The organism is Klebsiella sp. CN_Kp106 (assembly GCF_040064575.1).
Taxonomy (GTDB): domain Bacteria; phylum Pseudomonadota; class Gammaproteobacteria; order Enterobacterales; family Enterobacteriaceae; genus Klebsiella; species Klebsiella michiganensis.
This window is the reverse complement of sequence record NZ_JBEAIG010000047.1, coordinates 57,672-154,161: the sequence shown is the minus strand read 5'-3', so window position 1 is coordinate 154,161 and position 96,490 is coordinate 57,672. Positions and strand designations below refer to the sequence as shown.

Sequence of the window (96,490 nt, the reverse complement as noted above, 5' to 3'; positions counted from 1 at the left end):
CCGGGCTACCGGCCCGCAGACGGCGGTGGACCCGTAGCCCGGGTAAGCGCAGCGCAACCCGGGAAGAAGCCGCACCGATGCATTCATCCCGGAGCAACCCAGGCTACCGATCTGCAGTTGCCCGGTAGCGCCACCGGGAAAACCGAAAAGAGCGATAATAAAAAGCCCCGGATTGCTCCGGGGCTGGCTATCACTCGTCAGTGACGATTTACGCTTAGTACGCGCCGAGATCGCTCCAGACCTGGAACTGACCGCAGTTCAGATCCGGCTGGTTGCCCTGAGACCACCATTTCACCTGGTAGTTATGGCCTTTCCAGCTCACGATTTCAAAGCTGCCCCAGTTGCTGCCATAGACGGTGCTGGCATTCCACAGCGGGTAAGGCGTGGTTTCGTCAGAAGGAACAGCATCATCATCTGCCGGTTGAGGCGTATCATCGGTGCGATCCTGGTCGTCTGCCGGCTCGTCCTCGGTATCATCGGTCTGAGTCGCGGCGACGACGGAGAGCACAAAGCGCTGCTGCGTTGACGGTTCACCCCAGGTATCGCGCACGAACAGGGTGAAGGTATACTCGGTATCCGCAGCCACTTTCGGCACATCGAACTCAATGACCGCCGCGGTTTTATCGGCGACGTTGATCGCCGCGGGCACGCCCCAGCTAAAGGTCAACTCGTCGTTATCTTCATCAGAAGATTTTTCGCCGGAAAGGCGCACGCGGGAGCCGCCTACCACCATCAGTTCGATAGCGGCTTTCGGCGCATGGTTTACCGACGGTTCAGGCTGGACGGTATCCTCCTCCTCTTCCTCCGGTTCAGCCGGTTCATCCGCCGGGTCGACGTTGATGCCTTCGAAATAGAACGGCTCCATATCGATAACTTCAGACGCTATTTCATAGCCCAGACCTTCACGGGCGGCGTTAACCAGCACGCCGTTGTCCTGGTCGATTGTCCAGGTGAACAGCGCGCCCAGGCCGAGGCTGGCGGCGTATTCGCCCTTGGCTTTCACCGTGCGCGGCGTATCCAGGGACATGAACAGTTTGCTGTCAGGGTTGTAGAGGTAGTCCGCGTCGGCAACCTTGTCGGTGTAGACGTTGAAGCCGTTACGGCCTTTCTGGTTTTCCAGATCCAGGTAGTTATAAATGATGTCGTACCATTCGGTGGTACCCGATTCGAAGGAGCCTACGGTGGTGCCGGTGCCCGGGCTATAGGTGCCTTTCAGCGGGGACAGGGATTCCAGCTCCGCGTTGCGCCCGTTACGGGTGTAGGCAGCGTAACCAATGTTGATTCGCTCTGCCGGGAAGCCTTCGGACAGCAGATGGCCGACAACGGTATCCACTCCCCAGCCGCCTTCTTCCAGCGCCTTCAGGTTGGTGTGGTGGGTCACGCTCTCCGCCCACGGGGTACCGAAGAAGTCATATGTCATCACGTTGATACCGTACAGGCCCGCTTCCAGCAGCGCATTGACGTTAGAGTAGCCGAGCGTCTTGACCACCGCCGAGCTGGCAATGGAGATTTTGACGTTGCTCAGGCCTGCGGCGTCCAGCTGCTTACGCAGTTCGCCAATCAGCAGGGCGTAGTTCTCGCCGTCTTCCGGGCCGTACGGGTTGCCAGCGCCTTCGGCATTCGGATATTCCCAGTCAATGTCCACTTCGCTGAACATCGGGAACTGCTTGAACAGTTTTACCACGCCTTTGGCAAAGACCTTACGCGAGGCGTCAGACGCGGCGGTTTCATGGAAACCGTTACTCATACTCCAGCCGCCGATGCTCATGGACAGCACCAGGTCGTGGCCCTGCTGCTTCGCTTTGGCCTGCAGATCGCGCAGGCCGCCGAGCAGGCCTTTAGTATTACTCTGGGTCACGGTCTTCGGATCGACATCCCAGCCGCTGACGGTGTGGCCAACGTTAACGTAAGACTGGAAGTCGCCCCACGGGTCGAGGAAGGTGGGCTCGTACTTCACTTTTCCGCACTGATCGGCACCTTCGGCAACCACGTCGCGCCACAGGTTGTCTACTTTGTGGAAGCCGGTCACGCCGACGAAACCGACGATGATTTTGTCGTAGGCGGTAGGAGAAACGTTGGTCAGGTCGTAGCCGCGACCGCGGTTATCTTTTGAATTATCGCCCTGCAGACGACCATCATACTGTGACCAGTCGGTGTAGTAGCCGAAGACTTTGGGTTTGGTGGTGGAGGCTTTGTATTTGTTATAGACCGGTTTAGCGACGCGAGCGGAGGTATAGCTGTATGCGCTCACTTCTGTTGCCGGGTTAAAGCCGTCTGCGGCGTTGCTGGTTTCGGTCAGCGTATCGCCCTTAATCAATTTGCTCGTTGCCACGTTAATTTCCTTCTGTGTTGAATGACCACCTCAAGCGGTGTGGGGCAGATAATCGGGCAACGCGGCGGCCGGGGCTAATCACAAAATAACAACTGAAACGATGATATTTCGGCTGATGGGCGATGAGGGTGATAGGGCGTTAAACGGTGAAAAAGCCTGTTATAACAACGCGATGATATATGAAATGAGGCGCGATGAGATCCCGGCGACCGGCGCCGGGAAGCGTGGCTTACGCAAAGAGGGCCGCTAAGCGCTGCAGCACCAGTACGGCGCTGTAGTAATCCAGGCGGAAGGTTTCCGTCCCCAGCGGATAAACGCGTTTGCCTTCAACGGCGGGCAGATGCGCCAGCAGCGGGTTAGCGTTAATCGCGTCGGCGTCCTTTTGGTCGCCGGCAAACAGGAACAGGCTCTGGCCGTTAAGTCCGGCGGCTAAGTTTTCCCCGCCCAGCTGCACGATATCATGCCGTTTTCCCTGGCTCTGGCTGGCATGCAGCCCGCCGGGCAGGTCGGCGAGGGTAAAGCCCAGCTGCTCGAGCAGCTGTCCCTGAGCGGATTCTTTGGTCCAGATATTGGCGCTATGGGCCGCGGCGGTGTAGACCAGCGCGGTGACCGGCTGCGGCGGCAGCTTCATTTTCTCTTTCAGCGCCGCCAGCTTTTTATCAAACTCCGCGATTCTCTCCGCCGCCTGTTTTTCGTGGCCGGTAATCTCCCCCAGTTGGGTCAGCAGGGCCTGCCAGCTTTTATCATCGTAGTTAATGATAAGCGTCGGGGCGATGGTGGAAAGCTGGTCGTAGAGCATCATCGCCGAATCGCCGCCGGTGGCGCTAATCAGAATGAGATCCGGCATTTGCGCCGCGACGGCCTCAGCGCTCGGTTCGCCAATATAGAGGCGCGACAGCTTGCGCGCTTTCGCCACATCGCTCCACTGGCGTAAAAATCCCTGACCGTCGGCGACGCGGTTATTGGGCGTCGTGGCCCCGCTGGCCACCACCGGCGCGTCAATCGCCAGCAGCGAGCCGGTCAGCGTCACGCTGGTGGAAACAATGCGCAGCGGCTGGCTTTCCAGCGTATGGGGTCCCCGGCTGTCGGTTATCTGACGCGGCCAGTCTGCCGCCAGCGCTGAGCTAATTCCGAAAATCGCCAGGCCGCTGGCGAGGAGGGTACGGCGGCAAAAGGTGGAGAAATTCACGTATTCGCATCCTGGTTAAGTAGTGATAAATGCTTCTCATTTTCAGCTGTGAGCGGCGTCGATGCAAGCTTAAGTCGCACAACATGCTACCTGTACGGTTGACATAGCGCGCAATACCTTTTAGGTTACCCAACCAAAATATAAATGATAATTATTCGTAATATCTTTATCGTTTTTGGAGGATGATATGGAAACGTCTTTGGCTGAGGAAGTACGGGAGAAAAAAATGACTCTGCCGCCGGAAAGCTTCTTCTTTATGTCGCCGTACCGCAGCTTCACCACCGCTGGCTGCTTTAGCCGATTCTCTCATCCGGCCGCCGACGGCGATAATCCGGACGGGGAGTTTCAGCAAAAAATAGCGGCCTCGTTTAAAGCGGCGCGGGCTGCCGGGATCGCAAAGCCTGTGATGGTCGGCGCCATTCCGTTCGATACCAGTGAGCCTTCCGAGCTGTTTATCCCCGCGAGCTGGACAGCGTTCTCCCGCACTGAAAAGCAGCACTCCGCGCGCTATGCGTCCGGGCAACAGCCGATGGACGTGGTGCAGCGCCGGGAGATCCCCGAACAGGACACCTTCATGGCGATGGTGGCGCGCGCGGCGGCCCTCACCGCGACGCCGGAAGTGGACAAAGTGGTCCTCTCGCGCCTGATTGATATCACCACCCGCGAACGGGTTGATAGCGGGGCGCTGCTCGAGCGCCTGATCGCCCAGAACCCGGCCAGCTATAACTTCCACGTGCCGCTCTCGGACGGCGGCGTGCTGCTGGGCGCCAGCCCGGAGCTGCTGCTGCGTAAAGAAGGCGCGCATTTCAGCTCTCTGCCGCTGGCCGGTTCGGCCCGTCGCCAGCCGGACGATGTGCTGGACCGCGAAGCGGGGCACAGGCTGTTGGCATCGGAAAAAGACCGCCACGAACATGAGCTGGTGACCCAGGCGATGAAGGCCGTATTAGCGCCGCGCAGCAGCGAACTCTCCCTGCCGGACTCTCCGCAGCTGATCACCACGCCGACCCTGTGGCATCTGGCGACGCAGATTCAGGGCACCGCGCTGGCAAATGAGAACGCCATGTCGCTGGCCTGCCTGCTGCACCCGACGCCGGCGCTGAGCGGCTTCCCGCATCAGGCGGCGAAACGCCTGATTAACGAACTGGAGCCGTTCGACCGTCAGCTGTTCGGCGGCATCGTCGGCTGGTGCGATGATGAAGGCAACGGCGAGTGGGTGGTGACCATCCGCTGCGCGCGCCTGCAGCAGCGCACCCTGCGGCTATTTGCTGGCGCAGGTATCGTCCCGGCCTCTTCGCCGCTAGGCGAGTGGCGCGAAACCGGCGTCAAACTGACCACCATGCTGAACGTATTCGGCTTGCAATAAGGGACTATGATGATCGAATTTACCCGCTGGCCGGAAGAGTTTGCGGCCCGCTATCGGCAAAAAGGTTACTGGCAGGATCTGCCGCTAACCCATCTGATTACCCGTCATGCGGAAAACGACGCTCCCGCGATTATCGACGGCGACAAAAGCTACAGCTACCGTGAATTCAACCGCCTGGTGGATAACCTCGCCTCCTCGCTGCAGCGTCAGGGCCTGAAGCGCGGCGAAACGGCGCTGGTGCAGCTGGGCAACGTTGCGGAATTTTATATCACCTTCTTCGCGCTGCTGCGTATCGGCGTTGCGCCGGTCAACGCGCTGTTCAGCCACCAGCGTAGCGAGCTGAACGCCTACGCCGCGCAGATTGAACCCGCTTTGCTGATTGCCGACCGCGAACACGCGCTGTTTGCCGATGATGATTTTCTTAACGCTTTTGTCGCCCAGCATGCGTCGGTACGCGTGGCCCTGCTGCTGAACGACGGCGGCGAACGCAGCCTGGCGGCGGCCATCGCGCGGCCTGACGATAATTTCGTCGCGCATCCGACGCCCGCTGACGAAGTGGCCTTTTTCCAGCTCTCCGGCGGCAGCACCGGTACGCCGAAGCTCATTCCGCGTACTCATAACGACTACGAATACAGCATTCGCCGCAGCAACCAGCTGTGCGGCGTAAGCGCCGAAACGCGCTATCTGAACGCGCTTCCCGCCGCCCACAACTACGCGATGAGCTCGCCGGGTTCACTCGGCGTCTTCCTCGCCGGCGGCGTGGTGGTGCTGGCGCACGACCCGAGCGCCACCCTCTGTTTCCCGCTGATCGAAAAGCACCAGATTAACCTGACCTCGCTGGTTCCGCCGGCGGTAAGCCTGTGGTTACAGGAGATCTATGAGTCCGGCAGCAATGCCCGTCTGCAGTCGCTGCGGCTGCTGCAGGTAGGTGGGGCGCGCCTGTCCGCGACCCTCGCCGCGCGTATTCCGGCGGAAATCGGCTGTCAGCTCCAGCAGGTCTTCGGCATGGCGGAGGGGCTGGTGAACTATACCCGCCTCAACGACAGCCCCGAGCGCATTATCAATACCCAGGGCTGCCCGATGTGTCCTGATGACGAAGTGTGGGTGGCCGATGCGCAGGGTAATCCGCTGCCGCGCGGCGAAGTCGGGCGCCTGATGACCCGTGGCCCTTATACCTTCCGCGGGTACTACAAGAGCCCGCAGCATAATGCCGAGGCCTTTGATGCCGATGGTTTCTACTGCTCTGGCGATCTGATCTCGATCGATGAAGATGGCTATATCACCGTGCAGGGGCGGGAAAAAGATCAGATCAACCGCGGCGGCGAGAAGATCGCGGCGGAAGAGATCGAAAACCTGCTGCTGCGCCATCCGGCGGTGATCCACGTCGCGCTGGTCAGCATGGAAGATAGCCTGCTGGGGGAAAAGAGCTGCGCATATCTGGTGGTAAAAGAGCCTCTGCGCGCGGTGGCGGTACGCCGCTTCCTGCGGGAACAAGGGGTCGCAGAATTTAAACTGCCGGACCGCGTGGAGTGCGTTGATGCGCTGCCGCTGACGCCGGTGGGCAAAGTCGATAAAAAACAATTACGTCAGTGGCTGGCTGAACGCAAGCTGGGCTGAAGGAGAAGACAGAATGGCAATCCCAAAATTACAGGCTTACGCGCTGCCGGAAGCCAGCGATATCCCGGCGAACAAAGTGAACTGGGCATTTGAGCCGTCCCGTGCCGCGCTGTTGATCCACGATATGCAGGAGTATTTCCTTAACTTCTGGGGCGAAAACAGCGCGATGATGGAGAAAGTGGTGGCCAACATCGCCGCCCTGCGCGAGTTCTGCAAACAGAACCATATTCCGGTTTTTTACACCGCCCAGCCGAAAGAGCAGAGCGATGAAGACCGCGCGCTGCTGAACGACATGTGGGGGCCGGGCCTGACCCGTTCGCCGGAACAGCAGCAGGTGATTGCCGCGCTTGCGCCGGACGACAACGACACCGTGCTGGTGAAGTGGCGCTACAGCGCGTTTCATCGCTCGCCGCTGGAGGAGATGCTGAAAGAGGCGGGGCGCGATCAGCTAATCATCACCGGCGTATATGCCCATATCGGCTGCATGACCACTGCGACCGATGCGTTTATGCGCGATATTAAGCCGTTCTTCGTTGCCGACGCGCTGGCCGATTTCAGCCGCGAGGAGCACCTGATGGCGCTCAACTACGTGGCGGGTCGCTCCGGTCGAGTGGTGATGACCGAAGAGCTGCTGCCGCTGCCGGCATCGAAAGCGGCGCTGCGGGCGCTGGTGCTGCCGCTGCTGGATGAATCCGACGAACCGATGGATGACGAAAACCTGATCGACTACGGCCTGGATTCGGTACGCATGATGGCGCTCGCCGCCCGCTGGCGTAAAGTGCACGGCGATATCGACTTCGTGGTGCTGGCGAAAAATCCGACCATTGATGCCTGGTGGGCGCTGCTTTCCCGCGAGGTGAAATAATGAACGGGCTCGATTTTCACGGCCGGACCGTGTGGATCACCGGCGCGGGCAAGGGGATCGGCTACGCCACCGCCCTGGCGTTCGTTGAGGCCGGCGCGCAGGTAACCGGGTTTGATTTGGCGTTCGACGGCGAAAGCTACCCGTTCGCCACCGAGACGCTGGACGTTGCCGACGCGCAGCAGGTGGCGCAGACGTGCGGCCGCCTGCTGGCAGGGATCGCGCGGCTGGATGTGCTGGTCAATGCCGCCGGTATTTTGCGGATGGGGGCGACCGATGCGCTGAGCCAGGAAGACTGGCAGCAGACCTTTGCCGTTAACGTTGGCGGGGCGTTTAACCTGTTCCAGCAGACGATGGCGCAGTTCCGCCGCCAAAAAGGCGGGGCGATTGTGACCGTGGCGTCCGACGCTGCGCATACGCCGCGCATTGGCATGAGCGCCTACGGCGCATCAAAGGCGGCGCTGAAGAGCCTGGCGCTGACCGTCGGGCTGGAGCTGGCGGGCAGCGGCGTACGCTGTAATCTGGTTTCTCCTGGCTCTACCGATACCGATATGCAGCGGACGCTGTGGGTGAGCGATGACGCTGAGCAGCAGCGCATTCGCGGCTTCGGTGAGCAGTTTAAGCTGGGCATTCCGCTGGGTAAAATCGCCCGCCCGCAGGAGATTGCCAATACCATTCTGTTCCTCGCCTCCGACCACGCCAGCCATATCACGCTGCAGGATATCGTGGTGGACGGCGGCTCGACGCTGGGGGCATAAATGGCCTGGAAACGTCAGCTGACGCTGGATGAACTCAACGCGACCAGCGTCAATACGATGGTGGCGCATCTGGGCATCGTTTATACCCGGCTTGAGGAGGGCTTGCTGGAAGCGGAAATGCCGGTCGACGCGCGAACCCATCAGCCGTTCGGGCTGCTGCACGGCGGCGCCTCCGCGGCGCTGGCGGAAACCCTGGGCTCGATGGCCGGGTGGCTGATGACCGAAGAGGGGCAGTGCGTAGTGGGGACCGAGCTCAATGCCACCCATCACCGGGCGGTCTCCAGCGGCAAAGTCCGCGGCGAATGCCGGGCGCTGCACCTGGGGCGTCAGGGCCAGAGCTGGGAAATTGCGGTGTTCGACGAGCGGGGACGACGCTGCTGCACCTGCCGTCTGGGCACGGCTGTCCTCGGCTGAGGCATAGCCTGTTCCCGGGTCGCGCTGCGCTTACCCGGGCTACGGGTTCACCATCGTCTGCGGACCGGTAGCCCGGACAGGCGCGTCAAGCGCCGCCTCCGGGGAAACAGGATGCGATGCAGTGACAGATTATCCCTCCCCGTTTTCATCCATTTTCCTGCCAGAAGTGATCTCGCTTGCAATGTGAGATAAATCCTTGCCGTCAGGCGACATCTGCAACGTTTCAAAGTTGTTAAAACTTCCATTGTGTTCTAGAAACAACTTGTAACATCCTGATTACCCTACCTGTGGAACACAATGATGAATAATTCAGGGAAATACCTCATCTGGACACTGCTCTCCGTTATCGGAGCCTTTGCCCTGGGCTATATCGCGCTAAACCGGGGTGAACAGATTAACGCGCTGTGGATTGTCGTCGCGGCAGTCTGCGTCTATCTGATCGCCTATCGCTTTTACGGCCTGTATATCGCTAAAAACGTGCTGGCGGTCGACCCGACGCGCATGACTCCGGCGGTGCGTCACAACGACGGCCTCGACTACGTTCCAACCGATAAGAAAGTGCTGTTCGGTCACCATTTTGCGGCCATTGCCGGCGCGGGGCCGCTGGTTGGTCCGGTGCTGGCGGCGCAGATGGGCTATCTGCCGGGAATGATCTGGATCCTCGCGGGCGTGGTGCTGGCCGGAGCGGTACAGGACTTTATGGTGCTGTTCGTCTCCACCCGTCGCGACGGACGTTCGCTCGGCGAGCTGGTGAAAGAGGAGATGGGCCCGACCGCCGGCGTACTGGCGCTGGTAGCCTGCTTTATGATCATGGTGATTATCCTCGCGGTACTGGCGATGATCGTGGTGAAAGCGCTGACCCACAGCCCGTGGGGGACTTACACCGTGGCCTTTACCATCCCGCTGGCGATTTTCATGGGGATCTATATTCGCTATCTGCGCCCCGGGCGCATTGGCGAGGTGTCGGTGATTGGCCTGGTGATGCTGGTGTTCGCCATCATTTCCGGCGGCTGGGTGGCGGAAAGCCCGACCTGGGCGCCGTGGTTTGACTACACCGGCGTACAGCTCACCTGGATTCTGGTGGGCTACGGGTTTATCGCCGCGGTGCTGCCGGTCTGGCTGCTGCTGGCGCCTCGCGACTACCTCTCCACCTTCCTGAAAATCGGCACCATCGTCGGTCTGGCGATTGGTATTCTGATTATGCGTCCGACGCTGACGATGCCGGCGCTGACCAAATTTATCGATGGCACCGGGCCAGTATGGAGCGGCAGCCTGTTCCCGTTCCTGTTTATCACCATCGCCTGCGGCGCGGTTTCCGGCTTCCATGCCCTGATTGCCTCCGGCACGACGCCGAAGATGCTGGCTAATGAAGGCCAGGCCTGCTTTATCGGCTACGGCGGCATGCTGATGGAGTCCTTCGTGGCGATTATGGCGCTGGTGGCGGCCTGTATTATCGACCCGGGCGTCTACTTCGCGATGAACAGCCCAATGGCGGTGCTGGCCCCGGCGGGCGTGACCGATGTGGTAGCGTCGGCGGCGCAGGTGGTGAGCAGCTGGGGCTTTACCGTAACCCCGGATACGCTTAATCAGATTGCGAACGAAGTGGGGGAACAGTCGATTATCTCCCGTGCGGGCGGCGCGCCGACGCTGGCGGTGGGCATGGCCTATATTCTGCACGGTTCGCTGGGCGGCCTGATGGACGTCTCCTTCTGGTATCACTTCGCGATTCTGTTCGAGGCGCTGTTTATCCTGACCGCGGTGGATGCCGGCACGCGCGCGGCGCGCTTTATGCTGCAGGATCTGCTCGGGGTGATTAGCCCGGGCCTGAAGCAAACCAGCTCGCTGCCGGCGAACCTTCTCGCCACGGCGCTGTGCGTGCTGGCGTGGGGCTACTTCCTGCATCAGGGCGTGGTTGACCCGCTTGGCGGCATCAACACGCTGTGGCCGCTGTTTGGTATTGCCAACCAGATGCTGGCGGGGATGGCGCTGATGCTCTGCGCGGTGGTACTGTTTAAGATGAAGCGCCAGCGCTATGCCTGGGTCGCGCTGCTGCCGACCTCCTGGCTGCTGATCTGTACCCTGACCGCGGGCTGGCAGAAGTCGTTCAGCACCGATACCAAAGTGGGCTTCCTGGCGATTGCCAACAAGTTCCAGGCGATGATTGACAGCGGCAATATTCCGCCGCAGTACACCGAGTCGCAGCTGGCGCAGCTGGTGTTTAACAACCGTCTGGATGCCGGGCTGACCATCTTCTTTATGGTGGTGGTGGTCGTGCTGGCGCTGTTCTCGATTAAGACCGCGCTGGCGGCGCTGAAAGAGGACAAACCGACGGCGAAAGAGACCCCTTACCAGGCGATGCCTGCTGATGCTGATAGCCTGGTGACCCAGGCGAAACGCGCCCACTAAGCCATGACGTTATCGCCCTCTTTTGCGAGAAGGGGGGCGATGATGGGAGTTGAAAATGTTTGATACCCTTTCGAAAGCCGGAAAATATTTAGGCCAGGCGGCGAAAATGATGATCGGCGTCCCGGATTACGACAACTACGTGGAGCACATCCGCGCGACCCATCCGGAACAAACGCCGATGACCTATGAAGAGTTTTTTCGCGAGCGTCAGGACGCGCGCTACGGCGGTAAAGGCGGCGCGAAGTGCTGTTAACCCTCTTTCGGCAGATACAGGCTGATCTGCTCCTGGGTGCAGCCGTATATTGCCGCCAGCTTTTCGCGGGTGCGCTTTTGCGGGCGGGAATCGATAGCTTCTAGCTGGGATACCGCCGACTGGCTAATCCCGAGCTTATTGGCCACCTCCTGCTGCGACAGGCCGCGCAAAATGCGCCAGGCCGCCTGCAGGCTGACTTTCTCTTTATCCATGATGTCGCAGACGTCACCCGGCAGCATCACGTTGTCGTAGATATCGTGTTCTACCGGAATATCTTCAAGATCGGCTTCCGTTTCATCATCCAGCTCGGCTAGCTGCAAACACATCTGGAAGTATTCGTCGTAGGGGATCACCGCGTACTGCGCTTTCCCTTCATCATCCTTAATTATCTGAACAGCCATATGGCATATTCTCCTCATGCAAATAGGTTGTTGAGGTTCTGCGCTTAACGGACACGATAAACAGGTCGCTCAGCGTCAGCCCCTGACGTGTGAAAATGACCCGATAATCCCCTACCCGAAGACGGTAATGATTCTCTGGTTTAGATAACTTTCTGACATCGGGCCGAGGAGCCGTACGGTCACCTAAATCAGCTAGCCTGCTTTTGATTCTCTGCTGATAGCGATAATCGATATTTGCCGGTTCCTTTTTTGCCACTTTTGACCAGATGAGCATGCTATGTACCTCCACTGTACACCTCAGTTGAACATAAGAAAATAATAAGTTTATAAGATAAGTTTGTTATTTTCTTATGAGGGTACCCTAACGCAGAATCGTCTTCTGGCGAAGGCAGAAACATCGGCTTTGCGAGGCGGCTCGAAAGCGCCTCCGCCGGGCGGCAGAGGCGAATAAAACGGGGGATTAACCGGCGAAACGTTCGACCTTCTCAAACGCCGCGCGCAGGGTTTCGGCGTTCAGTTCAACCGGCAGAAAATGGATGGACTCCACCGGGCGCAGGGTATGGGCAATCACCTTATCCAGCTGTTCGCGGTTGTTGATGTCCACCTCCAGCGCCGCCAGCGTAGTCGGCAGATTAAAGCGCCGGTACGCCTGCACCAGCTGCGCCAGCACGTCGTCCTGGCCGAGCAGGGCGCTCTGGACCAGAATGCCGTAGGCGACTTTGGTCCCGTGAAGATACTTCTCGGTCTGCGGCAGTACCGTCAGCCCGTTGTGCACCGCGTGGGCGGCGGCGACGCGGGTATAGCGCTCGCCCAGCCCGCCGACCATACCGCCGCCGGCGATAACCGCATCCACCACGTCTCGAAACGCCTGGGTCAGCTCGCCGCGCTGCTGGTCGGCCAGCGCGGTTTCGCTGCTTTCCAGCAGAACATCGCGGATCGCCAGCGCGCCGTTGATACCCAGGCGCACGGTGAGCGGCAGCGTCTCCGGCTGCGGAGCCAGCACCACCGCTTCATACCATTTCGCCAGCGTATCGCCGATGCCCGCCAGCAGATATTCCGCCGGCGCGTTAAGAATAATGTGCGGCTCCACCAGCACCAGAAAGTTGGCGTCGTCGAAGATTTCAAACTGCAGCGCCTGACCGGCATCGTTATACCACACCGACAGCGGCGTCCACGCCGCGCAGGTGGCGGCGATGGTGGGGATGGCCACCACCGGCAGGCCGAGGCGACGGGCCAGCGCCTTCGCGGTATCGAGCAGCGCGCCGCCGCCCACGCCAATCACCACCGATCGATCGTCGCCGGATGCGCGGGCCAGCTCGCTGACGTCGCTTTCGCTGCAGTGGCCTTTAAATAATATTTTTTTGGCGCCAGGCGCGTTAAACGCTGCCGGCAGGAAAGCCTGCGCGCCCGCGATAGCCCGCTCGCCGTAAACCCACACCGCGCGTGAAAGCTGTTCTTCGCTGTAAAAATCCTGCAGCCGGGCAAGGCTGCCGGGATGGGAATAGTAGTTGGCGGGGCCGGGGACCACGCGGATATCGCTGTGACTCATCAATGTTGTCCTTGTGCTGTTTCGCTAACCCGATGTTATGTCTGGACATCCGGATGGCTAATATTATTTCGCTTTATCTTATGCCTTTTATGCATTTGTCAGTCAAGGACAGCTATGAAAAATTCGTTAAATCAGAACATTAATCGACAGGGTGCAGGGGATGACCGGCAATCGCCTTGAGATGCAAAATATTAGCCTGGCCTTTTCCGGCTTTCGGGCGCTCAGCAACGTGGCTTTCACCCTGACGGGGGGATCGGTGCATGCGCTGACCGGCGCCAACGGCGCGGGTAAGTCCACGCTCATGGCGGTGCTGTGCGGCACGCACGCCCACTACGAAGGCGAGGTGGTGATTAACAACCAGTCGGTAAGCATCCGCTCGCCGCGCGATGCCAAACAGCTGGGGATCCATCTGGTGCAGCAGGAGGTTGACGTGGCGCTGGTCCCGGGCCTGAGCATCGCGGAAAACATCATGCTCGACAGGCTGGCGGAGCCGGGGATCGCCTTCCGCTGGGGGCGGCTGCGCCAGCTGGCGCGCGAGGCGCTGGCTCAGCTTGACGTCAGCCTCGATGTACGCCGCTCCATCGACAGCTGTACGCTGGCGGAAAAACAGCAAATCCTGCTGGCCCGCGCGCTGTCGCATCACTGCCGCTTTCTTATCCTCGATGAACCGACCGCGCCGCTGGACCAAAACGAAAGCGAGCGCCTGTTTGCGGTGGTTCGCCGCCTGCAGCGGCAGGGCATTGGTATCGTGTTTATCTCGCACCGTATTCATGAATTAAAAGCGGTCTGCGACACCCTGACGGTGCTGCGCGACGGCCGGCTGATTGAGAGCGGGCCGATGGCCGACCTGAGCGGCGAGCAGATCGTCGAGAAGATGCTCGGGCACGAGCTGAGCGATATCTTTCCGCCGAAGCGGCCGCCGCATAGCGATGAGGTGCTGCTACAGGTTGAAGGGCTGCACGACGAAGGGCTGCTGCAGGATATCTCGTTGCGTCTGCGCAAGGGGGAGATTCTGGGGATCGCCGGACTGGCGGGCGCCGGGAAAACCGAGCTGTGTAAGGCGCTGTTTGGCGCCAGCAAAAGCCGTTTGACCCGCGGCGAACTGAACAGCCAGCCGTGGCGACCGCGCGACCCGGCGGACTCGGTGGCGCGTGGTCTGGCGCTGGTGCCGGAAGAGCGGCGCAAAGAGGGCATTTTTATCGAAGAAACGGTGGCGATGAACCTGGCGGTCAGCGCCGATAGCAGCTTCTCCCGCTGGAGCCTGTTTGGCCATCGTCAGGCCTGGCGCTGGGCGGAAGAGGTGATCGCCCGGGTGGGCATTCGGACATCGGGTCCGGCGCAAACCCTGCGCCGTCTCTCCGGCGGCAATCAGCAAAAAGTGGCGATAGGCAAATGGCTGCGCGGCAACGCCAACGTCCTGATTTTCGATGAGCCGACCAAAGGGGTCGACGTCAAAGCCAAAACGGATTTATTCAATGTGATCGACGGCCTGGCGCGGGAAGGCAAAGGGGTGATTTACGCCTCGGGCGAATTCGCCGAGCTGGTCGGCCTGTGCGATCGCATCTGCGTGCTGTGGGACGGACGCATCGTGGCGGAAATTGCGGGCGCGGAGGCCCGGGAAGAGAACATTCTTTATTACTCCACCGGAGGAGCAGCAGCGTGAGTAAGGCCCTGGCAGTTAACGCGACGGTATCGGGCCGTCAGCGATTTTTCGATTTTCTCTACAAATGGGGCATGTTGCTGACCGTCGTCCTGCTGATCGCCGTTTTTGGCCTGGCGTCGGACAACTTCCTCGACCCGTTTAACATCATCAACATCCTGCGTTCCATCGCCATCGTGACGGTGATCGCCATCGGCGTATCGATATCCCTGACCATCGGCGGTTTCGATTTGTCCGTGGGCTCCACCGCCTCGCTGGCCAATGCGCTGGTGATTTCGCTGTTCGTCTGGCACGGCTTCGGCACCACCGAGGCGATCCTTATCACCCTGGCGCTCTGTACCTTAGTGGGGCTGTTTAACGCGTTTCTGATCGTGATTCTGCGTATTCCCGACATGCTGGCGACGCTTGCCAGCCTGTTCGTGATTCAGGGCGTGGCGATGACCTACAGCTACGGCGGGTCGATCACCGAAAACATGGTGCTGCCGAGCGGCGATATGGCGGAAGGCGCGATTCCGGCGGCGTTCGGTTCGCTGGGGCAGGTGCCAACGATAGTGATCATTATGCTGGTGGTGACCGTTATCGCTCAGCTGGCGCTCTCTTTTACCACCCACGGACGGCGGATGTACGCCATCGGCGGCAACCCGGAAGCGGCGCGCCTCTCCGGCCTGCGCATCACCCGTTACAAAGTGGCGGCGTACGTCATCGCCTCTCTGCTGGCGGGGCTCGGCGGCATTCTGTTGGCGTCGCGCATCGGCTCATCGCAGGTGAACGCCGGCGGCGGCTACCTGATGGATGCGGTGGCGGCGGCGTGGATTGGCTTCTCGCTGGCCGGTTCCGGTAAGCCGAACGCGCTCGGTACGCTGGTGGGGGCGGTCATTTTAGGCGTGCTTTCCAACGGCCTGGTGATGCTCTCGGTGCCCTATTACGCGATGGACATTATTAAAGGGCTGGTGCTGGCTGGCGCGCTCGCACTGACTTATTTTCAGCGCCGCATCTAAAATTTTACCCGTCATTCTTCAAATTGCAGGTGTGTTGGCTGCGTTCACTCACCCGAATCACTTACTTATGTAAGCTCATCGGGATTCGTTTACTTGCCGCCGTCCTGCAATTCGAATTATTTAGGGTAACAAAAAGGAAACACTATGAAAAAGATAACATTTTCACTCATCGCGCTGGGGTTGTTCAACGCTGCGGCGGCCTTTGCTGAAACCCCGACGCCGCTTCCGGCTGCCATTGCTGAACACAGCGGGCCGATTCGCATTGCGGTGATCCGCAACCTGGGCTCCGACGATAACACCACTCAGTTTGTCTCCGGAGCGATCCAGGAGGGGAAAAAGCTCGGCTTTAAAATCAGTACCTTCCTCAGCAACGGTGATGACGCCAAATTCCAGGACTTCGTTAACCAGGCGATTAGCCAGAAATACGACGGCATTATCCTTTCTCAGGGGCGCGATCCCTACGCCACCGCGCTGGTGAAAAAAGCGGTGGACGCCGGGATCAAAGTCTCGGTTTTCGATACCGCGGTAAACGGCCAGATCCCGGGCGTCACCGTCACCCAGCAGGATGATGCTTCGCTGACCGAGCTTTCCTTTGGCCAGCTGGTGAAAGATTTCAACGGCAAAGCCAATATCGTCAAACTGTGGGTCGCGGGTTTCCCGCCGATGGAGCGCCGCCAGGCGGCCTACCAGACGCTGCTTAAACAAAACCCCGGCATCAAAGAGCTGGAATCCATCGGCGCGGTCTCTTCCGACGTTCAGGGCGATACCGCCAACAAGGTCGGCGCGATCCTGGCGAAATACCCGAAAGGTAAAATTGATGCCATCTGGGGAACCTGGGACGCGTTCAGCCAGGGCGCCTATAAAGCGCTGAAAGAGAACGGCCGCACCGAGATCAAACTCTACAGCATCGACATTTCCAATCAGGATCTGCAGCTGATGCGCGAATCCGGCAGCCCGTGGAAGGTGAGCGTAGCGGTGGATCCGAAGCTTATCGGCGCCACCAACGTGCGCCTGATCGCCAATAAGATTGCCGGGGAACCGACGCCTGCGACCTACGACTTTAAGGCGGCGGCGATCCCGCAGGCGCTGCTGGCGGCGCAGCCGGGGGCGGTTAACGTCGCCTCGCTGGGTAAAATTATCCCGGGCTGGGGCCAGACCGAAGACTTTATCGCCCCGTGGTTCGCTACCCTGGAAGCGAAAAACAAATGAGTGTTTTGCCAACACCAGAATACAGCCGCAATATGCGGCTGATCGGGCATAGCGATCAGGGGGGACGCCCGGACGGCGTTCAGCTGATGGTCCATCGTGGTTTTGCCTATATCGGCCATATGGTCTCGCAGGGCTTTTCCGTGGTGGATGTGCGCGACCCTAAACATCCGCAAACGGTCAACTACATCGCCGCGCCGCCCGGTACCTGGAACGTCCATTTACAGGCGCACGATGATCTGCTGCTGGTGATCAACGCCCGGGATCTGTTCGCCGATGCCCGCTTCGCCGACGAGAAGGTGTACTACACCCGTTCGGTGGGCGAGACGGTCAGCGACGTACGGGATAGGGGCTGGAGCGCCGGGCTGCGGATTTTTGATATTTCCACTCCGGATAAACCGCGAGAGATCGCTTTTCTGTCGCTTAACGGCATCGGTATCCACCGAATCTGGTACGTCGGCGGACGCTGGGCCTACGTTTCCGCGCTGATTGACGGCTTTAGCGACTACATTTTCCTGACTATCGACCTGGCCGACCCGCGCAAGCCGGAGGTCGCCGGGCGCTGGTGGCTGCCGGGGATGAACCAGGCGGCGGGGGAGACCGCGCAGTGGCCGGAAGGTAAGCGCTATGCCCTGCATCACGCGATTATCGCCGGCGACACCGCCTACGGCAGCTGGCGCGACGGCGGCCTGACCCTGCTCGATGTGCAGGACCGCACTCAGCCGAAGCTGATTAGCCACCGTAACTGGAGCCCGCCGTTTGGCGGCGGCACCCACACCGCGCTGCCGCTCCCGGATCGGGATCTGCTGGTGGTGCTTGATGAGGCGGTGCTGGATAACCAGCAGGATGGCGAGAAGCTGATCTGGCTGTTCGACATTCGCGACCCGACGAATCCGGTGAGTATCGCCACTTTCCCGCAGCCGGACGAAGCTGACTACGTGGCGAAAGGGGCGCACTTTGGCCCGCATAACCTGCATGAGAATCGTCCCGGCAGCTTTGTCAGCTCAACGCTGATTTTCGCCACTTATCAGAACGCGGGCGTTCGCGCTTACGATATTTCCAACCCTTATCGACCGGTGGAAACCGGGGCGCTGGTGCCCGCCGCGCCGGCGAAAATGATGGATACCCGCCCCGGTCGCCCGCGGGTGATCCAGTCCTGCGACGTGTTCGTCGACGCGCAGGGAATTATTTACAGCACCGACTATAACGGCGGGCTGTCGGTGATTGAGTATCTGGGGTAGGGGATTGTGGGTTGTTGCCTTCCCGGGTTGCGGCGTAAACGCCTTACCCGGGCTACCGGATCGCAGATGGTGGCGAACCCGTAGCCCGGACAGATGCGAAGCATCGCCTCCGGGGAAAAGAGGCAAATACCCGGAGGCGGCGCTTGACGCGCCTGTCCGGGCTACCGGCATTATAACGATGGGCTGTCGGTGATTGAGTATCTGGGGTAGGGGATTGTGGGTTGTTGCTTCCCGGGTCGCGGCGTAAACGCCTTACCCGGGCTACCGGATCGCAGACGGTGGTGAGCCCGTAGCCCGGCTAAGCGCAGCGCGAGCCGGGAAAGGCTGGACGGAGATTCAACCGTACTGGCGAATTCGCGCAATCAGCTCATCCACGCTGTCGATACGCCCGGCAATCACAATCAGCGCTTTACCCAGCGTGATGGCGTGGCGCAGGCATTCATGGCGCATGGCTTCGTCCTGGATAGTATCGATATCCGCCACGTGCGACAGCCCGACGCTGCGGCGAATCAGTTCGGTGCCGCAGAAGCCCACTGCGTCGGCCCACACTTTCTTCAGGAACGCGGAGGCATAGCCGGGCCAGGCCAGCGCGGCGTCGCGGGATCTCTCTGCCGCCAGCGCCTGAAAACGCTCGGCAAAGGTGGTCCAGAACTGCTGGATATCGCTGAGGCGCTGTTCGCGAGCGGCGGCGGCATCGCGAATGCCCAGATGCCCCGGCAGACCGCAATAGTTGAGCAGCAGGTTGCCGATGGCGGTGCCGATATCGAAGCCAATCGGGCCGAAAAAGCCGAACTCGGCGTCGATGGCCTTAAAGCTGCCTTCGGCGACGAAAATCGAGCCGCTGTGGATATCGCCGTGCAGCAGCGCTTCGGCATGGGAGAAGAAGCGATGCTTGAGCGCGGCCACCGCCAGCTTCAGCTGGGCATCGTCGCGCAGGGCGGCGACATCGGCTTCCAGCGCGGCTGGATAGCTGTTGCGCTCGTGAACCTGATACGGGTCGTTAAAGAACAGATCCTCGGTGATTTCGCACATCTCGGGATTAATAAATTGCGCCACCTGGGCCTTTTTCTCGTGAGGAGGCAGATAAAAGTCGCTGGTGTGGAACAGCGTCTGGGCCAGGTATTCCCCCAGCTGGCTGGCGGCCTGGGGGTAGTAAACGTTGTTGATCAGCTCCCCGCGCCAGATGCGGTGATCGGAGAGATCTTCCATCACCATCACCGCCAGCTCGGGATCGAAATGCACAATCCGCACCGTGTGCTGCGGGCAGTGCTGATAGTGAGCCACCAGGGTTTGTGCTTCAAGGCGCGCGCGGTCAAGGGTCAGCGGCCAGGATTCTCCCACGCAGCGCACGTAGGGCAGCGCCTGCTTAACGATAATCCGGCTCACGCCCCTGATATCGAAAATTTTAAACACCAGGTTGAGGTTGCCGTCGCCCACTTCCTGTGCGGACACCAGTTCTGACGGATTGTCGATACCGCCAAATTGTTGGGCGTAAGCCACCGCATCGCTGGCCGTGAAAGTATGGTATTGCGACATTGCCTCGATCCTCAAAATTCTGATTAAGCCGTTCAGACGTCTATACTTCTGGATTTCATCCTGACACAATGTGATACAACAACGCAACAGGGATTTAACTAAATGCAGACACTACAGACCACCAGCCTGCGGGTAAGCGAAAATCAGCTCTTTATTCTTGACCAGCAGGCTTTACCGCAGGAAAAACGCTGGCTGGCGGCGGATAATGTGGCGCTGCTGGTGGACCATATTCACGCCCTGCGGGTACGCGGCGCGCCGCTGATTGGCCTGTCGGCCAGCCTGCTGCTGGCGCTGCTGGCGCAGCGCGGCCTGACCCGCGATGCGCTATCTGAGGCGCTGGAAACACTGCGTGCCGCGCGTCCGACGGCGGTAAACCTGATGAATAATCTGGATCGCATGAAGCTGGCGCTGGCGGAGGAGCGCTTTCCACAGGCTCTGGAAGCGGAAGCGCTGCGCCTGATCGAAGAGGATAAACAGCTTTGCGCCAGCATCGCCGAGGCGGGCAGCGCGCTGGTGACGCCGGGCAGCCGCCTGTTGACCCACTGCAATACCGGCGGCCTGGCGACGGCGGGCGTCGGCACCGCGCTGGGGGTGATTGCGCTGGCGCATCAGCAGGGAAAGGTGGCGAACGTCTGGGTGGATGAAACGCGCCCGCTGTTACAGGGCGGACGTTTGACCGCCTGGGAGCTGGGTGAACTGGGCGTGCCGTATCGGCTGATTACCGACTCGATGGCCGCCAGCCTGATGGCGCAGGGCCAGGTCGACGCGGTTTGGGTGGGCGCTGACCGTATCGCCGCCAACGGCGATGTGGCAAATAAAATCGGCACCTATTCGCTGGCGGTGCTGGCGAAGTATCATCAGATTCCCTTTTACGTGGCCGCGCCGCAGACTACCCTGGACCGCCATTGCCCGAACGGCGCGGCAATCCCGATTGAGCAGCGGGCGGCCGCCGAAGTTACCGGCGTCGCCGGCAGCTTTGGCGCGGTGCAGTGGGCGCCGAAAGAGGCCGCCGTTTATAATCCGGCGTTCGACGTCACGCCCGCATCGTTAATCAGCGGCTGGGTGCTGGACAGCGGCGTGGTGACCCCGGAGCAGGTCGCCGCCGGGGCGTTTGCGCCAGAAAAGGCCTGAACCTGAGCGAAAAAGGCGAAGCGACCTCCCTCGCTTCGCCTTCAACTTATGGCAGCACCATCTCTACCGCCGGAGCGGACTGCGGGTCGATATTGCGGCCAAGCGCCGTCAGCGCCGCCTGGTACGGGCACAGCGTCCCGACGGCGGTGGTCCGGCAGCCCGCCTGATGCCACTCCTGGCGCAGCAGCGGATGCTGGCTATCCGGCGTTTGCAGGCGGCGTAAATCGTCCAGACTTTGCGCCTGGAAGTAGACGCGCAGGTAGCGTTTTCCGCTATGGGTGTCGCGCCAGCGTTCCAGTACCAGGCTGCTGCCCGGCGGGATATTGCCGCGGCTGTACCCCGGCAGCTGCCAGCTAAAGTCCATTAACGTCCGCACCATGGCGATATTGGTATCGTGCGCCACCAGCAGCAGCCAGCGCACGTTCGGCGCGGCGCCCTCTTTTACCCCTTCGAGCATGGCGTTGAGCAGAATCGAGCCGCGTTTTTGCGCGGTATAAAACACATCGTTGCTCAGATCGTAGTTCTCCGTCAGCAGCGGCAGCAGGGCGGTGACCTGGCTGGCGCGGGTAATATTGCCCCACGCCAGCTGGCTGAGAGGCAGGTTCTCGCTCCAGCCCAGACGCAGCGTCTCAACCATATTGGCCATCACGCTCAGCCCGCTAATCGAGGTTTTGCCGCTTTTGCTCTGCTCCACCTGCCACGGCAGGTCAAATACCGGGCAGGGCTTATCGGGCGCGCAGACGGCGTTTTTCAGCAGCTGAATCACCGGAGCCAGCGCCTGCCGACGCTGCGCCAGATCGCCGGCCGTCTTCTTCACTTCCGCCAGCTGGCGGGCGGGATCGGTTTGCGTGGCGGCAAATTTATCGGTCTGAAACAGCGGGTCGGCGTCGCCGCTGACGTGATGAATCATTACGCCACAGCCGGGAAAGGCGCCGTCCACCAGCGCCTGGGCGGTGGCCCGCGTGCGCTGCAGGGGGCTGGCGCGCACGTAAATCTCTCCACTCGCCGGACAGCCCGCCGCCAGTAGTCCGAGCTGACGATAGCGTGCGCCTTCATCACGACCTTTATTGACGACGGCGGCATAGCCGTGGCCGGTCAGCTCGCCGTCGTGAGTGGTCCACTGCGTCCACGGACGCTGGGTCGCGGCTTCGATGGCCTCCCGGTTGCCCTCCGTCGGCGGACGAATGCCGTGGCGGCTGAGCTCAACCACTTTTTCCAGCGTAAACTGCGCGGCGGCGTGGCCCGGCGCGGCCAGCAGCGGCAGGGCGCAGGCGAGCAGCAGGCGTAGCAAAACCTGATGTCGTACAGGCATCATAAAATATTCCTTATAAGTTAAAAGGTTATGACGAGAATGAGGTCTGACGCTCTGTCGCGTGTCGCCTGGCGACAATCGCGGCGGTGGTAAAACAGAATAGCGCGGACATCAGGCCGGTGCCTACCCAAAACAGCGATAGCGTACTGAAGTCATACAGCGTTTTGCCATTTTCGATTATCGATGTTTTATCGATGATGATGCCGGTCAGAAACTCGCCGAGTCCCGCCCCCGCGTAGCTGGCAATACCGATGGTGCCGAGCGCGGCGCCCGCGGCTTTACGGGACGAAATATCGACGGCGATCAGTCCGCCAAGGAAGCAGGTCAACGCCCCGATGGTAGCGCCGAAGATAATCATCGCCAGAATATCGGTGTAGTAGCCGTGCGGCGACCAGAGCATCAGCGCGAAGCCGGCGGTGTTGAGCAGGCTGATAAAACCGGCCATCACGCTGCGGTTGCGCGGGAAGAAGCGGTCGGAGAGCATCCCGGCGATAATCGTTCCGGCAATACCCGCGATAGCGTTGACCCCGATAATCCCGGACGCTTCGAGAGTAGAGTAGGCTTTATCCTGCTCCAGGAAGAAGATCCCCCATGAATTCACCGCGTAGCGGTCGATATACATAAACGCCGAGGCCAGCGCCAGCGCCCACAGGGCCGGGTTGCGCAGCGCCAGCAGCTGGTTTTTAAACACCGAGCCGCGGGCTTCCGTCTCCTCCTGCGGTTCGTCGCGAATCACGTTGATTGACGGGAAGCCGCAGCTTTGCGGCGAGTCGCGCATAAACAACAGCATCAGCACCACCCCGGCGGCGCCGAGCGCGGCGGTCGACAGATAGCCCATCTGCCAGCCGAATCCGGCAATCACCGCCGCGATCACCATATAGGTCATCGCTTCGCCGATGTTATGCGCCGTCGACCAGATGGCGTAAAAGGTGCCTCGTTCTTTACAGCCGTACCAGCGCGCCAGCGATACCACGCACGGACCGACGCCCATCGACTGCGCCCAGCCGTTAATCCCCCAGAAGATAGCCAGCAGCATGGCGTTGCTGGTCATCCCCATCATCAGGTTCATCCCGGCGCTCAGCAGCAGCCCAAGGCTCATATAGCGCACCACGTTGGCATGATCGGCGATAAAGCCGTTGACCAGCTTGCCGATGGCGTAGCTGAAAAACAGCGTTGAGCCGATCATGCCCAGCTCCGTCGGGGTAATGCCAAGCTCCACCAGCGCGCTTTTGGCGACGGTGAACGACAGCCGGCAAACGTAGAACGTGACGTACGCCAGGGTCATGGTAATAAAGGTTTGCCAGCGCACGCTGCGAAAGCGCCGCTCATCGAACTCTCCGCCCGCTTTGGGCGGCGAAGCGCGAAAAAATGCGATAATTCTTCCAGACATAATGGTATCTCCGAAGGTCGGAGGCCTGACTGATTAGTGTGGTTCGTCCATGAGGTTTAACCCGTCATACTTCAAGTTGCATATGCGTTGGCTGCGTTCGTTCACCCCAGTCACTTACCAGAGTAAGCTCCTGGGGATTAATGAGAGGCTCCTGCCTCTCACCGGAGGCCAGCCTTCGGCTGGTCAAATTCGTTCCCGACGAATTTGTCGCTCACTTGCCGCCTTTCTGCAACTCGAATTATTTAGGGTTGATTGTCGTTGTGTAGAGTACATAATCAGATAAAGCCTGACCCGATGCGGTTAAGGTAAGGGGTGACAAAGCATGTTTTTTAATTGTGGATAGAGCGTCTTGCTGGCCAGCAGCAGCGGATTACCGTGACGAATCCCGTCGTTTGCCAGATAGTCGTTGCTGAGGCCGCCCGCTTCGCGCATCAGCACCAGCCCCGGCAGCCCGTCCCACGGGTTCATATGCGGTTCGTAGTAGCCGATAAGCCTGCCCGCCGCCGCCCAGGCACTCATCAGCGCCCCGGAGCCGTTGCGGATAAACATCCCGCCGTCGCTCAGCAGCGCATCGAGGAAGGGCAGAAAGACCGCAGGCGTCACGCGGTGCGAGGTGCCGACGCCCATCACGCCCTCTTTGACCGTCGCTGCCGGATGCGGCGCGATAGGCGCATCGTTAAGCCATGCGCCCTGGCCTTTCAGGGCGTGGAACAGCTCGCGATGGTTGGGGTCGTACACCACGCCGATAACCGGTTCGCCGTCGGCTATGATGGCCAGCGACAGGCACCAGGTGTGCAGGCCGTTAAGAAAACAGCTGGTGCCGTCGATGGGATCGACAACCCACAGCACGCGCGCGTCCGGCATCTGCGTCCCGCTCTCCTCGCCGAGAAAACCGTCCTGCGGGAAGGCGTCGGTAATGCGCTGCTTCACAAACGCTTCGACCCGCTTATCGGCGACGCTGACCACGTCCTGCAGATCCTCGCCTTTATGATCCACCGTCAGCCGGTCGCGCTGTTGATAGTATTCGAACGCCAGTTCAGCGCCGGCCTTCGCCAGCTCGCAGGCTAAACGGTAGCGGGCCTGCAGTTCATTTGATTCCAGTGATTTCATCTTAACTCCCTATTTTGCACACGTGTGCAAATTGCCTGAAAAAAACGGCCCCGAAGGGCAAAATGAGTGTGGATGGATTAAAAATATTATTCTGTGATCGCTCCGGCATAAAATGAATTTTTCATTTCGCGCTTTGACGAACGATCAGTTTCACCGGCACTTCGCGATGGCGTGACGGCAGGCTGAATTTGGCGATCCGCGTGACCAGCAGATCCACCGCGTGGTGGGCGAGCAGGGCGGTATTCTGCTGCACGGTAGTCAGCTGATAGGGCTGCCAGTCCGCCTGGGGAATATCATCGAAGCCGATAATCGCCGGTAGCGAAGCGGCGGGGTTGTCCGCCCGCAGGCCGTCCAGCGCGCCGAGCGCCAGCATATCGGTGGCGCAGAACAGCGCCTGCAGCTGCGGATGCGCGGCAAGCAGCTGCCTGGCTGCGGCAAAGCCCGCCTGATAGCCGCTGCTGTCGCAGAAGTGCGCGGCGACCTCCATGCCCTGGGTATGGGCAACAAACGCTTCGTAGCGCTGGCGGGTGCTGAAGTTATCCAGGCTTTCGCCGATAAACCCGGCCTGGCGCCACTGGCGCTGGGCAAACAGGTCGGCCACCAGCTTCGCGCCCTGCGCGTTGTCGCTGCACACGCGATCGCAGCCGGCCAGCTCGGCGTGGCGGTTGATAAGGGTCACCGGGATTTTTCGCTCCAGATACTCCTCCGCCAGCGACAGCGGCGGCGCCCCGGAGGTGATAATAACCCCCGCGACGTGATAGCTCAGCAGCTGCCTGAGCGACGGGGCGAGCTGCTGCGGATCGTCGGCGTTCATCAGCAGCGGCATAAAACCGTTGAGCGCCAGCTGGTGGACCAGCGGCGACAGCAGCTTGCTGCGGAAGGGGTTATCAAAGCCGGCGGTGACGATGCCGATAAAATTGCTGCTGCCGGTATTCATCGTGCGGGCGATAATGTTGACCTGATAGCCCAGCGTTTCCGCCGCGGCGAGGACCTTCTGGCGGGTTTTTTCCGCCACCGATGCGCCGGGCGTAAAGGTGCGGGAAACCGCGGAACGTGAGACGCCAGCGAGTCGGGCAACGTCCTCTGCCTTAATCCATTTTTTTTCGCTCATAGTATCAGGGTACGGGTTATCCTCAGTGAGCCCGCGCCGACGCTGGAACCCATGGCCGGCACGGAAAAAGTCGTTAAAAGGTACCACATAAATCCCCGGGCGAGCAGTGGGTTGACGCGGCATCGCGGCCGCGTCAACGTCAGGCTTATGCCGGATAGCGAATCTGCTCCGCCTGGCGCTGCAAAATAACTTTGCCGTGACGAATGGAGGTCAGCACTTTGGCCTGGCGGCGCAGCGCGTCGTAGTCGTTTTCCGCATCGAGGATCAGCAGGTTCGCCGGGCGTCCTTCGGCAATGCCGTAGTTGTCGCCGAGGCACAGGGTGCGGGCGCTGTTATCGGTAATCAGATCGAGGCAGCGCTGCAAATCTTCGTATCCCAGCATATGGCAGATATGTAGCCCGGCGTCGAGGATGCGCATAATGTTGCCGTTGCCCAGCGGGTACCACGGATCCTGAATGGAGTCCTGGGCAAAGCAGACGTTGATCCCGGCGCGGTCCAGCTCCGCCACCCGCGTCACGCCGCGGCGTTTAGGCCAGCTGTCGAAGCGCCCCTGCAGGTGAATGCTTTCGGTCGGGCAGGAGATAAAATTGATGCCAGACGCTTTGAGCAGACGGAACAGCTTCGAGCAGTAGGCATTGTCGTAGGAGCCCATGGCGCAGGTATGGCTGGCGGTGACCTGCGCGCCCATGCCGCGCACCCGGGCCTCTTCCGCCAGCACCTCCAGAAAGCGCGACTGCGGGTCGTCGGTTTCATCGCAGTGCACGTCCACCAGGCAGCCGTGGTGCTGGGCCAGGTCCATCAGAAAAACCAGCGAGCTGACGCCCTTATCGCGGGTGTTTTCGTAGTGCGGAATGCCGCCCACCACGTCGGCGCCCATTTCGATGGCGCGGGTCATCAGTTCGCGTCCGCCGGGGAAGGACTCAATGCCCTCCTGCGGGAAGGCGACGATCTGCAGATCGATAAGATGGGCCGCCTCTTTTTTCACTCTCAGCATCGCCTCAAGCGCCGTCAGGGAAGGGTCGGTGACATCAATGTGGGTGCGCACGTGCTGCACGCCGTTGTCGCGCAGCATGCCGATGGTTTTCAGCGCCCGCTGGCATGTATCTTCGACGGTGACGCTCGCTTTGCGCTGGCTCCAGCGGGCGATGCCCTCAAACAGGGTACCGCTCATATTCCACTCCGGCTCGCCCGCCGTCAGGGTGGCGTCAAGATGGATATGCGGTTCGACGAACGGCGGGATGACCAGCTTTTGTTCAGCGTCGATATCGTCGGCGTCAGCCGCCTGCGCCGCGGCCTGCGCGGTGATGCTTTTAATCACGCCGTCCTGTAAGTCGAGGGTATAGAGCGCTTCTTGATGGCGCAGGCGCGCGTTGATAATTTTCATGGTTGTTCCCGTAAATGATTTTGCGACATACGCCAGATCGCTAAGGCGACCGAGGCGTTGAGATGAAACTGCGGGTGGCTGACCGGATAGCCGGTCAGCTTTTCAATACGCTGAATGCGTTGATGCAACGTGTTGCGGTGAATGCCCAGCCGCTCGGCGGCTCTGACCACGTTGCCGCTCTCCTGAAGCAGCGTTTCCAGGGTCTCCATCAGCAGCCAGGGACTTTTGCGATCCGGCTCAATCAGACAGCCGAGGGTGTCGTGCATAAAGTCGCTCAGCAGCGCGGGGTCGCTAACGGCGGAGAGCAGCTTGATAAACCCCAACTGCTGGTAGTCGCTGATGCGCTGGGCCGGACGCAGGTTATCGCTGAGGTCCAGCGCCTGACGCGCCTGCGACAGCGCGCGCTGATATCCCTGCAGCTGCTGCACCGGCGCCGAAAGGCCGCACAGCAGCGATAGCCCGTCGTCGCCCTCCGCCAGCGCGATCAGCCACGCCTGGAGCCACGTTTTTTGCTGATAAAATTCGCCTTCCTCATCCGGAAGCAGAAAGAGAAACATATTGCTGCGCTCGACCAGCGGAAAGGGATTACCCTGCTGATTGAGCTGCTGCTGCAGGCGCTGGCGTACGGTGCGGCGGGCCTGCTGCAGCCAGGCTTCGGCCTGCTCCGGCGGAAACTGGCGAAACAGGCGCGGTATCCCCTCAAGGCGCAGCGCCGCCACCCGCAGCGGGCGGGTAAAATCCAGCTGCTGGTGGAGCGCCCGCTGATGCAGGATTTGCAGGTCGGGATAGTCGCCGGTTAACAGCTGCAGCAGAATATCGCGCTGCGATTGCAGGGCGTTTTCGCTGCGCACCAGCGCGGTACCGATGCGTTCGGTCACGATCACCATTTTCAGCAGATAGGGCTGTTCGATCAGCGGAATGCCCAGCTCGTCGGCCAGCGCAATCAGGCGCGGCGGGATCGCCTGAATGTACGCGTCGCCGGTGAGGATCACCATGCCGGCGATCCCGCGCTGCTTGCCCTCCATCAGCAAATGGATCAGGTTTTCTTCATCGCGGGGATGGTTGATTCCGGTGATAAACACCAGCTCCCCACCCATGATCCATTCGGCGATATTTTCATTTTCCGCCACGTAGTACCAGCGAACCGCCAGCTGCAGCCCCTGCTTACCGGCGCGCAGGCGCATGGCGGAGAGCCCCTCCAGGGCGAGGATTTCGCTGACCGTCAGGCTCACGGCTACTGCTCCGTGACCGAATCAGCGGCGGGCTGACGTTTGCTCAGACGCGTCAGCGCGATATAGACCAGTGCGGAAACGGTAATGCCAACCAGCGGGGCGATCCACGGCGACAGGTAAGCCACCACCGCGCCCACGGCGTAGGCGCCCAGCCCCAGCCAGTTAAAACGCGGCAAACGGGCGGTGTGCAGCAGCGGATAGCGGCCGCCGCGATAAAACCAGTAGTCGGCGAGGATAACGCCGCCGATGGGCGGGATGATGCTGCCCAGCAGCACGAGGAAAGGGATCAGCATTTCATACATACCGCCAATGGCCAGCAGAATGCCGACGCCGGCGGCGACCACGGTCAGGGTGCGGCGACGCTCGCTGCGCAGCAGATGACAGGCGGCGGCCGAGACGTTATAGATCGTCGGCCCCTGAATCGTCAGCAGGTTGAGGCACAGCATTACCACCGCGGCGACCGACAGCCCCTGCAAAATCAGCACCTCGACGATATCGGCCTGCTGGTAAACGATGGCGCACCAGGCGCCGGCGATAATCATCAGCCCGTTGCCGATCAGGAAGCTGCTCATGCTGGCGACGATGGCGGTGCGGCTGGAGTTGGCCAGCCGCGTCCAGTTCGTCGCCTGGGTCGCGCCGCTGGCAAAGGTGCCGAATACCATGGTAATGGCCGCCGACCAGGTCATGGTTTCACCCGGTTCGATTTGGGTCATCGCCTGCCAGCCGCCGGCGTGATGGGCGGCAAGGTACATCGACACCACCAGCAGAATAAACATCAGCGGTACCGATACGCGCGACAGCGCATCCAGCCCCTTATAGCCCACCAGCGCGGTGACGCAGAACAGGATGCCGAACAGGATCATCAGCGGAATCGTCATCGCCGCAGGCAGGGCGAGGATTTTGACCAGCGAGATGGCGACCGTCGCGGTTCCCCAGGCGTACCAGCCCAGCTCGGCGAAACCGAGAATAAAATCGGCGAGCTTGCTGCCGATTTCACCGAAGCAAAAACGGCCCATCAGTACGGTATTTAGCCCGCTGCGCGCGGCAATCCAGCCGAGCGAGGCGGCGTACAGGGCCAGCAGAAAGTTACCGATAACCGCAATCCACAGCAGGTTAACGATGGAGAAAGAGACGCCAAGCTTGCCCCCCGCGAACATGGTGCCGGTGAAAAAAGTAAAGCTGAACAGAACCATCGAGATGGAAAAAACGCCCTTGCGCCCGGCGGTGGGCGCTTCGACGAGCGGAAAATCATTGCTGTTTGACATGGTGGAACCTCTGAGTGGCTATCCAAATAGCGATGGCAGAGGGGTAGCAAGAGGTGTGCCAGAAAAAGCGGGGCAGGGGTAACACAATGGGGTGGGCAGTATGCACATAAAACGGCGTTAAACGGCCGTTGTTTGCCATAAATGTGTGCACATTGCCATGTTTTGCACCGCCGTGGGGCAGTGGGATGTGACTCCTGCCCCCGCATTTTGTCGGACGACGGCTGGCGTCTTACCCGACCTGGGGGGCAGGTCAGAATCGACAAATGATGCCAATTTTACGCCGTTTCCCGGCGGCACGATCCCCCATCTTTTTAACCGCCCGCAGGCGGTAATTTTGGCGTCATGAAAATGCTCAGTTGTATTGTTGTTAAAAAGAGTAATTTCATATGCTTTTCTGATATAACCATTATCAATGTAAGTCTTTCCTGAAATATTGTTCGCTTACGCTGGCGGTGTTAGTATCGGGTAAATAGCCATTTAGACGGCTAAATACAACATCGCTAAACTAAGGAACTGCTATGTGGCAAGAAAGACTCGCGCAACTGGTCACCACCTGTCATTGGATCGGCGCGAAAGGCTGGGCACCGGCCACCGGCGGCAATATGTCGGTGCGTCAGGATGAGACCTGGTGCTGGCTGAGCGAGTCGGGGCGCGATAAAGGCAGCCTGACGACGGAGGATTTCCTGCAGGTGGAGATCGCCAGCAATAAAGCGCCTTCCGGACGTAAACCCTCTGCTGAAACCGGCCTGCATACCCTGGTGTATCGCCTGTTCCCGGAAGCGAATGTCGTGCTGCACGTGCATACCGTCAACGCGACCGTGCTGTCGCGGATTGAAAAAAGCGTCACCCTGGCGCTGCAGGGCTATGAGATGCAGAAAACCCTGACCGGCCAGCACAGCCATCTTGATACCGTGCCGGTCGCCATTTTTGATAACGACCAGAATATCGATGCCCTGGCGGCGCGCATTGAAGATTATGCGCAGACCCACCCGCTGCGCTACGGCTTCCTGCTGCGCGGCCACGGCCTGACCTGCTGGGGCAAAGACATTCACGAAGCCCGTCGCCAGCTCGAAGGACTGGAATTTTTGTTCGAATGTGAACTGATGCGCCGCCGCTACGAGCGCGACTAATTTCTCTTCACCAACGGGTCAGGCATGGATTTTTATCTCGGAATCGATATCGGCACCTCGCGCGTGAAAGCGGTGCTGTTTGATGAACGCTTTCAGGCGTGCGCCAGCGCGGCGCAGAACACCGGCCCGCGGCTGTCGGCCAACGGCCACGCCGAGCAGGATATGGCCCAGCTGTGGCAGTCGGTGGTGGCGATTTTACGCGATATTGCCCGGTATCCGGCGCTGCAAAGCGGGCGTTTACGCGCCATCGGCCTTGCCGGTCAGGGCGAAGGGGTCTGGCTCAGCGACGCCGAAGGCGAACCGGTCGGGCCGGGTATCCTGTGGAGCGACACCCGCAGCCGCGACCTGATGAGCGAACTGCTCAGTCGCCCCGGTTTTGACCGTCGCTTCTTTGACGATACCGGTACCCATCTGCAGCCCTGCAACACCAGTATGCAGCTGTACTGGCTCAAGCATCACCAGCCGGAGCGGCTGGCGGCGGCCCGCTATCTGTTTTTCGCCAAGGACTGGATCCGCTTTCGCCTCACCGGCGTCGCGGCGCTGGATCTTACCGATGCCAGCACCTCTTTGCTGAATCAGCAGAGCGGAAAGCTATCCACGGTGGTGCTCAATGAGATGGGCCTGGCAGATTTACAATCTCTGTTCCCACCGCTGCTGGCGCCGGACGTGCAGGCGGGCGCGCTACGTGAAGAGGTCGCGGCGCTGACCGGGCTTCCCGCCGCCACGCCGGTCGCGGCGGGGGCGCTGGATGTGTGCAGCGCGGCGCTGGGCTGCGGCGCGGTCAACGATGGCGATATTTATACCATTCTTGGCACCACCTGCTGCACCGGTATCGTCTGCCACGGTCGCCAGACGGTCAACGAGGGGACGCGCTACGTCACCCATACCGAAGCGGGCAGCTTTATTAACCTTTTTCCGATGCAGGCCGGGACGCCGAACATCGACTGGCTCCAGCAGCAGATTGCGCTGGAGCCGGATTTACAGCAGCTGGAACAGCATATCGCCAGCGTTGAGCCCGGCAGCGGCGGCGTCTTCTGGCAGCCCTACCTCAACGGCGAACGCGCCCCGTTCTTTAGCCCCGAGGCGCGGGCCGGTTATTTCGGCATTAGCCAGCACACCACCCGTGCGGAGCTGCTGCGGGCGGTGTTTGAAGGGCTGGCTTACGCTATCGTCGACTCGCTTCAGGGCTACCCGCAGGGCGGCGAACTGTACCTGACCGGCGGCGGCGCGGCTTCGGCAACCTGGCTGCAAATCATTGCCGACTGCACCGGCAGAACGGTGGTTTCCAGTCCTTTCAACGAGCTTAGCGCGCGCGGCGCGGCGATTCTGGCGGCGCGCAGCGTCGATGCCCTGAGCCGCTATCCGGCGCTGGAGCAGACCCGCTATCGACCCCATCCGCAGGCGCACAGCCGCTACGCCGCGCTCTATCCGGTGTATCGCCTGCTGCGCGAGCAGATGCTCCCGGTGTGGCAGGCCCGCCGCGAGGCGCTTCAACGTATTTCTCAGGAACAACGTATATGAAAATTGTTTTTACCGCCGAACACGCCGGCGACCTCAGCGCTTTTCAGCAACTGGGCGAACTGCGGGTAGAAGGCTGGGCGCTGGGCAAGCCGAAGCTGAGCGCAGGCCAGCTGATCGAACTGGCCCACGACGCCGAGGTGCTGGTGACCAGCTACGATGAGGTGACGGAAGCGGTGATCGCCGCCTGCCCGCGTTTACAGGTGATCGCCTGCACCCGCGCCAATCCGGTGAATATTGATACCAAAGCCGCCCAGGCGCGCGGTATCCGCGTGCTCTATACGCCGGGGCGCAACGCGGACGCCGCCGCCGAGCTGACGCTGGGGCTGATGCTGAGCCTGGCGCGGCATATTCCGCAATCCCACGCGGCGCTGAAGCGCGGCGAATTCACCCACGCCGAAAACGCCGCGCAGGCCACCCAGAGCGGACTGCGCCGAGATGTTGTGTGGGACGTTAGTCCGCAAAGCCCTTATGAAGTCTTTAAAGGCAGCGAGCTGCGCAACAAAACCCTGGGGCTGATTGGCTACGGTAATATTGGCCGCCGGGTGGCGCGTATCGCCCGCGCCTTTGGCATGGCGGTACTGGTGGTGGACCCGTTTGTCGCCGCCGAGGATATCAACGAACCGGGGCTGCAAAAGACGACCCTTGAGGGGCTGTTCCGCGAGGCGGATATCGTGAGCCTGCATCTGAGCAGCGGCCCGCACAGCGATGGGCTGGTGAACGCGCCGTTGTTGAACAGCATGAAGCCGGGCGCGCTGCTGATCAATACCTCGCGCGCGGCGGTCGTGGACGAAGAAGCGCTGATTCACGCGCTGCGCCACGGCCCGCTGGGCGGCGCGGCGCTGGATGTCTACCATAGCGAGCCGCTGTGGCGCGACCATCCGTTTGTCACCGAGTTTGATAACGTGATTATTACGCCGCATATCGCCGGGGCGACGCGGGAGAGCATTGCTAAACATACGGCGATGATTGCCGCCGACCTCCAGCGCTATGTCGCCGGAGAGCCGCTGCTCTACCAGTGGCGTTAAGCCGCGCTTGCCGCCGCGTAATGCGGCGGCGAAGCTTGTTATCCGCGACGGTGGGTCGCCATAAACTCCTGCGTATGCTGCCAGTCCACCACGCCGGCATCCGATCCCATGCCGGTCGCCACCAGCGCGGCGACGGCGGAAGCCACCTCGCACGCCGCTTTGACGCTTAACCCCCGGGCCAGCGCGGCAATAAAGCCGCCGCAGTAGCTGTCGCCGCAGCCGGTAGTATCTACGGCATCGACCCGGAACGGCGCGATATGCTCGACCGCGCCGTCGCGGGTCAGCAGCCAGGAGCCGTTTTCGCCGTCCTTCAGAATGCAGGTTCCGACGCCAAGCGCAAAGAAGACGCGGGCAATCGCTTCCGGCTGGGTCTCCCCGGAGAGATACGCCGCTTCTTCAAGGGAAGGCATAAAGTAGTCCACCGACGGCAGCAGCGGGCGCAGCAGATCCAGGGTGCGTGCGTCGGGGGCGATTAAATCAAAGCTGGTGGTGACGCCGCGGGCTTTCGCCGCCCGCAGCAGCAGCGCGCTTTGCCCGCTATCCATCGCCGCCAGCAGGCCGGTGCCGCCGTGGTGCAGGAACCGGCAGTCGAGGATCGCGTCAAACTCTTCTTCGCGGATAAAAAGCGCATCGGAAGCGCCCCGACAGTGCAGCGCCGGGCGCTCGCCGTTGGGGCGGATGGGCAGGATCGTCGCCGACGTTTCCTGCTCCGCCGTGCGCTGGACCAGCGAGCAGTCGATCCCCAGCCGCGCATAGCTGGCGAGGATAAAATCGGCTTTTTCATCTTCACCGAGGCAGGCCACCGCGGCGGTGCGAATGCCCAGCTTCGCGGCGTTAATATTGGCCCCGGCGGCGGTTCCGGCGGGGTTAAGACGAATTTGTTCGATAAAGGCTACCCCGCCGCGCGGCGGGATGTCGATCACCGGGCGACCGGCGATATCAAGAATAGTCAGGCCGACAAAGACGGCGTCAAAAGCTGCCATAGGTGCTCCGCTTAACGATGGGTCTGGCGCAGACGCGCCTGCCAGAAGGAGAGGGCCAGCGCGACCACCAGAATCACGCCCACCAGCGCATCCTTCACCAGGTAGTTCAGCCCCATCAGGTTCAGGCCGTTATCAATAATCGCGAGAAACAGCACCCCGCCGAGGGTGCCGGCGATGCTGACCCGGCCCAGCCGGTTAAAGGCGGTGCCGATAAAGACCGCGGCGATGGCGTCCATCAGGTAGGCCTGGCCGGCCAGCGGCGTAAACTGGCGCAGGTTGGCGGAGAGAATGACGCCGCCGACGGCGCACAGCGCGGAGGCCGCCACCAGCACCCACAGCATGGTCCGGCGGTCGCGGATCCCGGCGATACGTGCCGCTTCGCCGTTCTGGCCGATAGCGCGCACGTACTTGCCAAACAGCGTGCGTTCGGTCAGCAGCCAGGCTACCAGCCACAGCGCCAGCACAATCACCACCGGCGTCGGAATACCGGCGATATTGCCGACCGCCAGATCGTGATACTCCGGCGCCATCCGGCGGTAGGAGATAGAGCCGCCGCCGTCGGTATAGATACGCTCGGCGCTGCTGGCGATAAACCAGGTGCCGAGGGTGGCGAGGAACGGACGAATCTGGCAGATAAGGATCAGAAAGGCGTTCAGCAGGCCGATAATCACCCCGCCGAGCAGCGCGCAGCCCACCGCCGCCTGCCACGGCAGGTGCCAGGTCTTCAGCGCCACCAGCGCAAAAGCGGCGCCGAAATCCAGCGCCACGCCGACGGAGAGGTCAATCGCCCCGGCGCTAACGATAAGGGTCATCGCCATCGCCACGATCAGCAGAATCGCGCTGCCCTGCAGCAAATTGGCCCAGTTATCGAAGGTCAGAAATACCGGGTTCGCCCAGCCGAACAGGGCAATCGCCAGCAGGGTAATGACGCCGAATCCTGCCCGCGATAGCCACGCCAGCGGACCGCTGCCGGTTTGCCCCGTAGAGGGGGTCTTGAGCGTCAGTTGGCTCATTAATGGCCTCCTTTATGTCTGACCGCTGAAGCCGCCAGCACCACGAGGATCAGGCCGCCTTTGATCGCGCCCATCCAGAAAATATTCACTCCCAGCAGGCCGAGCCCGTTAGAGAGCGCGTTGACCAGCACCGCGCCGAGCAGCGCCCCCCAGATGGTGACCACGCGCCGCCGCGAGAACGCCGCGCCGATAAAGGTTGCGAGGACGGTTTCCAGCAGCAGCGGCGTCGCCGTGCCGCTGGAGCTGCCTGAGCCCTGGCTGAGCAGCGGCAAAATCGCCAGGCCGGCGGCGATGCCCGCCAGCAGCCAGACGATAATGGTCAAACGGCGAACGTTGAGTCCGCTCATCTGCGCCATATCGCGGTTACCGCCCACCGCCTGTAAATGCTGGCCGAAGCGGGAGTGGTGGAGCAAAAACTGAAACAGCGCGAATACCGCCAGCAGATAGATCAGCGGCCAGGGAATGCCGAACAGATCGTTATCGCGAAAGGCCACCATCAGCGGGTCGCTCACCGCGATGCGCCGCTGGCCGGTCAGCAGGTCGGTCAGGCCGGTGAAGGCCACCGAAGTTGACAGGGTCGCCAGCAGCGGCGGCAGGCCCGCCGCCAGCACCAGCGTGGCGTTGACGGCGCCGCAGGCCAGGCTAACGGCGATCAGCAGTAACAGCAGCGCCAGGTAAGGGGTGTTCCACTCCGCCATGCCGAGGCTGAGCAGCGCGACGCCGAGCACCGCGATGGCGGGCAGCGACAGGTCGATGCCGCCGGAGACCACATCATCGCCGCCGACGGCAATCACGCAGACCAGGCCGAAGCAGAGGATCGCCAGCGGCACGCTTTGCACCAGCATCATGCTGATATTTTGCCAGCTTAAAAAGAAAGGCGACTGCAGGCTGAGCCAGACCAGCAGCGCAAAAAAGAGAATCAGGGGAAATTTTTCGATAAGCGTCGTGATGCCCGGAAGGGGGCGGCGCTGGATACCTGCACTCATACCTGTTGTTCCTGTCCACCGTTAATCGTCACCAGCAGCGCGTCCAGCGTCAGCCCCCGGGTCGGGAGATTGGCCACCAGCTCGCCGCGCCACATCACCAGGATGCGGTCGCAAAGGCCCAGCAGCTCCGGCGCGTCGCTGGATGAGACCAGTACGCCGCGACCGCGATCCGCCAGCTCGCGGGTGCGCTGATAAATATCGCGGCGCGCGCCGATATCCACCCCGAGAGTGGGTTCATCAAGAATAAAAAGCCGCGCATCGGTGCCCAGCCAGCGGGCGAGAATCGCCTTTTGCTGGTTGCCGCCGCTCATAAAGCGCACCGGAAGCTCCGGACGGCCGGGGCGGATAGAGAGCTGGTCGATCCAGCTGCGCGCTTTTTCCAGCGCCCGGCCGCGGTGCTCCCAGCCGAAAGTGGCGGTCTCCGGTAGCGAGGCCAGATTGATATTGTCGGCGGTGGTGAAGGGGAGAATCAGCCCCTGATGGCGGCGGTCGCGCGGCACCAGGGCCAGTCCGGCCCGGGTAGCCTGATACGGCGTCCGCAGCCGCTTCGGCTGGCCGTCAACGCTTATCGTACCGCTGCGGGCGCGGCGTAGCCCGTAAAGCAGATCGATCAGCACGTCGCGCCCGGCGCCCAGCAGTCCGGCGACGCCGACGATCTCGCCCGGCTGAATATCAAAGGTAATATCGCGTAACTGCTGCCCGTCGCTGAGATGGCGAACCGACAGTACCGGGGCAGCGGCATCGACCTGATGCGCGCTGCTCTGGCGCGGGGTATAGAGCTGTTCGATATCGCGGCCGACCATCATTTTGATCAGCGCGTCGGTATTCTGCAGAAGCGCCCGGTCGGGGTAGCCGACTACCTCGCCGTTACGTAGCACCGTGCCGCGATCGCAAAGGGCGGCGATTTCGTTGAGATAGTGGGAAATGTAGAGAATCGCGATCCCCTGTTCCCGCAGGCGCAGAATCGCGGAGGTGACCAGGCCGGCTTCCTGCGCTTCCAGCGGCGCGGTGGGTTCATCGAATACCACCAGCTTTGCCGCGCCGTCGATCAGCGCTCTGGCGATTTGCACCAGCTTGCGTTCGGCGAGGCTGAGGTCGCGGATCAGGCGGCGGGGATGAATATCCAGCTGCCAGCTGTCGCGGAAAAACGCCCGGGTGGCCGCGTTCATTCGCCGCCGGTCCAGCGCGCCCCAGCGGGTGCGGTACTCCTGGCCGAGAAACACCGATTCCGCCACCGTAAAGTGCGGGATCAGGTTAAGTTCCTGGTGAATAACGCGGATACCCAGCGCTTCAATCGCCGCGGGATTGCCGAGCGGCAGCGGCGCGCCGTCAAGGGTGGCGCTGCCGCTGTCGGCCCGATAGACGCCCGCGAGGATTTTTATTAGCGTCGATTTTCCCGCGCCGTTCTCGCCGATCAGGCCGTGAATTTCACCGGGATTCAGAAGCAGCGTGACCGCATTTAATGCAGTCACGTTGGCAAAGCTTTTGCCGATCTGGTTCATCGCCAGACCAGCGGCGGGGTTAACCCCGCCGGAGGATGGAGTGATCACTGCAGTTCGCCATATCCCAGCTGTTTGTAGACCGCTTTTGCCTCCTGCGGGCCTTTCACCGGCACCACCGGAATAAAGGTCTGCAGGGGCAGCTTCTGTTTGTCGAAGTAGCGCGCGACGTTATCGGCGGAGGTCTGGCCAATCAGGTGCGGCTGCTGGGCGACGTTGGCGACGAACGGGCTGCCCGGCTCGGCCATGATCTCCAGGGTTTCCGGGCCGGCGTCGATCGCGGTGACCTTGACGTCTTTATCGCGGCCGGTCTCTTCCAGCGCCTGGACAATACCGATAGCCGGCTGATCCCAGCAGGCGACATGGATGGCGTCGAGTTTGCCTTTTGGATACTGGCTCAGCAGTTCGAGGGTTTTCTTACGCGCATCTTCCGGCGAGTTGGCAAACTGCTCGGCCAGCTCCGGTTGAATAATGTGAATATCCGGATAATCTTTGAGGACATATTTCCACTGGTCATAACGAATGCCGCAAATACGCAGGGAGCTGGAGAATGCGTTAAATACCGCAACGTTGCCTTTGCCGCCCAGTTCATCGGCCATATAGCGACCAATGGTCGATCCCAGGGTGTAGTTATCGGAGGTGGTGTTATTGACCGAATATTTTGAAACGTGGTCTACGGTAAATACCGGAATGCCGGCATCGCGTAGCGCTTTGAATTTAGGCTCAACGGCGCTGTCGCCCAGAATGCTAATTACCGCATCGACCTTGCGCGACAGTAAAATATCGTGGTTATTCGCATGAACCTGGTTATCGCGGCCGCCATCGACGCCGATCACTTTACCCCCCAGTTTCTCTACCTCTTCGGTCGCACCCTTATAGGCTTCACGATCCCAGAAGTGCTGCGTCCCGACCACGGCGACGCCGATAGTTTTCCCCTGAAGTGATAAGGCATCCGCCGCCAGAGCGTTGACGGAGGCGAGCGAGAGCAGGCCCAGCGCGATGGGCAATAATTTCATTTTCTGCGACATTCTTATTATGGTCCTGTGATGGAGGTGGCTGTGCGGAGCAGTAGCATGACAACAACAGCCACACAATCTCAAATACAAAATATGTCTAAGTTATACCTGTTATACTTCAAGTTGCATGTGCGTTGGCTACGTGCGTTCACCCGAATCACTTACTTGAGTAAGCTCATCGGGACTCTCTTACTTGCCGCCTTCCTGAAACTTGAATTATTTAGGGTATATTAACGATGTTATATCGCAGATTTGCCTGAGGAAAACGTAAATTTGTTATCTGTAACCTGAAAATATTTCATGATGCAGCTTAATCCCTTTTTATTTTGTGGGCTTAATTTGCTTGCAACTCTTATTTATTCAAATAAAGATTGCTGCTTAATTAAAATTATTCTGTCGCTGTAATATATCGCATCCCGGAATAGCGTAGAACTATTCTGCGTGGAAAATCCTTTCTCAGCAGCAGATTGTATGGTGATACGTATTTTATTCCCAGGATTCGCACGCTTTATTATGGCGGCCTTTATCGGGTGAGAAGAAAACAGGCAAGATGAAAAAACAACATAATCTGACCGTAATGCACTGGGGAACCTGGCAGGTCCAGGCCCGTGACGGCAACATTGAGGCGGTGACGCCGGTGCCCTGGGATAAAAATCCCTCACGTATTGGTCAGTCGCTCCCCGATGCGGTCACCAGCGAGACGCGCATTCGCCGTCCGGCGGTGCGCGCGGGTTACCTGCAAAATGGCCCGGCTTCGCGCGAGGGGCGCGGCAAAGAGCCGTTTGTTGAGGTGAGCTGGGAGGTGGCGCTCGATTTACTGGCCCGCGAACTGAATTCGGTCAAAGCGCGCTGCGGCAATGAGGCGATTTTCGGCGGCTCCTACGGCTGGGCCAGCGCCGGCCGTTTTCACCACGCGCAAAGCCAGCTGCACCGCTTCCTCAAGTGCTTCGGCGGCTATACCGCCAGCACCAACACCTACAGCAGCGCGGCGGGCGAGCGCATCCTGCCGCATATTCTCGGGCCGCTGAGCCCGCTGCACCGCCAGCACACCCACTTTTCCGAGCTGGCGCGCGAATGCCAGCTGTTTGTCGCATTCGGCGGCCTGCCGCTGCGTAATGCGCAGGTCAACGGCGGCGGCGCCAACGACCATATGCTGAAATACTGGCTGGAAAAGATGCAGGCGCAGGGGACGCGCTTTATCAATATCAGCCCGGTGCGTAATGACCTGAGCGCCGTGGAGAGCGCCGAGTGGCTTGCGGTTCGTCCGGGAACCGATACCGCGCTGCTGCTCGCGCTCTGTTATGTGCTGATTAACGAATCCCTCTACGACAGGGGTTTTATCGCCAGCCATACCGTGGGTTTCGCGCCCTATCGTGCCTACCTGATGGGGGAGAGCGATGGCGTCGCAAAAACGCCGGAGTGGGCGGCGGCGATAACCGGTATTGAGGCGCAGCGGATTGCCGCGCTGGCGCGCGAGATGGCCAGCCAGCGCACGATGGTCAATATCTCCTGGTCGATTCAGCGGGCGCGCCAGGGCGAGCAGGCCTACTGGGCGACGGTGGCGCTCACCGCGCTGCTGGGGCAAATCGGTACGCCGGGCGGAGGACTGGGGTTTGGCTACGCCTGCACCAATCTGGCGGGGGCGGCGCGTAAGGCCTTTTCCGGGCCGCGCCTTCCCGCCGGAGAGAACGCGGTAAACCAGGTGATTCCGGTGGCGCGCCTTTCCGATATGCTGCTGCATCCGGGCGAGGCATACGAGTTTGACGGCCAGCATCTGCGCTATCCCGACATCCGCCTCGTCTACTGGGCCGGCGGCAACGCGTTTCATCATCATCAGGATATTAACCGCCTGTGTGAAGCCTGGCGGCGGCCGGAAACGGTGGTCGTTCATGAACAGTTCTGGACCGCGCAGGCCAAATTTTCCGATATCGTTCTGCCGGTCACCACGTCGCTGGAGCGGGAAGATATCGGCAGCGGCGGTCACGACGGTTTTATGATCGCCATGAGCGCGCAGATCCCGCCGGTAGGCGAAGCGCGCGATGATTACGCCATCTTCTGCGACCTTGCCGAGCGGCTGGGCTGCGGCGAGCGCTTTAGCGAGGGGCGCGACGCCGGGCAGTGGCTGCGGGAGATCTACGAAGCGTCGCGGCCGCGCGCGCGGGAAGAGGGGATCGCGCTGCCGTCGTTTGATGAATTCTGGCGGCAGGGGGTGCTGGAATACAGCGCGCCGGAGAAACCGCAGGTTTTCCTGGCGGATTTTCGCGCCGACCCGCAGCGCTATCCGCTCTCTACGCCTTCCGGCAAGATCGAGCTTTTTTCCGAAACCATCGCCGGGTTTGGCTATCGCGAGTGTCCCGGCCACCCGTGGTGGGATGAGCAGGAGGCGGCCTGGCAGCGGCAGGAGGCGGCGCGCTGGCCGCTGCATCTGCTCTCCAGCCAGCCGCGCACCCGCCTGCACAGCCAGTACGATCACGGCAGCGTGAGCCGGGCGACGAAAATTCAGGGGCGCGAGCCGCTGTGGATGCATCCGCAGGATGCGCAGGCGCGGGGCATCAGCGAAGGCAGCGTGGTCAAGGTTTATAACGCCCGGGGAGCCATTCTTGCCGGGGTGCACCTCAGCGAGCAGATTTTGCCGGGAGTGGTGCAGATGTCGACCGGCGCCTGGTACGATCCGCTGGACCCGAATGAAAAAGGCTCGCTGGATAAGCACGGCAATCCCAACGTGTTAACCGAGGATCGCGGCAGCTCGCGGCTGGGGCAGGGTTGCAGCGCCCAAAGCTGCTGGGTGGAGATCGCGCCGTGGCGGGACGCGCTACCGCCGGTGACCGCTTTCGACCCGCCGAGGTTTATTGGCGCTTAGGCGCAGAGAATCGCCAGGCGGCGGCTGGCGCCTTGCCCGGCTTACAGGATTATCGCCGTTTGCGGGTCGGGTAGCCCGGACAGGCGCGTTACGCGCCGCCTCCGGGAAAGCGCCTTGAGAGTGATGATAAGCCTGTTCACCCGTTGAATCGCGGCGTTACGCCAGCCGCGGGTAGGCGCTGGCGATATCGTCGCCGGTAAACTGGGCAATCCAGCCTTCCGGGTTGTCGAAGATGCGGATGGCGGTGAAGTTGGGCTCCGAGCCCATATCAAACCAGTGCGGCGTGTGCGCCGGAACGGAAATCAGGTCGTTCTTTTCACAGAGCACCTGGAATACCTCGTCGCCAATATGCAGGCAAAACAGGCCGGCCCCCTCGACGAAGAAGCGCACTTCGTCTTCCCCGTGGGTATGCTCGTTGAGGAATTTTTCCCGCAGCGCCTCTTTCTGCGGATTATCCGCACGCAGGCTGATCACGTCCCAGCTCTGGTAACCCTTCTCAGCCACCAGCTTATCAATCGCATGCTGATAGGCGGCAATAACCGTTTCTGAGGCTGGCGCCGCGCCTAAATCGCGGTCGGCCTGCCAGCGCTCGAAGCGGACGCCTTTGGCGTTGAGCTGCTGCTGGATCTCTTCGGCGTTCGTGCTGTGCCAGAGAGAGTTTTGCGGGTCTTTCACGGAAAAAATGGTTAATGCGCTCATGCTGGGATCTGCTCCGGATGAATATCGTCAAAACGCTGAACCTGCGGATGGTGGCTGGCCGGGTCACGGTCGCCGCGCACCAGCTGTAGGGTGCGGAAGCCGGCCTCTTCGGCGGCATCCAGCTCCTGATGGATATCGGACAGGAACAGGATGGCGGCAGGAGGCTGTCCCAGCTGCTCAGCAATATTGCGGTAGGACTGCGCTTCGCGCTTGGCGCCTACCAGGGTATCGAAATAGCCGTTAAACAGATGAGTAATATCACCTTCGTCGCTGTAGCCAAATAACAATTTCTGCGCGGCGACAGAGCCTGAGGAATATACATATAAATCAATACCCTGTGACTTCCATTTTTCCAGCGACGGCAGGACGTCAGGATACAGGTGGCCGGTGAAGTCGCCATTGACGTAGCCTTCGCGCCAGATAATCCCCTGGAGCGCCTTGAGGGCGGTGGATTTGCGGTCTTCATCCATAAAGGCGAACAGGGTAGCAATAAGCTGCTCGACGCTGGCCGCCGGTTGGGCGATCTCTTCGCGCAGGTTATCGAGAATGGTCTTTACCGGATCGACAAACTGCTGGGCGGTCACGAAGCCGGCCAGGCGTTCGCGAGCGTACGGGAACAGGACGTTGTGGACGAAGCGAATGTCGCTGGTGGTGCCTTCAATATCGGTCACGATAGCGCGGATCATGAGTTCTCCAGAGTGAGCGGTAGGTCGTGCTGACGGTGGCGTTGTGCTGCTCGCTGTTTTCCACTCATAAGCATAAGCGAAATAACATTATCATTTAGACGTCTAAGCGTCTTGATTGCCAAATATTAACATCGTGTTATAGTGGCTTCAACAACAGCATCACAGACGGTACAAAAAGAATGAGCAATAAGCCACTGATTCCTGAGAGTAAACTTCCTTCACTGGGCACCACGATCTTTACCCAAATGAGCGCTCTGGCCCAGCAGCATCAGGCGATTAACCTGTCGCAGGGGTTCCCGGATTTCGATGGTCCGCGCTATCTGCAGGAGCGTCTGGCGCATCACGTGGCGCAGGGGGCGAATCAGTACGCGCCGATGACCGGCGTGGCCGCGCTACGCGACGCCATCGTCGATAAAACGGAAGAGCTGTACGGCTACCGTCCCGATGCCAACAGCGACGTGACCGTTACCGCCGGCGCGACGGAAGCGCTCTATGCGGCGATTACCGCGCTGGTACGTTCCGGCGACGAAGTCATTTGCTTTGACCCTAGCTATGATAGCTACGCCCCGGCGATTGAGCTGTCGGGCGGCGTGCTGAAGCGCATTGCTCTCCAGCCGCCGCATTTTCGCGTTGACTGGCAGCAGTTCGCCGCGAGCCTCAGCGACAAAACCCGGCTGGTTATCCTCAATACGCCGCACAACCCGTCAGCGACGGTATGGCAGCGGGAAGATTTTGCCGCGCTGTGGCAGGCGATTGCCGATCGTGAAATCTATGTGCTGAGCGATGAGGTTTACGAACATATCTGCTTTGCCGCCGAAGGGCATGCCAGCGTGCTGGCGCATCCGCAGCTGCGCGAGCGGGCGGTGGCGGTCTCTTCGTTTGGCAAGACCTTTCATATGACCGGCTGGAAGGTGGGCTACTGCGTGGCGCCTGCCGCCATTAGCGCCGAGCTGCGTAAAGTGCATCAGTATCTGACTTTTGCCGTCAATACGCCCGCTCAGCTGGCGATTGCCGATATGCTGCGCAGCGAGCCAGAGCACTATCGCCAGCTGCCGGCGTTTTACCGCGAGCGGCGGGACCTGTTTATTGATGCGCTGCGCGCCAGCCGTCTGGAAATTTTGCCCTGCGAAGGGACCTACTTCCTGCTGGCGGACTACAGCGCGGTCTCCGATCTGGATGATGTCAACTTCTGCCGCTGGCTCACCACCGAGATCGGCGTTGCGGCGATCCCGCTGTCGGTGTTCTGCGCCGATCCGTTCCCGCATAAGCTGATACGCCTGTGCTTCGCCAAACAGCCAGCCACGCTGCTGGCTGCGGCGGAACGACTGTGTCGTCTGTAGTTATTTAACGGTCCACGCCTGAGAAAATTGACGGTCGCCGAACATCTCCACCAGGCCGTTGATTTGCTTCAGGCGCAATACTTCGTCTGAGTCCATCCCTAACTCTTTGCCGATTTTCTCGTCACACCAGCCGAGATGCGCCAGCTCCTGGACGATTTCCGACATCGCATGAATCTGATGACGTCCGCGCGCCCGGTTGTGGCGGATGGTGGCGGCCATCAGAGAATCACGCCCGGGGCTGCTCTTTTCCAGGCAGGTGACGGGAAGGTAGCCTTTCAGCCGTTTTTTCAGCGCCGCTCTGCCGCTCGCCAGCTCATGACGGTGAAAACCGTCGATAATGGAATAGCGCTCCTGATCCTGTTTCACTACCACAATGGGCTGCGTGAAGCCGTCCGTTTCCAGCGAGGTGAACAGCAGGCGTTTTTCCGGTGGAGCAAGGTTATTTGGGTTGTAATCATTAGGCAAAACGGCGTCCTGTTTTACCCACAATACGCAGTCAACCGGTTGTGATTTGAAGGGGCTATATTCATGCAGAATCTGGCGAAAGGCGTTAAGCGCAGTAATCTTTTCCTCTTCATCTTCCAGCGATTGTAGATAGCGTTCGAGATCCTGGATTAATTGTCGTTGCATAGTATTCCCCATTGCTGGCGCTTTTTATTCATCCGTTCGCGATAGCGTTTATATTGCGTCGCTTTGGTCGGGCTGAAAGAGAGCTGGCGGCACCAGTAATCATTGTTCAACAGAACCTTACAGATGCGCCGCCAGGACGGGACGTCTTTCGAGCCAATATCCGCCGGTTGCGTGTCCGGAATATCCATCATTCCCTTTTTTTGGTACCAGTGAAGATAGACGGCGATTTTATTGCGGTAATGTTCCGCCGTTTTCTCCGGCATGCTGTCGAGTAAAAACAGGGCGAAGCTTTTCCAGGTATGATGCGCGGGTTTATCCAGCTTACGATGGCCATAGAACTGATTATCGTGACCGGCGTAGACCCCGCCGCAGTGGACGCCGCTGACGCGCTGGCACATGGCGGCCCAGCGTTCAGGCTCCAGCACATGGTAGAGCCACAGCCCCTGGCGCTGCTCCGGGCCAAAGGGTTCGCAGATACGCATATAGCGCAGCGGAACGCCCGCCTGATACATCAGGTTATAGAGCGGGTTGTAGGAAAGGCCGCTTTTACCGAACCAGGTCCAGATATCGGCGGTTTTCCAGTCGTAGATAGGGTAGATGTACCACGCGTGTCCGCCCGGCGCGGAGGTGGTCCAGGGTTTATCGTCGGCGAAGCGAAGCTTGCGCTGCGAGGAGATGGTGATAAACCGATTTAACGATTCATCGGCGCGGATGCCGATCATTATCGCCGCGGGACGATTTCGCGAAAACCAATCGGCAAATTCGCGAACGAACGTTTCAAAACTCATGCCCGATTGATAAAACGGGAAAAAGCCGGGATCGGTAATCGCGTCCTTTGGCGGTTGGCGCACCCAGCGCGCGCCGGGTTCCCAGCACTGCCATTCGGGATGATATTGGGTCAGAGAGTTCTGCGTGGTGAGAGGCAACGCGACCCAGAAAAATTGCTCAATAACGTCGCGATACTCTGCGCGCATCTTTTCACAATGCGCAATGGTGCAGGAGAACTGCGCTTCCCAGTCGACAAACAGGACGCAAATCTTTTTGCCTGTACGGCGGGCCTGCTGCGCCGTGAGATGCAGCATGGTTGTAGAATCTTTACCGCCAGAAAAAGAGACGCAAATACGGGAGAAGTTTTCCATTACCCATTCTATTCGCTGCTGACTGGCCTGCAGAACGGACTCGGGTAATGGAAGTTTTATAAAAGACACAGCCATTATTCCTTTAATTCTTAAAGATACTGTGTACTTATATCATATTTATTTCTTAATCAAGCGATTAGTTATCATTCATCAATTAAATCAAATGGCTTAAATTATTCAATAATATTATTCTTTTCGCACTCGTCGATAAAGTTTGCAAAGTTCGGGTCGTCAAGGTTTACCCGATTGTAAATCATATAAATAGCGATGGAGGGGATCTTAAATGGCGCCTCTATAATTTTAAATTTATTATGGAAACTGATGTGCTCTAAAATACAGGTAGGCACAAAACCAATAATATCAGTTTGCTGAATAACATTAAGGATAGCGGTGTATGAGTCGCTACTGAAAGAAATTTTTCTATCAGAAAGTATGCCGGCAGCCTGGCTTTGAAAAGACTTCGTTCCCTGATCGTTACAAATATAATAAGTAAAGCGCTCCTGCAGTATGGCTTTCGTCGTTGTTAGCAATGCCAGCCGTGGATGATTTTCGCTACAAACCAGTGAAATGTCCAGCTCCTGGATACGTTTACACACCGTGGCTCGCGATGACAGGGGGGTGGTGCTGAATATCAGGTCGGCTTTACGGTAGGCCAGCAGGCTTTCTACCGACTCTCCTGACGCCAGCAGGTCATGATGTTCAACGTGAAGGTTTGAATCATCTAATAACATATGGATCAGGCTGGTTGTTTTAGGGGTAATAAAAAGCTGCGGCGCATAAACAACCAGACGTTTCTTTAATTCAGAACGATTGGTGAGATAAATAGTTTGTTCTAATTGATTAAGATTTTTTTCAAGATGATGGTGGAGATTAACCCCGACGGTGGTAGGCGTAATTCCTTTACCTGAACGAACGAATAGCGGGTCATTCAGCTGGGTGCGTAGCCGCTGTAGCGACTGACTGACGGCAGAAGGCGTAATGAATAGCGTTTCCGCCGCTTTACTGATGCTCAAATGCTGGTAAATGCATTCGAAAATAACGAGTAGGTTCAGATCAAATTTCTTGAGATCGTAAAGATTAGCCATTATCAACGTCCTGTTAAGCTGGCGGTATGGAAAATAGGTGACTATATGTCTGTATTATATTCATTGTGTGAATATTTGTTTCTTATTATTTAATGCAGGCGCTGTTATTAAGTTTATCTAAATATATACCAGCGTTGCGCATTCTACCAGATCCTTTTGTGTACCGCTGAAGGCAGGGGAGGAGGTCATTTATAAATACTTATCTTGCCCCGCTTATCATCTGTAGTTTTTCTTTAAGGGGAAGCCCGAACGCTTGTTGAAGTCTATTGGGTTATTCATATTATAAATTACTGATCCGCGTGTGGCACTGAGGGTGTTCATCAACCGCGGGCGGTAATTAAATATTTTTATTCTCCGGCTTTCGCTGGTCCTGCGGGCAAGTATGGCAATTGGAAGAGCGGCAGTGGTGACCGTCTGCATCGCGCTAACGCGGGAAACATGTCAGAAAGAACGGGCGTTTCGACATGATGATGCCCGGTGAAAACACCGGGAAAAGTAGGGCTAGCGGTAAAACCTATTACAGCCATAGGTAAGACCTGCCGCCGCGCGGATTGCCCTTTCGTTCAGCGGGTGATGTAATCCCTTAGCTGTTACATTAAGGTGTAGAGCGCAACACACTGCCAGCTACTGGCGCTGAACCTACCTGCGGGTGTTTCAGGTAACGGGGCCGCCTGCTAGGGCGGCCTTTTTACTTTTCAGCGCATATAATGCGAAACGCGGTAGAAGATTGCCATCGCGTTGACAGGTTCACAAAGTTGTCTTGTTCCGGTTGTTAGATAACGCTTATTGATTCGATAATGCAAACGCATTGGTCGAGTCAGGAAAAATTCGTTAACTTAGACCTCAACGAAAACACGGAGGAAGTATAGATGTCCTTAATTAATACCAAAATCAAACCTTTCAAAAACCAGGCGTTCAAAAACGGTGAATTCATCGAAGTTACCGAGAAAGATACTGAAGGCCGCTGGAGCGTCTTCTTCTTCTACCCGGCTGACTTCACCTTCGTTTGCCCGACCGAACTGGGCGATGTGGCAGACCACTACGAAGAACTGCAGAAGCTGGGCGTAGACGTTTACTCCGTCTCTACCGACACTCACTTCACCCACAAAGCGTGGCACAGCAGCTCTGAAACCATCGCGAAAATCAAATACGCGATGATCGGCGACCCGACTGGCGCCCTGACCCGTAACTTCGACAACATGCGTGAAGATGAAGGCCTGGCAGATCGTGCCACCTTCGTTGTTGACCCGCAGGGTATCATCCAGGCTATCGAAGTTACCGCTGAAGGTATCGGCCGCGACGCGTCTGACCTGCTGCGTAAAATCAAAGCAGCTCAGTACGTAGCTTCTCACCCAGGCGAAGTGTGCCCGGCTAAATGGAAAGAAGGTGAAGCGACTCTGGCTCCGTCTCTGGACCTGGTCGGCAAAATCTAAATTTCCGTCTCCTTTCACGCAATTGCTGCGTTGGCGTCGCCTGCTCACCCCGGTCACTTACTGAGGTAAGCTTCCGGGGATTCTCAGGCTAGCCGCCTTGCTCTTGCGCGAAATGCTTAGGAAATTGCGTAGTAATATCTGGGCGCATCTGCGCCCGTTTTATTCCAACACCATGATGCAAGCGTATTCAGGCTGCCTGAACGAGGCCGCTTGCATGATGATGTTTTAAGCCCAGGAGATAAAAATGCTCGACACCAACATGAAAACCCAGCTCAAGGCTTATCTTGAGAAGCTGACCAAACCTGTTGAGCTGATTGCCACGCTGGATGACGGCGCTAAATCGGCAGAAATCAGGGAACTGCTGGCTGAAATTGCTGAACTGTCAGATAAAGTCACCTTTAAAGAAGATAACGGCCTGGCGGTGCGTAAGCCGTCATTCCTGATTACCAATCCCGGCTCCAGCCAGGGGCCGCGCTTTGCCGGCTCTCCGCTGGGACATGAATTCACCTCTTTAGTTCTGGCTCTGCTGTGGACCGGCGGTCATCCGTCAAAAGAAGCGCAGACCCTGCTGGAGCAGATCCGCAATATCGACGGTGATTTTGAATTCGAAACCTACTATTCGCTTTCATGCCATAACTGCCCGGATGTGGTTCAGGCGCTGAACCTGATGGCGGTACTGAACCCGCGCATCAAGCACACGGCGATTGACGGCGGAACGTATCAGAATGAAATCACCGAACGCAACGTGATGGGCGTACCGGCGGTATTTATGAACGGTAAGGAATTTGGTCAGGGTCGCATGACGCTGACGGAAATCGTTGCCAAAGTGGATACCGGCGCGGAAAAACGCGCGGCGGAAGAGCTGAATAAACGTGAAGCCTATGATGTCTTAATCGTTGGCTCCGGCCCGTCCGGCGCAGCGGCAGCCGTTTACTCCGCGCGTAAAGGCATTCGTACCGGCCTGATGGGTGAACGCTTTGGCGGCCAGGTGCTGGATACCGTTGATATTGAAAACTATATTTCCGTACCCAAAACGGAAGGCCAGAAACTGGCTGGCGCATTAAAAGCGCACGTCAGCGAATACGATGTTGATGTGATCGATTCTCAGAGCGCCTCCAGACTGATCCCGGCGACGGTTGAAGGCGGCCTGCATCAGGTTGAGACCGCCTCCGGCGCGGTGCTGAAAGCGCGTAGCGTTATCATTGCCACCGGCGCGAAATGGCGTAACATGAACGTGCCGGGTGAGGATCAGTATCGTACCAAGGGCGTGACCTACTGCCCGCACTGCGACGGCCCGCTGTTTAAAGGCAAGCGCGTGGCGGTTATCGGCGGCGGTAACTCCGGTGTGGAAGCGGCAATCGATCTGGCTGGCGTAGTTGAACATGTTACTCTGCTGGAGTTCGCGCCGGAAATGAAGGCCGACCAGGTTCTGCAGGATAAAGTCCGCAGCCTGAAAAACGTCGATATCATTCTCAACGCGCAGACCACGGAAGTGGTGGGCGACGGTAGCAAAGTCACTGGCCTGCAGTACCGCGACCGCGTGAGCGGCGATGAGCATCACGTGGCGCTGTCGGGGATCTTCGTGCAGATCGGTCTGCTGCCGAATACCAACTGGCTGGAAGGCGCGATTGAGCGCAACCGCATGGGTGAAATCATCATTGATGCGAAATGTGAAACCAACGTGAAGGGCGTTTTCGCTGCCGGCGACTGCACGACCGTTCCGTACAAACAGATTATTATCGCCACCGGCGAAGGTGCGAAGGCGTCCTTGAGCTCGTTCGATTACCTGATTCGCACTAAGACTGCATAATTCATAATAAAGTAAGACCAAACCTGCACAGCAAAGAGGCTACCCTGGGGTAGCCTCTTTTTTTACCTTACTGCCGCTACCTGACCACCATCACCGGAATATGCGCATGGCGAATCACGCTCGAGGCGTTGGAACCCAGCAGATGGGTGCTGATTGAAGGGTTGCGGGAGCCTATCACCACCACATCGGCTTTAATTTCATTGGCCAGTTCATTGACCATATCGCGCACGTTGCCAAAGCGGACGTGCATTTTGATTCGCGACGGGTCAATGCTGAAATGGCCGGCCATCGTTTTCAGGCGCGTTTCTGCTTCATGCTGCAAATGCTCTTCAAAGCGGCGCAGATCGGCGGTAAAACGACTCATCGTGAAGCTTGATGAACCGGGCAGTACGTGGAGAAGATGGATAACCCCGTCCTGCTGGGCTAAAAACTCCGCATGGCGAACGGCTTTATCGCTTAACTCCATTTCAAAGACATCAACGGGCATAATGATGGTTTTATACATATGCATTCCTCCTTGTTCGTCTGCTTTTATATCAACACATTATAGGAAAGTATTGTGCCATTCAGGTCGCAAAATTGTCAGAACGGTACGAGGGCGGCGTAAAAGTTTGTCAAAAGAGAGGAGAAGAGCGAAAGATGCAGAAAGAGGATGCAGTCACATCCTCTGGATAAAGCGCGAAACGCTTCAGGCAGCGGGGAGATTAACGGTGGAAATCGCCAGCGGCCTCCGGCTGATACAGCAATTCCAGCACTTCAAGGTGCGTTGAGGTGCCGCCCGGTAATTCCCAGTGAATGGTGCTGCCGACTTTGAGGCCCAGCAGGGCTGCGCCAACCGGCGCCATCACCGAAAGCTGGGTGGCGCTATCCGTGACCTGCGCCGGGAAAACCAGCGTGCGGATGCGCTCTTCACCGGTGGTTAAATCGCGAAATCTGACCTGGCTATTCATGCTGACAACATCATGCGGCATGGCTTCCGGGGCCAGCATCTGCGCGCGGTCGAGCTCGTCATTCAGCGCGTCCGCTACCGGTGAGTTGGCGAAAGCCGGTTGTTCCAGCAGCCTGTCGATGCGTTCTGCATCCAGTTCATTAATGATAATTGCGGGTCTGGTCATCTCATACTCCATGTTATCCAGGAACCTGTCCGTAAAAGAAAACCCTCACCGAAAATGGCAAGGGTTAATGTCCTCTCATCATACTGAGACTTGCTGGTGGTTTGAAGTGATTAAACGCACATTCATCAACGAACCATAGCGAAGTTGTATGAAATCTAGCCGGCTTTATCCAGCAGAAATTGCTTACCGCAGTTCCCCGGATGGGGTTGGGGTAAGAATGAATCAGCGGAGAGAGGGGCATTAATGGCCGCGGCTTTGATGGAGATTTGCATCTCAGTCAGATAGGCTGGGTTGCCGTTGCAGGTTAACTTGAAAGCCCTGACGTTCTGTTTTCCATAGGCTTCAGCAACCGCGGCGTTGAAGTCATCCCGGCTAACGGTTTGCCCATAGTGCCTGGCCAGGAAGGCGCCCAGATGGCTCTGTTTGATCTCGCCGTTCAGGCGCACCATGGTGCCGAAATAGTTGTCAGGATCGAAACCAAAGCAAACGCCATGCTTGGCGTATTCATAACGTTCGAGACATGAGTTACCGCCCGAACCCGGCATCACGCCGTTAAGCTTATTGGCCATTTCCAGCGAGAGCCCGGTTTCAGCCGCCCGACATTTTTGCCCGGCTTTTGCTTCCGGCATATTGGGAACAGGGCGGGTCGCACAGCCAAAGCGCATCCAGCGGCGCTCGTCCACCCCGCGCGCGGCAATAGATTTTGGCAGGCTCGGCCACAGGCCGTGAACGGTGAGAAAATCGGCTTTATTGCTGAGTTCCTGCTGCAGGCGGCACTCTTCCGGTTCGCTGCGGTTGCGGTCTTGCATACTTTGGCAGAACCCCGTTTGCCAGGAGAGAGCCAGCACGTAGCGGTCAAAATCACCGTATTGTGTGGCGATCAGCGGATCTGCGCTGACCTGGGCGGCGCTGAGCAAAAGGGCAATGGCAACGAAATCCTTCCTGAACATTTTTATTCCTGATGACAAATGGTCATTGATAACATTGAGTTATTAAAGCATAAAAAAGGCGCCAACAGGCGCCTTTTCACACGGTTTCAGCGTTAGCGGATTGCGCTGCCGGGAACCAGAACTTCGGTGGCGATAATCACCACTAACAAACCAACCAGCACCGGGACAGAGGTCCGTTTCACCACTTCGAACGGCGAAATTTTTGCCATCCCGGCCACGGCGACCACCACGCCGGAGACCGGAGAAATGGTTCGGCCAAGGTTAGATGCCTGCAGCATCGGGATCGAGAGATAAGCCGGATTGATGCCGGAAGAGTGCGCCAGCTTCGGGATCATCTCAACGAAAGCATAGAAGGGGGCGTTACCGGAACCGGTGGTCATCGCCGCCAGCATGGTCAGAATGACCAGCACCAGCATCAGAATGATACTGGCGGAGCCGAACGACGTGGCGATAGAGATCAGACCGTTAATAAAGCCAATGGTACTCAGCCCCTGAGCAAAGACGCCGGCGGCCACCAGCAGCATCACCACACCGGCAAACGCGTCAGCCATGCCGCGATACGCCGCTTCCAGGCCATTGAACACATTTTTAGTGTTAAAGCCGCGGCAGAATTCCAGAACCGCCGCCAGCAGCATGCAGAGCACAAGAATGGTGATGATGTGCAGCTCCGGGCCCCATTTGCCGTCGAAAATCAGTACGCCGATTATCGGCGTAAACGGCAGAATGGCGTAGAAAGCGGGGGCGGTCGTGGTTATCTCGTTTACATCGAGCATTTCATGGGCGACGTTTTCTTTTTTATCCAGGTAGCGCTGCCAGAAAAAGTGAGCGATCGCCATGCTGATAATGGCCACAATAGAAATGGGCAGCGTGGTTTTAAAGGCAAAGTCAATCAGCGGCATTTCGGCGGCTTTGGCGGCCAGCACGACATCCCCGGAAGTGGGGGAGAGAATAATCGCCGCCGGAGAAGCGCAGATAGCGGCGGCAGCGCCGCGGCTGATGCCCACGTTGACCATCACCGGGAACAGTGTCGCCATCAGCAGTACTCCCAGACCGGTAGCGGAGGAGACGGCCAGCGACATCAGGCAGGCAACGAAATAAGCGGCGATCATCAGTAGATAGGGGGAGTTAATGAAGCGCAGCGGTTTTGACGCCAGCTTCACCACCATGTCATTGGCGCCGATGTGCGTCATATAAGTCGCGAAACCGCAGAGCATCATGATCATCATGCCGAGGTCGCCGCCGCGGCTCATCAGCAGTATCTTAATATATTCAACAATATCGGTTGCAGAATAACCGGTGCTCTTTGCGTCGCCTGGTAAAACCTTATGCCCCATCAGCGCGCTGGCGATGAGTAATACTAAGCCACCGACGAACAGCACGCCGGTGGCGGAATAGCCTTTAATGATATAGCGGGCGACGCCCACAATGACCACAATCCCAATCAGGATCTCTACTAGCGTAAGCATTCTTTTACCCCTAAACCATTAACCCAAAGAATCTACTAATAAATGAAGCGAAGAAAAAATTTAGTGAGGGAATGTGCCTAAAAAACGGGCAAAACTCGCTGACGCAAATCAATAAATCGATGAGAATCCCTGTCAGGCAGTAACATGCCCGCCCGGTCAAAGCCTGGACGCGAGAGATTTTCAGATTTTTTGCACCGGATAAATCAAGAGTTTGCCTAATACCGTTAAGGTAGTATTAAGATTATCTTTGTTATCTTACTCCGCTTTAAAAATGATACTGGTAAGAGAAAAGTGTAATGCGACGTCGATTTATAGGGTTGTTTCTGGGATGCCTGGGCCTGCTGCTATCATCCACCTCCGCTAATGCTTCGTTTAGTTCGACGCTTCGCGACGGCTACAATACGCTGAGCGATAACGTCGCGCAGACCTGGAGTGAGCCTGAGCACTATGATCTTTATATCCCCGCGGTGACCTGGCACGCCCGTTTCGCCTATGACAAAGAGAAAACGGACCGCTACAACGAACGTCCCTGGGGCGCCGGCTTCGGCGTCTCGCGCTGGGATGATAAAGGGAACTGGCATGGCATCTATTTGATGGCCTTTAAAGACTCTTATAATAAGTGGGAGCCTATCGGCGGCTATGGCTGGGAGAAAACCTGGCGTCCCTTAGCAGACGATAATTTCCATCTGGGTTTAGGCTATACGCTTGGCGTGACGGCGCGCGATAACTGGAACTACATCCCGATTCCGGTCGTGCTGCCTCTGGCTTCTATCGGTTACGGCCCGGCCACGTTCCAGATGACCTATATCCCGGGCACCTATAACAACGGAAACGTTTACTTTGCCTGGGCGCGCATTCAGTTTTGATGCGATTTTTTATAGCAATAAAAGAGATAAGCGGACTGTCTTGTTGAAAAACAATGACTAACGTGAGCCCGGTGCAAAAAGATAGAGACTTTTATCACTTTTTAGCAAAGTTGCGCTGGACAAAAGGTACCACAATTGGTGTACTGATACCCGACACAGTATTAGTGTCGATTTTTTCATATAAAGGTAATTTTGATGTCTAAGATTAAAGGTAACGTTAAGTGGTTTAATGAGTCCAAAGGATTCGGTTTCATTACTCCGGAAGATGGCAGCAAAGATGTATTCGTACATTTCTCTGCAATCCAGTCCAACGGTTTCAAAACTCTGGCTGAAGGTCAGCGCGTAGAGTTCGAAATCACTAACGGTGCCAAAGGCCCTTCTGCTGCAAACGTAATGCCTATCTAAGCAACGCGTCAGTAGAATATAAAAACCCGCTCATGGCGGGTTTTTTTTTGCCTGCGGTCAGGGGCTAGCGGCTGGCCGCATGTGAAAACAGCCAGAACGCGGCGGCCGTCATGGCAAATGAGCCTAACAAGTTGACCAGTACGTTGAGTAACGCCCAGCTAAAGCGCCCCTGCTGGAGTAGAAACACCACTTCGGCGGAAAACGTGGAGAAGGTGGTCAGCCCGCCGCAAAAGCCGGTGGTGATAAGCAGCTTCCACATAGGATCGATATCCGTCAGGCGGTTAAACCATGCCAGCCCTGCGCCGATAATAAAAGCGCCCAGCAGGTTAGCGGTGAGCGTACCAATGGGGATAGCATGATGCATAGGGTTAAACTTCATACCCAGCCACCAGCGCAAAACGCTGCCGGTGCCGCCGCCAAGAAACACAGCCAAAAGGAGTTGCAACACGGTCATTCCCTGTTTATTGATCGAGACTAAACTTCGAGTGTAGCGCGCGAAAGACCTCACTGGCTATGACTAACCTGACGGGAGAGAAAAGATGCTTGTTGCTGCCGGACAATTTGCCGTAACGCCGGACTGGACGGAAAACGCGCAGACCTGCGTGAGCATGATGCGTCAGGCCGCGGAGCGGGGGGCTGCGCTTCTGGTTCTCCCGGAAGCGCTGCTGGCGCGAGACGATAGCGATGCGGACTTATCGGTTAAATCCGCCCAGCGCCTTGATGGCGGCTTTCTACGGCTCTTGCTGGCAGAGAGCGAAAACAGCGCGTTGACGACGGTGCTGACCCTGCATATTCCTTCCGGCGAAGGACGGGCAGCGAATACGCTGGTGGCGCTACGTCAGGGCAGGATTATTGCGCAATATCAGAAACTGCATCTATATGATGCTTTCAATATCCAGGAGTCCCGGCTGGTCGATGCCGGGCGGCAGATTCCGCCGCTTATCGAGGTGGATGGGATGCGCGTCGGGCTGATGACCTGCTACGATTTACGTTTCCCTGAGCTGGCGCTGTCGTTAGCGCTCAGCGGTGCGCAGCTCATCGTGTTGCCCGCCGCGTGGGTAAAAGGGCCGCTGAAGGAGCACCACTGGGCGACGCTATTGGCGGCGCGGGCCCTGGATACTACCTGTTATATTGTCGCCGCCGGGGAGTGCGGGACGCGTAATATCGGCCAGAGTCGTATTGTCGATCCCTTAGGAACAACGCTTGCCGGGGCAGGAGAGCGGCCGCAGTTGATTTTTGCCGAACTTTCAGCTGATTATATTCAGCAGGTACGCGAGCGTCTGCCGGTGTTGCAGAATCGCCGCTTTGCGCCACCGCAATTATTATGACGTTTTTTTAAACAAGGCTTGATTCACCTTGTTACAGATTGCTATTGTGTCCGCGCGTCAAATAGCCGTTAATTGTATGCGTGTATGATGGCGTATTCGCAGCTTGTATTAGAGAAGAAGGTTAGCTATGGGTGAGATTAGTATTACCAAACTGCTGGTAGTCGCAGCGCTGATTATCCTGGTGTTTGGTACCAAAAAGTTACGCACGCTGGGTGGAGACCTGGGCTCGGCTATCAAAGGCTTTAAAAAAGCCATGAACGATGACGATGACAGTGCGAAAAAGACCAGTGCTGAAGAAGCGCCGGCACAGAAGCTCTCTCATAAAGAGTAATTCGCGACGAGTTTCCTGAACGAGGGGGCTCGCTACCGGCGGGGATAAACCGCGTCGGCAAAGAGGCTGCAGCGATAGCGCTGCGGCCTCTTTTGTTATTTGCACTGGGTTTTGACGAAAAAGATGCAACCAACTGTTACCGGAGTGGGATTTTTAGCGGGTAACGAAACGCATCGGCAGAACGGACCGCTGCGCTAAAAATATCACGCCGCGGTCGAGGCAGAGATTACTTCACTTCCATGCCTTTGGCCTGTAGATCGGCATGATAGGAGGAACGAACGAACGGCCCGCAGGCAGCATGGGTAAAGCCCATGGCCATCGCTTCGGCTTTCATCTCTTCGAACTCATCCGGGCTGACGTAGCGCTGTACCGGCAGGTGGTGGCGGCTCGGCTGTAAATACTGGCCTAACGTCAGCATGGTGACGCCGTGGCGGCGCAGATCGCGCATCACTTCTACGATTTCAGCATTGGTTTCGCCTAAACCCACCATCAGGCCCGATTTCGTCGGGATCTCCGGGTGGGCTTCTTTAAAACGTTCCAGCAGCTTCAGGGACCAGTTGTAGTCGGCCCCCGGGCGGACCTGGCGATACAGGCGCGGCACGTTTTCCAGGTTATGGTTAAACACGTCCGGCGGCGTCGCCTGAAGGATTTCCAGCGCACGATCCATACGGCCGCGGAAGTCCGGCACCAGGGTTTCAATTTTAATCGTCGGGCTTTTTTCGCGAATCGCGCTGATGCAGTCGGCAAAGTGCTGAGCGCCGCCATCGCGCAGATCGTCGCGATCCACGGAAGTCACCACCACATAGCGCAGCGCCATATCGGCGATGGTTTGCGCCAGCTTTTGCGGTTCGTTGGCGTCCGGCGTCACCGGGCGACCGTGGGCAACATCGCAGAACGGGCAACGACGGGTACAGATGGCGCCCAGGATCATAAAGGTTGCCGTTCCGTGGTTAAAACATTCCGCGAGGTTAGGGCAAGAGGCTTCTTCGCACACGGAGTGCAGGCCGTTCTTACGCATCGCTGCCTTGATCCCCTGGATACGGGACGAGTCAGCCGGAAGTTTGATTTTCATCCATTCCGGTTTTCTGAGCAGAGCTTCACGCTCAGTTGCCACGTTTTTCACCGGGATAAGGGCCATTTTATCGGCATCGCGGTATTTTACACCGCGTTCCATCACAATGGGTTTACTCATAGCGTGCGTGTTCCAGTTGCGAGTGACGAAGGAAAGCGAATCAATTCAAGTAAATGTTGCATTTATCAACTATTTTTGAATTAAACGCAGGCAGTATATCATTGATACGGGGCATAAAGCAGCCTGCTGGCCGGGCAAATTGTAAAATAGTTGTTGTTTTATGCTTTTCCCTCTCGTGCCTTATCGGCTAAAAAGCCTGACGAATCGTCTCTACGATCTCTTTCAGCAAGGGCTCCTGCGCGCTGAGCTTGTTATAGTGCAGCGCAATATCAATTTTTTCTTCCCGCAGCGGCGGGAAATCGAGCATCTTTAAGGGCCAAATCTTCTCGACCAGGGAAAACATTCCGGAAGTGATTAGCCCCAGCATATCGCTGTCGTTGACCAGGGCTGCTTGAGTTAACAGATTGTAGCTGCTGAAACCATAGCGGCGTTCGCCGAGATGCTCCTCCAGGTGACGCAGGATTGTCGTATAGCGCTGGCCTTCGGGCTGCAGGAGAGCGAATTCATATTGGCTCAGGTTTGCTGAGTTTGCGGGGAGCGCGAGGACCGGATGCCCTGCCCGGCAGAAGATATGTACGCTATCCTGAAATAGCACATGGTGCGTAATCGCCTGCCCGCTGTGGGGGAAGCTATCGACCAGCAGGTCAACCTGACGCTGGTTTAACTGGCTGGCCGCGTCGGTAATGGCGACGTTGTGCAGCAAAATCTGGGGAAAGACGCTCCGCAGCTTTTTGGTGATAACCGGCATGATCAACGCGCCGATAGCCGGGGAGGTGGCAACGGTTATTACCCGTTCCCGCTGCGTATTGCCGGTTAAATCCAGGGCGTTGAGAAACGCCTCCATCCCCTGGCTGATATGCTTATGCAGATGCGTGGCGTAGGCCGTTGGCGTCACGCCCTGGCCCTTGCGAATAAAGAGCGGGTCAGGGAAGAGGGCACGCAGTTTGTTCAGGGACTGACTAATCGCCGACGGCGTGATATTCAGTATTTTTGCCGCGTTGACGATACCGTTATGGACGTAAACAGCTTCAAAAATAGTGAGTAAATTGAGGTCTATGTTGCGCAAAATGCGAAACATCTGCCGATCGTAGCGATCGTCAACTCGTTCGGTTGGTACGCTCTGAGCGTTATTTTCTTCCACTCTGTATTTCCGCTAGTGATGATTAGCACCATTATAGCGGCCACAATTATTTTATTAGTGATAATTGATTGCAAAAATAAAGGCTTAATCGCGCCTGAGGGATAAATGTGACGTCCCGCAGTAGCGGGACGTGATGGCTAGCGGCCTTGAAGATATTCCGCGGGTGGATCGTTGAGCAACGCCAGCAGATTGGCGGCCAGGCGTGGAGACACGGTCTCCGTACGGGCATCGGGCAGCCACTGGCGCATCTGGGTCATCTCCATTCCGGCATAACCGCAGGGGTTAATCCTCAGGAACGGTGACAGATCCATGTTGATATTCAGCGCCAGGCCGTGGAATGAGCAGCCTTTGCGAATGCGCAAGCCCAGGGAGCAGATTTTTCGATCGCCCACGTAGACGCCGGGGGCGTCGGCTCGCGGGTGCGATTCAATACCGTACTCCGCCAGGGTATTCACAACGGTTTGCTCTAACAGCGTAACCAGCTCACGTACGCCCAGCTTGCGCCGTTTCAGGTTCAGCAGAACGTACATCACCTGCTGTCCGGGACCATGATAGGTGACCTGTCCGCCGCGATCGCTCTGAATAACGGGGATCTCGCCGGGAACCAGAACATGTTCGGCCTTTCCGGCCTGACCCTGTGTGAACACCGGGTAATGCTCTACCAGCCAGATTTCATCCAGCGTGGCATCGTCGCGGGTGTCGGTAAATTCATGCATTGCCTGCGAGACAGGTTCGTAAGGTTGCAGGCCGAGCTGGCGGATGAGGATTTTATTGTGCTGCAAAACAACGTCTCCGCAGAGAGAGAATGATTTGAGTGGGGCAGTATATCACAGCGAGAAAGCGAGAATGACCCGGCGTGGATGCCGGGTCAGGGGAAGAGATTTACAGCACCATCCGAACGATTTCAATATTGCCCAGCTCTTCGTAGAGGGTTTCTACCTGCTCAATATGGGTTGCATTGATGGTAATAGAGACAGAGTGGTAGTTGCCTTTGCTGCTGGGTTTTACCGTCGGAGAGTAATCACCTGGTGCATGGCGCTGTACCACTTCAACCACCTGGTCAACCAGCTCCGGCAACGCCTGTCCCATTACTTTGTAAGTAAATGGTGTAGGGAATTCAAGCAGTTCGTTAAGTTTGGTTTTCATGTCAGCTCCGGTGTTACAACAAAAAATAATAACTCCCACGACGTGTGGGAGTTATCAGGATACCTAGTATATGGGGATGTAAATCACACTTTCAAGTGGTCGATTTTTAACCAAACCAGTGATGGAACATTAATTTAATGTAATCAATGATTTTACCGAAGAAATTGCCTTCCGGGATTTCCTGCAGTACGACCAGCGGGCGCTGATCGATCGTTTTGCCATCCAGCTGGAAGTTAATGGTGCCTACCACCTGATTTTTCTGCAGCGGCGCGTGCAGCTCAGCGTTATTCAGCACGTAGCTGGCTTTCAGATCTTTCATGCGACCGCGCGGGATAGTCAGATAAACATCTTTATCCACGCCGAGCGAGGCGCGATCGGTATCGCCAAACCAGGCGGGCTCAGAAGCGAACTCTTTACCGGCTTTAATCGGATTAACGGTTTCAAAGAAGCGGAAGCCCCAGGTCAGCAGCTTTTTGCTTTCAGACTCGCGGCCTTTGTAGGTGCGGCCGCCCATCACGGCGGAGATCAGGCGCATCTGGCCTTCGGTTGCCGACGCCACGAGGTTATAGCCCGCTTTGTCAGTATGGCCGGTTTTAATCCCGTCGACGTTCAGGCTGTTATCCCACAGCAGCCCGTTGCGGTTGAGCTGACGAATACCGTTGAAGGTAAACTCTTTTTCTTTATAGATGGTGTATTCATTCGGGACATCGCGGATCAGCGCCTGGCCGATAAGCGCCATGTCGCGCGCGGAGCTGAACTGACCATCGGCATCCAGGCCGTGTACGGTCTGGAAGTGGGTGTTTTTCAGACCAAGGGCGTTAACGTAGTTGTTCATCAGGCTGACGAAGGCATCCTGGCTGCCGGCGACGTAGTCGGCCATCGCCACGCAGGCGTCGTTGCCGGACTGCAGGTTGATGCCGCGGATCAGCTGCGAAACCGGCACTTGCATACCCGGTTTAAGGAACATCAGCGAGGAGCCTTTAAAGACCGGGTTGCCGGTCGCCCACGCGTCGTTACCCACGGTGACCAGATCGGACTCTTTAAACTTGCCCGCTTTCATGGCCTGACCAATCACGTAGCTGGTCATCATTTTGGTCAGGCTCGCCGGGTCGCGGCGGGAGTCGGCGTTGTTTTCTGCCAGGACTTTGCCTGAGTTGTAATCGATAAGAATCCAGGATTCGGCGTCAATCTGCGGGGCGCCTGGGATCATCGTTTTGATATTCAGGTCATCGGCGCGGGCAGCGGAGGACAGCGCTGCCACGGAGAGCGCCGTAACGAGTAAGCGAGCGGTAAAAGAGGTCTTCATGGTCTGAACAACGGCATCCGTGATGGAGTTAAAAAAAGTGCCTTACTATAACAAACGCACTACGAACCAGCATCCGACATTGCGCACGACTTTGTTAATGACTTTGTCATGCGCAACGAGCAGGGGAGGCGGGTGCGATGCCTTTAGTTGGCGCGAGTAATAAATGACTGCAGCTGAGCTTCGCTTTGCAGACGCTGTTGAATCGTGCTGGCCTGCGCTTTGCTGCTGAATGGGCCGAGCTGAATACGCCATACCGCGCCGTTTTGCGTGACGCGGCCCGGGACGGAAAATTGCTGACTCAGACGCTGCTGGTACTGCTGCGCGCGGGCCTGGTCGCTGACGGCGCCGACCTGTACGACGAAATTGCCGCTGGCGCTGGCCGCTGCGGCAGGCGCTACGGCAGCGGTGGCGGCCACGGCGGGCGCAACGCTGCCTTGTACTGAACCCGGGGCGGTAACTGGCGCGCTTTGAACGACAGGCTCGCTGCCTTCCAGCACGCCATTATTCAGCGGCGTCGGGGCGCCGAGGAAACCGCCGCTGTTGACCGGCGCGCCGGTGGCGTCTTCCGGCTTCAGCGTTGAATTACTGATGGCGTGCACGTCAGTTTGCGCGGGTTGACTCATTGCCGCGCCGCTGTCGCCGTCAAGATTCGGGCGGGCGGGCAGCGCGTAGGTCTGTTTGGCTACGGTGGTACAGGCCATACCCGGACCGGAAAGCGAGCCGTCCGGTGCGACGACGATCGGGTCGATGCGCACTTTGGTATTGTTCGAGGTATTCAGACGATCGGCTGAGGCGCGGGACAGTGAAATCACGCGATCGTTACCGTAAGGCCCGCGATCGTTGATGCGCACGACGATCATGCGGCCGTTCGCCAGGTTGGTGATCCGCGCGTAGCTTGGGATCGGCAGCGTAGGATGGGCCGCGGTAAGCTGCGTGGGATCGAACGCTTCTCCCGATGCGGTCAGATTGCTGTTAGGCTCGGCGTCGTAGATGGCTGCGAAGCCTGCCTGGGTGAAGTTAGACGGATCCTGGACGATTTTGTAGCTTTTGCCGTCGCGTTCATAATCCTGATTCGCCGTGGCGTTAGGCGTTTCGTACTGCGGATCGGCGCCGCTAATCTCCACCGTTGGGCCATTGCAAACGGCCGGCTGTGGAGTGCTGACCGTTTTCTGTTGAACGTCTTCACTCGAACATGCCGCCAGCAGCCCTGCTGCTATGCAGATCCCCAGCCATTGCTTACGCATCGCGAACCCCTTACACGCTTTTCGACAACATTTTTCTGTGAGTATGGATCGACATGACGATACCAAACCCGGCCATCAATACGATTAGGGCAGAGCCCCCGTAGCTGACCAGCGGCAAAGGTACCCCCACCACCGGTAAAATACCACTTACCATACCAATATTTACGAAGACATAAACGAATAAAATCAACATTAAACCACCGGCCATCACCCGGCCAAAGGTGGTTTGCGCCTGGGCGGCAATCCACAACCCGCGCATAATCAGCAGAATATAGAGCGCCAGCAGAATCAGCACGCCGATCAGCCCCAGCTCTTCCGCCAGGACGGCAAAGATAAAGTCGGTATGGCGCTCAGGCAGAAACTCCAGCTGCGACTGGGTTCCGTGTAGCCAGCCTTTTCCGCGCAGTCCGCCGGAGCCGATGGCGATTTTTGACTGAATAATGTGGTAACCCGCGCCGAGCGGATCGGTTTCCGGGTCGAGCAGCATCATTACGCGCTGGCGCTGATAATCATGCATCAGGAAGAACCAGAGGATGGGAATAAAGGCGGCGACCAGCACCACGGCAATACCAATCAGACGCCAGCTCAGGCCAGACAGAAAGAGGACAAACAGACCGGACAGGGCGACCAGAATCGAGGTCCCGAGGTCAGGCTGCGCGGCGACCAGCAGCGTAGGCAGGAAAATCAGCACCAGCGCGATAGCGGTATTTTTCAGCGATGGCGGGCAAACGTCGCGGTTGATAAAGCGCGCCACCATCAGCGGTACGGCTATTTTGGCGATTTCCGACGGCTGGAAACGGACGATGCCGAGATCCAGCCAGCGCTGCGCCCCTTTGGAGATGGCGCCGAAGGCGTCAACCGCCACCAGCAGGATAATACAGAAGATATAGAGATAGGGCGCCCAGCCTTCATAGACCCGCGGCGGGATTTGCGCCATGACGATCATGATAACAATCCCCATGGCGATCTGGCCGATTTTGCGCTCCATCATGCCCATGTCCTGACCGCTGGCGCTCCAGATCACCAGCGCGCTGTAGGTCAGCAGCGCCAGCAGGATAAGCAGCATGGTGGGGTCGAGGTGGATTTTATCCCATAGCGATTTTTTATTCGGATTATCAGTCATTATTGATCCTCCCCAGCCGTTACCGCCGGGTTTTCACTCGGCAGATTGGTGTTATTATCACCCAGCATTATATGATCGAGAATCTGACGCATAATGGTACCGACTGCCGGACCTGCGCCACCGTTCTCAAGAATAATCGCCACGGCAACCTGGGGGTTGTTGTAAGGGGCAAACGCCGTCATCAGTTTATGGTCACGCAGGCGTTCAGCGATTCTGTGCGCGTTATAGGTTTCATTGGCTTTCAGGCCGAAGACCTGAGCGGTACCCGATTTGGCCGCAATTTTATACGGCGCGCTGGCGAAGTATTTATGCGCGGTACCGTTGCCGCGGTTGGCTACGCCAAACATCCCGTCTTTGGCGATTTCCCAAAAACCGGAGTGAATATCGCCGACCGGCGGTTCATGCGGCTGAACCCACGGCACCGGTTTGCCGTCCTCCACCGTGCTCTGCAGCAGGTGCGGTACTTTAACCACGCCGTCGTTAATCAGGATCATCAGCGCCTTGTTCATCTGGATAGGCGTCGCTGTCCAGTAGCCCTGTCCGATGCCGACCGGGATAGTATCGCCCTGGTACCACGGTTTCTTGAAGCGCTTGAGCTTCCATTCGCGGGTCGGCATATTGCCGGAGCGCTCTTCCGCCAGGTCAACGCCGGTATAGTGGCCATAGCCGAATTTGCCCATCCACTCCGACAGGCGATCGATGCCCATGTCGTAGGCGACCTGGTAGAAGTAGGTGTCGGCCGACTCCTCCAGCGCTTTGGTGACGTTCAGATGGCCGTGGCCCCACTTTTTCCAGTCGCGGTAGCGTTTATCCGAGCCGGGAAGCTGCCACCAGCCGGGGTCAAACAGGCTGGTGTTGCGGGTAATAACCCCGGCGCTGAGCGCCGAGACGGCCACGTATGGCTTAACCGTCGACGCCGGTGGGTAAACGCCCTGAGTCGCGCGGTTAACCAGCGGCGTATTGGGATCGTTGAGGAGTCCGGAGTAGTCTTTGCTGGAAATACCGTCAACGAACAGGTTGGGATCGTAGCTTGGCGTCGAGACCAGCGCGAGGATTGCGCCAGTGCGCGGGTCGGTGACTACGACCGCCGCGCGGCTGCCGGCCAGCAGCGTTTCAATGTACTGCTGTAGCTTCAGGTCGAGCGTTAAATAGATATCGCGCCCGGCCTGCGGCGGGACCTCTTTCAGCTGGCGAATCACGCGGCCACGGTTGTTCACTTCAACCTCTTCATAGCCGGTTTGCCCGTGCAGGACATCTTCGTAATAGCGCTCGATGCCCAGCTTGCCGATATCGTGCGTGGAGGCGTAGTTAGCCAGCTTCCCCTCTTTATCCAGGCGATCGACGTCTTTATCGTTAATTTTAGAGACGTAGCCGATAACGTGGGTCAGGGCGGAGTTATAGGGATAGTAGCGGCGCTTATAGCCTTTGACTTCCACGCCGGGAAAACGGTACTGGTTCACTGCGAAACGGGCGACCTGCACTTCGCTGAGGTTAACTTTCACCGGAATAGAGGTAAAGCGGTGCGAGCGGGCGCGCTCTTTTTTAAAGTTCGCCACATCGTCATCGGTGAGGTCGATAACATCGCGCAGCGCATCCAGCGTTTGCTGAACGTTGTCGACCTTCTCCGGCATCATCTCCAGCTGGTAAATCGTACGGTTGAGCGCCAGCGGCGTGCCGTTGCGATCGTAGATAATGCCGCGGCTCGGCGGAATCGGGACCAGCTTGATGCGGTTTTCGTTTGAACGCGTTTGATAGTCGGTGTAACGCACAATTTGCACGTTATAAAGGTTGGCGATCAGTACGCCGGTAAGCAGCAAAATCCCCAAAAAAGCGACCAGCGCCCGGCGCACGAACAGCGAGGATTCAGCCGTATAGTCGCGGAAAGAATTCTGTAATTTCATTCGCTGCTTAGTCTACCCTGGTCATCATTACTCACGGTGGTAAGGGTGGTTGGTGGTAATGCTCCACGCCCGATACAGACTCTCGGCCACCAGTACGCGGACCAGCGGGTGAGGTAGGGTGAGCGTTGAGAGCGACCAACTTTGTTCCGCCGCCGCTTTGCAGGCGGGTGAAAGGCCTTCCGGGCCGCCGATAAGCAGGCTAACGTCGCGGCCATCCTGTTTCCAGCGTTCCAGTTCGCGCGCCAGCTGCGGCGTATCCCAAGGTTTCCCCGGAATATCCAGGGTGACGATGCGGTTTTTGCCTGCAGCCGCCAGCATCATTTCACCTTCTTTTTCGAGAATGCGCTTGATGTCGGCGTTTTTGCCGCGTTTACCGGCGGGAATTTCCACCAGTTCGAACGGCATATCCTTTGGAAAACGGCGCAGATATTCGCTAAAGCCGGTCTGAACCCAGTCCGGCATTTTGGTGCCAACGGCTACCAGGTGCAGCTTCACGCGCTAACTCCAGAGTTTTTCCAGCTCGTACAGACGACGGCTCTCTTCCTGCATAACGTGAACCATAACGTCGCCGAGATCGACCACGATCCAGTCCGCGGCGGCTTCGCCTTCAACGCCCAGCGGCAGCATCCCGGCGGCGCGAGACTCCTGCACAACGTGGTCGGCAATGGACATAACATGGCGCGTGGAAGTGCCTGTGCAGATAACCATGCAATCTGTAATGCTGGATTTGCCATGAACGTCAATGGCTACGATGTCCTGACCTTTCAGGTCATCAATTTTGTCGATAACAAAATCCTGGAGTGCTTTACCCTGCAAGAGTTCCCCCTGGGTGTGTGAAGAGTGATAACAATAAACAGCCTGACAGTATACCCGAACTGTTGGCAAAGTCGGGATAAATGTCGATAAACGGGCGGTGAAGGCGGCTATCATCCCATCCATCGCCGATGATTGCATCGCCATTTTTGTAAAACAATTTCTGCAAAGTTCAAATGGCGGATGCAGCCTGGCTGCGGAGAATAACAGCCTGCTTTGCACTGTCAATGGTCTGCGCGCAATTCTTCTTCCGCCAGCCAAACGGCCCGGCTATTTAGTACGCGCAGCGTGGTGAAATCAGGCTGGAGATCGACAAGGCTCCACGCGCCATGCTCGATGGGGAAGTGCCACATCGCCGAATCCGGCATGTTCAGAAGTTGCGCGACTAAGAGGCTAAGCACGCCCTGATGACCGACGATAAGCAGATGGTCAAGTTCCCGAAACTGAGAGAGGGTGACGGTAAAGCCGCGGACGCGTTCGGCAAACGCCTGGAAGCCCTCCCCGTTGGTGGGCGCCGCGTGCTGCCAGTCGGCGCACCATGCGGCGTAGTTTTCGGCATCTTCCTGCTGTAAATCGCGGTGGTGGCGCATTTCCCAGTCGCCGAAGAACATTTCATTGAGCGCGGCGAAGGACTGGCGGGGGACGTCACGGTCGCCCAGCAGGAGGCTGGCCGTGCGCTGGGTGCGCTCAAGCTCACTGCAAAACGCGCGCTGAAACGGGACGGCCCTCAGCCGCTTTCCCAGCGTTTGCGCTTGTTTGATTCCGCGCTCGGTTAACGCAGTGGGCGCGTGCCCGCTATAGAGGCCCGCGACGTTGGCCTCGGTTTCGCCATGACGAACTAACCATAACTTCATGATGACCCTCTCGAAAGGAGTCTATGAGACTATCCTTGTGGCAAGGCTAGCAGTAGAGCTTCTGCTCATGGATATAGTCGAGTACGGTTTCCGGCAGCATGTCCGCGCAGGATTCGCCGGATTCAAGACGCTGGCGAATCAGGGTGGCTGAGATATCAAACCACGGCGTTTCGGCCAGGTAGATAACGCCCGCCGGGCTGCTATGCATCCGCTCTACGTCATGAGTGAGATGTTTGTCCAGCCACTGCTGATCCTGCTCGCACGCCATGGTCAGCGGATAGCCCGGGCGCCGGCAAACGATCAGATGCACGTTATCAAGAATGCTTTCATAGTCGTGCCAGGTGGTAAAGGTGAGCAGCGAATCCTGGCCAATAATAAACGCCAGCGACCGTTTTGGCCCTTGCTCCTGGCGCCACTCGCGCAGGGTTTGCGCGGAGTATGACGGCGTGTCGCGCTTGAGTTCGCGATCGTCGAGGATAAACAGCGGCTTATCCGCGATGGCCAGCTCCAGCATATGCCTGCGTTGGTCGCTGGTGGCTTCGGGCTGCGGGCGGTGCGGCGGCACGTTGTTGGGCACGATGGTGACTTGATTAAGGCCAATCTGGTTGGCCAGAATTTCCACCGGTTTAAGGTGACCATAATGCACCGGATCGAAGGTGCCGCCGTACATTGCCAGTAACTGAGTCATATCAACCATCAATAAAAACGTCTGCCAGCGCTTTATGGCAGAGCAATAAAGAGAGACTTTCCAGCTCGGGCCATACGGAGTGCCCGTAATCCTGCTTGAAGGTGAGTTCGGCACGGGTCAGCAACGTGACGGCCTGGCGCAGCTGGTCGGCGCTGAGGCGGGCCAGCGCATCGCTAACCAGCTGGCGGCGGTTCTGCCACACGCGATGTTTGTCAAACAGCGAACGCAGCGGCGTATGGGCCGACTGCCGCTTCAGGTTGACCAGCAGCAGCAGCTCGCGCTGTAGGGTGCGCAGCAGGATAGCGGGCTCGCTGCCTTCCAGACGCAGCTGTTGCAGAACGTGGAGTACGCGCTTACTTTTCCCGGCCAGCAGCGCATCAACCCAGTGATAGGGGGTGAAATGCGCGGCATCATTCACCGCCTGCTCAACCCGCGGCAGCGTCAGTTTACCGTCCGGCCACAGCAGCGACAGACGCTCCAGAGCCTGCGCCAGCGCCAGAAGATTACCTTCATAGCAGTAGCACAGCAGCTGACTGGCCGCGTCATCAAGCTGCAGATTATTCTGCTTTGCGCGCGCGGCGAGCCAGCGCGGCAGCTGGGCATATTCCGGCGTCTGGCAGCTTACCTGCACCGCCCGGCTGGTCAGCGCCGTCATCCATGCGGCGTTCTCCTGCGCTTTCGTCAGCTTATTACCGCGAACGATGAGCAATAAATCTTCATGCAGCATGCCGACAAGCGTCGCGAGCTGTTCGTTAATTGCCGCATTAGGGCCATTATCGGGCAGGATGAGCAGCAGCGTCTGGCGGCTGGAAAACAGGCTCATGGCCTGGCTTAACGAGAACAGGGCAGGCCAGTCGGTACTGGCATCAACGGTGGCGGTGTGATGTTCGATAAAGCCTTGGGCGGCCGCGGCTTCGCGGATGGCGTCCTGGCTTTCCTGCAACAGCAGCGGATCGTTGCCAAGCAGCAGATAGGCCGCGCGCAGCCCTTCAGTGAGCTGCGCGCGGAGCTGTTCCGGGTACAACCGAATCATCAGTTACCCAGCGTGGTGGAGACGCGATTGCCGGAGGTTGAAGCGGCTGGGGTCGTCGTGACCGGCTTCTCATCCTCTTTGGTGGCTTCGACATCCGCAACGTGTACGCTCGGCAGCTTACGGATCAGCTGCTCCGCGGCTTTGTCGTACATTTCCTGAACGATCATGTCCTGCTCGGCATCTTTCGCTAACGCCGCCTGCGGGTTATCGAAGAACGAGCGGTAGACTTTGGTCGTGATGGGATAGATATCATGGCCTGGGATCAGGACGCTGGCATTTACCGTCATCACCATCTGATATTCCGCAGTACGGCCGTCCTGGAAAATAGATGCTGTATCTTTCTGAATGGACGATGTCTCCAGACGCAGGGAAGGAATATCCTTGCGCAGGGTACTGCTATCGACCAGTTCAACGCCGTTCAGACGCAGCTGATTACGGACAGCACGACTTAATGGTCCATTGGGATCGCCCGACTGGAAGATCATGGTTTTCATTGCGGTCGGAACCTGCGTAGTGCTACGCAGGTGCCAGCCGCAACCGGCGGTGATTAACACCGCCAAAGATAACAACAATGTTGCCAGATATCGCACGCTTCCTCCTGCGCTTAGCCAACGACCAGATTGAGCAGTTTACCCGGAACGTAGATCACTTTACGTACGGTCACACCGTCGAGATATTTCGCGACCAGATGCTCCTGACCCGCGCGCTCACGAACCTGCTCTTCAGTTGCATCCACCGCAACGGTAATTTTACCACGAACTTTACCATTTACCTGGACCACGACCAGAGTCGTGTCTTCAACCATTGCGCTTTCATCAGCGACCGGCCACGGCGTGTTGTCAATATCGCCTTCGCCGCCCAGCTCCTGCCACAGGGTAAAGCTGGCGTGCGGGGTGAACGGATTGAGCATGCGAACCACGGCCAGCAGGGCCTCACGCATCAGCGCGCGATCCTGATCGTTTTCCTGCGGCGCTTTCGCCAGCTTGTTCATCAGCTCCATAATCGCCGCAATCGCGGTGTTGAAGGTCTGACGACGGCCGATGTCATCGGTCACTTTCGCGATGGTTTTGTGCACGTCGCGGCGCAGCGCTTTTTGATCTTCGCTGAGGCTGGCAACGTCCAGCGCAGGGGCTTCACCCAGGGTAGTGTGTTCGTAAACCAGTTTCCAGACGCGTTTCAGGAAGCGGTTCGCACCTTCCACGCCGGATTCCTGCCACTCCAGCGTCATGTCGGCCGGAGAAGCGAACATCATAAACAGGCGCACGGTGTCCGCGCCGTAGCGTTCCACCATCTCCTGCGGGTCGATGCCGTTGTTTTTCGACTTGGACATCTTGCTCATGCCGGTATAGACCAGCTCGCGACCCTGCGGATCGAAGGCTTTAACGATACGTCCTTTCTCGTCGCGCTCGGTGGTCGCCTCTTTCGGAGAGACCCAGTTACGCTCGCCGTTTTCGCCAACATAGTAGAAGGCATCTGCCAGCACCATGCCCTGGCAAAGCAGCTGTTTAGCCGGTTCGTCAGAGTTCACCATGCCCGCGTCGCGCATCAGCTTGTGGAAGAAGCGGAAATAGAGCAGGTGCATAATGGCGTGTTCGATACCGCCGATATAGATATCGACCGGCAGCCAGTAGTTGGCCGCTTCGGGGTCGAGCATACCCTGGTCATACTGCGGGCAGGTGTAGCGCGCGTAGTACCAGGAAGACTCCATAAAGGTGTCAAACGTATCGGTTTCGCGCAGTGCCGGCTGGCCGTTAACGGTGGTTTTCGCCCACTCAGGATCGGCTTTGATTGGGCTGGTGATGCCGTCCATCACAACGTCTTCCGGCAGAATAACCGGCAGCTGATCTTCCGGCGTCGGCATCACGGTACCGTCTTCAAGGGTCACCATTGGGATCGGCGCACCCCAGTAGCGCTGACGGGAAACGCCCCAGTCGCGCAGGCGGTAGTTCACTTTACGTTCGCCGACGCCAAGAGACGCGAGCTTATCCGCGATGGCATTAAAGCCAGCTTCGTGATCCAGACCGTCGAATTCGCCGGAGTTGAACAGCACGCCTTTTTCGGTCAGCGCCTGTTCGGAGAGATCGGGTTCGGAGCCATCAGCGGCCAGGATGACCGGCTTGATGTTGAGACCGTACTTGCTGGCAAACTCGTAGTCGCGCTGATCGTGACCCGGAACGGCCATCACCGCGCCGGTGCCGTACTCCATCAGCACAAAGTTTGCCGCCCATACCGGGATCGCTTCGCCGGTCAGCGGGTGAATCGCTTTGTAGCCAGTATCGACGCCTTTTTTCTCCATGGTTGCCATTTCGGCTTCGGCAACTTTGGTATTACGGCATTCGTCGATAAACGTCGCCAGCGCGGAGTTATTGGCTGCTGCCTGCTGCGCCAGCGGGTGACCCGCAGCGACGGCCAGGTAGGTACAGCCCATAAAGGTGTCCGGGCGGGTGGTATAAACGGTCAGCTTGTCGGCGTAGTCGTTAACGTCGAAGGAGATTTCGACGCCTTCGGAGCGGCCAATCCAGTTGCGCTGCATGGTTTTAACGGTATCAGGCCAGTGATCCAGGTTATCCAGATCGTTCAGCAGCTCGTCAGCGTAGGCGGTGATTTTGATAAACCACTGCGGGATCTCTTTACGCTCAACTTTTGTGTCGCAGCGCCAGCAGCAGCCGTCGATAACCTGTTCATTCGCCAGAACGGTCTGATCGTTCGGGCACCAGTTTACCGCGGAGGTTTTTTTATAGACCAGCCCCTTTTTATACAGCTCGGTGAAGAACTTCTGCTCCCAGCGGTAGTATTCCGGGGTGCAGGTTGCCACTTCACGGCTCCAGTCATAGCCGAAGCCCAGCTTTTTCAGCTGGTTTTTCATGTAGGCGATATTGTCGTAGGTCCACGGGGCCGGAGCGGTGTTGTTTTTCACCGCGGCGCCTTCCGCAGGCAGACCAAACGCATCCCAGCCGATAGGCTGCAGAACATTTTTGCCCAACATACGCTGGTAACGGGAAATCACGTCGCCGATGGTATAGTTGCGCACGTGGCCCATGTGTAGTCGACCAGAAGGATAGGGAAGCATCGACAGGCAGTAATACTTCTCTTTGCTCTCGTCTTCGGTAACTTCAAAGGTACGCTTCTCGTCCCAGTGTTGCTGGACTTTTGATTCTATCTCTTCCGGGCGGTATTGCTCTTGCATGGCAGCCAGTGGTCCTGTTTTCAATACAGCTACAAAATGTAGCCAATGGATGTGTTATTTCAGATCGGCATAGCATAGCCCAAACGCCAACGTCAAAACAGCCTTTCACACACTTACAGAGATGAAAGCGGTGGAGAATATTTCGCGACTCTGTGGCTTGGCTGGCAGAGCAATCCGCAGATAACGTCTATCATAAGAAGAAGTTAACCACACCGGAGGCGAAAAGATGAACAAGGTTGCTCAATTCTACCGAGAGCTGGTGTCGACGCTCAGCGAGCGGTTACGCAATGGAGAACGCGATATTGATGCGCTGGTGGAGCAGGCCAGGGTCAAGATTAGCCAGTCCGGCGAGTTAACGCAGAGCGAAATCGAGAATGTTATCCGCGCTGTCAGACGCGATCTGGAAGAGTTCGCGCTCAGTTATGAAGAGAGTCAGGATGAGCTGACTGATAGCGTCTTTATGCGGGTGATCAAAGAGAGCCTGTGGCAGGAGCTGGCGGATATTACCGATAAAACTCAGCTTGAGTGGCGCGAGGTGTTCCAGGATCTCAGCCACCACGGCGTCTATCACAGCGGCGAAGTCGTGGGGCTCGGCAATCTGGTGTGTGAGAAGTGCCATTACCATCTGCCGGTTTATACGCCGGATGTGCTACCGCGTTGTCCAAAATGCGGGCACGATCAGTTCCAGCGCCGGCCATTCGAGCCGTAAATACGGGAGAGATATTTGCGGAGCCTTTACACTGGCGTTAAGCCAGCCCGAGGGCCAATATAAAGCGCGTTAATATATTGGCCTTCCTTTTAAAGGGCAGGCTAACCCTTCATCTGTATGCGTAAAAATGCTGGTGCCGAAGCACCAGCATTAACTTTCTTTTAAAAAAAGACGCGCATTTTCAATGATAACTTCATGTTAATTGATGGTGTTAATGGTCGCGCTCTTAAACTGCTGAGTGCCGCCCATTTCACTGGCGTATTTATGTGAGGAATTTAAAACCAGATTAGTCGTGGAAATCGTGCCTTTGCCACAGGTTGCCCACCCCAGGAAACCGCAGCGGTATCCTCCGTTAACCACTTTATTAACTGACATGGTTAAAGTGCCGCCAGCTCCTATGTGAGAACGGTTAGTAATATTACCGTGATTCCGTGTATCCAGCGTCATATTTGATGAGCTTAAAATTTCGCCTTCATTATAAAGCTCATGATAGGTTTTAACGCCAACATTATCCTGACCAACAATAGCCCCATAGTTGTGGGTGACAGAGTTATCAATAGCTATCGTATCGGCCCCCATATAACCTTCATTTTTAAGCCAGTAGCTTTTTGTCGTCAGCGTATCAGTCGCTTCCATAAAGCTACCTTTGGTTAACGCCAGAGTACCATCGGTTTTTACGGTCACGTTGCCGCCGGAGGTGGTACCAGAATTGGTAATTTCCCCGGATGTTATCTGGTCATTTATTTTCGCCTGAACCAGCAGAGTATCGTAGCCAAAAATATTGCCAGTGACTTTAAGCGTGTCTCCTCCGAAGGTGACCGTTGTGTTTTTACCTCTGGTCGAGCCTCCGTTTTCAATGTTACCGGCGGCGGTGACTGTCAACTGATTATCTGAAAGTAAATTGGAACCATATGTCGTTTTCAGGTTACCGTTAGTCATTACGCTCAATGTGGAGGCCGCTTTGAATTTACCCGTGTTTTCGATATTTCCGGATGCGTTGACTAATAAATTTCCTGTGCTGGAAATGGTTCCACTATTGCTTATCGAACTGAGGCTATTCAGTAAGGCGATATTATTCGAGGATATATTTCCCGTATTTTTAAAATTGCCTGCAGAGAGTACCTGAGTCATCATACCATTACTGGCGATAGAGCCTTCGTTGGTGAGTGAGCCAAAGCTGGTCAAAGAGAGGCTGGTGTTAGCAACAATAGCGCCTTTATTTCGAACGCCAAAACCTAAATTATTGCCAACCATTGTAATACTATTGGCTTTGATGCCGCCAAGATTACTAATGTCGATACTATATTCAGGGTAAACATACTGCCGTGCCGTTGCCGCTTTGCCCGCTGAGGTTATCGCGCCAGAGCCGTTATCAAAGGTGAAGTTTCCTGCGGCCACTATCGCGTTCGTAGCATTAACCGTACCGTTAATGGCTATCGCATCGGCGAGCAGAACCGCATAGCTATTACTGGCATCCATTCCATTCTTGTCGATGGACAGTTTACCCCCGGTAACGTCATAACTGGCGATAGCGCCAGTATCAGAGAATGTTACCTTTCCTGTCGTTAAAATCGCCTTATTGGTGTTGATGAAACTACATCCTGAGCAGGAAATACCATTGGGGTTAGCAATAACCACATCAGCTCGCTGACCCGCAACTTCAATAAATCCATTCAGTGAGCTTGCACGGTTTGAGGTAACTTCGTTAAGAATAACAGAAGCACTACCATTAGTCAGATTGTTATTTTTAGCGATATTCCCCAACGTCGCATGGGAGAGATCGCTGGGGCTATTGTTCAGAACAACACCCTTACTATCAACATTAAACTCACGATACATATTATGTGAGACGCCGGCGGCATTGGGTTTTTCAATATCAATGACTTTGGCGCCTGATAAATGGGTGTAAGTTGTCGGGTCGGCATAAACAAAGCTTGAGCTCAATGCTGCTGCTAGCGCAACATAGGTTAAATTGAATTTAAACATTTAATAGAGTCCTTTAGAAATAAATGAGGTTAACTGATGCGTTGAAAAACTGATTTTAATACCTCCATTGTAATGAAAATCCCAGGTTTGCAGGGTCTGTATGAAAACCGTTTGGCTTTATCAGTGGGGTTCCGATGAATAAATCATACTGAGTTGAAATTATGCTTCCGCGTATTCCCACCGTGGCGCCAGACATGACTTTGCCATTTCCGTACTGCTCTGTTCCTGTAATGCGTCCAACGTCTATGCCTAAGTACAGCTGTCGTTCCGGGGCGGGCATATCCCAGATGAAATCATTGCGCCAGTACCAGCCTTGATTTCCTGAAAGGGTTCTTTCACCGTCAAAACCTCGTACCGTCCAACGATTGCCTATATTAAATTGATTGTCTGCGGATAAGATATCGGGGCTAATTTGTATATTAATATGCGGAGCATAGCTGAATTTATCCCCCGTTGATTCAAACTTCATTAAGGCTTGAAGGTCGGCATGAATAATGCGCGAAAGCTTACTGTACAGACCGGCTTTTTCCTCCGGAGTTGGCATTGAACTGAGCCAGGGAAGGCTACGCTGTACGCCCAGGCTGGCATCTACGATTGTATGGGTAAAATATCGCTGATGATGTGCCGTAATATCCCAGGCAGGATTCTGTTTGCGCATAACGCTCAGTTCGCTGCCACCAAAATAATAATGTGAGGTACTTTTTGCTATTCGCGCATCAATGGTTGTTTTTTGCTGGCGAGTGTGCGAAATTAGACGCGTTAAGGTTGCGCTGGCATAATCATTTTTGCTTTTATATTCAATGGTGGAGTATCTGCCATTGAACTGCTGACGATATTCACTTTGTGAACCGTAAAGATTGAGTGACCAAAATCCAAAGGGAATAGAATAATAGAGGCTTTTATTCTGGTTGCCATCGTTATGTTGATTAAACTCGACATCGCCCCCCATGGATAAATAGAAAATGTCATTTAGCGTCGTCAGGTCATAAAGATAAAGCGCGCCACCGGCCTGGTAACGCCCGCTGCTACGGCTTCCTGCATCATCCAGCCATGCGCCTACTTGCCAGTTTCGTGCCAGATGCCGGGAGATTTGGATATCGCTTTCCGCATGGTTCTTACCCGGCATGATTTTCATCTGCGCCGATGAGCCGGGTAAACGCTGCAGGTTAGCCATCCCCTGTTCCAGTTCGGTTAGCTTCAGAATATCCCCTGTTTTAGCCGGTATGGCATTCCACAGGCTGGTTGTCGCGCTATTGCCGGAAGCCCAGCTAATATTGCCGATATAGCCATAGCTCAACGTGATGCTCAGAATGCCATCATTCAGGGATTGTGAAGGTACATCAATAAGCGAAGTGATATATCCCCGGGCAATGAGTTCATTTTGCAAGGTTGTGGTGAGTAGACGTATGCCTTCAATACCCAGGCACTTTTTTTCTGCCTGGCGAGCGATATTACCTAGCAGACCGCGGGTCAACTTGTGGTCAGCGGAAATAATTTCAACATGGTTGATATATCGGCAGGTTGCTTCAAGTGGAAAGGCGAGTTTATATTTTTGCGATCCTGTACCTGATGCCGAATATTCCTGCTGTGCTGGTGCCAATGCGCTTTGACGTGCCTTATCCTGTTCCACCTGATTGGTATTGCTAATCGATACATTCGCCAATGTCGATGCGGTTAACAGAATATAAAGAGAAAGGGAGGTTATGAGACTTTTATTATTCACGAAGCAATATCCATTTGTTTCACTCGTCCGTTATAGCCTTGTCAAGAATGTTTAGCGTTAACTGAGTAGGGTTAACGAAGCCGGGTTCTCAATCTTAAGAATCTTAATTTTCTAAAATCAAAAAAATCCGCTGCCGGCGCTCAGCGTTGTTGTCAAATTCGCGCCATGTTATCTATGACAGATTATGTAATCCACGATGTAAAGAGTGAATTTTTGTTGAATTGAGCGTTTCAGGTCGTGAATTATTTGGTGTGAGGCTGGATATATTTATGACGCGTATTTGAGAGCGGCAAAGCTATTGCCATAACTATGGAGAGAGACAGGAGCGGGAAGAGATAAAAGGCGTGTACGGTACCGTACACGCCGGAAGATTAGTGCAGAATTTTGGCGAGGAAGTCTTTGGCGCGTTCAGATTGCGGGTTAGCAAAAAACGCTTCTTTATCGGCGTCTTCGACAATTTTTCCTTCATCCATAAAGATAACCCGGTTGGCTACCTTACGCGCAAAGCCCATTTCATGGGTGACCACCATCATGGTCATCCCTTCATTTGCCAGTTCAACCATAACGTCCAGCACTTCGTTAATCATCTCCGGATCCAGCGCGGAGGTGGGTTCATCAAACAGCATGGCGATAGGATCCATACACAGCGCGCGGGCGATGGCCACGCGCTGCTGTTGGCCGCCCGAGAGCTGGGCGGGGAATTTTTCGGCATGAGCGGAAAGCCCCACGCGTTCCAGCAGCTTAAGCCCTTTCGCCCGGGAGGCGGCTTTGTCGCGATTGAGCACCTTGACCTGCGCCAGGGTGAGGTTCTCGATAATCGATAAATGCGGGAACAGCTCAAAGTGCTGGAATACCATCCCGACGCGCGAGCGCAGTTTGGCCAGGTTGGTCTTTTTATCGTTGACGGTGGTGCCGTCGACGATGATTTGACCTTGCTGAATGGGCTCCAGGCCGTTTACGGTTTTAATCAGCGTTGATTTACCCGAACCCGAAGGCCCGCAGACCACCACCACTTCGCCTTTTTTCACTTCCGTGGAGCAATCGGTCAGCACCTGAAAGTGACCATACCATTTTGAAACATTTTTCAGGGTAATCATTACACAGTCCTTTTCTTCAACCAGCTGACCAACAGCGATGCGCTGAGACTAAACACAAAATATACGGCGCCTGCGAACAGGATCATCTCTACCTGGGTTCCATCACGCTCGCCGATAGTTGAGGCGGTGCGGAAAAAGTCGGCCAGGCTCAGAACATAAACCAGCGAGGTATCCTGGAACAGGACGATGCCCTGCGTCAGCAGCAGCGGTACCATGGCGCGGAAGGCCTGCGGCAGAATCACCAGCTTCATGGATTGCCAGTGGGTCATACCCAGCGCCAGCGCGGCGCTGGACTGGCCGCGCGAGATACTCTGAATGCCGGCACGGATAATTTCCGAGTAATAGGCCGCTTCAAACATGGAGAAGGCGATCATCGCCGAAATCAGGCGGATATCGGTTTTCGGCGACAGGCCAAGCACGTTCTGCAGGAACCCGGGAACAATCAGATAAAACCACAGCAGTACCATCACCAGCGGAATGGAGCGGAAAACGTTAACGTAGGTTTTGGCGAACCACGCCAGCGGCAGGAAGCTCGACAGGCGCATCACGGCCAGGATCGTCCCCCACACAATTCCGACAACAATCGCGGTCACGGTAATTTTTAAGGTAATCACCAGCCCTGCCAGCAGGTATGGCATGGAAGGAATAATGGAGCTCCAGTCAAAATCGTACATTATTTACCCCCCATATTGCCCGGCAGGCGGACTTTACGTTCGACCACGTACATGATCAGCATAATAACGGCGTTGATAAACACGTAGGCGAGGGTGATAGCGGTAAACGATTCCCAGGCATGGGCCGAGTAGTCCAGCAGCTTGCCCGCCTGCGCGGCCATATCGGCAAGACCAATGGTGGAAGCGATGGCCGAGTTTTTCACCAGGTTCATCATTTCAGAGGTCATTGGCGGCACGATAACGCGATAGGCGTTGGGCAGCAGAACGTAACGGTAAGTTTGCGGGAGCGTTAGCCCCATCGCCAGCCCGGCGTTTTTCTGGCCGCGCGGCAGGGATTGAATACCGGAACGAACCTGCTCGCAGACGCGCGCGGCGGTAAACAATCCCAGACACAGCATCGAAGAAACGAAAAACTGAATATTCGGATCCAGCTCGGACTTAAACCACATGCCGATGTTTTCCGGCAGCAGTTCAGGCACCACCAGATACCAGGTGAAAAATTGAACGATAAGCGGAACGTTACGAAAAAGTTCAACGTAGCAGGTGCCGATAGTCGACAGCAGACGGTTCGGGACCGTACGGAGAATACCGAAGAGCGAACCTACAAAGAATGCGATAATCCAGGCCGTTACCGACAGGGTGACGGTGATCTGAAAACCACTCCACAGCCAGCCTAAATAGGTGGTGTTGCCGAACGGGGCCTGTTGCAGGAATATTCCCCAGTTCCAGTCTATTGACATAAATGACTCCTGGAAAAAAAAGGGTAGCAGCGCTACCCTCGAAGATTGTTGCTCAGCCTGTTTCGGTATTCGCGGCCGCTGGGGAACGACCAGCCGCCGTATAGTCTGTCCGCGCCGTAGCAACAATCGGGAGGGCAGGATTCCCCGCCCTTTGTTTTTTTAATTAGTTAAGAGCTTTATCGTTAGGTGATTTGAACAGCGCTTTCATCTCGTCAGAGAGTTCAAAGTTCATATTCAGGTTCTTTGGCGGAATAGGATTTTTAAACCACTTATCGAACCATTTTTCGGCTTCACCGGAGGTCTGAACCTGGGCGACCGTCTCATCGACCAGCGTTTTGAACTGCGGGTCATCTTTGCGCAGCATGCAGCCGTAGGCTTCCTGAGACTGAGCGGTACCGACAATCTCCCAGTTATCCGGTTTTTTCGCTTTCGCACGTTCGCCCGCCAGCAGCGCGTCATCCATCATAAAGGCCACCGCGCGACCGCTTTCCAGAGTACGGAAAGAGTCACCGTGATCTTTTGCGCTGATAATACGCATATTCATTTTTTTCTCGTCGTTCAGCTTGTGCAGCAGAATTTCGGAGGTGGTGCCGGAGGTGACGACGACGGCTTTATCCTTCAGGTCCGGGAAATCTTTAATCGCGCCGCCTTTTTTCACCAGCAGACGGGTACCGACGACGAAAATCGTATCGGAGAAGGCCGCCTGTTTCTGGCGTTCAAGGTTGTTGGTGGTGGAGCCGCATTCGAAATCATACGTGCCGTTTTGCAGCAGCGGAATACGGTTTTGTGAGGTGACAGGGATCAGTTTGACCTGCAGATCCGGTTTGTTCAGCTTCTTCTTGATGGCATCAACGATCGCATTCGAGTAGTCCTGAGAGTAGCCAACGACCTGCTGCTTGTTGTCATAGTAAGAGAACGGAACGGATGATTCACGGTGACCAACGACGATAACGCCGTTTTTGGCAATTTTATCCAGAGTGCTCTGGCCAGCGGTGGATGCCGCATCTTCTGCATGCGCCACCCCAGCGGTGAGGCCCATGACCAGCATTGCTGCGGCCAGTTTACGTAATTGCATATCCGACTCCTTATCCTCAGCGCCGTCAGACGCTATTGATACCCATTGTGAATGTGTGTGCTTTTTTATCGCTGCCGTCTTTGCGTGCAGCATTTGTATGTGTTTGTTAGCATTTAGTTTGGCTTAATGTAAAGATTTTGCTCTTATATTGTTGATTTTTGCGAAGCGCACCGCACCATTTAAAGGCAAAAATCCCCCATTGCACCAAAATAGCGCCGCCTGACGATCGATGGTGGTGCAACCGGGTTGTACCCCCGAGGATCGCGTTGCGACATGTATTTATTAAGCAATGGTCGTGCCAGAATGGATAAGAAGGGAGATGACCGCGGCGACGAGTGCCGCCGCGGGAGAAGCAATTATTGACGGCGCTGGCGCAGGCTCATCAGCAGCGCAGCAAAGCCAAACAAGGCGGTTAACGCCCACAGCGGCCAGTTCCCCGTACGCGCGTACGGCGTCAGTCCTGCCGTTGGGGTCACTTTGGTGGTTAATACGGCGCGGGTGAACTGCGGGATCATCTCCTGTATTTCACCGCGTGGGCCGATGACCGCGGTAATGCCGTTATTGGTGCTGCGCAGCAGCGGACGGGCCAGCTCCAGCGCGCGCATTCGCGCCATCTGGAAGTGCTGCCACGGGCCGATAGATTTGCCGAACCATGCGTCATTCGAAATGGTTAACAGAAAATCCGTATCCGGGCGGAAGTTATCCCGCACCTGCTCGCCAAGAATGATCTCGTAGCAGATAGCCGCCGTCAGACGCATATTATGCGCCACCAGCTGCGGCTGCACGTACGGCCCGCGGCTGAAAGAGGACATTGGCAGGTCGAAGAACGGCGCCAGCGGACGCAGAATCGATTCCAGCGGCACAAACTCACCAAACGGCACCAGATGATTCTTGTTGTAGCGATTCTTTGAGTCGTAGCTGTATGGGTTATCTTTGCCCAGCGTAATAATGGTGTTGTACGTATCGTAGCGATTCCGCGCGTTCAGACGCGCATCGACGATGCCGGTGATCAGCGAGCTATTTTTCGACCGCATCAGGTCGTCCATCATGCTGAGGAAGCGCTGCTGGTTAATTTCCAGATCCGGAATCGCGGACTCCGGCCAGACGATCAGCTGCGATTTACCCATATGCGGCTGGGTGAGATCCAGATAGGTTTTCAGGGTGTTGAGTAGCTGATTCTGGTCCCATTTCATCGCCTGGGGGATATCGCCCTGTACCAGCGAAACCGTGGTCGCGCGCGCCGGCAGCGGTTGATACCACTGAATGTAGCGAAGCGGGAAGGGCAGGGCGAACAGCACGACGGCGGCAATCAGCGGCTTCCAGTTACGCTGCGCGATAGCCAATACCAGCAGGCCGCTGACGAGCATCAGCAGGAAGTTAATCGCCTCAACGCCCATCACGGGCGCCAGGCCTTTGAGCGGGCCGTCAATCTGACTGTAGCCGAACTGTAGCCACGGGAAGCCGGTTAGCACCCAGCCGCGCAGAAACTCGGTAACCTGCCATATCACCGGGGCGGCGATGGCAACGCGTATCCAGCTGGTTTTCGGCCACAGGCGCGAAAGAATGCCGGCAAATAATCCGGTATAGAGCGACAGATAGGCCGCCAGCAGAACCACCAGGAAAACGTTGACCGGACCGGGCATACCGCCGAACTGCGCGATGCTCACGTAGACCCAGTTAATACCGGAGCCGAACAGCCCTAATCCCCAGAAATAGCCAATCGCGGCGCTTTGCAGGGGACGTCGGTTGAGGGTTAAACCCTGCAGGCCAATTAACGAAATAAGGGCTGCGGGCCAGAAGTCATAAGGTGAAAAAGCCAGCGTTCCGCTGGCTCCGAATAACAGCGCCAGCAGCAAACGTACGCGCTGGCGTTCAATAAGAGAGGCAAATACCATTTAGGTTAATCGTCCCGTTGGATTAGTCTTCCAGCTTCGGCTGCGGGGCATCATCAGGAAGCTTTACATGTACCTGAATAATACGTCGACTGTCAGCCATTGCGACCTTGAATTGGTAACCATCAATGTCGATAGACTCGCCGCGGGCAGGCAGATGACCAAACGCCTGCATGACCAGACCGCCGATGGTGTCGACCTCTTCATCGCTGAAGTGGGTGCCATACGCTTCGTTGAAATCTTCGATTGAGGCCAGCGCGCGCACCGTCCACGTGTGGCGGCTCAGCTGACGGAAATCGATATCTTCTTCTTCGTCGTATTCGTCTTCTATTTCACCGACGATGAGCTCAAGGATGTCTTCAATGGTCACCAGACCTGAGACGCCGCCAAACTCATCGATAACGATAGCCATATGATAACGTTGGGAGCGAAACTCCTTCAGCATGCGGTCAACCCGCTTGCTCTCGGGCACGACAACCGCCGGACGCAACACTTTTTCCATGCTGAAGGCTTCGGCATCGCTGCGCATAAACGGCAGCAGATCTTTGGCCATCAGAATCCCTTCGATGTGATCTTTATCTTCGCTGATCACCGGGAAACGCGAGTGGGCCGATTCGATGATCACATCGAGGCACTCGTCCAGCGTCTGGTTGCGTTTCAGGGTAATCATCTGCGAGCGGGGGATCATGATGTCGCGGACGCGCTGGTCGGCGATATCCATTACCCCTTCGAGCATATCGCGCGTATCTTCGTCGATAAGGTCGTTTTGCCCGGAATCACGGATCAGCGCCAGCAGTTCGTCACGATTCTTGGGTTCACCGTGAAAGAGCTGGCTGAGTAACAGGGAGAAGAATCCCTTTTTGCTGTTTACTGTGTCGCTACTGTGTGAATTGTCGTCGCTCATGGCGTCGTATGGGTTCTCATGTTAGTTAAATAGTCGCTCGTCACGCGTATACTCAGCGCCCGGCATAGCGGCCAGTCGCCGGCAAAGCCGGCAACGGGTTATTCCTTCTCGGCAATGTACGGATCCTCATAGCCCAGAGCAAGCATTATCTCTGTTTCGAGGGATTCCATCTCTTCCGCTTCTTCATCAATGATGTGGTCATAGCCCAAAAGATGCAGGCTACCGTGGACCACCATATGCGCCCAGTGCGCTTCCAGCGGTTTACCTTGCTCTTTCGCTTCCTGTTCAACCACCTGACGGCAGATGACCAGGTCGCCAAGCAGCGGCATTTCGATACCCGGCGGGGCTTCGAACGGGAAAGAGAGCACGTTAGTCGGTTTGTCCTTCCCGCGATAGGTCAGGTTCAGCTCGTGGCTTTCCGCTTCATCAACCAGGCGAATCGTCAGCTCCGACTCTTCCTGAAACTGCGGGATAACGCTATCGACCCAGCGCTGAAACAGGGCTTCATCCGGCATTCCGCTGTTATCTTCGCAAGCCAGCTGTAAATCGAGAATGACCTGACTCATTTATGCTCCTGTTCCTGGGCTTCGCGTTTGCGCTCGGCGGCCAGTTCTGCTTTACGTTTCTGGTCTGCTTCTTCCCAGGCTTCATAGGCGTTAACGATGCGGGCGACCACCGGGTGGCGCACGACGTCTTCGCTATGGAAGAAGTTGAAGCTGATCTCATCGACTTCTGCCAGCACTTCAATCGCGTGGCGCAGGCCCGATTTGGTGCTGCGCGGCAGGTCAATCTGCGTGACGTCGCCGGTAATGACCGCCTTAGAGTTAAAGCCGATACGGGTCAGGAACATTTTCATCTGTTCAATGGTCGTGTTCTGGCTTTCGTCGAGAATGATAAACGCATCGTTCAGCGTACGGCCGCGCATATAGGCCAGCGGCGCGACTTCAATCACGTTGCGCTCAATCAACTTTTCGACTTTCTCGAAGCCGAGCATCTCGAACAGCGCGTCGTAAAGGGGCCGCAGGTACGGGTCAACTTTCTGGCTCAAATCGCCGGGCAGGAAGCCCAGTTTTTCGCCGGCCTCAACCGCCGGACGGGTCAGAAGAATACGGCGGATCTCCTGGCGCTCCAGCGCGTCTACCGCGGCGGCGACCGCCAGGTAGGTTTTCCCGGTCCCGGCAGGGCCGACGCCGAAGGTAATGTCGTGGTCGAGAATATTGGCGATGTACTGCGCCTGATTCGGCGTACGCGGCTTAATCACGCCACGCTTGGTTTTGATATTGATGGCCTTACCGTAGTCCGGCACGCTTTCGGCGCTCTGCTCCAGCACGCGGGCTTCTTTGATCGCCAAATGAATTTGTTCCGGTTCAATATCCTGAATTTCGCCGCGCATCGGCGCGGTATCGACGTACAGACTGCGCAGGATATCCGCCGCAGCGGTGACGCAAATCGGCCGACCGGTCAGTTTAAAGTGGTTGTCTCGACGGTTAATCTCGATGCCGAGGCGGCGTTCCAGCTGTTTAATGTTGTCATCAAACGGGCCGCACAGGCTCAGCAGACGGGCGTTGTCCGCGGGCTCAAGGGTGATTTCGCGAGTGTCTGTATTCAAGCTGTTCCTCTTATACATAGATAGCCGGAAGGTAGCCGGTCAGGAAATTATTCACGTCATCGGAATATGGCGCAAGCATCGCTATAGATATTGGGTTCAGGAGAGGAAATACAAGGCCTGCCGGAGCCGGCAGGCCTGAACGGATTATGGCTGGTAGATACCGACGCCAAGATCGTTTTCTTTACGGGTGCGGGCAATCACCGACTCCGGGGTTTCCGCGATGCGCAGACCCATTTCGTCCTCGGTGCGCACCACTTTACCGCGCAGGGAGTTTGTCCAGACGTCGGTGATCTCGACATCGACAAACTTGCCGATCATCTCAGGCGAGCCTTCGAAGTTCACCACGCGGTTATTTTCGGTGCGGCCAGACAGCTCCATGATGCTCTTACGTGAGGTGCCTTCCACCAGAATGCGCTGCACGGTGCCGAGCATACGGCGGCTCCAGGCCATCGCCTGCTGGTTGATGCGCTCCTGCAAAATATACAGACGCTGCTTCTTGTCCTCTTCCGGTACGTCGTCGACCATATCGGCCGCCGGCGTTCCCGGACGCGCGGAGAAGATGAAGCTGTAGCTCATATCGAAATTCACATCGGCAATCAGCTTCATGGTCTGCTCGAAATCCTGAGTGGTTTCGCCAGGGAAGCCGACGATGAAGTCGGAGCTGATCTGAATATCCGGACGCGCCGCGCGCAGTTTGCGGATAATCGCTTTATATTCCAGCGCCGTGTGGGTTCGGCCCATCAGGTTCAGCACGCGGTCGGAACCGCTCTGTACCGGCAGGTGCAGGAAGCTGACCAGCTCCGGCGTATCGCGGTAAACCTCAATGATATCGTCGGTGAACTCGATGGGATGGCTGGTGGTAAAGCGGATCCGGTCGATACCGTCGATCGCCGCAACCAGACGCAGGAGATCGGCAAAGCTACCGGTGGTGCCGTCATAGTTTTCCCCGCGCCAGGCGTTTACGTTCTGCCCGAGCAGGTTGACTTCACGCACGCCCTGAGCCGCAAGCTGGGCGATTTCAAACAGGATATCGTCGCTTGGGCGGCTCACTTCCTCACCGCGGGTGTAGGGCACCACGCAGTAGGTGCAGTACTTGTTGCAGCCTTCCATGATGGAAACAAAGGCGCTTGGGCCTTCGGCGCGCGGTTCCGGCAGGCGGTCGAATTTTTCGATTTCCGGGAAGCTGATATCGACGACCGGGCTGCGGTTGCCTCGTATCGAGTTGATCATTTCCGGCAGACGGTGCAGGGTCTGCGGCCCAAAAATAATATCGACGTAGTGGGCGCGCTGGCGAATATGGTCGCCTTCCTGAGAGGCCACGCAGCCGCCAACGCCGATGATCAGGTTGGGATTCTTCTCTTTCAGCAGCTTCCAGCGTCCTAGCTGATGGAATACTTTTTCCTGAGCCTTCTCACGGATTGAGCAGGTATTGAGCAGCAGCACATCCGCTTCTTCCGCCACTTCAGTGAGTTGATACCCGTGGGTGGCATCCAGCAGATCGGCCATCTTTGATGAATCGTATTCGTTCATCTGACAGCCCCAGGTTTTAATATGGAGTTTTTTTGTCATCGACTTGCTCATGCTTAATTAGGTATACCCAAAGTCAGCGTCTTCACCGGATGTTGCTCTGCAATGTGAAGGGTGACGGATATAAAGCCAGGATTGCAGGGCGCGTATTGTAATGCTTTGACCGCGCCCTGACCAGTACGACCGTAATCACCACAAGCCGAATAAAAATCCGGTAAACTGAGGGGATTCGGGTTTAAGGATAATAGCCATGACAATTCATGCAACAGATGTCGTTATCGTCGGCGGCGGGATGGTTGGCGGCGCCCTCGCGCTTGGCCTGGCGCAGCTGGGCTTTACGGTGACGGTCATTGAAAAAAACGCGCCACCGGTTTTTGATGCGTCTTCACCGCCTGACGTGCGTATTTCGGCAATCAGCGCGTCATCGGTAGGGCTGCTGAGAGGCCTCGGCGTCTGGGACAGCGTGCGGTCCATGCGCGCCCATGCGTACCGCCAGCTAGAAACCTGGGAGTGGGAAAGCGCCCATGTTGTCTTCAATGCCGCGGAGCTGAAGCTGCCGGAACTGGGCTATATGGTGGAGAATAACGTCCTGCAGCGAGCCCTGTGGCAGGCGCTGGAAGCCCATGAGCGCATATCGCTGCAGGTGGGGACATCGCTCCAGGAGATGCGTCGGGAAGAAACGTACGCCTCCTTAACGCTGACCGACGGCAGCCAGCTTGATGCGCGGCTGGTGGTGGGCGCGGACGGCGCCAGTTCGCAGGTGCGTCAGCTGGCCGGAATCGGCATCCACGCGTGGCAGTATCAGCAATCCTGTATGTTGATCAGCGTACAGTGTGCGGACGATCCCGGCGACAGCACCTGGCAGCAGTTCACTCCGGCGGGGCCGCGCGCGTTTTTACCGCTGTTCGATCATTGGGCCTCGCTGGTGTGGTACGACGCGCCGGCGCGGATCCGCCAGCTGCAGGGCATGAGCATGGCTCAGCTACAGCAGGAAATTACTCGCCACTTCCCGTCGCGGCTGGGAGAGATTACGCCGCTGAGCGCGGGCGCCTTCCCGCTCACCCGCCGCCACGCATTGCAGTATGTTAAGCCGGGGCTGGCGCTGGTGGGCGATGCTGCGCACACCATTCATCCGCTGGCGGGGCAGGGGGTTAACCTCGGCTATCGCGATGTCGATGCGCTGCTCGATATTCTTGGCAGAGCAAAAGCCCACGGCGAAGAGTGGGCCAGCCTGCCGGTACTTAAGCGCTACCAGACGCGCCGTCAGGCGGACAACTTTATTATGCAGTCTGGGATGGATCTGTTTTACGCCGGGTTTAGCAACGATCTGCCCCCGGTGCGTATGCTGAGAAACATTGGGCTGATGGCGGCCGAGCGCGCCGGCGGACTGAAGCGTCAGGCGTTGAAATACGCGTTGGGGTTATAATCCGCATTCAAAATAATCGCGCAAACAGCGTGTCTTTACCCTCTTTTTTGGGCAAGAATCCCTGATACCAGATACTGCCGCCAGAGGTTGTCAGGGATTCGCACTGCCACTGATTCGTGGCGAGCAAATAGAAGGAATAGGCGCTTTTACCTGACATATAGAGCAGGAACAGCAGCGCCAGCAGCGCAAGGATGGCAGTTACCGCGTCGCCTTCGGAAGACAGAACGTCACAGGCAAGGATGGCGATACATGCTGCCTGAAGAATCATCTTGCTCGCAAAGCAGCGAAGAAAAAATTGCCGCGTTCTTTCTGTTGACCAAAAACAGGGATTCTTAATGACGTCTCTCTGCTCCTTAGCCGGGAAGCCATGAATGTAGGTTATCCAGCGGGTATCCTCGGTGAGCGTTAGCGCGAGGCCCGTTTCGTTGAGCCGATGCAGGCGCATGGATATGCCGACGGGAAAAAACAAACCAACCACGATGCTGTAGGTTAGTAAGGCTGAAATCCCGAACAGGCAGAAAGCGAAGCCGATCAGAAAAAAGAGCAAGGTTATGGTGCGGGTAAAGAGAGGGAAAACCTGATAGTTCATCGTAAATCCTTTTACTCATTGACTCTGTAATTTATCAGAGCTGAGAATATCAGAGCTGAGAACGAGGTACACTTCAGGTCAGCTTTTTTCGGAATTCATAAAGCAAAAAGCCCGCCGAAGCGAGCTTTTTGCTTTTTGTTGGCTGGGGTACGAGGATTCGAACCTCGGAATGCCGGAATCAGAATCCGGTGCCTTACCGCTTGGCGATACCCCAATTTTACATTGACCATTTCGTACCGGGGTCAAACCGGTGGCTTAGCGCCTGGAGATACTCCAACGGGTGCGCGCACAGCGTGGGCGACTTTTAAAATTGGCTGGGGTACGAGGATTCGAACCTCGGAATGCTGGTATCAGAAACCAGAGCCTTACCGCTTGGCGATACCCCAACAATTCTTTTGGATTTATCGAACTGAATCAATAATTCCTTTGTATGGTGGCTACGACGGGATTCGAACCTGTGACCCCATCATTATGAGTGATGTGCTCTAACCAGCTGAGCTACGTAGCCAAAATCTTACTCTATTTTCGATGGCTGGGGTACCTGGATTCGAACCAGGGAATGCCGGTATCAAAAACCGGTGCCTTACCGCTTGGCGATACCCCAATACCGTCGCGGTGAACCGCAAACATCGAAAATATGGCTGGGGTACCTGGATTCGAACCAGGGAATGCCGGTATCAAAAACCGGTGCCTTACCGCTTGGCGATACCCCAACAAAAATCTTTTACCGCAACGCGAACGAGTAAATGGTGCGGGAGGCGAGACTTGAACTCGCACACCTTGCGGCGCCAGAACCTAAATCTGGTGCGTCTACCAATTTCGCCACTCCCGCAAAAAAGATGGTGGCTACGACGGGATTTGAACCTGTGACCCCATCATTATGAGTGATGTGCTCTAACCAGCTGAGCTACGTAGCCATCTTTTTGCGCGTTACCTTATCGGCGTTGCGGGGCGCATTATGCGTATTGAGCCTTGAAGCGTCAACCCCTTTTTCATCGAAAATGGACTGAACGTAACTGTTTGGTTAGGTTGCGAACAGCGTGGTGCAATAATCGGCAATTATTGGTTATTTATCGTTTTTAACGGCTTAAATAAGGCACAAAACAAAAACGGACCCCGAAGAGTCCGTTTTGAAAACAGCGTCGGTTAGTAGGCCGACTGGTGTACGCCAACCGCGCGTCCCGACGGATCGTTCATTTTTTTGAAAGATTCGTCCCACTCAATCGCTTTTGCTGAAGAGCATGCGACGGAAGGGCCGCCAGGAACGCATTCGGCCGCGCTCGGTACCGGGAACAGCTCTTCGAAAATCTCACGGTACAGATACGCTTCTTTCGAGGAAGGCGTGTTGTACGGGAAGCGGAAGCTGGCGGTTTCCAGCTGCCGATCGGAAATCTGTTCAGCGGCCACTTCTTTTAAGGTATCGATCCAGCTGTAACCAACGCCATCAGAGAACTGTTCTTTCTGGCGCCAGGCGACGCTCGCCGGCAGGTAAGATTCAAAACATTCACGCAGGACATGTTTTTCCATTTTACCGTTGCCGCACATTTTATCCTGCGGGTTAATACGCATTGCCACGTCGAGGAATTTCTTATCCAGGAACGGGACGCGCGCTTCAACGCCCCAGGCGGACATCGCTTTGTTGGCGCGAGCGCAGTCAAACATATGCAGCGCCTGCAGTTTGCGCACGGTCTCTTCGTGCAGCTCTTTGGCGTTGGGCGCTTTATGGAAATAGAGGTAGCCGCCAAATACTTCGTCAGAGCCTTCCCCGGACAGCACCATTTTGATGCCCATCGCTTTGATTTTACGCGACATCAGATACATTGGCGTTGACGCGCGAATCGTCGTCACGTCGTAGGTTTCAATGTGATAGATAACATCGCGGATGGCGTCCAGGCCTTCCTGCACCGTAAAGTGGATCTCGTGGTGCACGGTACCCAGATGGTTAGCCACTTCCTGCGCGGCTTTCAGATCGGGGGCGCCCTCCAGGCCGACGGCGAAGGAGTGCAGCTGCGGCCACCAGGCTTCTGATTTTTCCTGATCTTCGACGCGGCGCGCGGCATATTTTTTGGTGATGGCGGAAATCACCGATGAATCCAGGCCGCCGGAGAGCAGCACGCCGTACGGAACATCGGACATCAGGTGGCTTTTCACCGACTCTTCCAGCGCCTGACGCAGCTCGTTTTTGTCCGTGACGTTGTCTTTGACCGCGTCGTAGTCGAACCAGTCGCGCTGGTAGTACTCGCGGATTTCGCCATCTTTGCTCCACAGGTAGCTGCCTGCCGGGAACTCTTTAATCGTGCGGCAAACAGGAACCAGCGCTTTCATTTCAGAGGCAACGTAGAAGTTACCGTGTTCGTCGTGACCCATATACAGCGGGATGATGCCGATGTGGTCGCGACCAATCAGATACGCGTCTTTTTCGCTGTCGTAGAGGGCGAAAGCAAACATCCCCTGCAAATCGTCGAGGAAGTCCGGGCCTTTTTCCTGATACAGCGCGAGGATAACTTCGCAGTCGGAACCGGTCTGGAACGCATAGCGGTCGCCGTATTCCGCGCGCAGCGCCTGGTGGTTGTAGATTTCACCGTTGACGGCGAGAGCGTGAGTTTTAGCGGCGTTATACAGCGGCTGCGCGCCGGCGTTGACGTCGACGATCGACAGGCGTTCATGCGCCAGGATGGCTTTATCACAGGCATAGACGCCGGACCAGTCCGGACCACGGTGGCGCATCAGTCGGGAAAGCTCCAGTGCCTTTTTACGCAGCTCACCCGCGTCAGTTTTAATATCCAGTACGCCAAAAATCGAACACATAGCCTTCTCCGTTACCCTGTCTTGTTTGATGTTGTGCAGACTTCGTCTTATTGCGAAGCCTCAGTGCATGCTTTAGAAAATGCCGCAAAGGCGCGGAGGGCGCAAGGGGTTTACGGCAGGAAAAGGAAATAATGCAATTGTGATTGTCGAATAGTGAAAAAAGAGTACGTTTTGAGCACTTTTGTTGCTGAATATTTAGTGATGGCGCCTTTTTTTTAGATAAAAGCGTTCAGGAGAGGCTTAGAAATAAGAAACCACGTCGCAGGACGTGGTTTTATTTAGAAGATATCGATTTCCGCAACGGAGGGGTAAATCCAGGAAGGGCGGAACGGCATGCTGTCGATATCATCGAGCGTGGCAACCCCGGAAAGCACCAGAATGGTTTCCAGACCGGCCTGGAAGCCTGCCAGAATATCCGTTCGCAGGTTATCGCCGACGATCACCGTCTGTTCCGAATGCGCCTGCATTTTATTGAGCGCGGAGCGGATAATCCACGGGCTCGGTTTCCCCACATAGAACGGCTTACGGCCGGAGATTTTTTCTATACCGGCGCACAGCGCCCCGCAGGCCGGGTAGTAGCCGCGACCGTGGGTATCCGGGTTAGTGGCGATAAAGCGCGCGCCGTTGGCGACAAAAAAAGCGGCCTTATGCATCATCTCCCAGTTAAAGGAGCGTGTCTCACCGACGATAACAAAATCCGGATTGACGTCGGTGATGGTAAAGCCGGCTTTGTACAGTTCGTGAATCAGCGCGCCTTCCCCGACCACATAGGCTTTTTTGCCTTCCTGGCGACGCAGAAAATCCGCCGTGGCCATTGCTGAGGTATAAAAGGCGGTATCAGGAACATCGATTCCCGCCGTCGCAAAGCGGTTTGCCAGATCCTGACCGGTTTGAGAAGGGTAGTTGGTCAGCATCACCAGCGGCATCTCTTTCTCGAGTATGCGTTTGATGAATTCAGCGGCGCCCGGCACGGCCACATTGTCGTGCATCAGCACGCCGTCAATATCACAAATTACGTTTTGAATGGTCATGAACTGTCCGACATCGTTGGAGAAAGGCGAAACTATAAAGCGGCTTTAGCTTTCCAGCAAACGCTGGAGCAGAGTCCCGTTGAGCATCGCACGCTTTACCAGGGCAAAAGCGCCAATGGCTGAGCGATGATCGAGCGTGGATCGCACTACCGGCAGGTTTTTGCGAAACGCCTTCAGCGCCTGGGTATTAATACAGCCTTCGATTGCCGGCAGAAGGACTTTTTCCGCTTCCACGATCTCACCGGCAATCACCACTTTTTGCGGATTAAACAGGTTAATGGCGATAGCGATGGTTTTACCCAGATGGCGGCCAACGTGCTCGATCACCTCACAGGCCAGCGCATCGCCTTTATTCGCGGCTTTGCAGATCGTTTTGATCGAACAGTCATCGAGGGAGATTTTGCTCTGATAACCCTGTTCCAGCAGATGACGAACGCGATGTTCAATAGCGGCATTGGCGGCGACGGTTTCCAGACAGCCGAAGTTACCGCAGTGGCAGCGCTCGCCTAACGGGTCGACCTGGATATGGCCGATTTCCCCGACGTTACCGTTACGGCCAATAAAAATCCGCCCGTTGGAGATGATCCCTGCGCCGGTTCCGCGGTGTACGCGCACCAGAATGGAGTCTTCACAGTCGTGGCTCGCACCAAAGTAGTGCTCCGCCAGCGCGAGGCTACGAATATCGTGGCCGACGTAGCAGGTAACTTTAAAGCGTTTTTCCAGCGCTTCAACCAGCCCCCAGTTTTCCACCTGAATGTGCGGCATATAGCGAATGACGCCGCTTTCCGGATCGACCAGCCCCGGCAGGATCACCGAAATGGCGATCAGCTCGCGGATTTTACGCTGACAGCTCTCCATAAAGGTGGCGATGATGTTAAGCAGGGCGTGTTCCAGCGTTTCCTGAGTTCTTTCCGGCAGCGGGTAGTGCTCTTCTTCAAGAGTCTTGCTGCTTAAATCATAGAGGGTCAGGGTGGCGTCGTAGCGGCCAAGGCGTACGCCGATGGCGTGAAAGCCGCGGGTTTCGGCAACAATGGAGATGGCGCGGCGGCCCCCGGTGGAGGCCTGCTGATCGACTTCTTTGATCAGTCCGCGTTCAATAAGCTGACGCGTAATTTTGGTTACGCTGGCAGGGGCAAGCTGGCTTTGTTCCGCAATCTGGATACGCGAGATGGGGCCGTGCTGATCGATGAGCCGATAGACGGCCGCGCTGTTCAGCTGTTTTACGAGATCGACGTTACCAATTTGAGCCTGTCCGCCTGCTGTCATACTTTTACTTACTCAGTGACGACCTCGTTACCATTAACGATGGTCTTGGTGATTTTATAATCACGGGTGAATGCGGTCAGGTTAGCGACCATCCCCGGGGCAATGCTGCCTAACTGTTTGTCTACGCCAATGGCGCGGGAAGGGTAGAGCGTCGCCATACGCAACACTTCATCCAGCGCGATGCCGCAATGCTCAACGAGGTTACGCACCCCTTCAATCATGGTCAATGAAGAGCCGCTGAGGGTACCGTTCTCATCTACGCACAGGCCGTTCCGGTAGTATATTGTTTTACCGGCAAAAATGAACTGCTCAATATTGGCACCCGCCGGCGCCGTCGCGTCGGTAACCAGACACAGCTTGTCGCCTTTCAAGCGTTTAGCGAGGCGCACGTTAGCGAAATCGACGTGCATACCATCGACGATGATGCCGCAGTAGACATCCGGCTCGTCGAAAATCGCGCCAGCCAGGCCCGGCTCACGGCCGGTAATATACGGCATGGCGTTAAACAGATGGGTAGCAAAGGTAATCCCGGCGCGGAAACCGATTTTCGCTTCTTTAAGCGTCGCGTTGGAGTGACCGGCGGAGACGATAATGCCGGCGGCCACCAGTTTGCGGATAACCTCCGGTTCCACCCGTTCCGGCGCAAGCGTGATTTTGGTTATCACGTCCGCGTTTTCGCACAGGAAATCCACCAGCGCGGCATCCGGTTTGCGTACGTAGTCCGGGTTGTGGGTGCCTTTTTTAACGATATTCAGCCACGGGCCTTCAAGATGCAGACCCAGCGCCTGGTTAGGATGTTTTTGCAGGTATTCGCGCATCACGCGTACGCCCTGTTTCATCAGGTCGTCGCTGGAGGTGATCAGCGTGGGCAGATAGCTGGTGCAGCCGGAGCGTTCATTGGCCTTCTGCATAATCTCCAGCGTTTCAACGGTGACCGCTTCCGCCGTGTCGTTGAACTGCACGCCGCCGCAGCCGTTAAGCTGGACGTCGATAAAACCGGGGGCAAGGATCGCGCCATCAACCGAGCGCTGTTCGATCCCGGTGGGCAGTTCAGTCTGAGGACAGATACGTTCGATAAGGCCATTGGCGATAACAATCGCATGGTCATCCAGAATTTCATGACCGGTATAAATCCGGCCTTGGGTTAATGCATACATTACGACCCCCGGTTGTCAAAAATGGTTGTCCCGCGGGGGCAGCCGCGGGACGAGACTACATTACAGACCTTTGATATTTTCGGCTTCTAACTCGTTGAAATATTTAAGTGTCTTAACTTTTAGTTCCATGGTGGACGGCTCATCGCAGACCACCACCGCTTTCGGGTGCAGCTGCAGACAGGTAATGGTCCACATATGGTTTACGTTGCCTTCCACCGCCGCCTGCAGCGCCAGCGCTTTCTGATGACCCAGCACCAGAATCATCACTTCCTCCGCGTCCAGCAGCGTGCCCACGCCAACGGTCAGCGCGTACTTAGGCACCTGGTCAACGTCACCGTCGAAGAAACGGGAATTCGCTACGCGAGTATCATGGGTCAGGGTTTTGATGCGTGTGCGTGAAGCCAAAGAAGAGGCTGGTTCGTTAAAAGCGATGTGGCCATCGTTACCCACGCCGCCCATAAACAGGTGGATTTTACCGTAAGAACGAATTTTTTCTTCATAGCGACGGCATTCTGCATCAATATCCGGCGCGTTACCATTCAGCAGGTTAATATTTTCCGCCGGGATATCAACGTGATCAAAGAAGTTGCGATGCATAAAGCTATGATAGCTTTCCGGATGCTCTTTCGGCAGCCCAACGTACTCATCCATGTTGAAGGTGACAACATGCTTAAAGCTAACCTGGCCTGCTTTGTGCATCTCAACCAGGGCTTTATAAGCGGTCAGAGGCGTACCGCCGGTAGGCAGGCCCAGGACAAACGGACGGTCCGCAGTCGGTTTGAACGCATTGATGCGGTTAACGATATGCCGGGCAGCCCATTTACCGACTTGTTCAGCTGTTACCAGGGGGATCAGTCTCATTGTTCACCTCTATAGTTAAATTAGAACCTGGCGGATTGGCGCCAGCATACTATTAAGAGTATCGCAGCAACTGCGCCGAGCGGGGTCAATCCGTGTTGATTTTTTGAATGATAAAATAAGTTTTCCTTGTTAGCCAGTCAAAGGCGGAGGTGAATACGATATTTGGTGACTATTGTCACAAAAAATACCCATTTAATTTGCGAGACGAATTAATTTTTCAGACACTTTGCAGGTAAGTTAAAAATTTAACCAGGTTACACAATAATAAAGTGGCTTTAATGAGCCTTATCGGGGTCTCATAGGGGGAATAAGATGAATATTTTAGGTTTTTTTCAGCGACTCGGTAGGGCGTTACAGCTCCCTATCGCAGTGCTACCGGTCGCGGCGCTGCTGCTGCGATTCGGTCAACCGGATCTGCTTAACATTTCGTTTATCGCCCAGGCGGGCGGGGCAATCTTTGACAACCTGGCGCTGATTTTCGCTATCGGCGTCGCATCCAGCTGGTCGAAAGACAGCGCCGGTGCCGCAGCGCTGGCGGGGGCGGTAGGTTACTTCGTGTTGACGAAAGCGATGGTCACCATCAACCCGGCCATCAACATGGGCGTCCTGGCGGGTATCATTACCGGTCTGGTTGGCGGTGCCGTCTATAACCGCTGGTCGGGTATCAAACTGCCTGACTTCCTGAGCTTCTTCGGCGGCAAACGCTTTGTACCTATCGCAACCGGCTTCTTCTGCCTGGTGCTGGCAGCCAT

The 96,490-nt window shown here is 57.0% G+C and carries 87 protein-coding genes and 7 tRNA genes (1 of these 94 running past the window's edge); 27 read left to right on the top strand and 67 right to left on the bottom strand.

Annotated elements, in window-relative coordinates; translation table 11 throughout:
• Window positions 1-204 (top strand): hypothetical protein (locus tag ABLU96_RS14270; RefSeq protein ID WP_219725558.1); only part of this gene is annotated, 204 nt, incomplete at its 5' end.
• 10 nt (window positions 205-214) lie between these two features.
• On the opposite strand, the gene ABLU96_RS14265 is transcribed toward ABLU96_RS14270, so the two are convergent.
• Together ABLU96_RS14265 and fepB are read right to left on the bottom strand one after the other, a co-directional pair.
• Window positions 215-2,332, bottom strand: coding sequence for a glycosyl hydrolase family 18 protein (locus tag ABLU96_RS14265; protein WP_202861542.1), 2,118 nt, complete (start codon window positions 2,330-2,332; stop codon window positions 215-217).
• Window positions 2,333-2,561: 229 nt separating this feature from the next.
• Window positions 2,562-3,521, bottom strand: a complete 960-nt coding sequence (gene fepB / locus ABLU96_RS14260; RefSeq protein WP_032748644.1) for a Fe2+-enterobactin ABC transporter substrate-binding protein — start codon at window positions 3,519-3,521, stop codon at window positions 2,562-2,564.
• 187 nt (window positions 3,522-3,708) lie between these two features.
• Here fepB and entC point away from each other — a divergent pair, with 187 nt between their 5' ends.
• From entC to ABLU96_RS14225, 7 genes are all read left to right on the top strand, one after another.
• Window positions 3,709-4,884: an isochorismate synthase EntC gene (gene entC / locus ABLU96_RS14255; protein WP_025108239.1), complete on the top strand. Its 1,176-nt coding sequence runs from the start codon at window positions 3,709-3,711 to the stop codon at window positions 4,882-4,884.
• A gap of 9 nt (window positions 4,885-4,893) precedes the next feature.
• Window positions 4,894-6,501, top strand: a complete 1,608-nt coding sequence (gene entE / locus ABLU96_RS14250) for a (2,3-dihydroxybenzoyl)adenylate synthase EntE (RefSeq protein WP_064375885.1) — start codon at window positions 4,894-4,896, stop codon at window positions 6,499-6,501.
• 13 nt (window positions 6,502-6,514) lie between these two features.
• The gene (gene entB / locus ABLU96_RS14245; RefSeq protein ID WP_025108237.1) at window positions 6,515-7,366 is read left to right on the top strand and encodes an enterobactin biosynthesis bifunctional isochorismatase/aryl carrier protein EntB; all 852 of its coding nucleotides are present in this window, start codon (window positions 6,515-6,517) and stop codon (window positions 7,364-7,366) included.
• Window positions 7,366-8,121: a 2,3-dihydro-2,3-dihydroxybenzoate dehydrogenase EntA gene (entA, locus tag ABLU96_RS14240; RefSeq protein ID WP_014837779.1), complete on the top strand. Its 756-nt coding sequence runs from the start codon at window positions 7,366-7,368 to the stop codon at window positions 8,119-8,121. The genes entB and entA overlap by 1 nt, the downstream gene beginning before the upstream one ends.
• Window positions 8,122-8,535, top strand: a complete 414-nt coding sequence (entH, locus tag ABLU96_RS14235; RefSeq protein ID WP_046878152.1) for a proofreading thioesterase EntH — start codon at window positions 8,122-8,124, stop codon at window positions 8,533-8,535.
• Between the two features lie 300 nt (window positions 8,536-8,835).
• Window positions 8,836-10,941, top strand: a complete 2,106-nt coding sequence (gene cstA / locus ABLU96_RS14230; RefSeq protein ID WP_025108508.1) for a pyruvate/proton symporter CstA — start codon at window positions 8,836-8,838, stop codon at window positions 10,939-10,941.
• Window positions 10,942-10,996: 55 nt separating this feature from the next.
• Window positions 10,997-11,194 (top strand): YbdD/YjiX family protein, encoded by a 198-nt coding sequence (locus tag ABLU96_RS14225; protein ID WP_004130340.1) that lies wholly within the window; start codon window positions 10,997-10,999, stop codon window positions 11,192-11,194.
• Here ABLU96_RS14225 and ABLU96_RS14220 read toward each other — a convergent pair.
• The 3 genes from ABLU96_RS14220 to ABLU96_RS14210 form a co-directional block, all read right to left on the bottom strand.
• Window positions 11,191-11,595 carry a helix-turn-helix domain-containing protein gene (locus tag ABLU96_RS14220; protein ID WP_004100084.1) on the bottom strand — a complete coding sequence of 135 codons (405 nt, stop codon included), beginning with the start codon at window positions 11,593-11,595 and terminating at the stop codon, window positions 11,191-11,193. The genes ABLU96_RS14225 and ABLU96_RS14220 overlap by 4 nt on opposite strands.
• Window positions 11,576-11,869 (bottom strand): type II toxin-antitoxin system RelE/ParE family toxin, encoded by a 294-nt coding sequence (locus tag ABLU96_RS14215; RefSeq protein WP_074189018.1) that lies wholly within the window; start codon window positions 11,867-11,869, stop codon window positions 11,576-11,578. The genes ABLU96_RS14220 and ABLU96_RS14215 overlap by 20 nt, the downstream gene beginning before the upstream one ends.
• 186 nt (window positions 11,870-12,055) lie before the next feature.
• Entirely contained in the window at window positions 12,056-13,144 is a 1,089-nt protein-coding gene (locus tag ABLU96_RS14210) for an oxidoreductase (RefSeq protein WP_014228365.1), read from the bottom strand.
• A 160-nt stretch (window positions 13,145-13,304) separates the two neighbouring features.
• Here ABLU96_RS14210 and ABLU96_RS14205 point away from each other — a divergent pair, with 160 nt between their 5' ends.
• The 4 genes from ABLU96_RS14205 (at window position 13,305) to ABLU96_RS14190 (ending at window position 18,249) form a co-directional block, all read left to right on the top strand.
• The gene (locus ABLU96_RS14205; protein WP_057173662.1) at window positions 13,305-14,807 is read left to right on the top strand and encodes a sugar ABC transporter ATP-binding protein; all 1,503 of its coding nucleotides are present in this window, start codon (window positions 13,305-13,307) and stop codon (window positions 14,805-14,807) included.
• Window positions 14,804-15,802, top strand: a complete 999-nt coding sequence (locus ABLU96_RS14200) for an ABC transporter permease (protein ID WP_049071013.1) — start codon at window positions 14,804-14,806, stop codon at window positions 15,800-15,802. The genes ABLU96_RS14205 and ABLU96_RS14200 overlap by 4 nt, the downstream gene beginning before the upstream one ends.
• Window positions 15,803-15,946: 144 nt before the next feature.
• Window positions 15,947-17,011: a sugar ABC transporter substrate-binding protein gene (locus ABLU96_RS14195; RefSeq protein WP_014228368.1), complete on the top strand. Its 1,065-nt coding sequence runs from the start codon at window positions 15,947-15,949 to the stop codon at window positions 17,009-17,011.
• Window positions 17,008-18,249, top strand: coding sequence for an LVIVD repeat-containing protein (locus tag ABLU96_RS14190; RefSeq protein WP_004848703.1), 1,242 nt, complete (start codon window positions 17,008-17,010; stop codon window positions 18,247-18,249). The genes ABLU96_RS14195 and ABLU96_RS14190 overlap by 4 nt, the downstream gene beginning before the upstream one ends.
• A gap of 336 nt (window positions 18,250-18,585) precedes the next feature.
• Here ABLU96_RS14190 and mtnK read toward each other — a convergent pair whose 3' ends face one another.
• Window positions 18,586-19,785, bottom strand: a complete 1,200-nt coding sequence (mtnK, locus tag ABLU96_RS14185; RefSeq protein WP_057173668.1) for an S-methyl-5-thioribose kinase — start codon at window positions 19,783-19,785, stop codon at window positions 18,586-18,588.
• Window positions 19,786-19,887: 102 nt separating this feature from the next.
• Here mtnK and mtnA point away from each other — a divergent pair, with 102 nt between their 5' ends.
• Window positions 19,888-20,916, top strand: a complete 1,029-nt coding sequence (mtnA, locus tag ABLU96_RS14180) for an S-methyl-5-thioribose-1-phosphate isomerase (RefSeq protein WP_064404784.1) — start codon at window positions 19,888-19,890, stop codon at window positions 20,914-20,916.
• Between the two features lie 46 nt (window positions 20,917-20,962).
• Here the strand turns inward: mtnA and ABLU96_RS14175 are convergent, their stop codons facing one another.
• The 7 genes from ABLU96_RS14175 to codB form a co-directional block, all read right to left on the bottom strand.
• Window positions 20,963-22,231: a histidine-type phosphatase gene (locus ABLU96_RS14175; protein WP_014228372.1), complete on the bottom strand. Its 1,269-nt coding sequence runs from the start codon at window positions 22,229-22,231 to the stop codon at window positions 20,963-20,965.
• Window positions 22,232-22,256: 25 nt separating this feature from the next.
• A complete protein-coding gene (locus ABLU96_RS14170; RefSeq protein ID WP_025106422.1) occupies window positions 22,257-23,618 on the bottom strand; it encodes an MFS transporter in 1,362 nt (453 codons plus the stop codon).
• Window positions 23,619-23,918: 300 nt separating this feature from the next.
• Window positions 23,919-24,728: an inositol monophosphatase gene (locus tag ABLU96_RS14165; protein WP_025106421.1), complete on the bottom strand. Its 810-nt coding sequence runs from the start codon at window positions 24,726-24,728 to the stop codon at window positions 23,919-23,921.
• A gap of 121 nt (window positions 24,729-24,849) precedes the next feature.
• Window positions 24,850-25,839: a LacI family DNA-binding transcriptional regulator gene (locus tag ABLU96_RS14160; RefSeq protein WP_014228374.1), complete on the bottom strand. Its 990-nt coding sequence runs from the start codon at window positions 25,837-25,839 to the stop codon at window positions 24,850-24,852.
• A gap of 145 nt (window positions 25,840-25,984) precedes the next feature.
• Window positions 25,985-27,223 (bottom strand): cytosine deaminase, encoded by a 1,239-nt coding sequence (gene codA, locus ABLU96_RS14155; RefSeq protein WP_064404782.1) that lies wholly within the window; start codon window positions 27,221-27,223, stop codon window positions 25,985-25,987.
• Window positions 27,220-28,455, bottom strand: a complete 1,236-nt coding sequence (locus ABLU96_RS14150) for a PucR family transcriptional regulator ligand-binding domain-containing protein (RefSeq protein ID WP_009653171.1) — start codon at window positions 28,453-28,455, stop codon at window positions 27,220-27,222. The genes codA and ABLU96_RS14150 overlap by 4 nt, the downstream gene beginning before the upstream one ends.
• Window positions 28,456-28,457: 2 nt before the next feature.
• Window positions 28,458-29,720, bottom strand: coding sequence for a cytosine permease (gene codB, locus ABLU96_RS14145; RefSeq protein WP_064404779.1), 1,263 nt, complete (start codon window positions 29,718-29,720; stop codon window positions 28,458-28,460).
• Between the two features lie 518 nt (window positions 29,721-30,238).
• Between codB and ABLU96_RS14140 the strand changes: the two genes are divergently transcribed.
• Genes ABLU96_RS14140 through ABLU96_RS14130 form a run of 3 tightly spaced genes read left to right on the top strand, consistent with a single transcriptional unit; the run spans window position 30,239 to window position 33,396 of the window.
• Window positions 30,239-30,850 carry a methylthioribulose 1-phosphate dehydratase gene (locus tag ABLU96_RS14140; protein ID WP_064404777.1) on the top strand — a complete coding sequence of 204 codons (612 nt, stop codon included), beginning with the start codon at window positions 30,239-30,241 and terminating at the stop codon, window positions 30,848-30,850.
• A gap of 24 nt (window positions 30,851-30,874) precedes the next feature.
• The gene (locus tag ABLU96_RS14135) at window positions 30,875-32,371 is read left to right on the top strand and encodes an FGGY-family carbohydrate kinase (protein WP_032748674.1); all 1,497 of its coding nucleotides are present in this window, start codon (window positions 30,875-30,877) and stop codon (window positions 32,369-32,371) included.
• Entirely contained in the window at window positions 32,368-33,396 is a 1,029-nt protein-coding gene (locus tag ABLU96_RS14130) for a 2-hydroxyacid dehydrogenase (protein WP_049082033.1), read from the top strand. Before ABLU96_RS14135 ends, ABLU96_RS14130 begins: the two co-directional genes overlap by 4 nt.
• Window positions 33,397-33,434: 38 nt before the next feature.
• Here ABLU96_RS14130 and ABLU96_RS14125 read toward each other — a convergent pair whose 3' ends face one another.
• Genes ABLU96_RS14125 through ABLU96_RS14105 form a run of 5 tightly spaced genes read right to left on the bottom strand, consistent with a single transcriptional unit; the run spans window position 33,435 to window position 38,905 of the window.
• Window positions 33,435-34,379, bottom strand: a complete 945-nt coding sequence (locus tag ABLU96_RS14125; RefSeq protein WP_064404775.1) for a sugar kinase — start codon at window positions 34,377-34,379, stop codon at window positions 33,435-33,437.
• An 11-nt stretch (window positions 34,380-34,390) separates the two neighbouring features.
• Window positions 34,391-35,392, bottom strand: coding sequence for an ABC transporter permease (locus ABLU96_RS14120; RefSeq protein WP_025106413.1), 1,002 nt, complete (start codon window positions 35,390-35,392; stop codon window positions 34,391-34,393).
• Entirely contained in the window at window positions 35,392-36,378 is a 987-nt protein-coding gene (locus ABLU96_RS14115; RefSeq protein WP_047724256.1) for an ABC transporter permease, read from the bottom strand. The genes ABLU96_RS14120 and ABLU96_RS14115 overlap by 1 nt, the downstream gene beginning before the upstream one ends.
• A complete protein-coding gene (locus ABLU96_RS14110) occupies window positions 36,375-37,880 on the bottom strand; it encodes a sugar ABC transporter ATP-binding protein (RefSeq protein WP_047725149.1) in 1,506 nt (501 codons plus the stop codon). Before ABLU96_RS14110 ends, ABLU96_RS14115 begins: the two co-directional genes overlap by 4 nt.
• A 44-nt stretch (window positions 37,881-37,924) precedes the next feature.
• Window positions 37,925-38,905 (bottom strand): sugar ABC transporter substrate-binding protein, encoded by a 981-nt coding sequence (locus ABLU96_RS14105; protein ID WP_004848735.1) that lies wholly within the window; start codon window positions 38,903-38,905, stop codon window positions 37,925-37,927.
• A gap of 538 nt (window positions 38,906-39,443) precedes the next feature.
• Between ABLU96_RS14105 and ABLU96_RS14100 the strand changes: the two genes are divergently transcribed.
• Window positions 39,444-41,753, top strand: coding sequence for a molybdopterin-dependent oxidoreductase (locus tag ABLU96_RS14100; RefSeq protein ID WP_064404772.1), 2,310 nt, complete (start codon window positions 39,444-39,446; stop codon window positions 41,751-41,753).
• A 156-nt stretch (window positions 41,754-41,909) separates the two neighbouring features.
• Here the strand turns inward: ABLU96_RS14100 and ABLU96_RS14095 are convergent, their stop codons facing one another.
• Together ABLU96_RS14095 and mtnC are read right to left on the bottom strand one after the other, a co-directional pair.
• Window positions 41,910-42,452 (bottom strand): acireductone dioxygenase, encoded by a 543-nt coding sequence (locus ABLU96_RS14095; protein WP_004848741.1) that lies wholly within the window; start codon window positions 42,450-42,452, stop codon window positions 41,910-41,912.
• Window positions 42,449-43,138 (bottom strand): acireductone synthase, encoded by a 690-nt coding sequence (mtnC, locus tag ABLU96_RS14090; protein WP_014837800.1) that lies wholly within the window; start codon window positions 43,136-43,138, stop codon window positions 42,449-42,451. The genes ABLU96_RS14095 and mtnC overlap by 4 nt, the downstream gene beginning before the upstream one ends.
• A 194-nt stretch (window positions 43,139-43,332) precedes the next feature.
• Here mtnC and ABLU96_RS14085 point away from each other — a divergent pair, with 194 nt between their 5' ends.
• Window positions 43,333-44,478, top strand: coding sequence for a pyridoxal phosphate-dependent aminotransferase (locus tag ABLU96_RS14085; RefSeq protein ID WP_163520840.1), 1,146 nt, complete (start codon window positions 43,333-43,335; stop codon window positions 44,476-44,478).
• Here the strand turns inward: ABLU96_RS14085 and ABLU96_RS14080 are convergent, their stop codons facing one another.
• From ABLU96_RS14080 to ABLU96_RS14070, 3 genes are all read right to left on the bottom strand, one after another.
• Complete coding sequence (locus ABLU96_RS14080; RefSeq protein WP_047724253.1) at window positions 44,479-45,108, bottom strand: ParB/RepB/Spo0J family partition protein; 630 nt, start codon at window positions 45,106-45,108, stop codon at window positions 44,479-44,481.
• Window positions 45,093-46,316, bottom strand: a complete 1,224-nt coding sequence (locus ABLU96_RS14075; protein ID WP_048261273.1) for a DUF3440 domain-containing protein — start codon at window positions 46,314-46,316, stop codon at window positions 45,093-45,095. The genes ABLU96_RS14080 and ABLU96_RS14075 overlap by 16 nt, the downstream gene beginning before the upstream one ends.
• 104 nt (window positions 46,317-46,420) lie before the next feature.
• Window positions 46,421-47,332, bottom strand: a complete 912-nt coding sequence (locus ABLU96_RS14070) for a LysR family transcriptional regulator (protein ID WP_046876570.1) — start codon at window positions 47,330-47,332, stop codon at window positions 46,421-46,423.
• Between the two features lie 869 nt (window positions 47,333-48,201).
• Here ABLU96_RS14070 and ahpC point away from each other — a divergent pair.
• Together ahpC and ahpF are read left to right on the top strand one after the other, a co-directional pair.
• The gene (gene ahpC / locus ABLU96_RS14065; RefSeq protein ID WP_002894394.1) at window positions 48,202-48,765 is read left to right on the top strand and encodes an alkyl hydroperoxide reductase subunit C; all 564 of its coding nucleotides are present in this window, start codon (window positions 48,202-48,204) and stop codon (window positions 48,763-48,765) included.
• 244 nt (window positions 48,766-49,009) lie between these two features.
• A complete protein-coding gene (ahpF, locus tag ABLU96_RS14060; RefSeq protein WP_004848755.1) occupies window positions 49,010-50,575 on the top strand; it encodes an alkyl hydroperoxide reductase subunit F in 1,566 nt (521 codons plus the stop codon).
• A gap of 76 nt (window positions 50,576-50,651) precedes the next feature.
• On the opposite strand, the gene uspG is transcribed toward ahpF, so the two are convergent.
• The 4 genes from uspG to dcuC all read right to left on the bottom strand — a co-directional run bounded on the left by uspG (window position 50,652) and on the right by dcuC (window position 54,106).
• Entirely contained in the window at window positions 50,652-51,080 is a 429-nt protein-coding gene (gene uspG, locus ABLU96_RS14055) for a universal stress protein UspG (protein WP_004100140.1), read from the bottom strand.
• A gap of 199 nt (window positions 51,081-51,279) precedes the next feature.
• On the bottom strand, window positions 51,280-51,690 hold the full coding sequence (gene rnk, locus ABLU96_RS14050; protein ID WP_032748687.1) for a nucleoside diphosphate kinase regulator: 411 nt from the start codon (window positions 51,688-51,690) through the stop codon (window positions 51,280-51,282).
• A 155-nt stretch (window positions 51,691-51,845) separates the two neighbouring features.
• Entirely contained in the window at window positions 51,846-52,640 is a 795-nt protein-coding gene (gene rna / locus ABLU96_RS14045; protein ID WP_025106404.1) for a ribonuclease I, read from the bottom strand.
• A gap of 92 nt (window positions 52,641-52,732) precedes the next feature.
• On the bottom strand, window positions 52,733-54,106 hold the full coding sequence (gene dcuC / locus ABLU96_RS14040; RefSeq protein ID WP_014228392.1) for an anaerobic C4-dicarboxylate transporter DcuC: 1,374 nt from the start codon (window positions 54,104-54,106) through the stop codon (window positions 52,733-52,735).
• 296 nt (window positions 54,107-54,402) lie between these two features.
• Here dcuC and pagP point away from each other — a divergent pair, with 296 nt between their 5' ends.
• Together pagP and cspE are read left to right on the top strand one after the other, a co-directional pair.
• A complete protein-coding gene (pagP, locus tag ABLU96_RS14035) occupies window positions 54,403-54,972 on the top strand; it encodes a lipid IV(A) palmitoyltransferase PagP (RefSeq protein ID WP_049084006.1) in 570 nt (189 codons plus the stop codon).
• 195 nt (window positions 54,973-55,167) lie between these two features.
• Complete coding sequence (gene cspE / locus ABLU96_RS14030) at window positions 55,168-55,377, top strand: transcription antiterminator/RNA stability regulator CspE (protein WP_004100146.1); 210 nt, start codon at window positions 55,168-55,170, stop codon at window positions 55,375-55,377.
• A gap of 64 nt (window positions 55,378-55,441) precedes the next feature.
• On the opposite strand, the gene crcB is transcribed toward cspE, so the two are convergent.
• A complete protein-coding gene (gene crcB, locus ABLU96_RS14025) occupies window positions 55,442-55,825 on the bottom strand; it encodes a fluoride efflux transporter CrcB (protein WP_024358815.1) in 384 nt (127 codons plus the stop codon).
• A 91-nt stretch (window positions 55,826-55,916) separates the two neighbouring features.
• On the opposite strand from crcB, the gene ABLU96_RS14020 reads away from it, so the two are divergent.
• Both ABLU96_RS14020 and tatE read left to right on the top strand, forming a co-directional pair.
• On the top strand, window positions 55,917-56,705 hold the full coding sequence (locus ABLU96_RS14020; RefSeq protein WP_048261236.1) for a deaminated glutathione amidase: 789 nt from the start codon (window positions 55,917-55,919) through the stop codon (window positions 56,703-56,705).
• A gap of 127 nt (window positions 56,706-56,832) precedes the next feature.
• Complete coding sequence (gene tatE, locus ABLU96_RS14015; protein WP_004130411.1) at window positions 56,833-57,036, top strand: twin-arginine translocase subunit TatE; 204 nt, start codon at window positions 56,833-56,835, stop codon at window positions 57,034-57,036.
• A 226-nt stretch (window positions 57,037-57,262) separates the two neighbouring features.
• Here tatE and lipA read toward each other — a convergent pair whose 3' ends face one another.
• The 15 genes from lipA to leuS form a co-directional block, all read right to left on the bottom strand.
• Window positions 57,263-58,228 carry a lipoyl synthase gene (lipA, locus tag ABLU96_RS14010; protein WP_004848774.1) on the bottom strand — a complete coding sequence of 322 codons (966 nt, stop codon included), beginning with the start codon at window positions 58,226-58,228 and terminating at the stop codon, window positions 57,263-57,265.
• A gap of 187 nt (window positions 58,229-58,415) precedes the next feature.
• Complete coding sequence (locus ABLU96_RS14005; RefSeq protein WP_046876568.1) at window positions 58,416-59,369, bottom strand: YbeF family transcriptional regulator; 954 nt, start codon at window positions 59,367-59,369, stop codon at window positions 58,416-58,418.
• 137 nt (window positions 59,370-59,506) lie between these two features.
• Window positions 59,507-60,151, bottom strand: coding sequence for a lipoyl(octanoyl) transferase LipB (gene lipB, locus ABLU96_RS14000; protein ID WP_014228397.1), 645 nt, complete (start codon window positions 60,149-60,151; stop codon window positions 59,507-59,509).
• A gap of 100 nt (window positions 60,152-60,251) precedes the next feature.
• Window positions 60,252-60,515 (bottom strand): DUF493 family protein YbeD, encoded by a 264-nt coding sequence (gene ybeD / locus ABLU96_RS13995; protein WP_004100153.1) that lies wholly within the window; start codon window positions 60,513-60,515, stop codon window positions 60,252-60,254.
• A 106-nt stretch (window positions 60,516-60,621) separates the two neighbouring features.
• Entirely contained in the window at window positions 60,622-61,821 is a 1,200-nt protein-coding gene (dacA, locus tag ABLU96_RS13990) for a D-alanyl-D-alanine carboxypeptidase DacA (RefSeq protein ID WP_014228398.1), read from the bottom strand.
• A gap of 143 nt (window positions 61,822-61,964) precedes the next feature.
• On the bottom strand, window positions 61,965-63,065 hold the full coding sequence (rlpA, locus tag ABLU96_RS13985) for an endolytic peptidoglycan transglycosylase RlpA (RefSeq protein ID WP_049084008.1): 1,101 nt from the start codon (window positions 63,063-63,065) through the stop codon (window positions 61,965-61,967).
• 10 nt (window positions 63,066-63,075) lie between these two features.
• The gene (gene mrdB, locus ABLU96_RS13980) at window positions 63,076-64,188 is read right to left on the bottom strand and encodes a peptidoglycan glycosyltransferase MrdB (protein WP_004100156.1); all 1,113 of its coding nucleotides are present in this window, start codon (window positions 64,186-64,188) and stop codon (window positions 63,076-63,078) included.
• Complete coding sequence (gene mrdA / locus ABLU96_RS13975; protein ID WP_004130417.1) at window positions 64,188-66,089, bottom strand: peptidoglycan DD-transpeptidase MrdA; 1,902 nt, start codon at window positions 66,087-66,089, stop codon at window positions 64,188-64,190. Before mrdA ends, mrdB begins: the two co-directional genes overlap by 1 nt.
• Before the next feature lie 27 nt (window positions 66,090-66,116).
• Window positions 66,117-66,584 carry a 23S rRNA (pseudouridine(1915)-N(3))-methyltransferase RlmH gene (gene rlmH, locus ABLU96_RS13970; protein ID WP_004100160.1) on the bottom strand — a complete coding sequence of 156 codons (468 nt, stop codon included), beginning with the start codon at window positions 66,582-66,584 and terminating at the stop codon, window positions 66,117-66,119.
• Window positions 66,585-66,587: 3 nt separating this feature from the next.
• Window positions 66,588-66,905, bottom strand: a complete 318-nt coding sequence (gene rsfS / locus ABLU96_RS13965; RefSeq protein ID WP_004100162.1) for a ribosome silencing factor — start codon at window positions 66,903-66,905, stop codon at window positions 66,588-66,590.
• Between the two features lie 221 nt (window positions 66,906-67,126).
• Window positions 67,127-67,756 (bottom strand): adenosylcobalamin/alpha-ribazole phosphatase, encoded by a 630-nt coding sequence (locus ABLU96_RS13960; protein ID WP_025106398.1) that lies wholly within the window; start codon window positions 67,754-67,756, stop codon window positions 67,127-67,129.
• A 46-nt stretch (window positions 67,757-67,802) separates the two neighbouring features.
• Window positions 67,803-68,453, bottom strand: a complete 651-nt coding sequence (nadD, locus tag ABLU96_RS13955) for a nicotinate-nucleotide adenylyltransferase (protein WP_004848799.1) — start codon at window positions 68,451-68,453, stop codon at window positions 67,803-67,805.
• Window positions 68,446-69,477, bottom strand: a complete 1,032-nt coding sequence (gene holA / locus ABLU96_RS13950; RefSeq protein ID WP_049084012.1) for a DNA polymerase III subunit delta — start codon at window positions 69,475-69,477, stop codon at window positions 68,446-68,448. The genes nadD and holA overlap by 8 nt, the downstream gene beginning before the upstream one ends.
• On the bottom strand, window positions 69,477-70,067 hold the full coding sequence (gene lptE, locus ABLU96_RS13945) for an LPS assembly lipoprotein LptE (protein WP_004130425.1): 591 nt from the start codon (window positions 70,065-70,067) through the stop codon (window positions 69,477-69,479). Before lptE ends, holA begins: the two co-directional genes overlap by 1 nt.
• 14 nt (window positions 70,068-70,081) lie before the next feature.
• Complete coding sequence (leuS, locus tag ABLU96_RS13940; protein WP_025106396.1) at window positions 70,082-72,664, bottom strand: leucine--tRNA ligase; 2,583 nt, start codon at window positions 72,662-72,664, stop codon at window positions 70,082-70,084.
• Window positions 72,665-72,890: 226 nt separating this feature from the next.
• On the opposite strand from leuS, the gene ABLU96_RS13935 reads away from it, so the two are divergent.
• Window positions 72,891-73,373: a zinc ribbon-containing protein gene (locus ABLU96_RS13935; protein WP_014228404.1), complete on the top strand. Its 483-nt coding sequence runs from the start codon at window positions 72,891-72,893 to the stop codon at window positions 73,371-73,373.
• Window positions 73,374-73,571: 198 nt separating this feature from the next.
• Here ABLU96_RS13935 and ABLU96_RS13930 read toward each other — a convergent pair whose 3' ends face one another.
• The 11 genes from ABLU96_RS13930 to miaB form a co-directional block, all read right to left on the bottom strand.
• Complete coding sequence (locus tag ABLU96_RS13930; protein ID WP_064404760.1) at window positions 73,572-75,359, bottom strand: filamentous hemagglutinin N-terminal domain-containing protein; 1,788 nt, start codon at window positions 75,357-75,359, stop codon at window positions 73,572-73,574.
• A 55-nt stretch (window positions 75,360-75,414) separates the two neighbouring features.
• On the bottom strand, window positions 75,415-77,043 hold the full coding sequence (locus ABLU96_RS13925) for a ShlB/FhaC/HecB family hemolysin secretion/activation protein (RefSeq protein ID WP_224226544.1): 1,629 nt from the start codon (window positions 77,041-77,043) through the stop codon (window positions 75,415-75,417).
• Between the two features lie 410 nt (window positions 77,044-77,453).
• Window positions 77,454-78,179 (bottom strand): amino acid ABC transporter ATP-binding protein, encoded by a 726-nt coding sequence (locus ABLU96_RS13920; protein ID WP_004848813.1) that lies wholly within the window; start codon window positions 78,177-78,179, stop codon window positions 77,454-77,456.
• Window positions 78,179-78,853 (bottom strand): glutamate/aspartate ABC transporter permease GltK, encoded by a 675-nt coding sequence (gltK, locus tag ABLU96_RS13915; protein ID WP_004848815.1) that lies wholly within the window; start codon window positions 78,851-78,853, stop codon window positions 78,179-78,181. The genes ABLU96_RS13920 and gltK overlap by 1 nt, the downstream gene beginning before the upstream one ends.
• A complete protein-coding gene (locus ABLU96_RS13910; RefSeq protein WP_014837812.1) occupies window positions 78,853-79,593 on the bottom strand; it encodes an amino acid ABC transporter permease in 741 nt (246 codons plus the stop codon). Before ABLU96_RS13910 ends, gltK begins: the two co-directional genes overlap by 1 nt.
• A gap of 163 nt (window positions 79,594-79,756) precedes the next feature.
• Entirely contained in the window at window positions 79,757-80,668 is a 912-nt protein-coding gene (locus ABLU96_RS13905) for an amino acid ABC transporter substrate-binding protein (protein ID WP_004848819.1), read from the bottom strand.
• Window positions 80,669-81,024: 356 nt separating this feature from the next.
• On the bottom strand, window positions 81,025-82,563 hold the full coding sequence (gene lnt, locus ABLU96_RS13900) for an apolipoprotein N-acyltransferase (protein WP_025106393.1): 1,539 nt from the start codon (window positions 82,561-82,563) through the stop codon (window positions 81,025-81,027).
• A gap of 22 nt (window positions 82,564-82,585) precedes the next feature.
• The gene (gene corC / locus ABLU96_RS13895; RefSeq protein ID WP_004130445.1) at window positions 82,586-83,464 is read right to left on the bottom strand and encodes a CNNM family magnesium/cobalt transport protein CorC; all 879 of its coding nucleotides are present in this window, start codon (window positions 83,462-83,464) and stop codon (window positions 82,586-82,588) included.
• 98 nt (window positions 83,465-83,562) lie between these two features.
• The gene (gene ybeY, locus ABLU96_RS13890) at window positions 83,563-84,030 is read right to left on the bottom strand and encodes an rRNA maturation RNase YbeY (RefSeq protein WP_004130446.1); all 468 of its coding nucleotides are present in this window, start codon (window positions 84,028-84,030) and stop codon (window positions 83,563-83,565) included.
• A complete protein-coding gene (locus ABLU96_RS13885) occupies window positions 84,027-85,073 on the bottom strand; it encodes a PhoH family protein (RefSeq protein WP_004134159.1) in 1,047 nt (348 codons plus the stop codon). The genes ybeY and ABLU96_RS13885 overlap by 4 nt, the downstream gene beginning before the upstream one ends.
• 144 nt (window positions 85,074-85,217) lie before the next feature.
• A complete protein-coding gene (gene miaB / locus ABLU96_RS13880) occupies window positions 85,218-86,642 on the bottom strand; it encodes a tRNA (N6-isopentenyl adenosine(37)-C2)-methylthiotransferase MiaB (RefSeq protein ID WP_064404757.1) in 1,425 nt (474 codons plus the stop codon).
• 208 nt (window positions 86,643-86,850) lie between these two features.
• Between miaB and ubiF the strand changes: the two genes are divergently transcribed.
• The gene (gene ubiF / locus ABLU96_RS13875; RefSeq protein WP_025106392.1) at window positions 86,851-88,026 is read left to right on the top strand and encodes a 3-demethoxyubiquinol 3-hydroxylase; all 1,176 of its coding nucleotides are present in this window, start codon (window positions 86,851-86,853) and stop codon (window positions 88,024-88,026) included.
• A 7-nt stretch (window positions 88,027-88,033) separates the two neighbouring features.
• On the opposite strand, the gene ABLU96_RS13870 is transcribed toward ubiF, so the two are convergent.
• The 13 genes from ABLU96_RS13870 to nagB all read right to left on the bottom strand — a co-directional run bounded on the left by ABLU96_RS13870 (window position 88,034) and on the right by nagB (window position 95,738).
• Window positions 88,034-88,615 carry a hypothetical protein gene (locus tag ABLU96_RS13870; protein WP_025106391.1) on the bottom strand — a complete coding sequence of 194 codons (582 nt, stop codon included), beginning with the start codon at window positions 88,613-88,615 and terminating at the stop codon, window positions 88,034-88,036.
• Between the two features lie 139 nt (window positions 88,616-88,754).
• Window positions 88,755-88,829 (bottom strand) — tRNA-Gln (locus ABLU96_RS13865).
• A 97-nt stretch (window positions 88,830-88,926) separates the two neighbouring features.
• Window positions 88,927-89,001 (bottom strand) — tRNA-Gln (locus ABLU96_RS13860).
• Window positions 89,002-89,046: 45 nt separating this feature from the next.
• Window positions 89,047-89,123, bottom strand: a tRNA-Met gene (locus tag ABLU96_RS13855).
• 21 nt (window positions 89,124-89,144) lie between these two features.
• Window positions 89,145-89,219 (bottom strand) — tRNA-Gln (locus ABLU96_RS13850).
• Window positions 89,220-89,253: 34 nt separating this feature from the next.
• Window positions 89,254-89,328 (bottom strand) — tRNA-Gln (locus ABLU96_RS13845).
• 34 nt (window positions 89,329-89,362) lie between these two features.
• A tRNA-Leu gene (locus ABLU96_RS13840) sits at window positions 89,363-89,447 on the bottom strand.
• Window positions 89,448-89,455: 8 nt separating this feature from the next.
• Window positions 89,456-89,532: transfer RNA gene (locus tag ABLU96_RS13835), tRNA-Met, on the bottom strand.
• Between the two features lie 229 nt (window positions 89,533-89,761).
• A complete protein-coding gene (gene asnB, locus ABLU96_RS13830; protein ID WP_025106390.1) occupies window positions 89,762-91,423 on the bottom strand; it encodes an asparagine synthase B in 1,662 nt (553 codons plus the stop codon).
• Window positions 91,424-91,701: 278 nt separating this feature from the next.
• On the bottom strand, window positions 91,702-92,454 hold the full coding sequence (locus ABLU96_RS13825) for an HAD-IIA family hydrolase (protein WP_004100215.1): 753 nt from the start codon (window positions 92,452-92,454) through the stop codon (window positions 91,702-91,704).
• Window positions 92,455-92,499: 45 nt separating this feature from the next.
• Window positions 92,500-93,720 carry an N-acetylglucosamine repressor gene (locus ABLU96_RS13820; RefSeq protein WP_025106389.1) on the bottom strand — a complete coding sequence of 407 codons (1,221 nt, stop codon included), beginning with the start codon at window positions 93,718-93,720 and terminating at the stop codon, window positions 92,500-92,502.
• Window positions 93,721-93,728: 8 nt separating this feature from the next.
• Entirely contained in the window at window positions 93,729-94,877 is a 1,149-nt protein-coding gene (gene nagA, locus ABLU96_RS13815) for an N-acetylglucosamine-6-phosphate deacetylase (protein ID WP_064404755.1), read from the bottom strand.
• 60 nt (window positions 94,878-94,937) lie between these two features.
• A complete protein-coding gene (gene nagB / locus ABLU96_RS13810) occupies window positions 94,938-95,738 on the bottom strand; it encodes a glucosamine-6-phosphate deaminase (protein ID WP_004130458.1) in 801 nt (266 codons plus the stop codon).
• 312 nt (window positions 95,739-96,050) lie between these two features.
• Between nagB and nagE the strand changes: the two genes are divergently transcribed.
• A protein-coding gene (gene nagE / locus ABLU96_RS13805) for a PTS N-acetyl glucosamine transporter subunit IIABC (protein WP_004848836.1) crosses the window boundary here: on the top strand, window positions 96,051-96,490 show its 5' portion. 1,513 nt of this gene lie beyond the right edge of the window; 440 of the gene's 1,953 nt are visible here — the first part of the coding sequence; it begins with the start codon at window positions 96,051-96,053; its stop codon lies off the right edge, out of view.

Coding starts and splice junctions, on each gene's coding strand:
- entC (WP_025108239.1), top strand. CDS start 3,709: ATGGAAACGTCTTTGGCTGAGGAAGTACGGGAGAAAAAAATGACTCTG.
- entE (WP_064375885.1), top strand. CDS start 4,894: ATGATCGAATTTACCCGCTGGCCGGAAGAGTTTGCGGCCCGCTATCGG.
- entB (WP_025108237.1), top strand. CDS start 6,515: ATGGCAATCCCAAAATTACAGGCTTACGCGCTGCCGGAAGCCAGCGAT.
- entA (WP_014837779.1), top strand. CDS start 7,366: ATGAACGGGCTCGATTTTCACGGCCGGACCGTGTGGATCACCGGCGCG.
- entH (WP_046878152.1), top strand. CDS start 8,122: ATGGCCTGGAAACGTCAGCTGACGCTGGATGAACTCAACGCGACCAGC.
- cstA (WP_025108508.1), top strand. CDS start 8,836: ATGAATAATTCAGGGAAATACCTCATCTGGACACTGCTCTCCGTTATC.
- ABLU96_RS14225 (WP_004130340.1), top strand. CDS start 10,997: ATGTTTGATACCCTTTCGAAAGCCGGAAAATATTTAGGCCAGGCGGCG.
- ABLU96_RS14220 (WP_004100084.1), bottom strand. CDS start 11,595: ATGGCTGTTCAGATAATTAAGGATGATGAAGGGAAAGCGCAGTACGCG.
- ABLU96_RS14215 (WP_074189018.1), bottom strand. CDS start 11,869: ATGCTCATCTGGTCAAAAGTGGCAAAAAAGGAACCGGCAAATATCGAT.
- ABLU96_RS14210 (WP_014228365.1), bottom strand. CDS start 13,144: ATGAGTCACAGCGATATCCGCGTGGTCCCCGGCCCCGCCAACTACTAT.
- ABLU96_RS14205 (WP_057173662.1), top strand. CDS start 13,305: ATGACCGGCAATCGCCTTGAGATGCAAAATATTAGCCTGGCCTTTTCC.
- ABLU96_RS14195 (WP_014228368.1), top strand. CDS start 15,947: ATGAAAAAGATAACATTTTCACTCATCGCGCTGGGGTTGTTCAACGCT.
- ABLU96_RS14190 (WP_004848703.1), top strand. CDS start 17,008: ATGAGTGTTTTGCCAACACCAGAATACAGCCGCAATATGCGGCTGATC.
- mtnK (WP_057173668.1), bottom strand. CDS start 19,785: ATGTCGCAATACCATACTTTCACGGCCAGCGATGCGGTGGCTTACGCC.
- mtnA (WP_064404784.1), top strand. CDS start 19,888: ATGCAGACACTACAGACCACCAGCCTGCGGGTAAGCGAAAATCAGCTC.
- ABLU96_RS14175 (WP_014228372.1), bottom strand. CDS start 22,231: ATGATGCCTGTACGACATCAGGTTTTGCTACGCCTGCTGCTCGCCTGC.
- ABLU96_RS14170 (WP_025106422.1), bottom strand. CDS start 23,618: ATGTCTGGAAGAATTATCGCATTTTTTCGCGCTTCGCCGCCCAAAGCG.
- ABLU96_RS14165 (WP_025106421.1), bottom strand. CDS start 24,728: ATGAAATCACTGGAATCAAATGAACTGCAGGCCCGCTACCGTTTAGCC.
- ABLU96_RS14160 (WP_014228374.1), bottom strand. CDS start 25,839: ATGAGCGAAAAAAAATGGATTAAGGCAGAGGACGTTGCCCGACTCGCT.
- codA (WP_064404782.1), bottom strand. CDS start 27,223: ATGAAAATTATCAACGCGCGCCTGCGCCATCAAGAAGCGCTCTATACC.
- codB (WP_064404779.1), bottom strand. CDS start 29,720: ATGTCAAACAGCAATGATTTTCCGCTCGTCGAAGCGCCCACCGCCGGG.
- ABLU96_RS14140 (WP_064404777.1), top strand. CDS start 30,239: ATGTGGCAAGAAAGACTCGCGCAACTGGTCACCACCTGTCATTGGATC.
- ABLU96_RS14135 (WP_032748674.1), top strand. CDS start 30,875: ATGGATTTTTATCTCGGAATCGATATCGGCACCTCGCGCGTGAAAGCG.
- ABLU96_RS14130 (WP_049082033.1), top strand. CDS start 32,368: ATGAAAATTGTTTTTACCGCCGAACACGCCGGCGACCTCAGCGCTTTT.
- ABLU96_RS14125 (WP_064404775.1), bottom strand. CDS start 34,379: ATGGCAGCTTTTGACGCCGTCTTTGTCGGCCTGACTATTCTTGATATC.
- ABLU96_RS14120 (WP_025106413.1), bottom strand. CDS start 35,392: ATGAGCCAACTGACGCTCAAGACCCCCTCTACGGGGCAAACCGGCAGC.
- ABLU96_RS14115 (WP_047724256.1), bottom strand. CDS start 36,378: ATGAGTGCAGGTATCCAGCGCCGCCCCCTTCCGGGCATCACGACGCTT.
- ABLU96_RS14110 (WP_047725149.1), bottom strand. CDS start 37,880: ATGAACCAGATCGGCAAAAGCTTTGCCAACGTGACTGCATTAAATGCG.
- ABLU96_RS14105 (WP_004848735.1), bottom strand. CDS start 38,905: ATGTCGCAGAAAATGAAATTATTGCCCATCGCGCTGGGCCTGCTCTCG.
- ABLU96_RS14100 (WP_064404772.1), top strand. CDS start 39,444: ATGAAAAAACAACATAATCTGACCGTAATGCACTGGGGAACCTGGCAG.
- ABLU96_RS14095 (WP_004848741.1), bottom strand. CDS start 42,452: ATGAGCGCATTAACCATTTTTTCCGTGAAAGACCCGCAAAACTCTCTC.
- mtnC (WP_014837800.1), bottom strand. CDS start 43,138: ATGATCCGCGCTATCGTGACCGATATTGAAGGCACCACCAGCGACATT.
- ABLU96_RS14080 (WP_047724253.1), bottom strand. CDS start 45,108: ATGCAACGACAATTAATCCAGGATCTCGAACGCTATCTACAATCGCTG.
- ABLU96_RS14070 (WP_046876570.1), bottom strand. CDS start 47,332: ATGGCTAATCTTTACGATCTCAAGAAATTTGATCTGAACCTACTCGTT.
- ahpC (WP_002894394.1), top strand. CDS start 48,202: ATGTCCTTAATTAATACCAAAATCAAACCTTTCAAAAACCAGGCGTTC.
- ahpF (WP_004848755.1), top strand. CDS start 49,010: ATGCTCGACACCAACATGAAAACCCAGCTCAAGGCTTATCTTGAGAAG.
- uspG (WP_004100140.1), bottom strand. CDS start 51,080: ATGTATAAAACCATCATTATGCCCGTTGATGTCTTTGAAATGGAGTTA.
- rnk (WP_032748687.1), bottom strand. CDS start 51,690: ATGACCAGACCCGCAATTATCATTAATGAACTGGATGCAGAACGCATC.
- rna (WP_025106404.1), bottom strand. CDS start 52,640: ATGTTCAGGAAGGATTTCGTTGCCATTGCCCTTTTGCTCAGCGCCGCC.
- dcuC (WP_014228392.1), bottom strand. CDS start 54,106: ATGCTTACGCTAGTAGAGATCCTGATTGGGATTGTGGTCATTGTGGGC.
- pagP (WP_049084006.1), top strand. CDS start 54,403: ATGCGACGTCGATTTATAGGGTTGTTTCTGGGATGCCTGGGCCTGCTG.
- cspE (WP_004100146.1), top strand. CDS start 55,168: ATGTCTAAGATTAAAGGTAACGTTAAGTGGTTTAATGAGTCCAAAGGA.
- ABLU96_RS14020 (WP_048261236.1), top strand. CDS start 55,917: ATGCTTGTTGCTGCCGGACAATTTGCCGTAACGCCGGACTGGACGGAA.
- tatE (WP_004130411.1), top strand. CDS start 56,833: ATGGGTGAGATTAGTATTACCAAACTGCTGGTAGTCGCAGCGCTGATT.
- lipA (WP_004848774.1), bottom strand. CDS start 58,228: ATGAGTAAACCCATTGTGATGGAACGCGGTGTAAAATACCGCGATGCC.
- ybeD (WP_004100153.1), bottom strand. CDS start 60,515: ATGAAAACCAAACTTAACGAACTGCTTGAATTCCCTACACCATTTACT.
- dacA (WP_014228398.1), bottom strand. CDS start 61,821: ATGAAGACCTCTTTTACCGCTCGCTTACTCGTTACGGCGCTCTCCGTG.
- rlpA (WP_049084008.1), bottom strand. CDS start 63,065: ATGCGTAAGCAATGGCTGGGGATCTGCATAGCAGCAGGGCTGCTGGCG.
- mrdB (WP_004100156.1), bottom strand. CDS start 64,188: ATGACTGATAATCCGAATAAAAAATCGCTATGGGATAAAATCCACCTC.
- mrdA (WP_004130417.1), bottom strand. CDS start 66,089: ATGAAATTACAGAATTCTTTCCGCGACTATACGGCTGAATCCTCGCTG.
- ABLU96_RS13960 (WP_025106398.1), bottom strand. CDS start 67,756: ATGAAGTTATGGTTAGTTCGTCATGGCGAAACCGAGGCCAACGTCGCG.
- nadD (WP_004848799.1), bottom strand. CDS start 68,453: ATGGTTGATATGACTCAGTTACTGGCAATGTACGGCGGCACCTTCGAT.
- holA (WP_049084012.1), bottom strand. CDS start 69,477: ATGATTCGGTTGTACCCGGAACAGCTCCGCGCGCAGCTCACTGAAGGG.
- leuS (WP_025106396.1), bottom strand. CDS start 72,664: ATGCAAGAGCAATACCGCCCGGAAGAGATAGAATCAAAAGTCCAGCAA.
- ABLU96_RS13935 (WP_014228404.1), top strand. CDS start 72,891: ATGAACAAGGTTGCTCAATTCTACCGAGAGCTGGTGTCGACGCTCAGC.
- ABLU96_RS13930 (WP_064404760.1), bottom strand. CDS start 75,359: ATGTTTAAATTCAATTTAACCTATGTTGCGCTAGCAGCAGCATTGAGC.
- ABLU96_RS13920 (WP_004848813.1), bottom strand. CDS start 78,179: ATGATTACCCTGAAAAATGTTTCAAAATGGTATGGTCACTTTCAGGTG.
- gltK (WP_004848815.1), bottom strand. CDS start 78,853: ATGTACGATTTTGACTGGAGCTCCATTATTCCTTCCATGCCATACCTG.
- ABLU96_RS13910 (WP_014837812.1), bottom strand. CDS start 79,593: ATGTCAATAGACTGGAACTGGGGAATATTCCTGCAACAGGCCCCGTTC.
- ABLU96_RS13905 (WP_004848819.1), bottom strand. CDS start 80,668: ATGCAATTACGTAAACTGGCCGCAGCAATGCTGGTCATGGGCCTCACC.
- lnt (WP_025106393.1), bottom strand. CDS start 82,563: ATGGTATTTGCCTCTCTTATTGAACGCCAGCGCGTACGTTTGCTGCTG.
- corC (WP_004130445.1), bottom strand. CDS start 83,464: ATGAGCGACGACAATTCACACAGTAGCGACACAGTAAACAGCAAAAAG.
- ybeY (WP_004130446.1), bottom strand. CDS start 84,030: ATGAGTCAGGTCATTCTCGATTTACAGCTGGCTTGCGAAGATAACAGC.
- miaB (WP_064404757.1), bottom strand. CDS start 86,642: ATGACAAAAAAACTCCATATTAAAACCTGGGGCTGTCAGATGAACGAA.
- ubiF (WP_025106392.1), top strand. CDS start 86,851: ATGACAATTCATGCAACAGATGTCGTTATCGTCGGCGGCGGGATGGTT.
- ABLU96_RS13870 (WP_025106391.1), bottom strand. CDS start 88,615: ATGAACTATCAGGTTTTCCCTCTCTTTACCCGCACCATAACCTTGCTC.
- asnB (WP_025106390.1), bottom strand. CDS start 91,423: ATGTGTTCGATTTTTGGCGTACTGGATATTAAAACTGACGCGGGTGAG.
- ABLU96_RS13825 (WP_004100215.1), bottom strand. CDS start 92,454: ATGACCATTCAAAACGTAATTTGTGATATTGACGGCGTGCTGATGCAC.
- ABLU96_RS13820 (WP_025106389.1), bottom strand. CDS start 93,720: ATGACAGCAGGCGGACAGGCTCAAATTGGTAACGTCGATCTCGTAAAA.
- nagA (WP_064404755.1), bottom strand. CDS start 94,877: ATGTATGCATTAACCCAAGGCCGGATTTATACCGGTCATGAAATTCTG.
- nagB (WP_004130458.1), bottom strand. CDS start 95,738: ATGAGACTGATCCCCCTGGTAACAGCTGAACAAGTCGGTAAATGGGCT.